The organism is Pseudidiomarina terrestris, from assembly GCF_030466375.1.
In the GTDB taxonomy this organism is placed as follows: Bacteria; Pseudomonadota; Gammaproteobacteria; order Enterobacterales; family Alteromonadaceae; genus Pseudidiomarina; species Pseudidiomarina terrestris.
In genome coordinates this window covers 1,325,826-1,440,287 of sequence record NZ_JAGGJE010000001.1, presented here as the reverse complement: position 1 = coordinate 1,440,287, position 114,462 = coordinate 1,325,826, and the positions used below count along the sequence as shown (strand labels likewise).

Sequence of the window (114,462 nt, the reverse complement as noted above, 5' to 3'; positions counted from 1 at the left end):
TGAGGAACAGGCGGTCATTAAAACCTTGCGGTTCCTGGTCGCCGCTTACCCCGGCAAAGGGCACAGCGATACTGGCCAGAATGGCGATTGCGAACACCCCGGTCCAGCGCGGATGACGCCAGCTCCACTCCAGCAGCCGGCGATAGCGAGAGGGTTTAGCATTGACAGGTTTTGCACGCGGCTTCATGGCCCGATTGAGCTTGCTGGCAAGCAGCGGAATCAGGGTCTGGGCAACCAGTAACGATGCCAGCAATGACAAACAGATCGCAACTGCTGTGTGTTCGAGAAAGATGGTCAGGTCGATTTTTTTACCAAAAATATTAGGCAAAAATACGATAGCCGTGGTCAGCGTACCGGCGATAACTGCCATAGAGACGTTGCCAACCCCGCGCAGTGTCGCAGCTTCGGCGTCATAGCCGGCTTCGCGCTCGTGCTGAATACTTTCGGTGATGACGACGGCATTGTCGACCAACATTCCCACGGCCAGCATTAACCCCATCAAAGACAGTACGTTTAGCGAATAGCCGAGGAAATACATGCCGCCAAGGGCAATACAAATGGCAATCGGCACTGACAGTACTACTACCAGCGTGATGACGATATTGCGTAAAAACAGGTACAGCACAATAAAGGACAACAACGCACCCAGCAGACCCGCCATCAACAAATCATTCAATGAGGTGGTCACCCCGTCCGCGGTATCATTCATGACGAACAGGTTGATGCCGTTGAATTGCGGGTCGTCGCGTATGTCGTTGATAACTTGCATGACGCGCTGCGACACATCCACCAGGTTGGCACTTGATTCCTTAAAAATATCCATGCCGATCGCATAGGTTTGATCGAGGTGACGACCGTCAACTCGACGTGGCATCTCGCGAGTAACCGTAGCAATATCGCCCAGCTTTAAGCGCGCAGTGATCGGCAGGTTGCGGATTTCATATTCCGACTGAAATTCTCCCTTTGGATTGATCAGAATGCGCTCGTTGGGATTCTCAATATAGCCTGCGGTCAGCGCAAAGTTAGCTTGTTGTAAGCGCGCTGTGATGTCGGCCGCGCTTAGATTGTGTTGCAGCAGTTTCTCTTGTGCCAAACGAATCACTATGTTCTGTTTCTCGACCCCATACAAGGTCACCTGGGAAACGCCATCAACCCTTGCAATCGGTCGGCGCAGACTGCGATCCAGCAAGTCGTAGGCATTACTTAAATCGCGCTGGCTTGAGATCCGCAATTGAAACACTGGCATGTCTTCAGTGTTAAACTGCAACACCTGCACTCGCTCAATATCGTCGGGCAGTAAATGCAGCATGCCATCCACTTTCTCCCGCGCTTCAATGCCTTTGGCATTGACGTCCTCGCCCCACTCAAATTGCAGCGACAGCTGCGCATTGTCGCTGCTGGAGAACGAACGCATGCGCTTGACGTTGCTGAGAGTGGCAAGGGCTTCCTCCAGCGGCCGGGTGATGAGTCGCTCGACCTCTTGCGGGGTGGAGTTTGGATAGGGCACTGTGACCATGATTTCGGGAATTTCGATACCCGGAAATTTCTCCAGTGGCAGTAACCGAGAGCTGATCGCTCCCAGCAGCAGCATCGACAGGAAAATCATGCAAATGGTTACGGGACGGCGCAGTGCGAACTGCGCCAGGGCTGCACCTAGCTTTGCTGCAGTCATTATGCGCCCTCCGTTAAGGTCTTACTGCGCACCTGCTTGCGATCCACCAGCAGGTACAGGCAAGGGATGAAGAATAAGGTCAATAAAGTCGAGAACAATAGTCCCGCGATAACACTGATTGCCATAGGTGCGCGGATTTCTGCGCCTTCACCCAGACCAATGGCCAGGGGCATGAGGCCAAGCACTGTGGTAAACATGGTCATAAGAATTGGGCGTAAGCGCTGCTGAGCAGCCTGGAAAACGGCGTTATAACGCGTTTCTCCCTCGCTGCGGAGCTGATTAATTCGATCGACCAGCACAATGGCATTGTTGACCACAATCCCGGCCAGCATAATTAAGCCGATGAAAACGATGACACTGAGTTCGGTGCCCATCAGATACAGCCCAAGTACGGACCCTGCGCCTGCCAGCGGCACACTGAATAAGATAAAAAATGGATGCAGTAGCGACTCAAATTGCGAAGCCATGATGAGGTAAACCAGGAATATCGCGAGTACCAGCGCAAATTGTAACGACTGAAACGAGCGCTGCATTTCTTCACTCTGCCCTGCAACATTGGCTTTAATGGTAAGCGGTAATTGAGTGTCAGCGACCACTTGTTGTGCTGTACTGACGGCGCTGCCGAGGTCGCCAAAGGCCAGGTTCGCCTGGACCATGGCGGTCCGTTGCTGATCAATACGGGTAATTTCACTGGGGCCCATCACTTGTTCGATCTCGGCCACGGCCTGCAATGGAATTTCGCGCGCCGCACCATGATTGATGACCAGTTGCTGCAGGTCGCGTAAGGAGTCCCGATCACTGGCCTGACTGCGCACCAGAATATCAATTTTGCGATCGTCCAGGCTAAACTGTGTTGCCACCCGGCCGCCAATTTTGGTGGCGAGGAGTTCGGACACATCAGCACTGGTCAAGCCATATTGAGCGAGTCGGGAATGATCAAAATAAATAGCAATTTCGGGCTGTCCATCGCTCATATTGGTACGAATATCGGTGAACTGTTGGTGTTCTTCTAAATTCTTTGCCAAGGTTTGCGCCGCCTGTTGCAGTAGTTCGATGTCATAGCCAATGACTTCAATAGCGATGGGACTACTGAAACTAAAAAGCTCCGGCCGGCCAAACTTAATTTGGACGCCTGGTAACTGCTGTGCGTAGTGGCGTAACTCGTTTTGCACACGCTCTTCGGCAAGGGCATCACTGTCGCTTGCCATCACCACGTTGAAGCGACCCCACTGATTGCCATTTTGCCCGGGAGCGGCGTTTAACAGGCTGCCTGTGCCGGCGATACTAAAGGAGCGCTCGACCTGACTCACAAGCTCCGGCTGATTGGCCAGGTGGCGGGCAAAGCCTGCTAAAACTGCATCGGTTTCATAAATAGTTGCTCCGGGCTGCAGTTCAACTTCCACATAAAATTCGCCTTGTGCCATGCTGGGCAACAAACTGACCGGCAGCAAGGGCACCAGCGCATAGCAGGCTGCTGCAACCAGCACGATAGCACCGAGGGTAAGTTTTGCTTGTTGCAGCGCAAAGCTCAGTACGCGTTGATAAGTTATTGCCAGACGTTGATAACCCCAGTCAAAGCCTCTTAATGCCGGAGTTACCAGCCAGCCCAAGCCTTTTGCCAGGCTGCGCCAGAGCAAGGTAATGAGTGCCACAATGGCCAGCGGTAACCAGCGAAACACTAGCAGTAAAGGTGTCATCAACCAGAAACGCCAGCCGCTGCGCTTGGCCGCAGCAGGGAAGTGCTGGCGGTCAGTTATGGTGGCATCCGCGCTACGTTGCTTGGCAGAGAGCATTGGGATCAGTGTTAGAGCGACAAATAATGACGCAAGTAAGGAGAAGGTCACCGTCAGCGCTTGATCGGCAAACAATTGTCCTGCCAGGCCCTCGACAAACACCAGCGGAAAGAACACCGCCATGGTGGTTAATGTGGAGGCGATAATTGCACCTGTCACTTCACTGGCACCGGTTTCAGCTGCCTCTGCTTCCCCTTTGTGTTCACGGTGACGGGCAATATTTTCCAGCACCACAATGGCATTATCAACTAACATACCGACGGCGAGAGCGATCCCCCCAAGGGACATCATATTTAACGAGATCTGATAGCCATGCATGAGGTTAAAGGTGGCGATAATCGAGACCGGAATCGCCAGTGAGATAATCACCGTCGGCCATAGCCGCTGCAGGAACAGATAGATAATGATCATCGCCAGCAAGCCACCAATGATGGCTGCGTCACGAACTTCGGCAATCGCCGCTTCAATAAAGACAGCCTGATCCGCGATCGGCTCAACTTGATAAACGTCAGGGATGAGTTTGCTAGTTTGCAGGTGTCGCAGATGCGCCTGGATAGCTTTTGAGACCTGTACGGTATTGGCGTCACCTTCTTTATAAAGGGACACTTCCACGGCCTCACGACCGCCAATACGACTGATGGAATCACGCTCTTTGTAACTGTTTTCAACGCTGGCAAGATCGCGCAGCAGAATTGGGCGGTCATTACGGGTGGCGATGTAAATCGAACGGATGTCGTCCAGGTTCTGAAACTGGTTCAGCGTCCGTACCAGGTATTCAGCGCGTTGCGCCTCAAGGCGGCCGCCGGATAAATTAATATTTTCCTCGCGCAGGCGCTGCATGATTAAGCTCATTGGAACTTGCAGCTGCGTCGCTTGTTGCTCATCGACCAACACCTGAATTTCATCTTCCAGGCCGCCGCCAAGACGCACTGAGGCAACGCCTTCCACGCTCTCCAGATGACGCTTGAGCTCTTCTTCAGCAAAGGTGCGCAAGCGTTTCAATTCAGCGACATTCGGTTCAGTTGTACCATCAAAACCTAAGGTGAGCCGGTAAATCGGTTCTTCTGCCGGGTTAAACCGTAACAAGGTTGGTTTTTCAATATCCAGCGGCAGATTGACCAGATCCATTTTTTCGCGGACGTCAAGACTTGCCATGTCCATATTGGTGCCCCAGGCAAACTCAAGCAGCACATCGCTCTGGCCTGCGCGCGAGATGGATTCAATCCGCTGTACACCTTTGACGGTGCCCAGAGCTTCCTCAACAGGCTTACTGACCAGTTGTTCAACTTCGCCCGGGGCGCCGCCAGGATAGTCGGTCCGGACGGTAAGGGTAGGGTAGGCAAGATCCGGTAACAGGGTGACCGGAATCCGGCCTAATGACACCATCCCAAACAATAAAACAGCCAGGGTAAACATGGCGACCGTTACTGGACGCCGAACTGCCAGACGCGCCAGACTCATGATTGTTGCTCGCTCTTGATGACCTCAACTAAAGCGGCATCTTTCAGATTGGCCTGACCACTTACCACCAGACGGTCACCTGCCTCAACGCCGGCGAGAATCTCAACATGGGTTTCATCTTCAAATCCCAGTTGCACATCTTTTTTATGTGCGACACCGTCACTGTCGACGATGAAGACAGAGTGTTGCCCGTCAAGACTCTGCACGGCATAACGCGGTACCGTAACAGTGTCATCGTGGGTAGCATAATGCAGGCTGACATGAGCAAACATGCCGGCTTTAAGCTGCTGCTCTGGGTTGCTGACGCTCAACACCACTTTAAAGGTACCACTCTGGGTATCGACCATCGGACTGATACGCGCTACCCGGGCATCGACGACCTGGTTGGGCAGGGCACTCAGCCGCAGCTGGGCGGTTTGGCCGACAGCGACGAACTGCAATTCACGCTCAGGCAGATACAGATTCCCTTCCAGCTCATCCAGGGCGATGATGTGGAATAGCTTTTGTGCCTGATACTGGCTAATCATATTGCCTGTTTTGGCATAACGAGTGGCGACCACGCCCGAAATAGGCGCTCGGATCTCAGTTTCGGCCAGGTTCAATTTGGCCATGTCAAAACGTGCCTGTAACAGGTCCGCCTGATAACGCAGTTTGTCGTACGCGTCGGCGCTGATCATGTCGCGTTCTGCCATATCCTTGACCCGGCGTAATTCCTGCTGGATGCTGTTGAGCTCTGCCTGAGCCTGGGCCAACTGAATGCGATATTCTTCATCGCGCAGTTTTGCTAACAGCTGCCCTTGCTCAACATGCTGGCCTTCCTCGACATAAATGTCTTCAACGATACCATTGGCTTTGCTAATGACGTCGGTCTCGTCGCGCGCCTCAAGCGTTGCTGTAGTTTTGAAGCTTGAAGTAATGGCACTACGAGCAACATCCTGAGTCGCCACTGGAATGCGGACGACCACTTCCTCTTCTTGCGTGGCCGTTTGATTAGAGGCGTCGGCCTGACCGCAACCGTTTAGCAACAGACTTGAAGTCAGAATTAAAGCGGTCAAGCCGACAAAACTTGAGTTGATTTGTACAGATTTAGTTTTCATTGTTTGGTCCCTGTTTTACTCATTCATTGCTCGTCATGGCGTGTTAGAGATTAAGACGATGACGATGATGATTAAGTTTATGCAGGTAGCGTGCCAAGATTGAAGATGTTGACGGGGAGTTTAAGAAAATGCGTTTAAAAACAGTATCTTACGGTATATCGGAGAGTGGTTCTGGTTACACTTGGTTACATTTACCGACGCCAGAAATAAAAAAAGCACGCCGGAGCGTGCTTTTTTACTAATTAATGGCGAAAACTGCGAACTAACGCTTGATAGGCGTAAAGTCGCGTTGTGCTTCACCAGTATAAAGCTGACGAGGGCGACCGATTTTCTGATTCGCTTCGCCCATCATCTCATGCCAGTGCGAAATCCAGCCGACCGTGCGCGATAACGCGAAAATCACGGTAAACATGTTGGTCGGAATGCCAATGGCTTTCAAAATGATGCCGGAGTAGAAATCAACGTTCGGGTACAATTTCTTCTCAACAAAGTAGGGGTCTTCAAGCGCAATACGCTCAAGCTCCATGGCGACGTCCAGTAGTGGATCGCTGATATTCAGTTCTTTAAGTACTTCGTGCGCACTGTCGCGCATCACGGTTGCCCGCGGATCAAAGTTCTTATAGACGCGGTGACCGAAGCCCATCAGGCGGAACGGGTCATCTTTGTCTTTTGCTTTGTCAATGTACTTCGGAATGTTATCGACGCTGCCGATTTCTTTCAGCATACGCAAGCAGGCTTCGTTAGCGCCACCGTGCGCAGGGCCCCATAGCGATGCGACACCGGCTGCGATACACGCGTACGGGTTCGCACCTGATGAGCCTGCCAGGCGGACGGTCGAGGTGGACGCGTTTTGCTCGTGGTCAGCATGCAAGGTGAAAATACGGTCCATTGCCTTGGCAATCACCGGGTTCACTTTGTAGTCTTCAGCTGGTACCGAGAACATCATGTTGAGGAAGTTCTCAGAGTAGGACAGCTCATTTTTCGGATAAACGAAAGGCTGGCCAATGCTGAATTTATACGCCATGGCTGCGATGGTAGGCATCTTCGCGATCAGGCGGTATGCGCTACGCAGGCGCTGCTTCTCGTCGTGGATATCAAGGTCATCGTGATAGAACGAAGACAACGCACCAGTGACGGCACAAAGCATGGCCATCGGATGCGCATCGCGACGGAAGCCGTTAAAGAAGTTATGCAGACCTTGATGCACCATGGTGTGATTGGTGATGGTCTGTTGGAATTTAGTGTACTCTTGCGCGTTCGGCGCTTCACCGTGGAGCAGCATGTAACATACTTCGAGATAGTCCGCTTGGGTCGCGAGCTGATCAATCGGGTATCCGCGGTGCAGAAGAATGCCTTTCTCACCATCGATATAGGTGATCTTTGATTCGCATGAACCCGTGGCAAGGAAGCCTGGGTCAAACGTGAAGTACCCGTGTTTGCCTAAAGTACGCACGTCAATTACATCATAGCCGGCTGTACCAGATAACACTGGTAGTTCAATGGATTGGCCGTCAATCTGCAGGGTGGCTTTACGATCAGCCATAAGGAAATCTCCTTGTTTGAGTCTGCTTCATCACTAAAAAGGGCGATAGAATTTACTTGATCTTAACCACTCCTGTCAATTCAAACAGCTGTTTAATTCGCAGTCAAAGGTTGAGAGCCGTCAAGTAAAACTGCCATTATTACGCATCCATGTGGCAATTGGATGACACTGTTTTACAGTCTATCGCGTATACCATTAGGTTTATACTTCCTTCTGTAAGGTCTGTGTATACGACTAAGGTAGTGTTGCATCAAGAGCGAGTTTACAGTCTGTTGATCTAAACCGAAAAAATTAACGTTTTTCATGGAAAGTCGGCGCTAGAGAATTGTAATTCAAGGCTATGGCTTATATACTTTGGCGGCGATCTCACAGGGTTCTCTGTTCCCTTGCTTATCTGAATTTGGTGTAAGTGGAGGAACGAGGATGTTTGAAGTTCCGAGCATGTTAACAATGCTTTTCTGAAAGGCACAACAATCGTGAAAAAACAAAGACCTGTAAATTTAGAACTTACAACTATCAGCTTCCCGGCAGCTGCAATCAGCTCAATCCTACATCGAATTTCCGGCGTTATTATGTTGGTTTCCGTAGGTTTGTTAGTCTGGGCTTTAGCGACTTCACTGCAATCAGCCGAAGGCTTTGCAATGGTGCATGAATTATTCACCGGCTTCATTGCTAAGTTTATCGCCTGGGGCATTCTTACTGCACTTGGTTACCACCTGCTTGCTGGCATACGGCACATGATTATGGATATGGGTTATTTCGAAGGGCTCGAGTCCGGTCGAATCACAGCTCAGATCTCATTCGTACTGGGTGTCGTACTCTCTGTTTTAGCTGGGGTTTGGTTATGGTAAAAGTAGCATCAACATTTGGCCGTAGCGGTACGCATGACTTTATCCTGCTACGTGCGTCAGCAATTATCATGGCGTTGTATACCATCTTTATGGTCAGCTTCTTAGTGTCAGCAGACACTCTGAACTACGCCGTCTGGACCAATTTATTTGGTCACCTTGGCATGAAAATCTTTACCATGCTGGCATTAACCTCAGTGTTAGTGCATGGCTGGATCGGTATCTGGCAGGTACTGACTGATTACGTCAAAATCTCTGGCTTACGAGCTTTCATTCAATTCGTAGTAAGCGTCGCGCTCATCGTGTACTGGCTCGCCGGTTTACTCGTAGTGTGGCCTGTGGAGGGTGTGTAAGTGAGCGTACAAACTTTAGAATTTGATGCAGTAGTCATCGGTGCTGGCGGCGCAGGTATGCGCGCAGCATTACAGATTTCAGAATCAGGCATGACCTGTGCGCTGATGTCAAAAGTCTTCCCCACCCGTTCCCATACGGTTTCTGCGCAAGGTGGTATCACCGTTGCTCTGGGTAACGCCCATGAAGATAACTGGGAATGGCACATGTTCGATACCGTGAAAGGTTCGGACTATATTGGCGACCAGGATGCCATCGAGTACATGTGTAAAACCGGTCCGGAAGCAATTCTGGAACTGGAAAACATGGGCTTGCCGTTTTCACGTTTTGAAAGCGGTAAAGTTTATCAGCGTCCGTTCGGTGGTCAGTCAAAATCATTCGGCGGCGAACAGGCCGCGCGTACTGCCGCTGCAGCTGACCGTACCGGTCATGCCTTATTGCACTTGCTGTATCAGCAGAACGTCAAAAACAAAACCACTGTATTTTCAGAGTGGTATGCCCTTGACCTGGTCAAAAACCAGGATGGTGCAGTGGTGGGTGTAACCACACTGAACATCGAAACGGGTGAGATCTTTTACGTTAAAGCCAAAGCCGTTGTATTAGCAACGGGTGGTGCAGGGCGCATCTACGCCTCGACCACTAATGCACACATCAACACCGGTGACGGCGTTGGTATGGCATTGCGTGCCGGCGTACCTTTACAGGACATGGAAATGTGGCAGTTCCACCCTACCGGTATTGCCGGTGCGGGGACACTGGTCACCGAGGGTTGCCGTGGTGAAGGTGGTTACCTCCTGAATAAAGACGGTGAGCGCTTCATGGAGCGCTATGCGCCGAACGCTAAAGACTTAGCCTCACGTGACGTTGTCGCTCGGTCGATGATGACAGAAATTCGTGAAGGCCGTGGTTGTGAAGGACCGTTGGGTACACACCTGAAATTGAAGCTTGACCATCTTGGTCGTGACGTGTTGGAAAGCCGTCTGCCAGGCGTCTGTGATCTGGCCAAGACCTTCGCGCACGTTGATCCGGCAGAAGAACCGATTCCGGTTATCCCAACTTGTCACTACATGATGGGCGGTATCCCAACGGATGTGAACGGTCAGGCATTGCAGATTGATAGCCAAGGCAAAACTACACCGATTCAAGGTCTGTTTGCCTGTGGCGAAATCGCTTGTGTCTCTGTACACGGCGCAAACCGCCTGGGTGGTAACTCACTGCTTGATTTGGTGGTCTTCGGCCGTGCGACCGGTCTGCACCTTGGTGAAGCTCTGGCTGCGAACACTGAAGCACGTGAAGCCAGTCAGGACGACATTGATGCAGCTTTGGCGCGCACGCAACGTTGGGAAAACACCCAACAGGGCGAAGACCCAGTGCAAATTAAGAAAGATTTGCAGAAGTGCATGCAGCTGAACTTCTCGGTGTTCCGTGAAGGCGAAGCGATGAAAGAAGGTCTGGCGGAACTGAATGATATCCGCGAGCGCCTGAAAAACGCGCGTCTTGATGACACCAGTAAAGAATTTAACACGCAGCGTATCGAGTGCCTTGAGCTTGATAACTTGATGGAAACTGCGTATTCGACTGCGGTGGCAGCAAACTTCCGTACCGAAAGCCGTGGCGCGCACAGCCGTGCAGACTTTCCGGACCGTGATGACGACAACTGGTTAGTACACTCAGTGTACCGTCCGGAAGCCGAAGAAATGGTGAAACGTGAAGTAAATATGCAGCCTACGCTGCGTGAGGCATTCCCGCCAAAAGCGCGGACTTACTAAGGTTAGGTGACAACGATGAAGAAGTTGAGTATTTCAGTTTATCGTTACAACCCGGATGTTGATAACGCACCCTACATGAAGGATTACGCCCTGGAAATCGAAGAGGGGCAGGACATGATGGTGCTGGATCTGCTGTTGAAATTGAAAGAGCAGGATCCATCGTTAGCATTCCGCCGCTCATGCCGTGAAGGCGTGTGCGGTTCAGATGGTTTGAACATGAATGGTAAGAATGGTCTGGCGTGTATCACTCCTTTGTCCGCCTTAAAAGGTAGCAAAATCGTGGTCCGTCCACTACCAGGTTTACCGGTCATTCGCGACCTTATTGTCGACATGACTCAGTTCTATAAACAGTACGAGAAAATCAAACCTTATCTGATTAACGACGACAAAACGCCACCTGCGCGTGAGCGTCTGCAATCACCGGAAGAGCGCGCGAAATTGGATGGCCTGTACGAGTGTATTCTCTGTGCTTGTTGTTCAACCTCGTGCCCGTCATTCTGGTGGAACCCAGATAAGTTTGTTGGCCCTGCGGGTCTGTTGCACGCCTACCGGTTCTTGATCGATAGTCGTGACACTGCCACGGAGCAGCGCCTCGACGAGTTAGACGATGCGTTCAGCGTGTTCCGTTGCCACGGAATCATGAATTGCGTTAATGTCTGCCCGAAAGGTCTGAATCCGACCAAGGCTATTGGACACATCAAATCCATGCTATTGAATCGCGCGATTTAGTCTAATCGCGTTGTTTTTGCTATAGTAGTGGCCGAGCTGTATCGAAATAGCCATCCAGCTTGGATGGCTATTTTTTTATAAACGAGTGTGAAGGAACAGCGATGCAAGATGGCGTAATGCAAGCCTGGCTAGAATCCTCCCACCTTGCTGGTGGTAACATGGCTTACGTTGAGGAGCTTTTTGAAGTTTACCTCGACGACCCTAATGCAGTTGGTGATGAGTGGCGTGAGTTTTTCGACCAGTTGCCGCGTGAAGGCAGCAGCCGTGACACCAAGCACAGTGAAATTCGCGAGCAATTCCGTGCTCTGGCGAAGAATAAGCTTAAACAAGCGGGTACTGTTGTATCAGGTACACCTGATTTAAAACAGGTGCGGGTGCTGCAGTTGATTAATGCGTATCGCTTCCGCGGTCATCAGCACGCTAATCTTGACCCGCTTGATTTATGGAAGCAGGAAGAAGTTCCTGACCTTTCTTTAGAGCACCACGAACTTTCCAAAGACGATTACGATAGTGAGTTTAATGTTGGCTCACTCGCGGTCGGTCAGGAAAACATGAAACTTGGCGAAATCCATCAGCTGCTGGAGCAAATCTACTGCGGCTCGATTGGTGCTGAGTACATGCATATTGTCTCGACGGAAGAGAAACGCTGGATTCAGGAACGCCTGGAAGGGGTTCGTGGTAAGCCAGAGTTTAAGTCTGAACATCAGCAGAAAATTCTGAAAGAGATGATCGCTGCCGATGGTCTGGAGAAGTATCTCGGTTCTAAATTCCCGGGCGCGAAACGCTTTTCATTGGAAGGCGGCGACAGCCTGATCCCAATGCTCAAAGCGCTGCTTAGCCGTGCGGGTGAGCAAGGAACCAAGGAAGCTGTTATTGGTATGGCGCACCGTGGCCGTTTGAACGTGCTGGTGAACGTGCTTGGTAAGAAACCGCAGGACTTGTTTGACGAGTTTGCTGGTAAGCACAGCACCAATAAAGGCTCCGGTGACGTGAAGTACCACATGGGCTTTTCTTCCGACTTTGCTACTCCAGGTGGTGATGTCCACTTAGCGCTGGCCTTCAACCCTTCGCATCTTGAAATTGTAAACCCGGTTGTTATGGGTTCTGTGCGTGCGCGTATGGACCGTCTGGGTGATAAAGAGGGCGCTAAAGTTCTTCCGATCACTATCCACGGTGACTCAGCCATTGCCGGGCAAGGGATCGTGCAGGAAACCTTTAATATGTCCAAGACCCGGGCCTTTCAGGTAGGCGGGTCGATTCGTATCGTCATTAACAACCAGGTCGGCTTCACTACTTCGAAGCGCGAAGATACGCGTTCGACACAGTACTGTACCGACATTGCAAAGATGGTTCAGGCACCAATCTTCCATGTTAATGCTGATGACCCTGAAGCCGTCGTTTTTGTCACGCAATTGGCTATCGATTATCGCAACACCTTTAAGCGTGATGTGATGATCGATCTGGTCTGCTATCGCCGTCACGGTCATAACGAGGCCGATGAGCCAAGTGCAACCCAGCCGGTGATGTATACAAAAGTTAAAAAGCATCCAGTGGCACGCAGCATTTATGCGAAAAAGTTAGTTGATGCCGGTGTGGTTGATGAGGACACCGAGGACGCTTTAGTCGATAAATATCGTGACTTGCTGGATGACGGCGAGATCGTAGTCGATGAATTCCGCGAAATGAAAGCTCACTCCAGTGACTGGTCGGAATATCTGGGTAATGAGTGGGACGTCGAATACGACGCGAAAATCAGCAAAACCCAGCTGGAAGAACTTGGTGTAAAAATGAGTTCTTATCCAGAGGATCATAAGTTGCATTCGCGCGTCAAAAAAGTCTATGACGAACGCATGAAAATGGCAAAAGGTGAGAAGAAAGCCGATTGGGGCTTTGCCGAAACTTTGGCCTATGCGTCCTTAGTTGATCAGGGCGTCCATATTCGCTTAACCGGACAAGACAGTGGCCGTGGAACCTTCTTCCATCGCCATGCGGTGTTGCACAATCAAAATGACGCATCAACCTACATGCCGCTGAATAATATTCGCGACGGTCAGGGTGTGATTGAACTCTATGATTCCGTGCTCTCTGAAGCAGGTGTCGTTGCGTTTGAATATGGCTATGCGACGGCGGAACCGAACGCGTTGGTGATGTGGGAAGCACAATTTGGTGACTTCGTGAACGGTGCCCAGGTGGTCATTGACCAGTTCCTGAGTTCCGGCGAGCAAAAGTGGGGTCGCTTATGCGGTCTGACGTTGCTGTTACCACACGGTTACGAAGGTCAGGGCCCGGAACACAGCTCGGCACGCTTAGAGCGCTTCCTGCAGCTGTCTGCGGATCACAACTGGTCGGTGTGCGTGCCGACAACGCCAGCTCAGGTGTTTCACATGCTGCGTCGGCAACATCTACGTCCGGTACGCCGGCCTCTTATCGTGATGACGCCGAAATCTCTGCTGCGTCACCCGCTGGCGGTATCTGAGCTAGATGAGATGAGCGATGGCGTCTTCCAAAACGCGATTGCTGAAATCGATTCTTTGGACGCGAAGAAAGTAAAACGCGTGGTATTCTGCTCCGGTAAAGTGTACTACGACCTCCTTAAAGAGCGTCGTGAGCGTGAAACTAAAGACGTTGCTCTGATTCGTATCGAGCAGTTGTACCCGTTCCCGGCAGACGAAGTTGCTGAGATTTTGAAAGCATACAAACACGTTAAAGATTTTGTTTGGTGTCAGGAAGAGCCGCAGAACCAGGGCGCTTGGTATAGCAGCCAGCATCACTTCCGCGCGGCAATTCCTAAAGGTGCAGACTTAACCTATGCGGGCCGCGAAGCATCTGCTGCGCCAGCCGTTGGGTATTTGTCTGAGCACAACAAACAACAACAGAAATTAGTCGATGACGCGCTAACCATTAAATAGGTGATAATTGACCATGGCTATTGATATTAAAGTTCCACAACTACCTGAATCTGTCGCTGACGCGACAGTCGCTACTTGGCACGTTAAGCCAGGAGACAAAGTCTCACGCGATCAAAATCTGGTCGATATTGAAACCGACAAAGTGGTGCTTGAAGTTGTCGCACCTGAAGATGGCGTACTCGGCGAGATCATTGCCGATGAAGGCGCGACCGTTGGCGCTGACGAAGTTATCGGAAAGCTTGAAAAAGGCGACGGTGCTGACTCCTCAGACGATAAATCTGATGACAACGGCGACGATAAGAGCGACAAAAAAGATAAGAAAGAAGACAAAAAAGAAGATAAGAAAGCAGACGAAAAATCATCATCGAAAAGCGATGATAAGTCTGAGAAGAAATCTTCCAAGTCAGGTTCGGGCGAAAAGCACGAAGTTAAAGTCCCGCAGCTGCCAGAGTCTGTTGCTGATGCGACAATTTCGGCATGGCACGTGAAAGCTGGCGATAAAGTGTCGCGCGACCAGAATCTGGTCGATATCGAAACTGACAAAGTGGTGCTTGAAGTCGTTGCTCCTGCGGACGGCGTTTTGGCCGAAATTAAGCAGGAAGAAGGCGCGACTGTGGGTGCCGACGATGTGATTGGCATCGTTGAAGCCGGCGGTGAAGGCGCAGCAAGCTCGAGCTCTTCGAAGAGCGATGCTGATACGTCCGACCAAGATAAAGACGACAGCAGCGACGACAGCGATAGCGAAGTTGCCGGTCCTGCAGTGCGTCGTTTATTAGCCGAACACAACCTCAAAGCGGGTGATGTAAAAGGCACTGGTAAAGGCGGTCGGGTCACCAAAGAAGACGTTGAGAAACACGTCAAAGAAGGCGGCAAGAAAGAAGCTCCAGCAGCTGCGAAAAGTGAAAGCAGTGCGCCAGCAGCCGGTGATCGTGATCAGAAGCGTGTGCCAATGACGCGTTTGCGTAAAACTATTGCTAAGCGTCTGTTGGAAGCGAAGAACGCGACGGCAATGTTGACCACCTTCAATGAAGTCAACATGAAGCCGATTATGGACTTGCGCAAGAAGTACAAAGACGAGTTCGAGAAGCGTCATGATACCCGGTTAGGTTTCATGGGCTTCTACGTAAAAGCAGTCACTGAAGCGCTAAAACGTTTCCCTGAAGTCAATGCATCCATTGATGGTGACGACATTGTTTACCATAACTATTTCGATATCAGCATCGCTGTATCAACACCGCGTGGCTTGGTGACCCCAGTTCTGCGTGACAGCGATAAGATGAGCATTGCTGATATTGAAAATGGCATCCGTGACCTGGCGTTGAAAGGTCGTGACGGTAAGTTGACCATGGACGATATGCAAGGTGGCAACTTTACCATCACCAACGGCGGTGTCTTTGGTTCACTGTTATCGACGCCAATCCTTAACCCGCCACAAAGCGCAATCCTGGGTATGCATAAGATCCAGGACCGGCCAATGGCAGTGGATGGCAAAGTTGAGATTTTGCCGATGATGTATCTGGCATTGTCCTACGATCACCGCATCGTTGATGGTAAAGAATCCGTCGGCTTCCTGGTGACCATTAAAGAATTGTTAGAAGATCCGCAGCGTCTGTTGCTGGACATTTAACATTGAGTACGGCCGCAGCGTTGTAATCTTATTACATTTACGCTTGCGGCTGTCTTTTTTGCGCGCAAAACTGTAAAATACGCGCGAATTTTCGGGTAAGCAGCATGACGCTGCTTTTGTTGTTCAAACGAATCGGAAGATCATCATGAATTTGCATGAGTATCAGGCTAAACAACTCTTTAAAGAGTTCGGTTTGCCAGTATCTGAAGGCCACGCAGTTGACACTGCGGATGAGGCCGTTGAAGCTGCCAAGAAAATTGGCGGTGATCGTTGGGTTGTCAAAACCCAGGTACACGCCGGTGGCCGCGGTAAAGCGGGCGGTGTAAAACTAGTCTCCAGCCTTGACGACGTGCACGCGTTTGCGAGCAACTGGTTAGGTAAAAATTTAGTTACTTACCAGACAGACGCTAACGGTCAGCCAGTATCGAAGATCTTGGTTGAAAGTCTGACCGATATCGCTTCTGAACTTTACCTGGGCGCAGTTGTTGACCGTGCAACACGTAAAATCGTGTTTATGGCGTCAACTGAAGGCGGCGTTGAAATCGAGAAAGTCGCTGAAGAAACTCCTGAAAAAATCCTCAAAGCCATCATCGACCCCACCGTGGGTGCACAGCCGTACCAAGGCCGTGAGCTTGGCTTTAAGTTAGGCTTGAATCCGGATCAGGTTAAACAGTTCACCAAAATCTTCTTAGGTTTGGCGAAAATGTTCGAACAGTACGACTTCGCGCTGCTGGAAATCAACCCGTTGGTAATCACTGAGCAAGGTAATCTGCATTGCTTAGATGGCAAAATCAACATTGATAGCAACGCAATGTATCGCCAGCCGAAAATCAAAGAAATGCACGATCCGTCACAAGAAGACGAACGTGAAGCTCAAGCTGCTAGCTGGGAACTGAACTATGTCGCGCTAGATGGCAACATCGGCTGCATGGTTAACGGTGCCGGCTTAGCTATGGGTACCATGGACATCGTTAAGCTTGCTGGTGGTGAACCGGCGAACTTCCTGGACGTTGGTGGCGGTGCGACCAAAGAGCGTGTGACTGAAGCATTCAAAATCATCCTGTCTGACAGTGCCGTGAAAGCTGTTCTGGTGAACATCTTCGGCGGTATCGTCCGTTGCGACATGATCGCAGAAGGCATCATGGGTGCAGTAGAAGAAGTTGGCGTTAAAGTGCCAGTTGTTGTGCGCCTTGAAGGTAATAACGCAGAACTTGGTCGTCAGAAATTAGCAGAAAGTGGCCTGAACATTATCGCAGCAGAGAGCTTATCTGACGCTGCTGATAAAGTGGTTGCTGCGGCAGGAGGTCAATAATGTCTATCTTGATCGATAAAAATACCAAAGTTATCTGCCAGGGTTTTACTGGTGGTCAGGGAACTTTCCACTCTGAGCAAGCCATTGATTATGGTACGCAAATGGTCGGCGGTGTGACTCCAGGTAAAGGCGGTCAAACGCACCTTGGTCTACCGGTATTCAACACTGTTCGTGAAGCTGTTGAAGCAACGGGTGCGACAGCATCTGTTATCTACGTGCCAGCACCATTCTGTAAAGATTCTATCATCGAAGCAGCTGATGCAGGCATCGAACTGATCGTTTGTATCACCGAAGGCATCCCTACGCTGGACATGCTGTATGTGAAAGAATACCTGACGCACAAAGGTGTGCGCATGATCGGTCCAAACTGCCCGGGTGTTATTACTCCTGATGAGTGCAAGATTGGTATCATGCCTGGCCATATCCACAAGAAAGGTAAAGTGGGTATCGTGTCACGTTCAGGGACTTTGACCTACGAAGCAGTGAAGCAAACCACTGACGAAGGTTTTGGCCAGTCGAGCTGTGTTGGTATCGGCGGCGACCCAATCCCTGGTTCAAACTTCATCGATATTCTCGAGTTGTTTGAGAAAGATCCAGAAACCGAAGCCATTGTCATGATCGGCGAAATCGGCGGTACCGCAGAAGAAGAAGCTGCAGAGTACATCAAGGATCACGTCAGCAAGCCGGTGGTTTCTTACATCGCTGGTGTTACCGCTCCTCCAGGGAAACGTATGGGCCACGCAGGCGCTATCATCTCTGGTGGTAAAGGTACTGCTGATGAGAAGTTTGCCGCGCTTGAAGCCGCCGGTGTTAAAACCGTGCGCAGCTTAGCCGAAATCGGTAAAGCATTACGCGAAAAGACAGGTTGGTAAGTCGGTAACGACACCACCATGTTAAGCACTCTAAAAAGGCATTGTCGTATTCGGCAATGCCTTTTTTAATGACTGGAATGACGCCGTGCATCTCTTCGAAAAGTTCGTGTTGACGCTACTCGCTCTGATTGCTTTTGCTGGTAACTCTGTACTTTGCCGCTGGGCGTTAGCTGAATACCAACTTGATCCTGCCACTTTTACCCTGTTGCGCCTGGTCAGTGGCGCTCTGACACTGGCTGTTATTCTGTGGTTAAGTCAGCGCCGCCAGCAACCTGCTCAGACAAGAGCTGGGCAACAGCACCCAGTATCATGGTGGGGCGCGCTGTGGCTGGTCTGTTACGCCGCAGCTTTTGCTTACGCGTACGTCGAACTGGCGACAGGCATAGGTGCACTGGTTTTATTTAGTGCTGTGCAATTTAGCATGCTGTTGATTTCTGCGGTCCGTGGCGAGCGCTTCTCGCTGTTGCAGATCCTTGGCATTGCCACAGCTCTTATCGGTTTTTGTTATCTGGTCTGGCCGCAATGGTCGCAGCCGGTATCGCTGACAGCCTTAATGATGATGTTACTCGCCGGTGCCGCGTGGGGCGCTTATAGTACCGTCGGTCGCGGCTCCCGTACGCCGCTGGCGGATACGCTGATACATTTTCGCCGCGCGTCGATGCTGGCATTGCCACTACTTTTCTGGGTGAACTGGCAAGTGCAACCCGCCTACGAAGCTGTAATGCTGGCATTGATGTCAGGTGCACTGACGTCTGCGGTGGGCTATGCCATTTGGTTTAAGGTGCTGCCGCAACTGCAGGTAACGAGTGCTGCGGTCGGGCAGCTAAGTGTGCCAATTATCGCTGCCATTGGCGGTATCATTTTTGTGGGCGAACCTTTGGAGCAGCGTTTTGTGATTGCCAGTAGTGTGATCTTAGTGAGTATTTTTGTAGTCACTCGTAGCAGGATTAACAAAAATAAGACATAAAAACCTACCTTTTTAAATAGTTTCGCTGTTTGTTAGAATAAGCTAGTCTAGAAATCAACTTGAATAAAACGACAACGGTGCCACAACAGCAAGCTGTTCGGTGGAGAAATAAACATGAAAAAGTTGATTTTGGTCGCCATTCTGGCGCTGGTGGCCTGGAATTATCATCTCAACCGAAAGGCGGCTGAAAGCGGCGAAGATCGCGGCTTTGTGAAAGAAATCGTGCAGGGCGTGCAAGGCGCAGTCTTTAAACGTGACCCACAGTTTCGCTGTGACGGCCGGAAGTATTGCAGTCAAATGCGCTCTGCCGATGAAGCCCTGTTTTTTCTAAGTAACTGCCCTGAGACTCAGCTCGACGATAATGATAATGGTATTCCGTGCGAGCAAAAATTTCCGAATCAGTAATTGTCTCAATTAAGAATTAACATTTTTATGCTGGGCAGAGCCCTGTGTTCGACCTATGATTAAGTTGCACACTTTGCTGAGTTATCACCTATGCATAAAAAAGTTGTTCTCCTCATACTGTTGGGCTGCGCCGTGGCGATTTGGCTGGTTGCGGCGTGGATGAAAGCAAATTCAGTCGCAGTAGTTGACGTCGCAGTCAGTAAAACTGAGCAGGATGAATGGTTCGTTGCCTATCACTTCGAGGAGGTGGTCGAGCGTGTCTACTTTGTGCGTAATCCGGACAGCTCGCGGTTGCAGCGTTGGGATCCCCTTGAGTCCGGATACTATCTGGCAGTCGACAGTGAGTCTGGCGATGAATATGTCGCCCGTACCGATGGTGCAGGCTTTAATAGTGTAGCCTTCCAGCTCGACCCCACCTATATTGCTCTGCGCAAGGATTACGCGCCGTTTTCGACCTTTAGCGATGGTGGCGTTTCCTGGTTTACCGGACGCTTTAAAGTCTGTCCGAAAAGCTGCTCCAGCGCCTTGGCCTTTTCCTATAACTTCAGTATGCAAGCCCCTTTGCGTGAGCATATTCGGCTGCCTGAGCAGTCCGAACGTGGCGAGCTTAACTGGCGTGAGTCAGCGAGTGACGGGCAAGTCGTTTATGTCGGGCCACAGGCTTTAGATACCTCGCGCCAGGATGGCTTTGAGACGATTATCGATCCCATCTTACCCAGGTCTTTACAACAGCGGCTAAGGCAAGATGTGCCACCGCTTACGGCTTACTTTAACCAGCGCATGCCACCTTTGAGTGAGCGGCCCATGTTACTGGCATCCTTTAGTCCAACGACCGATGGTCGTTTTGGCTATCAGGGCGGCGTGGTCGGGAATCAGATGTTGCTGCACTGGTACGGGCATAGCATGGCGGAGCGTGTGACCGCGCCTTATTTTGTGGAGGACACGCTCTGGTTTATTGCGCACGAGTTTGCCCACCTCTACCAGGCCGGACAATTTAGTAATGAGCAGGCCTGGATCCACGAAGGTGCTGCGGAGTTTATGGCGCTCAGTTATCTACGCTCGATTCGTACCAATAGTATTTATCTGAATCACCGTCTGCAGGGTGCTCAAGCGAAGTGCAATACCAGTCAGGACAGCTTTGAAGTTCATTATGCCTGTGGTTTGTTATGGGCGGCCGATATCGATGCGCAGATCCAGGCAACTTACCCTCATGGGTTATTTTTCCTCTGGTACATGTATGTTCAGGCGCTCGCTGACGATCCTTACGCGGACGCAACGCAGCTCTATTTCGAACTGCTGGCTCAGTTAACCAGCGAGACGTTTGCGCAACAGATGCGTACTCGGGTAGCACTTCGTTACGAGCAACTCCCGCAGCAGGCACAAGTCCCTGCGCCATAGTCGCCGGCGGGTTATTGAGTGTCCGAATGAACTATTTAGCGGCGTTTGTCATAACTAACAGAAGCTAAAGAGCTATTCACAAGTTTTTGCAATAAGGAAACTAAAGATATGGGATACATCAATAAAGGCACTAAGCTGCTTGCTGTGGCAAGTTGTGCGCTCATGGCCAATGTTACCGCAGCAGATGATCATAGCGTCAGTCAGGCTCCCGGTTATTACCATATGAATGTCGGTGAGTTTTTGGTTACCGCGCTCAATGATGGCACCAGCGATATGGCGGCGCACCGTTTGCTGCACTGGGATGAAGATAAGATCCAGGCGGCGCTGGCGAAGGAGTATTTAAGCTCGCCGGTGGAAGGTTCGATAAATGGCTTTTTGATCGATACGGGCGACCAGCAAATTCTGGTCGATACCGGCATAGGTAATGGCGTGCGTGACAGTCTCGGGCAGCTGGATGACCATCTTCAGGCGGCAGGCTACAGCACTAGTGATATTGACGTGATCTACATTACGCATATGCATGGCGACCACATTGGTGGCCTGCTGGACGGCGACCAACGCGCCTTTCCGAACGCGACTGTCTACGTGCATGAGCGGGATGCCAATTACTGGTTAAGTGAAGAAGAAATGGCTAAAGCAGCGGAAGGCCGCAAGGGCAGCTTTGCAAATGCTATGCGCCGTTTTGCGCCCTATCAGGCGGACGATGCTTTTGTGACCTTCACCGATGGCCAGCAACTGCATGAGGGCATTGTGGTAAATCCAACTCCCGGGCATACGCCGGGGCACAGCGTTTATCGTGTCGAAAGTAACGGTGAGACCATGGTGATTTGGGGGGACACCCTGCATGTTGCCGCGGTTCAGTTCCCTTATCCCGAAGTCACCATTGCCTATGACAGTAACCCCGAGCAAGCCCGCGCGCAGCGCTTAGCACTCTTCAAAACAGTTGCCGAAGAAGGTCACTGGATTGCCGGGGCACATATTTCGTTCCCCGGCATAGGGCGTATGAAAGCGGAAGGCAATGGTTACCGTTGGGTGCCGGCCAATTATACGACCCGCGTAGAGTAACACGCGGAGCTGCTAGCCTCAGGCCAGCGCCGCAATGGCCTCGTCAGCAGCTTGTAATGCTTGCTGGCGGGGTTCATCCCCCATATTTACACCTTCAGCGCGAATCACCTGGACATCGGTAATTCCGATAAAGCCTAGCGCCTGGCGCAGATAACTTTCCTGATGATCCATTGCGGCGGCGTCACCCGTGCTATAGATGCCGCCACGACCCGAGGCAATGTAAACTTTCTTGCCTTGCAACAGACCGACTGGACCTTTTTCTGTGTAATTGAAAGTGACGCCCGCTTTCAGCACCCGATCCAACCAGGCTTTTAACTGAGTCGGAATAGTAAAATTGTACATGGGTGCGCCGATAACAATGACATCTGCAGCAAACAACTCATCGAGCAGGGTTTGCGTTAATGGCTGCTGCTCTGCTAATAAGGTTTCCGCATCCAGATGCGGAATGGCATCGGTGACCAGATCCCGGTAGACCACTTGATCCTGTTCAGCGGTAATACGGGAGACGATCTGCTGGCTTAGTTTACGGCTAACGGATTGCTCAAGAAATAAACCCGAATCCAAATGCAAAATATTCATATCTAGCTCCAAATTTGTACGCGATGTGATAACTTGAGGGCAGTGTAACAAGTTCCAAAAATGGTGGTAGACGGCTATACTGGAAACTTACGTTCCAATAATGGAACGTTATTTATCCTTACCTGGTCTCTTGAGGGGCACCCATGTCATTACCGGATCTGACCAATTACTTTATCTTTGCCCGAGTCGTCGCCGCCGGCAGTATTAGTGCGGGTGCCCGCGAACTGAACATGCCGAAATCGACCGTAAGCCGCCGCCTGACAGAACTGGAGGAGGAGCAGGGCATCCGGCTGGTGCATCGGACCCGCAAAGGACTCAAGCTGACTGACATTGGGCAGGCTTTTCTGATTCATTGCGAAACGCTGGTCAGCGCCGCCGAAGCCGCGCAGCAGGTCACCCAGCTCATGCTGGCAGCGCCGCGCGGGAAAGTTCATGTCAGTGCCCCTTATGCCTTGAGCCAAAGTCTGTTGACTGAGCTATTACCGCCTTTTATGAAAGCTTACCCCGAAATTAATGTGGAACTTACGGTGACCAATCGGCCCATAAACCTGGTAGACGAGGGAGTGGATGTGGCCTTGCGAGTGCGCGCCAGTATCGAAGATTCCAGTCTTATCGCGCGGCCCTTGGCGGATTCACCGGGTACGCTCTACGGCGCGCCGGCATTGCTTGCGGAACATGGTGTGCCGAAGCACCCTTTGGACTTATTGCACTTTCCACATTTGTCTTTGCACTACATCAGTGGCCGCTATACTTACCAGCTCAGCGCCGAAGATGGTGAGCAGCTGACGTTGAGCTTCAACCCTCGCTTGGTCACAGATGATATGCTGGTGTTGCGGGAAGCGGCGGTGCAGGGGGAAGGCCTGGTGGCGCTACCCAATTACTTGTGCGCCGATGCCGTGGCCAGTGGCCAGTTACAACGCGTATTGCCGAACTGGCACCTGCCAGTGGGAATCATGCATCTGGTTTATCCACATCGGCGCGGGTTACTGCCTGCCGTTAGAGTGTTTATTGATTATATGGTTGAGCATATTCCTGTGCTTGCTCAACGTTCCTTATTGATCGGATAAGCAATGCTCTCTACAATCATTTAAACGACTGTTTGAAAAGGCCTTAAAAACATGGATTTTAGCCCCAGCGAGAAAACGCTCGACTACCGTAAGCGTCTGATTAAATTTATCAAAGAGCACATCGAACCGATTGAAGCGGATTACCATAAAGAAATTCGACGTGTGAATGCCGATGGCAACTGGCGTGAGTGGCAGGTGCCACCTATGGTTGCCGATCTCAAAGAAAAAGCGCGCGAGCAGGGCTTATGGAATTTATTTTTGCCGGATCCTGAGCTTGGCGCCGGGCTCAGTACGCTGGAATATGCGCCTTTAGCTGAAGTCATGGGACATAGCCTGTTAGCTCCGGAGATTTTTAACTGCAATGCGCCAGATACCGGTAACATGGAAGTGCTCTACCACTTTGGCAGTAAGGCACAGCAAGAGCAATGGCTGCAGCAGTTACTGGCCGGTGAAATCCGATCGGTGTTTTGTATGACCGAACCTGATGTCGCTTCTTCAGATGCAACCAATATGCAAACCTCTATTGTTGCTGATGGTGACGATGTCGTGATTAATGGCCGCAAATGGTGGTCGACCGGCTTAGGTCATCCAGAAGCGCAGTTCGCGATTGTTATGGGCCTTACTGATGCAGATGCAGCGAAACATCAACGCCACTCCATGGTCATCGTGCCGTTAACCACTGAAGGTGTGACCATTGAACGTATGTTACCCGCGTTTGGTGAGTACGATGCACCCTACGGGCATGGTGAGGTACGCTTTGATAACGTCCGGGTGCCAAAAGAAAATTTAATTGCCGGCTTAGGTGAGGGCTTTAAAATTGCTCAGGGTCGCTTAGGGCCCGGTCGCATTCACCATTGCATGCGAGCTCTCGGTGCAGCTGAAAAAGCCTTACAGCTGTTTATGCTGCGCGGGCAGGAGCGCATTGCCTTTGGTCGTCCATTGTTGCAGCTCGGTGGCAATATGGAGCGGGTTGCAGACATGCGCATTGCCATTGATCAGGCGCGTCTGCTGACCTTTTTTGCCGCCTGGAAAATTGATGAGGTGGGTGCAATGAAGGCGCTTGCGGAGATTTCTGCAATAAAAGTTGCTGCGCCCAATGTTCTGCAGCAGGTCGTCGATGAAGCCATTCAACTCTACGGTGGTGCTGGCATGAGCCACGATACGCCACTGACCCAGCTGTTTGCCGTCGCGCGGGCGCTGCGTATCGCCGACGGCCCTGATGCTGTGCATCGCGCCACCATCGCCAAAGTCGAACTGAACAAGTACCGGGAGCGCTAGTATGACAGACCAGCGGTTTGAAGACCGGGGCGGCGATGTACGAGCGGGCGAGGAATTACCGGTCACTAAATTGGCGGACTACCTGCGCGAGCAATTTCCTCAGCTTGAGGGCGACTTAAAGGTGACTCAGTTTGCCGGTGGTGCGTCGAACTGGACCTATCGTCTGCAGTTCGCCAACGCCGACTGGATTTTAAGGCGTCCACCGGCGGGCACGAAAGCTGCTTCCGCCCACGACATGGGGCGCGAATACCGCATTCAGAAGGCACTGCAGCCGGTCTATCCTTATGTTCCGAAAATGCTCCATTACACCGATGATGAAAGCATTATTGGTGCCGAGTTTTACCTTATGGAGCGCGTGGCCGGAATTATCCCACGCAAGAATCTGCCGCGTGAACTTGAGCTGAGTGAAGACCAGACCCGACAACTCTGTGAAAATGCTCTCGATGCGCTGATTGAACTGCATAGTATTGATATCTATGAGCATGGTCTTGATGAGCTGGCCAAAGGTGAAGGCTATACGGAGCGCCAGGTTTTGGGTTGGAATAAGCGCTACCGTCAGGCGAAGACCTGGAACGTGCCCAAAAGCACTGAAATTATGCAGTGGCTGGAGCAAAACCGCCCGGCCCAAGAACGCCTGTGCATGACCCATAATGATTTTCGCTTTGATAATCTGGTTCTCGACAGCTCGGAGCCCACCCGTATTATCGGTGTGCTGGACTGGGAGCTGGCGACCCTGGGTAACCCATTAATGGATCTGGGGAACAGTCTCGCCTATTGGATTCAGGCCGATGATGACAGGATCGCACGCTCAACCCGCCGGCAACCAACCCATCTGCAAGGTATGCTCACCCGCCGCGAGGTGATCGAGTATTACTGTAAGCGCATGGACGTGGATGTTGCAGATTTCACCTTCTATGAAGTTTTTGGGCTGTTCCGCCTAAGCGTGATTGCTCAGCAAATTTATTATCGTTATCACCACAAACAAACGCGCAATCCCGCGTTTAAACATTTTTGGTTTTTAGTGCACTACCTTCACTGGCGTTGTCGCCGGCTGATCAAACAACAGAGGAAAGCATGAGTCACGTCGAACGTAAGACTATTTTAATTACTGGAGCGAGCTCTGGGTTAGGTGAGGGAATGGCACGTGAGTTTGCCAAGCAGGGTCGCAATCTGGCGCTGTGCGCCCGCCGCACAGAACGTCTTGAGCAACTGCAGGATGAACTGACCAAAGCTTACCCGGCCTGTAAAGTCAGCGTGAAGGCTTTGGATGTTAATGACCATGATGCTGTATTCAGGGTCTTCAAAGAGTTTAAAGCAGAGTTCGGGGAGCTCGATCGGGTCATTGTGAATGCCGGTATGGGTAAGGGAGCCTCGTTAGGCACCGGTTACTTCTATGCCAACGTGCAGACAGCACAAACCAATTTCGTTGCCGCGCTGGCGCAGTGCGAAGCCGCGCTGGAGATCTTTCGTGAGCAAAACAGTGGTCATCTGGTCACCATCAGCTCCATTAGTGCCTTACGCGGTATGCCCCGGGCCATGACTGTGTATGCGGCGACCAAAGCCGGTCTGCTGGCACTTACTGAAGGCATTCGAGCGGACCTCATTAAGTCGCGTTCGCCGATTAAAACCAGCTGTATCCTGCCGGGCTACATTCGCTCTGAGATCAATGAAAAAGTTAAGAACACGCCGTTTATGATCGACAACGCCACCGGCTGCCGGCTGTTGGTAAAAGCTATCGAGAAAGAGCCGGTGCAATCCTTTGTACCGACCTGGCCATGGGCAGTGATTGGCTTTTTAATGAAGCGACTGCCGCTGAAAATGGTCATGAAGCTGGGCTAATCCGGTAGCTCTTCCTGATCGCTTAACAGGCACTTATCGACACGCTCAGTGGCAATGCTGAGTGTGTTGGCGCCGCCACCTCTTCGTTCGTAAACAAAGGACGTTGCAGCAATACTCAAATCCCCACGCGAATTACGGTGTCTGATGGTCAGTTGCCGTTCATCAATGGCCAGCTCGATACAACCCGCAGCCAGAGGCGATGTGGCGATGCGTTGCCACTCATCAGTGACCAGCTTGTGAACCCAGACCTCGTAGCCTTCCCAGCCTAGATCATTGCCACGCTGGCACTGATAAAGAAACAGCTGTGCCTCGCTATCGGTTGTGGTCTGCACTTGCAACGGCTGGCAATTTGACGCCGAGGGTGGCTCGGGTTCGAACACCGATAACTTATAGATCAGTACCGCGATGAAAAGTACAGTCAGCGTAATAGCTGCTGCCAGAAACCAAAGGCCAAGTCGCTTGGTAAAATCACTTAGGCTACGTAAGAGTCCCATGGGCTGTCCTATTCTTTTATTTTTGCGGTAAGTTCAGGTGCCAACAGGCGCTCGCCACGATAATTGGCGACTTGCCCAAAGCGCTCATGGCCGGCATTCCACTCCTGTTGTGCGCGTTCAATCCGCTCGGGCTGACTGCTGACAAAATTCCACCAGATATGTACTGGCTTGGCAAAAGGTTCGCCGCCGAGCACGAGCAGCAAGGTATCAGCGGCCAGCTCAACGGTCAGGCGGTCGCGACCGCTGCCAAGAAAGAGTAGCTGATGAGATTGAATGGTTTTGCCCAAACAGTCCAGACGCCCCGACACCACATAGAGCCCATACTCGAACTGCTTCTCCAGATGCAACTGGCTAACAGCAACGCGCGGCGTTTGCAGTTGCAGGGCCAGTAACGGATGAAACTGTAGTGCGGGGGAGTGGTAGCGGCGGTCGCCATTCTCATAATCACCCACTATAAGTGTCGCCTGCGCATCGCCAATCGCAAACTGTGGTAGCTCTTTGTAGTGGTCAAAACGTGGCGTGGTCTGCTCGTTACTTTCCGGCAACGCCGCCCACAGTTGCAGGCCATGAAGTGGGTCGCTGACATGAGGCGCCGCCACTTCAGCGTGCGAGATGCCGCGCCCTGCGGTCATAAGATTGAGCTCTTTGGCAATGAGTGGTTGCTCATAGCCCAGACTGTCCTGATGCAGTAACTGGCCGGAAATTAACCAGGTGATTGTCTGCAAGCCAATGTGCGGGTGCGGCGCGACGTCAAACTGCTGATAATCCGCCACGGGTACGGGACCAAAGTGATCAACAAAACACCAGGGACCAATCATGCGTAAGTTGCGTTGGGGCAGACTCCGGAAAACCCGCATCTTGGGTGTCAGTTGGCGGGGTAAAGCCGGGACAACACTTGCTTCATTGCGTAAGTGTTCGGATTCGCAGGGCGTCGGTTGCGCCTCAGCATCATTTTTTGTTCGCGTCATGGGAGTACTCCATCGCTGCTCTTTCCTGCAGTATGCCATTAGAAGTTGAGTCGGTCGATATGCGACGATCTGCTGACTTCCTTATTAAGCTAAGATTAGTTAAGGTGAAGGTAAGAACAAGGAGTCATTATGATTTATGGCATTATTATTGTTGTGGTGGGTATCGCGCTGTTCTTAAGCGGTATCTGGGAACAGAATCTCGTCACGATCATCCTTGGTGCGTTATTGGGAGTAGCAGGGTGGATCGGCTTTACCTTCAAATGGCATGCTGCCAAAAAACAAGGACAACAAAAAAAAGATGAATAGTACTATCGCTAAACGTATTGGTTCGCTGGCGGTGATTGTCGCTGGTTTATTGTCTGCAGTTCTGGCTCCGGCAGGTGGCAATACTGCTAGCTGGCGCTGGTTCGGATTGTTTTTGATTGTTTTAGGTGTTTACTTTTTGCTGGGGCAGAAAGCTTCGCCGGAGCAACGCACAGCTGAGGCACAAAAACGCAAGGACAATCCACCACTGCGCTGGTATCAATCGCCCATTTTATGGGTTCCTGTGGTTGCTGCAATTCTGGCAATTTTGTCGATGTTGGTAGTTTAGGAAGCAGGCATGTCGCTCACCAAACGGTTAATTATATTGGCTGGCTTAGTCGGTCTGATGTTTTATAATGCGAGCGCCGAACAGCTTTGGGCTGCTGTGGTTGATTATCAGCTTAGCTGGTATAAGCTCGGCGTGCCCCTTGCGTGGGGCTTGATTCTGGGGGCATTGGTTAACTTGATCGGCCTGCAGCAGTTGCAGAAATGGCTCGAACCTCTTACTTTTATTGCTGCTTCGCTGATCACTTTGGGGCTAACGGGTGCTGCTGCTGTGTATGCAGCCCATCAACAGGGCGGCCTGCTATTGCCACCGCTGATGATCACCGCCGTAGGCCTCGGACTGTATTTATTTGTTTATAGCTATGCCCGGTTTGCTGCGCATAAGCAAAGTGAACCTGGCGACGAGAAAAAAGAACCCTGAGTATGGATCTCAATTGTGATTTAGGTGAAGGCTACGGCGTCTGGCGCATGGGTGATGATGCCGCGGTAATGCCTTTCATTGATCGGGCCAATATTGCCTGTGGTTTTCATGCGGGTGACTACGCCATTATGCAAAATACCGTGCGGCTGGCAAAGCAACACCAGGTGTTGATTGGCGCGCATCCGAGTTACCCGGACAGACATGGTTTCGGTCGTCGTGCGATGAGTTTCAGTGACGATGAGCTGCAGGCCATGCTGTTGTATCAGCTGGGCTCACTCGACGCTATCTGTCGTGCGGAGCAGGTTCCGCTAAGTTACGTGAAACCTCATGGCGCGCTTTATAATGCCATGCAGGTGGACAGCAAGTTATTCGAAGCTGTGGTGTGTACGCTGCAGGCGTTCAATCGCGGACGTGCTGAGCCATTGGCGCTAATGACGCTGGCGAAAATCCATCGTGAGACGGAAACAGATATTGCTGCCAAATACGAAGTTCCGCTGTTATTTGAAGCCTTCGCTGATCGGCGTTATGAGGCTAACGGTGAGTTGCGGGCGCGTAATTTTGAAGGCGCAGTGTTGCTTGATCATGAGTCGATTGTCAGCCAGGCACTGGCGTTTGCCACCGGCCAATCCATTCAATCTCATGACGGCACTGAACTGTGGTTAGCGGCGGATACGCTATGCGTACACGGCGATAATCCGCAAGCTTTAGCCGCAGTAAAAGCTATCCGCGAAAACCTATGACGATGAACTGGCAATTTCAAACCGCTGCTGTGGATGCGCTGATGATTCAGTTTGCCCCGCACATCGATCTACAGATCAACGCGAAGGTGCATCAACTTGCCACGCGTTTGCGCCAGCAGCAGCCTGACTGGCTCAGAGAAGTGGTGCCAAGTTACCGTAGTTTGCTGCTCTATTACGATGTGCTGGAGTGCAATGAAGCGCAGGTCAAGCGGGCGTTGAAGCCGGTGATTGACGAGCTCATGAAAACCGATGAAACAACGCAGCTGGATGCTCAGCATCATGTTATCGAGGTGTGCTACGACCCTGAGCTTGCTGCTGATTTAGAGACCGTAGCAGAGCATCTGAAGGGTTCGGTCGACGACGTTGTGCGCTTGCATACAGCGCCCACCTACCACGTCTATACACTTGGTTTTGCGCCGGGCTTTGCTTACCTTGGCGATGTTGATGAGCGGCTGCGGCTGCCGCGCCATGCGACTCCCCGACAGAAGGTGCCGCGTGGCAGCGTGGCTATTGCCGAACAGCAAACTGCGATTTACCCGCGTACCTCACCAGGTGGTTGGCAACTGATAGGCCGTGCGGCAGCCTGGCCCGAGCTGCAAGCAGGAGATACCGTCCGCTTTAAGGCTATCACCCGGCAAGACTATGAGCGTTTATGCGCCGATGCGGAGCAGCAGTATGACTGAGGTACTGGAAATTACCCAACCTGGTTTATTGGCGACGCTACAGGACTTCGGTCGGTTTGGCCATCAGGCGCAGGGTGTCACTGAGGGAGGACCCATGGATGAGCGCGCATTTTTGTGGGCCAACCGCTTATTAGGTAACTCTTATAATGCCGCGCAGATCGAAATTACTCTGGGTCAGTTCAAAGCGAAATTTCGTCATGCGACACTGTTTGTGGTCACGGGTGCTGAATTTCCGCTTAGCCTGAACGGGAATTCCATTAAAAGCTGGCGTGTGTATCAGGCGCAAGCGGGGGATACACTGAGTGTTGGTCACAATGATTCCGGTCTGCGCAGTTATCTGGCGGTAAGTGGCGGCTTCCGTGCTGAGCCAGTGCTGGGGAGTGTGGCGACTGTAGTGCGCGATGGCCTCGGCGGGTTACAGCAGCAGGGCAAGCCGCTGGCAAAAGGTGATGTGCTGGCGGCTGAGGCGGGGCTTGCGAAAACGCTGGAAAGCCGACGGCCCAGCAGCTCTGTGGTGACGGCCATTCCCAGTCGTCCAGTGCTTGACCTGATCCCAGCCGGGCAAATCCAGCAATTTAGCTCTGCGGCCCGGGAGTTGCTGGTTGGACAAACCTATCAGGTCACAAACAAGCAGGACCGCATGGGGGTGCGCCTGCAAGGGCAACAACCGTTGCCGCAGGTTCCTGCCAGTATGATCTCCGAACCATTGCCTATGGGCAGCGTGCAGGTGCCCGCTGACGGGCAGCCGATTGTGATGATGAATGATCATCAGACCTTGGGCGGCTATCCGAAAATCGGAGTGTTAAGCTGGACCGCCAGAAGCATTCTGGCGCAGTTACCGGCCGGTCGAAAATTCCAGTTCCGCTGGTTGGAACTTGCCGAAGCGCAACGTGAACTCAGGCAAGTTTGGCGATTTTTTAACGTGATGCGCTAAATGCTTTGCCGCGGCCGCGTGCAAGCCTTGCCAGCTGCATCATAAACTGCGATCATAGCGCTCATTTTTTGATGTTTGGAGAAGTAAATTCCATGGCAGCCGACGCGCCTCGTAGTAACTTTATTCGTCAGATCATCGATAAAGATCTTGCCAGTGGTAAGCACAGCCAGGTTCACACGCGGTTCCCGCCTGAACCCAATGGCTTTTTGCACATTGGCCACGCCAAATCCATCGTCTTGAACTTTGGTATTGCCGAAGACTATCAGGGCACCTGTAACCTACGTTTTGATGATACCAATCCGCTTAAAGAGAAAGTGGATTTCGTAAATTCTATCCAGGAGGATGTGCGTTGGTTAGGTTACGACTGGGAAGGTAAGCCACGTTATTCATCAAATTATTTTGATCAGTTACATGGCTTTGCCGTTGAGCTGATTGAAAAAGGCCTGGCTTATGTGGATTTCTCCACTCAGGAAGCGATGCGCGAGATGCGCGGTACCCTGAAAGAGCCTGGCGTGAACAGCCCTTATCGCGATACCTCAGTTGAAGAAAATCTGAAGCATTTCGCAGATATGACGGCCGGTAAATACGAAGAGGGCACTGCCGCTCTGCGCGCCAAAATCGACATGAGCTCACCCTTTATGGTGTTGCGGGATCCTGTTATTTATCGGGTCCGCTTTGCCCACCATCATCAGACGGGTGATAAGTGGTGTGTGTACCCGATGTACGACTTTACGCACTGTATTTCAGATGCGTTAGAAGGCATTACCCACTCACTTTGCACCCTTGAATTCCAGGACAACCGTCGTCTTTACGACTGGGTTCTGGATAATATCAGTATTGACTGCCACCCTCAGCAGATCGAATTTTCGCGACTGAATCTTCAGTACACTGTGATGAGCAAACGCAAACTGCATTTACTGGTTGAAGAAGGTAAAGTCAGTGGTTGGGATGATCCACGTATGCCGACCATTGCTGGTATGCGCCGCCGCGGTTACACGCCCAGCTCAGTGCGCGAGTTCTGCCACCGTATTGGCGTGACGAAAATGGATAATCAGGTGGAAATGAGCATGCTCGAAGCCTGTATCCGTGATGAACTCAACCATGGCGCACCGCGGGCGATGGCGGTCATTGATCCGGTCCGGCTGGTGATTGAAAACTACCCGGAAGGTGAGGTAGAACAACTCCAGGCACCGAATCATCCGAACGATGACAGCATGGGTACGCGTGAATTACCCTTTGCTCGTGAGATTTATATCGAACGTGAAGATTTCCGTGAGTCTGCGAACAAAAAATACAAACGCCTGGTGCTCGATAAAGAAGTGCGCTTACGCAACGCCTATGTTGTCAAAGCAGAGCGGGTTGAAAAAGATGCAGACGGTAACATCACTACCATCTTCTGCACCTACGATCCGGACACCTTAGGCAAGGATCCAGCAGATGGTCGTAAAGTGAAAGGCGTTATCCACTGGGTGGCGGCAGAGCATGCAAAACCTGCTGAGTTTCGTCTCTATGACCGTTTATTCCAGGTGCCAAATCCAGCCGCTGAGGAAGATTTCTTCAGTACCTTGAATCCAGACAGCCTGGTGGTCAAACAGGGGTATGTGGAGCCGGGGATGGCGACTGCTAAAGCTGAGCAGCCGTTCCAGTTTGAACGAATTGGTTACTTCTGTGCAGATAATCAGGACAGTTCTGCAAAACAGCTGGTTTTTAACCAGACCGTTGGTTTACGGGATACATGGAACGACGAGGCCTAAGCCTCGCCGGTTGGCGGCCTTATTAATTTAAGGTCGCCAGTTCAATCCGTGCCGCAGCACCATACAAAGGTCCTGAATCGCCTTCGACTTCACCGGTAGGCGTGATCGTTGGCCATAACTCAGGCAGTTTGGCTAAAATCTTGTTTACTTCTTCAATTGCCGCAGTATTGCCGGCCCGCTGGGTAGCCGTAAGCTCGTTGATACGTGCCTTGGCCATTTGGGTAAAGCCATAGGCATCCTGAAACTCATGTACGTTTACGACAGTGCCTTGTTTGACGCCGATATCATACTCTGCAGCGGCGGTTAACAGCATGGTACTTAAACTCATCAAGACACTTTTCACGGACTTCTGCGGGATCTGTTCAGCTGCGGTAATGGCGGCCACCAGGCCATCGTAGGCGTTATTGACAGCGGCATCGCCTTGCTCGTCATTAACGGCATTCGCTAACGCGGTCAGTTCAGCTTCGAAACCGGCCACATTACGCGCCTGAAATGCAGGAACAAGAGCGGTATACAGCTCATCTTCAGGATGCTTCATATGCGTTTTTGCCATGGCCAGGTGGCCCTGGTCATAGAGTTTTTTGCCTACGTACAGATGACCACGGATCAAGCCAAGTTGTGCCAGATAAGCACTGTCGTTGATACGTAAATCCACCGCACCTGAGCCTTCACCTTCGCCTTCACCACCGCCTTCAAACGGCGCGATGATGCTCATGCTATGATGCTCATGTGCGGTAACTTTTAATTCGTCAGCCTGCAACGTGGAGCTGCCCACCAGGGCGGCTCCAACAGCAAGCCAGACTTTGCGCTTTTCGTTCATACTCATACCTTCTTCATTGCGTAGGTCGGGCTAGATTCGTTATACTGCCCATAATTCCACAAATGAGATTCATTCTCAATAGCCCTGATCATGATCTTACATATTCAAAACCTAATAGACACAGCAACCTTATCGGTTATTCGTGACAAGCTTGCTGCTGAAACCTTTGCCGACGGTCGCGAGAGTGCGGGCTGGGCGGCCAAAGAAGTCAAGCAAAATCAACAGTTACGGGCTCCGCATCCGCTCATTGACTTTGTTTTGGGGCGGCTGCAAAAACATGAAGTATTGCAACAGGCGGCTCGACCCGCGGAGTTCGTCAATACCATGATTAATCGCTATCAGCCGGGGCAGAGTTATGGCACTCATATGGACGATGCGTTAATGATGAAACGCAGCGGTGACAGCGCCAGGCCCATTCGCACCGACATTTCCTTTACGCTGGGTCTGACGCCTCTGGCTGACTATGAGGGCGGCGAACTGGTGATTGAAGATAGCTCAGGCGAGCGCTCCTGGCGGCTTGATGAGGGCGAATTATTACTTTACCCAAGTCATTTTTTACATCGGGTGAATGCCGTTACTTCAGGTACCCGTCATGCTATGGTCGGTTGGATAGAGAGTATGTTGCCGGACGTGCAGGAACGGGAGATTTGTTTTGACCTCTTTCAGGCATTACAACATGAATTCCAAACCCACGGTAAGTCGGTACAGTTTGACCGCTTAAGTAAAAGCTACAACAACCTGTTAAGGCGCTGGGCCAAGCGTTGAGGAATTGCGATGCAATGCATCTATCAAGCTGAGAATGTCGTTGAAGCCGAGTTGGTGAAAGGATTACTGGAAAGTCAGGGGATCAGCTGCCATAGCGGAGGTTTTTACCTGCAAGGCGCAGTGGGCGATCTTGCCGCATCGGGATTTGCTAAACTCTGGGTTGCCGACGATGACAGCGGCCAGGCGCTAGCTCTGGTTGAGCGTTACGAACGCGGTGAGTTCGCTATCACAGACGCTGATTAGTCAGCGTCTGCAATATTATGCTCACAATTATCCGGAGTTTTACACTCACCGTATAAGTAGAGACTATGGTTGGTGAGGGTAATGTTGTTCGCTTTGGCCACCTTTAGCTGACGATCTTCAATCACGTCATCTTCAAACTCAAATACATGGCCGCAGGTCAGGCAAACAAGATGGTCATGGTGATCTTTCGCACTCAGCTCAAATACTGAGCGGCCACCTTCAAAATGATGACGGGTCACGATACCGGCGTCGTCGAACTGGTTCAGTACGCGGTAGACGGTAGCTAAACCAATTTCTTCATTTTTCTCCAGCAGGATTTTGTACACATCTTCTGCACTGATGTGCTGGTTGTCTGGATTCTTTAAAATCTCAAGGATTTTGACGCGCGGAGAGGTGACCTTCAGCCCTGCTTTTTTAAGTTGTTGTTCGCCGTTGCTGCTCATTAGAATTCACTTTCTCGTTGTTGTGCTTGCCGCCATTATAGGCAAAATTCGGGGGGAAAGGGAACGACCAATTAAGCTAATTGGTCGAGTGCCATCTCATCGCGTAATTGTGCACACCACTGTTGCACACGTTCTTTGGTTAGTTCGGGCTGACGATCTTCGTCAATGCCCAAGCCGATGAAGTGTTCATCGTCGACCAGCGCCCGTGACGCTTCAAACTGATAGCCGGCCGTAGGCCAATGGCCGATAATAATACCGCCGCGCGCTTCAACGATATCACGCACAGTGCCCATAGCATCAAGAAAGTATTCGGCATAGTCTTCCTGATCACCACAGCCAAAGATAGCGATAAGCTTGTTATTGAAGTCGATTTCTTCAAGCTCAGGGAAAAAGTCATCCCAATCGCACTGGGCCTCACCGTAATACCATGTCGGAATACCGAATAACAGCAAGTCGTAGCTGGCGATGTCTTCCTTGCTTGATTTAGCAATATCAAAGACATCGATCAGATTTTTACCCAAATCTTTTTGAATCATTTGTGCAACAGCTTCGGTATTACCTGTATCGCTACCGAAGAAAATTCCAACACTAGCCATAGTTGTACTACTACCTTAATTGAAATGAACCGAGGGCTGGTTAAATTCCAGCTTCCCAAATTACCTGAATGATACCTTTAGCGATAAAGCCGGCGCAGCCAAGGAACAACACCAACCATACAAACCAGCGACCAAACTTAGGAACCTTACTTTTATTCAGTACGTCCTGTATGGCGAGACCAATGAGAATAAAGAGTATTGCTATGGCAATGTTCGTGCCAAGAATCTCAATGGTTTCATAATGCTCTGACAACATAACAGCACCACCAGTTCAGCCAAAATTAGGGGGCAATTATAACACGCACGGGCACTAGGTGCGAGAATGTTGCTCCAGAAAGGCGCGTACCAGCCGGTTAAAAATTCGTGGCTTTTCAGCATGCAGCCAATGTCCGGTGCCTTCAATAATCTTAATATCAACATCGCTGAACCGCGCCGTGACAGCATCGCGGTGGGCTTCAGTGAGGTAGTTGGAGTCCCCGCCCTTGATAAAAAGTACCGGGCCGGCAAACTCGCCGTCGCGCACACCGGCAGAAATTTCACTGTAACAGCGGTCAATCACCGGCAAATTCAGTCGCCACTGATACTGTTCGTTTTCGCGCTGAAGGTTTTTCAGCAAAAATTGTCGTACGCCGCGGTCATCAATGTGTTCAGCAAGTTGTGCATCTGCCTCTTTACGGTTACTGACCTGCTCCAGCTCTATGGCTTCAAGGACGTCGAGAATGTGCCGATGGCGCGCGTCGTAGGCTACCGGAGCGACGTCCGCAACGATCAGACTTTGCACCAGGTCCGGATAGGTCAGTGCGAACTCCATCGCCAGTTTGCCGCCCATAGAATGGCCGACCAGACTGATTTTTTGCAAGCCGAGTTCATCGACCAGGCGTTTGACATCGTCAGCCATTGCCGCGTAGGTCATGGTTTCGCTGTGAAAAGAGTCACCATGATTGCGACAGTCCATGGCGACCACGCGATAATCCGACTCAAGCTCGCGTCCCAGTCGTTTTAAATTATCCAGATCACCGAATAAACCGTGAATAAGCAGTACCGTGGGGCCTTTGCTGCCCATGATTTCGTAGTTTACCAAGTTCTGTTGTGCATCTGACATATTGATTTCCTGTACCCCTGTGAGCCGTTGGGTATAATAGCGTGCATAACGTGAGCTATAAACCTAAAAAGAAGTGAACAGCGCATGACCAAACGGATTGAAATCGACGACGACATCTACCGCCATATCGCGAGCCACACCCAACACATTGGTGAAAGTGCCTCGTCTATCCTACGCCGCTTACTGGGCCTGGATCAAAGTGGCGCATTGCCAACCGGTGCAGAAGCTGAGCCGCCGGTGGCTGAAAAAGCCCATGGACGCACCATTTTTGACTCCATGACCAGTGCTGATCTTGCCGGTCAGCGCAGCGTGGTGGCACGTTTCCTGTATATTCTGGGGATGTTGCATAAATGCCACCCGGAAATGTTTCCAAAGGTACTGCAAATCAGCGGTCGGGACCGCCAGTACTTCTCACGCAGCGCCGCTGAGTTAGAAGCGAGCGGTACCAGTACCAATCCTAAGCAGATCCCAAACTCGGACTTTTACGTGGTGACCAACAACAATACCACCCGTAAAAAATCGATGCTAAATCAGGTCGCGCTGGAATTGGGCTATGATCAAAAGCAAGCGGAAAAAATAAGGGACTTTTTGTAATGGCTTTGCATCCACGTGCCGGACAACCGGCTCTTCCTGAAGATCTGACCAATATCGCGCAGCTGGTAAGTGCCTATTTCGTCAATGAGGTCGATCCACGCCAGCGCGCACAACAAGTCCAGTTTGGTACTTCTGGTCATCGCGGCTGCTCGTTGCAGAACTCGTTTAACGAGGCGCATATCCTGGCCATTAGCCAAGCGCTGGTTGCCTATCGTGAAGAGCAGGGGATTACCGGCCCCTTGTTGCTGGGGCGCGATACCCACGCACTGTCCGAAGCTGCCTATATGACAGCTCTTGAGGTGTTTATCGGTAATGGCATTGAAGTGCACATTCAAACCGATGATGGTTACACACCAACGCCTGTGATAAGTCATGCCATACTGGCCTACAACAAGGACCGCAGTGAAGGCCTGGCTGACGGTGTGGTGATCACACCTTCGCATAATCCACCCACCGATGGTGGTTTTAAATACAACCCACCCCATGGTGGCCCGGCAGGCAGTGATGCGACCAAAGTTATTGAAAAATATGCCAACGCCTTACTGTCGTCAGATCTGTTAGGAGTGAATGCGGTCAGTTATGCTGAGGCCCGAGCCAGTCAGTTGTTGCGACAAGTTGACTGGCGTGCCCAGTACATTGCTGAACTTGAGCAAGTGATCGATATTGAGGCCATCCGTAAGGCCAACTTAAAGATCGGGGTGGATGCAATGGGCGGTGCCGGCGCCAGTTACTGGCAGTTGATTGCCGAGCATTACAACCTCGAGATAGATGTTTATCACGCCGAGATCGACCCTAGTTTTCGGTTTATGAGTCTTGATAAGGATGGCAAGATCCGCATGGATTGCTCTTCGCCTTATGCGATGGCCACTCTACTGGAATTAAAAGACAATTACGCCGTCGCTGTCGGGAATGATCCTGACTACGACCGGCACGGCATTGTCTGCCCTAAACAGGGCTTGCTGAATCCTAATCACTACCTGGCGATTGCGATTGACTACCTGTGCCGTCATCGTGGCTGGTCGCGACAGCTGGCGTTTGGCAAAACGCTGGTCTCCAGTGCGTTAATCGATAAGGTTGTGGCACAGCATGAACGTCCGTTGCTGGAAATGCCGGTCGGTTTTAAATGGTTTGCCCCTGGTTTGCGCGATGGCACCATCGCCTTTGCCGGTGAAGAGAGCGCCGGAGCAACCTTTGTCGATCGCCAGGGACACCCCTGGAGTACCGACAAAGACGGTATTATTCTGGCACTTTTGGCGGCGGAGATTGTTGCTGTGACAGGCGCAAACCTGAGCGATTACTATCAGCAACTTTGCGCTGAACATGGCACCAGTTATTACCGTCGTCTGGATGTGGCGTCGACGCCTGAATTGAATGCAGCTTTCGCTGGTATTCGGGGCTACAAACTGAAATTAAATGAGCTGGCAGGCGATGCCGTCGTCGAGGTAATGACCAAAGCGCCGGGTAATAGTGCGTTAATTGGTGGGGTAAAAGTCACGACCAGTAATGGCTGGTTTGCAGCGCGGCCCTCAGGCACTGAACCCATTTATAAGATTTACTGCGAAAGCTTCGTCAGTGATGAACACCTGACGCAACTTGCCGAAGAAGCGCAGACGCTGGTTCAGCAATGGCTCACCTAAACAGGTGAGCCTGGCTTCTGTGCCGCGTTATCCTGGCTTTCCTGTTCCGCCTCAGCCAATTGTTCTGCCTGATACTCATGCTCGTCAACCAACGTGGTAAGGAGCTCGTCCGAAGTTTGTGACGGGCCAAGCATCGCATAACTGCTGCTCAACTGATCCTCGGCACGGGCGCGGCGGGTGATGCGGTAGAGCGAGTAGAAGCAGACCATCAGGCTGAGCGCCATAATCAGCAGGAAGAAGTAATCTACGGCACCAAACTGCATTAAGGCTGCGACCGCAGGAGCGCCGATGATGGAGCCAATACCGCCTACTTTAATGATGGCGCCGGTGGCACCAATCATTTGATCTTTCTCCAGATAGTCGTTGGTATGCGCCATGCCCAGTGAATACAGTGGCAGTACACAAGCACCAAACAAGCCCACACAGAGATAAATCAACCAGACCAGCGAAGCTCCGAGTTGCGAGAGTACCAGCGCCATGACCGCACCAAGACCCGCGCAGGCGGCCATGATGACGCGGCGGTCGAATCGATCTGATAACAAGCCTATAGGCGCCTGAGCGAGCATGCCCCCGAGGATGAAGGACGCCATAAAGAGCGTGACCTGGGTGATGCTCAAGCCGATGTAAATGGCGTACATTGGACCAATACCGTAAAACATCGAATAGCAGGCCTGCATAATAAAGGCATTAAAGATGCCCAGCGGTACCAGTTTAATCAGGCTGCGGATCGGCACTTTCTTCGGTTCATGGGTGGTGGGCTCAACGGTTACGCTGATGAGGATTGGAATCAGCGCCAGGTTGATGAGCAATGCCACCAGAGCAAAGGCCATGAATCCGGCCGGGTCGGCTACCCCAAGCAGTAATTGACCGGCGACCAGACCGCCGTATATCAAAACTAAGTAAACAGAGAGTAAAGTGCCTCGGTTTTTGTTGTCTGCCATGGTATTTAACCAACTCTCAACAATGACAAAAATTGCTGAGATGGCAAACCCGGTAATGAAGCGCATGATGAACCAGACCGTGGGGTCAATCCAGATGGCCTGAATCAAAATGGATGCCGCAGCGAGCGCGGCCAGGCCGCCAAAGGCGCGAATATAGCCCACCCGGCGAATATCTTTCGGGGCGCGGGTGGTGCCGAATAAAAATCCGATAAAGTACGCCGACATCACAATACCGGTGGTCAGCGTGCCGAAATTCTCGATGGTTGCGCGTAAACTCAGCAAGGTACTGGTCATGCCTACGCAAATGCCGATGAGCGTGATACTGGTGAGTAGGGAGCTAATCGCGCGTAGCTGTTGTTTGAGCATGACCTAAATCCTTGCGATCCCAAGCATGGGGTAAAATGGGCTGAAAATCGGCTGAAAGTGTAGCATGGATGATTAATTTCTGAAACGCCAAGTGGTTATCCACAGCTTGTTACTTGCCCGGACCTGCCGGGCTGTTTATGATGTGCAAAGAATGAGAAATTGAGGCAGTTATGCAGCGACTTATTATCATTGTGTGGTTCGTAATTTGGGGAAGTTCGCTGCCACTTCAGGCTGCGGTAGAGGTCACCGATCTTTATCAACACCGCGTCCAGGTCAGCAGCCAGTCAGCGAGTGAGCGCACGGCTGCATTGCAGGAAGCTCTGCAGGCAACCTTGTTAAAATTAACCGGAGACACCTCGGTCATGGACCATCCCGCGGTGCAGCAAGCCCTGCGGGATGTGCGTAACTTACTGGTGCAGTACGGCTATCAGCAAGATGAACAGCTGTGGTTATGGGCACAATTCGACCGCCCGCAAGTGGATCGACTGATCCAGGACGCCGGCTCGGGAATTTGGAGTAATGTCCGGCCGCGTTTGCTGATGTGGCTGGTGGTTGAGGATCAGGATCTCTCACGCAAAGTCATGGCATCGGATAGCGAAGCTATTATTGTGCAGCAAATGCAAAAAGCAGCGCGTTTACGCGGTTTACCAGTGCAACTGCCGTTGCTTGATCTGAACGATACCATGACGGTTTCGGTCATTGATGTCTGGGCCCGATTCATGGATACCATTGATTTTGTCAGTACGCGTTATAGCCCTGATGGTGTAATTATTGCGCGCGTCTACCAAACCGATCCCAGTGCCGGTATCGAAGACAAGTGGATGGCGGACTGGACCCTGACGTTAGGTGAGTTGCGCTGGAGTGGTGAAGTGACCGCAATGGACCATAGTGTCCTGGGAGCGGAAGTGGTCAGTGCCGTCACTGAGCAACTTGCACAACGCTATCGTATTGGCAGCCAATCAGACGTTATCAATCGCTGGCAGGTGACCATTGAGAACCTTACCGATCTGGAGACAACGGTTGCAGCCGAGCAACTGTTGCAAAGTCTGCCAGCTATTATCAATGTTCAGCTATTGGGGTACGGCAACCATACAGCGCGGTTTGAGCTAACCATGCAAACCGATCCCGCCCGAATTCGTCAGGCCATTGACCTGAGTAAGCAATTGCAGCCGCTGGCGACGCAAACCAATGCCGAATACAGGTGGATTAACCAGCAATGACGTTGCAGCAGTTACCACTAAATGTGCAGCTACCAGCCAATGAAACCTTTGCCACGCTGGTGGCCGGGCCCAATGAGGAAGCCATTAAGCTGGCCCGCGGCGAGCATAGCTCCGACGCGTCACTGGTTTATCTTTGGGGACGGCAGGGGGTCGGTAAAAGCCATCTGCTGCATGCAACCTGCGCCGCCGCTCAGGAGCAAGTCATGTACCTGCCTCTGGCCGAGCTGCGCGACACTGTCGCTGCGCAGGTACTGCGTGGGTTGGAAGTCTACCCATGGCTTTGTCTGGATGATATTGATGCGGTCATCGCGGATGAAAACTGGTGTTTTGAGCTGTTTGCGCTACTCAATCGCGTCAGAGACCAGCACCGCCCGAGTCGGGTGCTGGTGACCGCTTGCAGTTCGCCAGCGCAACTCGCTGCAGCCTATCCCGATGTACAGTCGCGGCTAAGTTGGGGCGTTGTGGTGCAATTGCACAGTTTGACCGATGATGACAAAGTTAAAGCGCTGCAGGTCAGGGCGCATGCGATGGGGCTTGAGTTACGTGATGATGCTGCGCAATTTATGGTGCAGCGTCTGGGACGGGATCTGGTCAGCCTGATCCATTGCCTTGAACGTTTAGATCATGCATCGATCGCAGCACAACGCAAACTGACCATCCCTTTCGTAAAAGCTGTTCTGGCTATTTAGTCTTCTCGTCTTTTAGCTTTTTTAGTCCCAGTCCCAGAGCGCGCCCCTGATGACGGGCATAAAGGGTGCAACCAGCAAAGGCCAGGGTTGTCAGAATAAGTTCGGTACCGGCCCAGAAACGTTGCTCGGGTGCGACATAAAGCATCGTCAGGCTGTGCAGGAAATACCACATCAGAATAAAGTTTGCCCAGGCGTGAGTGTAAGGCTTGCCCTTCACCATTCCGTACATAGGAAAAAGTAGCGGCACGACCCAGAACAGGGTGCGGAAAAGGACTGACTGCTCGCTGTAACCAGTGGCAAACTGCCACAGCAGAACACAAGCAAACAAGGCAAAGTAACTGCTAAGTGCAAGCCAGCGGTAGGTGCGGATCTCTTTCGTCATAAATTCCTCTAGTGCTGGTTGGTGCGCAGACCAAAAGCGGCTTTGGCGACCCGGGCGCCAAGTTCTTCTGCCAGGGCCAATTCGTGCTGACTAAGGCGTGAGCCGGCTGCATGCTCAACATGAGAGGCTCCATAAGGGGTACCGCCTGAGGTGGTTTGCTGCAGGCCCGGCTCAGTATAGGGAATGCCAAGGACCATCATCCCGTGATGGAGCAGGGGCACCAGCATTGAAAGCAAAGTGCTTTCCTGGCCACCATGCATCGAACTACTCGAGGTAAAGACGGCCGCTGGCTTGTCCACCAAAGCGCCACGCAGCCACTCTCGTGAGGTTTGCTCCCAGAACTTCTGTAAACCGCTATGCATATGACCGAAGCGGGTTGGACTGCCCATGATCAGAGCGTCGCAGTCCTGCAGCTCTGCAGTGGAAAGCGCCAGGTCCCGGGCACTGGCAGCATCGTCATCGCTGGCTATAGTGCGCAGCAAGGGCTCAGCGCCGGCTTTGCGCACGCCATTGGCGATGGCATCAGCGAGTTGCTGTGTGCTGCCATTGCGGCTGTAGTACAAAATCATGATGGTTGGCTGTTCGCTGCTGCGCACTTAAAGGATCTCCTCAACGGCTTCTGGTGGGCGGCCTAAACGTGCTTTCGAACCTTTGACTACAATCGGTCGTTCGATGAGTTTTGGATGGCTTAACATGGCTTCAATCAGTTTGCTTTCATCCTCCTCGTCTTTGAGGTTTAGCTCTTTGTAGGCCTCTTCTTTGGAGCGCATGAGCTCGCGAGCCGAGACGAATCCCAGTTTACGTAACAGGCCTTGAATATCCTCCGCAGTGAGCGGCTCTTTCAAATATTCGATAACCTGCGGCTTGATGCCTTTATCTTCAAGTAACGCCAGAGTTTGACGGCTTTTGGAACAACGAGGGTTGTGATAAATGCTAACTTCAGACATGCTAACTTCCTTCAAAATACTCGATTAAGAGATAGCATAAGGGAATCAGTATGTGTTGTCGATTTTTGTCAGTTGTTCGTATCTCGCTGGTGGCGCTGGTTTTGGCGGCATGTAGTCCAGCGCCAGATTTTCATACTAATCAGGGACAGCAACATCGCTGGCAGGATTTACAGGGTGATTATGTGATTGTGAACTACTTCGCCGAGTGGTGCGCCCCTTGTTTGCGTGAGTTACCTGAACTGAATGCTTTTTATGCTGACTATGGTCAGCAAGTGAAGCTCTTTGGGGTAAGTTTTGATGGTCTGGATAATGCTCAGTTGGCGCAACTGCGCGACGACTATGCAATTGAGTTTCCATTAATTCTGAACGAGCCGCCGGCGAATTTGCCGTTTCCGGCACCGACCATGTTACCTGCCACCTATGTGATCACCCCGGAGGGTGAGGTCAAAGGTCCGCTACTGGGCGAACAAACTGAAGCCAGCTTGTTACGGGCCATAGGTGCTGACGAAGCTGACGGTTAGCCCAGCTTTTCCAATTGCCGTTGCATTGCCATCAGCTGTTCGATGCGCGCTTGAAGGCGGCGCTGCTCCAGGGTGGTCGAGCTTTGCGCATGGGCATTGTGCAGGCTGTTAATGGCCTGATCAAACTGACCATGCAGTGCCAGCAACTCGGCCCGGGCTTCATGCATATTACTGGTGTCACCGCGGCGCCGGTATGCGTCGACCAATAGTGACATGGCAACGGTATTGGTGGACTCCCGTATCAGGAAGTCACGAAGCAATTTAATCGCCAGATCCAGTTGCCCGGCTTGCATGGCAGCATTGGCAAAGTTGATGGTGACGGTGCGTTCGTTAGGCATGCGCTGATAAGCCTGTTCCAGCATTGTCAGAGCTTCATCAAAGCGTTGTTGCGCTAGCAATATGTCGGTCTGCACATCCAGATAAAACGTATTATAAGGTGCTTTTTCCAGCAGCGGCGCAAGTGCCTCAGCGGCCTGTTGCGGTTGGTCAGAGTCAAGCAACAGGATGGCAAGACCATATTGCGCGGCGGTGGCGATGTCTGGGTTTGAACTTTGCATGTCGTTGCGCGCAGCAGTTTCGTTGTAGCGGCCAATATGCCGCGTCAGCACCCGATATTTTGCCAGCCAGTAACTGAGCTCGTTGCGGCGCACTTCCATGTTTTGCTTTAAGCGCTCAGCTCGTATACGGGTGTCAGCGATCCTTGACTCGCTCAGCGGGTGCGTAAGCAGCATTTCTGGCGGCTTACTCGCATAACGGTATTTTTCTGCGAGGCGACCGAAAAAATCCGGGGCGCCCATGGGGTCGAAGCCTGATTGCGCGAGGATGTCAATCCCGATACGGTCAGCCTCTTGTTCAAATAATCGGGTGTAATTAATACTGCGTTGTTGCATCCCGGCCATGCTTGCTGAAATTGCAGCCATGCCCAACTCCGGATTGACAATGCCTAACAGGATAGAGCCCAACATAGTGGCAATAGCGGCGGGGCCGCTGCGCTCCATGGCATCCATGTTACGCACAATGTGTCGTTGTGAGACGTGCGCGATTTCATGGGCAAGAACCGAGGCAAACTCTGACTCATTGCGGGTTTCCGCAATTAACCCGGTATTCATACCGATATGACCGCCAAAGAATGCGAAGGCATTAATCTGATCTTGATTGACCCAAAAAAACTTGAAGGGAAAATTGACATCGCTGGTATTGCGGACCAGTCGGGTCCCGACATCGTGTAGATAGGCATTGAGCACTGGATCGCCGACCACAGGCGCAGACGCTCGGATCTGCCGCATGTACATATCACCGATGGCAAGCTCGCGGTCGATAGACATCACCGCGCCGCCGGCGGTACCGATATCAGGTAAACGGGTTTGTTGGGCAGCGGCAGTTGACACTGACAACGCAAACAGCAAACCGATGGTCAAGGCCGCACAACGCGACAACAACGAATACAACATAAACTTCCCTAGCAACTACGGCTTCTTGATAGAGTTTACTATAGGTAAAAGGTTCCCGCTTTTGAATAGTTTAAATTGTATAAAGCGTTGGAACACAGCTATCATGTGGTTCAGCAACTTATTTGAGTAAATCTACGGAGATTTCAGCGCAATGTGGGACTATTTGAAAGCCTGGTACCAACGCAAGTTCTCTGATCCAGATGCAATTACGTTATTTTTGCTTATTGCAGCGCTGTTCTTACTGATTTTATTTTTTGGTAACTTGTTGGCGCCGATTTTGGTCGCGGTCGCACTTGCCTACCTGCTGGACTGGCCGGTGCAGCGACTGCAAAATATGGGGTTTGGCCATACCCTGGCAGCGGTTATCGTCTTCACCCTGTTTATCGCATTAAACGTTCTGCTCATTTTGTTTTTAGTGCCCGTGATCTGGCAGCAGAGTGTCGCCTTAGTGAGCGAATTGCCGGAGATGTTCAGTGAAGTCAGAAAATTACTGAATCAGCTGCCGGAATTGTTTCCCGGTTACATTAGCGAAACCAATATTCATCAGATGATGGATACCATTAACCAGCGCGCCATCGCCTTTGGGGAAACCCTTATCAGTCAGTCGTTGAGCCGCTTGATTGGTATCATGGCACTGCTGATTTACCTCATCGTGGTGCCACTGCTGGTGTTTTTTATGCTCAAGGATAAACGCGAGTTACTGGGGCATTTAAGCCGGTCATTACCAGCAAACCGGCGCCTCATTTCGCAAGTCAGTGATGAAATGAATCTGCAGATCATGAATTACATCCGCGGCAAGGCGATTGAAGTCGTGATTGTAGGCGGTATTACTTACATCGGTTTTGCCTTATTCGATTTACGTTACGCCGCGCTGTTGGCAGTCCTTGTTGGCTTCTCGGTACTCATCCCCTATATCGGTGCCGCAGTGGTGACCTTACCGGTGGCGTTGGTCGGATTGTTTCAATTTGGCTGGAGCGCAATGTTTGCCTATGTCATGATCACTTATCTGATTATTCAGGCGCTTGATGGTAATTTATTAGTGCCACTGCTGTTTTCGGAGGCGGTGAGTCTCAATCCCGTGTACATCATTGCTGCGGTGCTGATTTTTGGTGGGTTATGGGGCTTCTGGGGAGTCTTCTTTGCAATTCCACTGGCGAGTCTGGTGAAGGCGGTAATTACGGCACTGTCGACGCCTACGCCGGTTTCACCTGCTGCAGAGGATCCACCGGCGCCACTCAGTAAGAATTAACTTTCTGCGAGCTTATCGAGGACCACCTGATGGTGGTCTTTGGTTTTAAACTTATCAAACACTTCTGCTACCGTACCGTCCTGATTAATCAAGAAGCTGGTACGGTGGATGCCGTCATATTCGCGGCCCATAAACTTCTTCGGCCCCCAGACACCAAACGCATCCGCTACTGCATGGTCTTCGTCGCTTAACAGGGTAAAGTTGATCTCATCCCGTTCGGTGAATTTGGCCAGACGCTTGGGCGCATCGGGACTAATCCCAACCGTCACCACGTCATGTTTTTCCAGCTCTTGCTGATGGTCCCGTAACTGTTGTGCCTGCACAGTGCAGCCAGGCGTCATGGCTTTTGGATAGAAGTAGACCAGAACTTTGCCTTTTTTTAATAAATCCGTAAGTGCGACCTGCTGTTCATTGGCATCACGTAGGGTAAACTGTGGTGCTTTATCTCCAACTTTTAACATGTTCATAATTATCCTCGTACGATTGCAGGTAGAATAGTGAATGCTGGCGCTTATCTTAAGCAAACAAAATGCTTAACGCAAAGGCCGCACCCCTTGTCTTTGTAACCGTACAAAAGTACCATTGTCGCCTTAAAAAAGATCAGGAGCTGGAATGTTAACAGGTAGCATTGTCGCATTGGTGACGCCTTTTACTGAGCAGGGTAACGTGGATTACACAGCTCTGGAGGAGCTTGTCAACTGGCATATAGAGCAGGGAACTGACGCAATTGTTGCTATGGGGACGACGGGCGAGTCACCCACCATGAACCACGACGAGCATATTTTGGTGGTCAGTGCGGTCTGTGAACTGGCAGCCGGTCGTATTCAGGTGATTGCTGGCAATGGCTCGAATGCTACCGCAGAAGCTGTTTACCTGACCGAACGTATGGCGCACTTGCCACTGGCAGGTTTCCTGAATGTTAATCCCTATTACAATAAACCCTCTATCCGCGGTTTAGTGGAGCATTATCGAGCTTGCTGCAGCGTCAGTGATTTACCCCAACTGCTTTATAACGTACCCGGCCGTACCGGGGCGGATCTCTCTCCTGAAGATGTAGCAGAGCTTGCCGAAATTCAGAATATTGTCGGTATTAAAGAAGCGACGGGAGATGTTGACCGGGTCGCTGAATTACGCAGGCTTTGTGGCAGTAACTTCATTCTGTTAAGCGGCGATGACCCGACCAGCTGTGACTTTTTGCTGGCCGGCGGCAACGGCGTAATTAGCGTAACGGCCAATGTGATGCCAGCGCAAATGAAAGAAATGGTCACCGCAGCCTGCACCGGACAAGCCGAACGGGCCCAGCAAATCGATGCTGAGATGCAGGCAGTGCATGAGGCAATGTTTGTCCAGGCGAACCCTATTCCTGTGAAATGGGCGTTAAGCTGCATGGGGAAAATCGAACCGAATTACCGGTTGCCGATGACGGCTCCGGAACTTCCGCAACAACAACATATCGAACAAACATTAAAACAAGCCGGATTAATCAGCGCGGAGCACGAATGAAATTTTCTCATATTGGAATCTTAAGTATTACCTCACTGGCATTAGCGGCCTGTAGTTTTACCCCTCGTGAACAAGCTGAAGGTAGCTTCGACTACACCAAGAAGGAACTCGTTGAGCCGCTCCAGCCAGCGCCAGGTAAACAGGTTCCGCAATCGACCAATCGCTATAATGTGCCTGAGACTGAGGTGGATGGCGCCGTTGGCAAGAATATTAATATTATTGCTCCGGTATTGGTTCGCGCCACGGCCGCTGGCAGTCGTCCAAGCCAGGCAGTTGGCATTACCGCCGTCGATTTTTCTGAACTCGAAGGGATGGATGACTTGCCTAGCTTTACCTGGCAGGAAGTCAAAGATACCTTGCAGCGGAAAAATATTGCGATTGAAGAAGAAGTCGACGAGCAACGACTCAAGACCGGCTGGGATGCTGAGCGTCTGGAAGTCGGCGAAGATGAACTGGAAGTTGTGATTGAACGCCGTTACGAAGTTTTGCTCGACGTTCCTGATCACCGCCGTCTGGTGACGCTTGAAGTGAATATGATCGACAAACGCGAATCCGGTCCTGGTCGGGGTGTGTTGCCGTCAGGTGTTGCCGATACCAATGCGGAAGCCCGTCTGCTAAACAGCATGATTAATGAAATTGCCGTACGCCAGCAGGGTATTTTCAAAGCGGCGGAAGAAGCAGCGGTGGTCAATGTCGAGCCAACCTTTAATGATAAAGGCTACCCAGCGTATAAGATCGATATTGGCTTTGATGCGGCCTGGCCTCTCATGGCTGATGTGATTGAAAACCTTGGCTTTGAAATTGAGGACCTGGATCAGTCGCAAGGCATGTACTACACCAATTACTTACGCGACACAGGCTTGAGCCTGTTCTTCTGGAACTCGCGTAATGAGGGCAAGCTGGACCTGCCTGATGGTGACTATCAGATTAACGTAAAAGGTGATGGTGACGAAACTGTCATTACAATTTTGCGTGATGAACAACCTTTGACTGCAGCTGATATCGATCGTTTATACGGTCCGGTTGCTGCTGAAATTCGTCAGCGTAGCGCGCTGTAACTTGTGATTTAGCTGGAGAACCTGCTGCTCATGGAAAAACGTACTGAACTTTATCGTGGCAAGGCTAAAACGGTCTACACAACCGATGATCCGGAGCGTTTGATTTTACACTTCCGTAACGACACGTCCGCGTTTGATGGTGAAAAGGTCGAGCAGCTGGATCGTAAAGGCATGATCAATAATAAGTTTAATAACTTTATTATGGACAAGCTAGAGGCTGCCGGCGTGGCCACGCAAATTGATAAAGTGCTCAGTGATACGGAAACCCTGGTCAAGCGACTGGATATGATTCCGGTGGAGTGCGTGGTACGCAATTATGCGGCAGGCAGTCTGGTGCGCCGCCTGGGCGTCGAAGAAGGGCAAGAGCTGAGCCCGGCAACCTTCGAACTATTTCTGAAAAACGATGCTTTGCACGATCCGATGATCAACGAAACGCACGCCGTAGCATTTGGTTGGGCGACTGCTGAGCAACTGGCGCAAATGAAGTCACTGACCTTTAAAGTGAATGACGTATTGAAGCAGCTGTTTGATGACGCCGGTATGCTGCTGGTCGACTTCAAACTGGAATTTGGCGTGGCTGCGGATGGCAGTATCGTGCTGGGTGATGAGTTTAGTCCTGACGGCTGCCGGTTGTGGGATAAAGAAACCCGTAAAAAGCTCGATAAAGATCGTTTCCGCCAAGGTTTAGGTGGTGTCGTCGAAGCCTACGAAGAAGTCGCGAACCGTCTAGGGGTTGCGCTTTAATCGTCGTTCGCGGAGGGTTTGGAGGAGTCCTGCTCGTCTTTCGTCTTCGCATCTGACTCTGAATGCCGTTGCTTGAGCGACGGCATTTTCATGTTTGCGGTATGCTTAAGCAGCATCAGGTTGCCAATCACAACCCCAAACACCAGCGCTAGAATTAACCAAAAAGCCATCCGCTGTCCTCCCGTTGTCCATTAACATCACAAATAGTGTCGATATAGCGCTCTTTGAGTTCCGCCAAGCGCGACAGAACGTACTCTTTACCGCCGATATCGGCGTTACTCAACACCTCAGTTAACACCTCGAGCGAGAGCTGCTGCTGAGCTTGCACGGCCAGGGCGCGGTAGCTTAAATGCCAGGGCTCAGCGGCAACACCGCCAATATAGCGCCGGTAAGGAAAGAAAAAGCCGAAGTCGTGGGCATGCGCTTGCAACCACAGTGCAAGTTCATGACAAGGGCCGCCTTCGTCATACTCTTCAGGTATAAGTTGCAACTGCCGCTCACCTGCAGCGAAGGGGCGGGGGTCGTAGACATCGAGATCCGTTCCCCAGTGATGGCGGCTGGCGCCGGGCAATGCCGACCAGGTCATGATAGCGTCGACAATTTCGCCGGGGCTCAGACTCTGGTAATCAAGCTGCGCACCGTCAGTATTGTAGAGCGGTGCCTCGCCATAATATTTGCGGTTCCAGATGGCTTGCTGGCGCTGAAAATCACGAAAGCCCGAAGCGATGTCAAGCGCCAGGCCGGCCTCTGCTGCGGCCTTGTGCATAGCCGCGTAGGCTGCGAAAACCGGAGCTTGTAACTGCACAGTCGGACGACAGAGTTTATCGGCGACCAGATGTGTGGTGCTTTGTCCGGTAAGCTCAGCGACCGTTAGCATAACAATTGCTCCAGAATCTCTTCGTAAATATCAGTCAACTGCACCAAGTGCTCCATTTCAACACACTCATTCACTTTATGGATGGTGGCATTGACCGGCCCCAGTTCCACCACCTGGGCCCCGGTGGGAGCAATGAAGCGGCCATCAGAAGTGCCGCCTGCAGTGGATAACAGAGTTTCATGGCCAGTCACCTTGTGAATCGCGGCGCTCGTCGCTTTGATTAATTCACCTTCAGCAGTCAGAAACGGCTCACCATTCAGCTTCCAGTCTAGCGCATAATCAAGCTGATGAGCGTCCAGAATTGCGATGACTCGCTGCTTGAGTTGTGCGGCCGTGCTTTCGGTACTAAAGCGAAAGTTGAAACTGACATGAAACTCGCCTGGAATCACATTGCCTGCGCCGGTGCCGGCATGAACATTGGAGATCTGAAAACTGGTAGGGGGAAAAGACGCATTGCCCTGGTCCCATTCTGTAGCCGCCAGCACGGCCAGCGCAGGCGCTGCCTTATGTACCGGGTTTTCCGCCAGGTGCGAGTAAGCAACATGCCCCTGAATACCAAAGACTCTGAGCTCTGCGGACAACGAGCCACGCCGGCCGTTTTTGACAACATCGCCGAGTCTTGTGGTGCTGGAAGGTTCACCTACCAGACACCAGGTGATTTTCTCGTTGCGCGCCTCGAGTGTCTCGACAACTTTTGGCGTACCATTGATAAACGGACCTTCTTCATCACTGGTGATAAGAAACGCAATACTACCGCGGTGATTAGGATGGCGGCGGACGAAACGTTCCGCGGCGATGAGCATGGCCGCCAGACTGCCTTTCATGTCCGCTGCGCCGCGGCCAAACAAAAAGCCATTGTCCCGGGTCGGCGTAAAAGGCGGAAAGCGCCAAGCATGCTCGGCTCCAGCAGGGACAACATCGGTATGACCGGCAAAACAAAATACTGGGCCTTCGTTACCACGGCGAGCCCATAAATTTGTAGTATCAGCGAACACCATGGACTCCAGCTCGAAGCCAGCACTTTGCAGCCGTTCTCCGAGCAGCTCCTGACACCCAGCATCGACGGGCGTCACTGAGGGTCGGGCAATAAGTTGTTCTGCCAGTTGCAGGATATCCTCAGCAGCAGCATCACGGGTCATAGTTCAAGGGCCTGCTGCCATTCGGCTGATTTAAAGCCGACTAAAAGCCGTTGCTGGTGAGCCAGCACAGGGCGTTTCATCAACGTCGGGAAGCGTTGTAATAACTGCACTGCAATAACATCATCAAGTAACTGCTTTTCTTCGTCAGAAAGCTCGCGCCAGCTGGTGCTGCGTTTATTAATCAGGGTGTCGCGACCGAGCTGTTTGACCCATTCTTGCAGAGTTTCGAGCGGCAATGGTTGCTCGCGCACATCGTGGAAGTCATAATCAACACCGTGCTCATCCAGAAAACGGCGCGCTTTGCGAACAGTGTCACAGTTGGGGATACCAAAAACGGTTAATGTCATAGTGCTCTCTGTTATTCAAAAAAGGGAAGATAAACGCTATGGCTGCATTGTGACAAAAGCGCTGTGGATTCTCCACAGTTTGTGTGGATAACTCTGTGGGTTAGCTGCTGTGAAGTCAGTAAAGCTTTGATAATAAACGAATTAATGCTTTGGTTGAATGTTGACCAGGTTGGTTGAAAGCTGATCTGTCAAGTAAAACATGAAGGAAATTGAATGTCCCACTCGATTTGGCAGGTAATGCAGGCGGGTCAAAGATACGCAGCGATCTGGCCGCACCATGCGGTGGTTGCTGCCATGACGGAAACGCGAGTGGTCCCCGCGGTGAAATTTGCGGCGCAGTGGATGCCGGCAGCGGGAGTGGTTAACTTTCTGGTGCAGTGGCAGTGGTTAGGTGAAACCTTGTTACCGCAGGCCATTGTCAGCTCACTCTTTCTTTTATCACTGCCAATCCAGGGGTGGTTCTGGTTGGGCCGACGGGCATTGAGTGAACTCGATCCGAGACTGAAACACTGGTATCTGGAACTGGCGCAAAAACTCTCGGTGCAGCCGCGCAGCAAGCCCACGCGAATGGACCTGGCACGACTGCTGCGAAAAGCGCTGGACGAGTTACCGCCGGATCAGCATTAAAGCTTGAATTCACTCCAGATGGGGGCATGATCAGAAGGTTTTTCAATACCCCGCAGGTCATAATCAATACCTGAATCGACCAGCTGACTGGCAAGTGCTTCGGTGGCAAGGATAAGGTCGATGCGCAGGCCGCGATTATCATTGAAGCCCCGTGAGCGATAGTCAAACCAGCTAAACTGATCCTGCACTTCCGGGTGCTGCAGTCGGTAGGTGTCGACCAGCCCCCAATCAAGCAGGGTATTCAGCCATTCCCGTTCTTCCGGTAAGAAGCTGCACTTGCCGGTACGCAACCAGCGTTTGGCATTGTCTGCGCCGATGCCGATATCGCAGTCCTGGTGGGAAATATTTACGTCTCCCATCACCACAACTTTTTGCTGAGGATCTAACTCAGTGTGCAGGTAATGCATCAAGTCAGCATAAAACTTTTGTTTTGCCGGAAACTTCAGTGGGTGATCGCGGCTTTCGCCTTGCGGGAAGTAACCGTTAAGAACCCGCACGCGGCTACCGTCTGTGTGTACAAAGTCACCCATAATCATACGGCGTTGTGCATCGTCTTCATCGGTAGGAAAACCGAACTGTGGATTTTCCAGCGGCTGTTTACTTAACAGGGCCACACCATAATGCCCTTTTTGTCCGTGATAAATGACGTGGTAGCCAAGCGCTTCAACATCTGCCAACGGAAACTGGTCATCATGGACCTTGGTTTCCTGTAACCCGATCACATCAGGCTGGTGTTTTTCAATAAGTGCTTGCAGCTGATGCAGCCGTGCACGAACGCCATTGATATTAAAAGAAATAACCTTCATAAACGTCTGTTTCCCGTCGCCGTTAAGGTACTGAATTAGAAGTACTGCCAAGCATACCAGAAGCCCATAACAGGTGCGACAGTCAGGGTGTAGTGGCGCTGCATTTTTGGGTATACTGAACGTAATAAGTGTAAAGAATAATTATCCAATGGAGAGAAAGGGCGATGGCAACCAACTGGTTGCAGTTACGTGCCGGCAAACGTGCGTGGTTGCAGATAAAAGAACAAGGTCTAAGCGAAGATGCAGTGCAACTTCTGGTAGGCGCGTCCGGCGGCCCCAAATGGTTTGTGCTGCAAGGGCTTGATCGTTACTTGTTCGGCGAGTTTTTTGCCGATCGGAAAGAACACCTGGATTTGCTGGGAACTTCGGCAGGCGCGTGGCGCTTTGCGGCTCTGGGGCAAAAAGATCCTGTTGCCGCCAGTGAGTTGTTTTGTCGCTTATACAGCACCCAGACCTACAGCGCCAAGCCAGATGTGCAGGAAATTACCGATGAAGCACGTAAGCTTCTGGCCGAGTATATTCCCGATAATGCTGTGCATGACATCCTCAGTCAGGATAAATTTCGCCACCACTGGATAGTGGCTCGCTGCCGGGGGATGACGGCGAGCGAAGGCAAACGCCAGATTCTGGGTCTACTGACTTCTGCTGCCGCGAACTCGGTCAAGCGCAAATGGCTGGGTAAGTTTTATGAGCGCGTGATTTTTCATCATCCAGCGTCTCCGGCCGCTTTTGCTGAACACTGGAACGATTTACCGACCCGCTTTGCCACCTTATCCGAAGCAAACTTTAAGCCAGCGTTGTTAGCCACGGGCTCCATTCCGATGGTACTCGAGGGCGTGCGCGATATCCCTGGTGCCCCCGCCGGGATTTATCGCGATGGTGGGGTAACTGATTACCACTTTGATCTGAATTTTGATGGCGTCGAGGGATTGGTGCTCTATCCGCATTTTCACCAGGAAGTGATTCCAGGCTGGTTTGACAAGAACTTAAAAAAGCGGCGAACAACCGGGGCGCAATGGCCAAATGTGATCCTTTTAACGCCAACGCAAGAATTCATTGATGCATTACCATTCGGTAAAATTCCTGACCGTACAGACTTTGCCAAACTTGATGCCGAGCAACGCATCAAATATTGGCAGCAAGCGGTGGAACAGGGGAAATGGATGGCCGACCAACTCCATGAATGGATTGCCACGGATAAAATCCGCGACACCATTGAGTTATGGACCTAATAGTAAGAGGTAAGGCATGAAGTATCGTGGATATTCAGATTTTTCGCACGGACAAACAGACCGCATTGGCGTGCTGGTCACCAATCTTGGTACGCCGGACGCGCCAGATACACCATCGCTGCGGCGTTATTTGAAAGAATTTCTGGCCGACCCGCGCGTGGTCGAGGTCCCTCGGGCGCTCTGGTGGTTGATTCTCAACGGTGTCATTTTGCGCATTCGCCCGAAACGCTCGGCGGCAGCCTATAAAACGGTGTGGACGGAACAAGGTTCACCGTTACTCTTTCATACTCAGGAGCAAGCTAAGCAGCTGCAGAAGTCGCTGGCGGAGGAGTATGGCGATGATGTAGTGGTGCGCTTTGCCATGCGTTATGGGTCACCAGCGATGAGCGATGTCATTGATGAAATGCTCCAGTCGGGCGTCCGTAAACTTGTGTTGTTCCCCTTGTATCCGCAGTATTCTGGCGCGACCTCTGGCTCAACCTTTGATGCTTTGGCGCAAGAGTTTATGCAGCGACGTTGGCTTCCGGATTTTCGTTTTATCAGCCACTACCACGACGATGCTGGCTATATCGATGCCTGTGCCCAGCAAATTGAAAGTTTCTGGCAGCAGCATGGTCGTCCGCAGAAACTTATTTTCTCTTATCACGGTGTGCCGAAAAAGTATCTTACCCAGGGCGACCCCTATCATTGTGAATGCCACAAAACATCGCGTTTGATTGCAGAGCGGCTAGACTTAGGAAAAGACGACTACCTGACTACTTTCCAGTCCCGCTTTGGTCGTGAGGAGTGGTTGCAGCCCTACACCGATGAAACGCTTAAGGCGCTTCCTGATGCCGGAGTGAAAAACGTGCAGGTGTTTTGTCCTGGCTTTAGTGCTGATTGCCTTGAAACGATCGAAGAAATTGGTGAAGAAAATCGCGAGTACTTTGCGGAGGCGGGCGGCGAACACTACGCTTATATTCCAGCGCTTAACTCGACTGTTGAGCACATCAATGCCCTCACTGCGATCGTTAAACGGGAACTGAAGGGTTGGAGCCTGGACCACGATGAAACTGCCCGTCAGCGTCGTGCGGCAGCCCGTCAACAACACTATGGTGAACTGAACAATCCGGATGAGAGCACTTAAACCAGAGGAGCTGTCAGTAAAATGACAGAGGAAACAGCACAAGGACGATTAGCGACCGCCATTGATCCACTTGTTGCCGAGCATGACGGGGACAGTGGCGTGATTCCTTTGGTGGATTCGCTGGAGGCCTTTGCTGCGCGAGTTCTGCTGGCCCGGCAGGCAGAGTACCGCCTGGATATCCAATATTACATCTGGCGTCAGGATATTACCGGCACCTTGCTTTTCGAGGCTCTGCATGAAGCGGCCGAGCGCGGGGTAAAGGTGCGCCTGCTGCTTGACGATCACAATACCGCGGGGCTCGACGCCACTTTAATTGGTTTGCATCAGCACCAGAATATAGAAGTCCGTTTATTTAATCCGTTGAAGTTACGGCGTCCACGGTTCCTGAACTATATTTTCGATTTCCGCCGGGTTAACCGGCGTATGCACAATAAGTCCTTTGTGGTGGATGGGCGCGTGGTAATAAGTGGCGGCCGTAATATTGGTGATGAATACTTTGGCGCCACCAGCGACGTGCTCTTTACGGATCTTGATGCGTTGCTCATCGGCCCGGTGGTTGCCGATGTGGAAAATGATTTTCAACGTTACTGGGATTGTGAGTCATCCGTGCCGCTTGAGCGTCTCTTTACGCTAACTAAGCCGCGGGATTTGTCGGCGCTGCGCGCTATCGCCGAGCGTTACGAGCAGGATCCGCGCGCGCAAGCGTTCATGAAAGCCATAGAAGAGCTGCCGTTTATGCAGGAACTGCAGCGCCAGCAATTAGATATTTACTGGACGCCAACGCAACTTGTGAGTGACTCTCCAGCCAAAGCTCTCGGCCGCGCGAAGCCCCAACAAATGGTTGCGCATCAGCTGCAACAAGCAATAGGCACCCCCCAGTCCCATGTGACCCTGGTTTCGCCTTACTTTGTGCCCACCCAGGCTGGGGTTAACGAGCTCATCGCAATGGCCGACCGCGGTGTCGATATTGTTATTCTGACGAACTCATTGGCGGCCACCGACGTCGCCATCGTACACGCCGGTTACGCCAAATGGCGGCGACAGCTGCTGCAGCACGGGATTCAGTTATTCGAATTGCAACGGTTATCCCCTCTGGCCAGACGCGAACAACGGAAAGAACGTCGTCAGCGGTTAAAAGGGAAAGAACGTTTTGGTAGCTCTGCTTCGAGTTTACATGCGAAAACCTTGATGGTGGATCTGGATCGGGTGTTTGTTGGCTCATTGAACTTCGATCCCCGTTCTGCGGCGATAAATACTGAGCTGGGATTTGTCATGCACAGTACTGAACTTGCTGAACGCATCGACGATGCTATCACTGAAACTTTGCCGCATTATGCCTATCAATTGAAATTGTTTAAGAATAAAGTGGTTTGGGTGGAGCGTTTGGGGAAACAACGGACCTGTTACAGTTCCGAACCCGGAGCTTCTATCTGGCGCCGCTTGGCGGTTCGAATTCTCGAACGTCTGCCGATTGAGCGCCTGCTATAAAGCTTTCCTTAGATCGGGAGTGGACGTGATGCGATTAACCTTTTTGGGCGGCAGTGAAACCGTCACCGGTTCAAAATACCTGTTAGAGACCGAGAGTACCCGGGTACTGGTAGATTGTGGTTTGTTCCAAGGCTATAAGTGGTTGCGGGAGCGCAACCGTCAGCCGCTTCCATTAGGCATCAATGAAGTCGATGCCATAGTTCTTACCCACGCCCATCTGGATCATTCAGGCTTCGTTCCCGTGCTTTATAAAAACGGTTTTCGCGGGCCGGTTTACGCGCACTACGGGACCGTGGGACTGTGCCAGATCCTCTGGCCTGATAGTGGCCGCATTCAGGAGGAGGATGCAAAGTTTTATCAAAAACATGGTCTCAGCCGCCACGCAAAGCCGGAGCCGCTTTATGACGAGGAGACCGCCGAACAGGCATTACGGCTGATGCACGGTATTGAATTTGAGAAAAGCTTCAGCGTTGGCGATATCACCTTTACCATGCAACCGGTCGGACATATCCTCGGCGCAGCCAGCGTCATCGCTGAGCACAAAGGCGTGCGTATCGGCTTCAGTGGTGATGTCGGAAGGCCGGACGATATCCTCATGTGTCCGCCTAAACCATTGCCTGATGTAGATTACCTGCTACTTGAGTCGACCTATGGCGATCGGCGCCATAGCACTACAGACCCCTGGCAGCAGTTCGCAGATATCGTGAATGAAACCGCAGCTGCCGGCGGCGTGTTGATGATTCCAAGCTTTGCTGTGGGGCGGGCACAATTGCTGCAGCATATGTTGGTCACTCTGATGGCAGAGGGGCGCATCCCGCGCTTACCAATATTTCTGGATAGTCCCATGGCGATTAGCGTGTCTGATCTTTATGCTGAACATCATGATTATCATCGCCTGAGTGCAGGGCAATGTGCTGCACTTGAGCAATCGATCCTCTACACCCACAGTGTCGATGAGTCCAAAGCTATTGCCTCACAGGGCGCGCCACACATTATCATCGCCGGCAGTGGTATGGCGACCGGCGGCCGCATTTTACATCACTTCAAACATTGGCTCGGTGATCATCGCAGCACCGTGCTGTTTAGTGGCCACCAGGCGGGCGGCACACGTGGTGCGAAAATGGCGCAAGGGGTAGAGCGTATCAAAATCCACGGTCAGTGGATTCCAGTGAAAGCCAGAATCCGTCAGCTCGACGGGCTTTCCGGTCATGCGGACTATGTTGAGCTAGAGCAGTGGCTGGCACAGTCAGCGCTGAGTAAGGATACCAAGATCTATCTGGTGCATGGTGAGCCGGATGCGTTAGAAGCTTTATCGGATCACTTGAAGCAAACTACCAGTTACGATATGCACATTGCGGCCTATCGTCAGGTCCTGCATTTTAAAACCGGCGCTTAGGCGACAAATATCATCACCACTGCGGTGGTAATGACTGCCAGCATGACATTGAGGACTAAGCCCTCGCGTGCCATTGCTTTTACTGTGAGCCGCTCCGATGAAAACACAATAGAATTGGGCGGCGTCGCCACCGGCATGCAAAAGGCAGTGCTACAGGCAATGGTGGCTGGGATCATTAATAATTCCGGTGGCAGCTCCAGGGCAACAGCGGCCGCAGCCATGATCGGCATGAGCAGAGTTGCGGTGGCGGTGTTAGAGGTCACCTCAGTAAGAAAGGAGACGCTCAGGGTCAGACAGAAGATAAGTAACCAGATGGGCAATCCGCCGAGACCGGTCAATGCTTCCCCGATACGCACACTCAAACCACTACTAATAAACCCTTGCGCCAGCGCGATACCGCCGGCAAACAGCAGTAAGATTCCCCATGGAATGCTGACCGCGGCTGACCAAGTAAGTAAGGGCTGCCCTTTTTTGTCGCGCACTAAAAACATCATTATAACGCCAGCAATAGCTACAGTCGCGTCGCCGAGATAGGTCAAGCCGCTCCAGGCTGTCCAGCCGCCAAAAGGAGTGGTGCGGGTGATCCACAAGAGCACGACCACACCGAAAATAACCAGCACACGCTTTTCTGCGCTTTGCATTTGACCGGGACGGGGAATGTTCAGCTCGACATCGTTACGGACATGGCGTGCCAGCCACCAGGCCATCAGCGGGATGCTAACAATCACCAGTGGCAAACCGATGGCGAACCATTCGGTGAATGCAAAGGGTACTCCCGTAGAGGCCTCATACACCGATGCGAAAATCAGGTTAGGCGGTGTGCCGACTAAAGTGGCAATACCGCCCACTGATGCAGAATAGGCCAAACCGAGCAATAACGCGCGTTGAAACGGCGCATCATCACAGGCATCAGCGAGTGCCAACGCAACAGGAAGTAACGCCAGTACGGCAGCGGTATTCGAGATCCACATCGATAGCAAGGCGGTGGCGAGCATGAAGGCAAAAATCATGCGTTTGCCATGGCCGTTGCCGACGTAATGGACAAGTGTGAGCGCAAGTCTTCGATGCACACCGCTCATCTCGACCGCTTTAGCGAGCATAAATGCCGCCATAAACAGCCAGATAATGGGGTTTCCCAGCGCGCCGGAGACCTCATTCAGGGGGGTAATCGCACCCAGTGGCAGCAGCACAAAGGGCAACAAGGAGGTCACTGGCAACGGCAGCGCCTCAGTTATCCACCACCAGGCGATCCAGAGTGTGGCTGCCAGGGTCCAGGCTGCGGGATGCGCAAAGCCAGCTTTCGACTGCACGACAAAATAAAGAATCACCGCGGCGAGCGGTGCTAAAACCAGGTGCCATTTTTGCGTACTGTGCATCGTTTGCATGTAATGAACCACTAAAAATCGAATCGCTAGAGACTAGCAAACAACTGTGCTATATGAAATTTTCTGCGCAACGTAGCTAAAGTAACTTAAGCTAGAAATTCCATAAACTCAGCTAACGGCATGGGTTTAGCAAAATAAAAGCCTTGCCCATAGTTGCAACCCAGTTCCGCCAGGCGAACGGCCTGTTCTTTGGTTTCGATGCCCTCTGCAACCACTGCAATATTAAGTTGGCGGGCAACCGCCAGGATGCCGCGTACAATTGCTTCATCGCTGGGTTTGCTGATGATGTCCTGAATGAAGGCGCGGTCGATTTTAAGCTTGTCGAGGGGCAGTTTCTTCAAGTAACTCATACTGGAGAAGCCCGTGCCAAAATCATCAATCGCCATCGACAGCCCTGCTTGGCGAAAGCGATTTATCAACGCGATGGCGTGCTCACTGTCATCCATCAGCACACTCTCGGTGAGTTCGAGTTCAACTTGAGTATTGGTCAGGTCGTGGGCTTTAATGGTGGCGATAATTTGCTCAAAAAAGTCAGCGCGGCTAAATTGCACTGCAGATAAATTTACGCAAACCTGTAAGTCAGGTTGCTTAGCCAGCATGGTTTGCAAATCTTTACAGGCACGGGCAAAGCCCCATTGACTGGCAGGAATAATTTGTCCGGTGGTTTCAGCCATAGGTATGAACTTAGCCGGAGGCACGAATTCGCCTTCGTGAATTTGCCAGCGCATCAGTGCTTCTGCTGCAACGACCTTGCCGGATTGTAAATCGACGATAGGCTGGTAGAAGAGCTCCAGACGTTCCTGATCGATCGCTTGCTGGAACTGATTGCGTAAGTTGACATCGAGCCTTTGCTTCTGCGCAACCTGGGCCTGATAGAAAGACAGGTGGTTGCGGCCTTGTCGTTTGGCCATGCTCATTGCCGTGTCCGCCTGCTGAATCAGATCGACTGCCTGCTGCGATGGACCGCAATGCACGGCAACGCCAATACTGGCAGTCAGATAAACCTTTTGTTGTCGCACAGGGTAGGGCTCAGAGATGACTTCCAGTAAAGACTGACCTAAGGCATCAGCGGCTGACAAATCGTCTACTTTGGTAGCAATGACGAATTCGTCACCACCAAAGCGGGCAGCGAACGCCACCTCAGTCAAATTGGCCGCTAAGCGGTCAGCGACCTGTTTCAGTACCTGATCGCCTGCGGCAAGTCCCATAGCTTCATTGATGGGCTTAAACCCATCCAAATCGATAAACAAGACAACCCAATGTGGACCTCGCTGAAAGTCATGCTGTTGCTGCTCAACAATTTCACTAAGATGGCGTTCAAAGGCATAGCGGTTTAACAGTTCAGTTAAGGCATCATGTTCGGCCTGGAATGCCAGTTGGTGCTCACCGCTTACACGTTCGGTTACGTCCTGATGAACACCGACGAAATGGGTAATGGTACCTGCTGCGTCAGCCACTGGCGCAAGTTGTAATTCGTCCCAGAAACTGCTGCCATCTTTATGGTAATGCAGTACCCGAACCTTGCATTCGGTACGCTCGACCAGTGCTTTACGAACAGTTGCGACGACTTCGGGGTCGGTATCTTCGCCAATGAGGAAGTCACACGAAGAGCCGACAATTTCGTTGGTATTGTAGCCAGTCATTTTGGTAAAGGCGTCGTTCACGTAAATCACCGGATTGCTGGGGTCAGTGGCATCAGATATCACGATACCATTGGTACTGACATTCACACTGCGTTCTAACACATGAAGTTGCTCGTCTTGTTCTTTTTGCGCAGTAATATCCCTGGCGATACCAAACACGCCGGTGATTTCGCCGTTAATTTTAATAGGCAGGTTGGTCACATGAATATGCAATACCTCACCGTTGCTGGCGAACCCACGCAAGTCATAGCGACAGGTTTCACCTCGCAGAGTGCGTTGAAAGTTGGCCTCTGCATCAGCGCGATCGGCAGGCAATATGAAAGCGCTGTAGTGTGCATTGAGCACTTGATTTTCATCGGTGTGGAGTATGTCCAATACCGCCTGATTGGCACTGGTCACCATGCCGTCCCGATCGAGAGAAAAGACTGCGTCAGGATGAAAGAAAAACAACGAACTGTATTGTTGCTCATTAAGCAGTAGCTGGTTTTGCTGGTGTTGTAATTGTGCTCTTACACCGTTCAACCGCCGGCTATGGTTGGTCAGCATTTTGTTTTGCTGCGCCAGGGCCAGAAAGGCAATACAGAAAAGAAAACCGAAGGTCGCAACCAGCATGCGTAAATTTGATGCGCTGGAGAGTTCGTCGAAGGAGTATAAACTGACCGAAAGCTGTAAAGGTTCACCATAAGGAATGTGCAGCTGTGCTTCGGCAATTGAAAGCTCATTCAGATGCGGCGGTTTTGCCTCAGAAAAGCTGATGACCCGGTCATCATCTAACGCAACATAGACTTTCAGGTAGTTCGGCAGTAAGCGGGTTTCGGGATTCACCAGCTGCATCAGGTCAAATACAACGAGCAGGTAATAGCCCCGATCGGCTTCATAGCCCACCGGCAACAACATCAGGCCTAGTGGCCGTTTGCCCAAACGAAACTCATCTCTTGGCACGAGCATGCTGATACTATCGGGCGCTGAAGCGAGCCAATTCTGCACTTGTGGATGGTTCAAGTGCTCATTGTAGTCGTGGTTGCCACCACGGTGTTGTTCCCAAACTGAGATTCCGCGGTTATCCAGCAAATGAATCCCCAAATAATGGGGAATGTCACGGAGATAGGTGGCCACGTCAAACTTAGCAAAAACCGATGTCGGCGTGACCCCCAGGTGTTGCCAGCGCTCTCGTAAGCGACTTAAGACTTGAATGTTTACCTGAATGGCCTGTTGGCGCACCTTGGCAACTTTTTCAATGGTGGCAAAGGCCTCGGCGCGAATCTCCTTAATGTGACTCAGGCTTAAGCTAAACCAAACGCAGCAGATAATGGTTACAAAGGCAAAAGTTATCCAGGCAGCCGGGTTATTGTTTAAACGAAACAGTAATACCCGACTTGAGCTGCTTAATAAAAGCGAAACCCCAATCAGTAGCAAGCTCAGCGAGGCCAACGAGGTCACCGGTGGGTGTGGACCAAGATAGGCAAAGCCGTTATCGACAAAATGCAGACCCATAGCTGTCACAGCAAGCACCACCAGAAAACTGGCAAAAGTGCGCATCCAGCGCCGCTGAATTCTCTCTCTCGGATTGAGCATCAGAGTGATGCCAAGCAGCAGAAAAGCCAGCGCAACGGGAGGATAAAAGTAGGCGTCGATGGCTTTTAAGAAATCCAGATAAAAAATGGAGGCGATGGACAGATTGATGATGAGACTGTGCAAGGCTGCGAGTACGACTACGGACGCAAAGACGACCTGAATCAACCGCCGTTTCGCTGCGAGCCCAAAGAGCGCAAAAGCCACAGCGATAGCAACCACGCCTGATGTCGTCGAAATAACGCGCTCGAACGCGCTTCCTGGCTGCTCATAAAGGTTGACCGCAAGCCCGAGCAGACCGAAAAGAAAGGTCGCGCTGATGGTCACGTAAAGCGTTACGTTGACAAGAGACAGGGCAAGGCTACGACGATAGATCATGTTTGTTGTTATACTTATTTAGACACAGGCTTACTATGTGACAAAGTCAGCAGCAGGTCAACGCCTGCCGTGTCATTAACAACCGATGCTGGCCGGCACCTAAATAATCCTGTTGCAGACCCTGTTCGACGAAACCGTTTTGTCGGTAGAGCTCAATGGCGGCATGGTTCTCTGGCGCGACGCTTAACTGGATAGTTTGATAACCCAGCTGCTCCGCAATGGCCAGCCAGTGTTTGAGCAACTTTACTCCAATACCTTTGCCACGCTGTTTCGCGCTTACGAGCAGCGACATTAACCACAGTGAGTGCGGTTCACCGCCCGGGGCACCCAGACAGTAGCCAGCGACCTCTTGCTCGCTGACCGCCACCTGTAGCAGTTGTGGCCACTGATGTAAGGCTTGGAAAAAAAGCGCCTCAGGATACCCCTCGGTCTCATAATAAGCCGCTTCAAGAGCCGCCAGTGCTGCGATGTCAGCAGTACTGGCGCTGCGCAGGCTGAGCTGTTGAGCTTTACTCGCGGTAAGGGACAAGGTCAAACTGCACTGTGAAGGTGACGGGTACGACGTAGTCAATACGATCTAAGCCAGCAATTTCTCGCAATTGATTAACGCCCTCGACCAAACCGAACTCACGGGTGCTGATAAGCACCGGTTGCGACGTGGTCGCGACGATCCGATCCGAGCTTAGCTTGTTGATCTGGACAACTGCGTCAACATCAACAGCTTCACCAGCAATAAATACAGTTAAGGGTACCACTGCCGGTAAGGTGCCGAGCGTCGTGGAGGTATCGTAAAGCTCATCTGGAATTTGCGCAGTCGCAGTCACTAATGGGTACTCAGCCGAGTCAAACAGATGCTTATGCATGCGTTCGTTGCGAATGGCAATGTCGGTATCCAGACTACTTACAGGAATATTAATGGTCAGCTTACCGTCGGTCAGGTCACCATTGATTTCAGTAAACCGATGGACTTCTGCAACATGATCATTTTTGACTGAAACAAAGTGCAGACTGGAGTTTTCTGAATCCAGCTGCCAGTTTTGGGCGAGCACGGGGGCGCTGGCCAACGTGAAAGCAAGCCCCATAATTGACGAACTAAACAATGTCTTCAACATAAACACACCTCGCATTTGCTAGGAAATTTTAACCTCGTTGACTAATAATAGTAGCATATCGTGTTGATTGATCACTTGGTTTGCCAGAGCGATAACAGCAAGTGAACTTTTTTTAACCTCTTTGACGTACAACACCACGACTTTAGCAAAAAACTAAAGCGTGAAACTTCAACGAGGAGATTATCATGTTAAACGTAATGGCAATGACAAAGTGGTTAGCGGGTGCTTTGCTGGTGGCGGCAGTATCAACAACAGCAGTTGCCCATAATCATGGCAAGAAAAAAGATATCGTCGACATCGCTGCCGGTGATGATCAATTGACCACACTGGTGACTGCAGTGCAGGCAGCTGGCCTGGTAGATACCCTGAAAAGTGATGGTCCGTTCACAGTATTTGCGCCCACCAATGAAGCTTTTGCGGCTTTACCTGATGGCGTGCTGGCGAGTCTGATGATGCCAGAGAACAAATCGAAGCTGCAGGCTGTACTCACTTACCATGTGTTAGGCAGTAAAGTGATGAGCTCAGACATCGCTGGCAAGCAATTGTCGACAGCGACCGTGCAGGGTGAAGAAGTTGCTATCGACGCGACTGACGGCGTAAAAGTCGGTGGCGCAAACGTAGTGGCCGCGGATATCAAGGCCTCTAACGGCGTCATCCACGTCATTGACGCGGTGATTCTGCCGCCATCAATGCAATAACATCAGTGTTTTCCCCCTGGATATAGAGCCCCGTTTCGACGGGGCTTTTCTTTTTGTCGACAATTTTGACACCGATCATTGAAAACCCCCTTCAGAATCCGTAAAATAGCCAGCAATCTTCAAATCTGTCGACACCTGTCGATCCAGCGCAAGGCGAGCATAGTGACTGAACATCCAAATCTAATGCGCCAGGCGATTACCGCCTCTGATCGCGTCTTATTTGAAATTCAGCGTGCCATCGTGGAAGGAAGCATTCCTGCAGGTAGTAAAATCAGCGAACCAGAATTTGCCCGCCGCTTTAACGTCAGCCGGGCGCCTTTGCGTGAGGCTTTAGCGCGTCTGGAGCGCTGCCACTTGATTGAGCGTACCCCGAATGCCGGCGTGCGGGTGGTGACCTTAACGCCAGAAGGTTTGATTTCGTTGTATCAGATCCGCGAAGAACTGGAAGGTCTGGCGTGTCGCCTGGCCGCGACGCAAATGCCACAGGCTGAAATTGCCGAGCTGGCGGCCTTGCTTGATCAACATCTGTCGACACAACGCGTGCGCGAAGGTGAAAGTTACTATCAGGAAGCTGGTGATCTCGACTTTCATTACCGTGTCATCCTCGGCAGTAAAAATCCTTATTTAATTAATATGCTTTGTGATGAACTTTATTATCTTGTCCGCATGTACCGGGTGCAGATGGGGATGAATGGGCCGCGCGTATCACGGGCCTTTGACGAACACAAAGCGATTCTCAATGCCATTGCTAATCGTGATGGTGAACTTGCTGACTTATTGATGCGCCGGCATATCAGTGCATCTCGTCACAATATCGAACAACAACTGCAAGCAGAAAGGACGTAAACATGACTCATTTAGTTAGTGCAGGCGCAAAACTGCGTCAAGCCATTCAGGATGAAAACCCATTACAAATCGTCGGTACTATTAATGCCTACACCGCGATGATGGCAGAAAAAGTGGGCCACAAAGCCTTGTACCTTTCCGGTGCAGGTGTGGCAAACGCATCATTTGGATTACCGGATCTGGGCATGACCTCATTGAACGATGTGTGTGAAGATATTCGCCGCATCACAGGCGCTTCTGAGCTACCGTTACTGGTCGATGCCGACACCGGCTGGGGTGGCGCATTCAATATCGCCCGGACCGTAAAAGAGATGACCCGTGCTGGTGCAGCTGGCTTTCATATTGAAGATCAGGTTGCACAGAAACGTTGTGGTCACCGTCCTAACAAAGAAATCGTGACCCAGGCAGAAATGGTCGATCGTGTGAAAGCAGCGGTGGATGCGCGGATTGATGATCAGTTTTTGATCATGGCGCGCACGGATGCCCTGCAACAGGAAGGTCTGGAAGCGGCCATTGAACGGGCGCAAGCCTGTGTTGATGCCGGTGCTGATGCAATTTTTGCAGAAGCGGTGCATACACTTGAGCAATACGATGCGTTCACTAAGGCGCTAAATGTACCTGTTCTTGCTAACATTACTGAATTCGGTGCAACGCCGCTGTTTAATAAAGATGAGCTGGCGGATGTCGGTGTCGAAATGGTGTTGTATCCATTAAGCGCGTTCCGCGCCATGAACAAAGCAGCACTGAATGTATACGAGAGTATTCTGACCAATGGCGATCAAAAGGCTGTGGTCGATAGCATGCAGACGCGTGCTGAGCTGTATGACTTTTTAAATTACCACGCATTCGAGCAAAAGCTCGATGATCTGTTTAAGAAATAATACGCGCCGTAGTTGGCGAACGTAGTTGAATTTCGATAAGGAGCTAAAAATGGTAGACAAGAAATTAAGTGGCGCAGGTCTGCGCGGACAAGTAGCGGGTGAAACGAAACTTTGTACCGTTGGTAAAAGCGGTTCAGGCCTGACCTATGCGGGCTATGACATTAAAGAATTAGCGGAAAAAGTCAGCTTTGAAGAAGTTGCCTATTTATTGGCACATGGCGAATTGCCAAAAGCTGATGCGTTGGCGGCGTACAAAGGTCGTCTGGCAAAACTTCGCGGTTTACCGCAGTCGCTGAAAGATGTGCTTGAGCGAATTCCTGCCGATGCTCATCCGATGGATGTGATGCGTACGGGCTGTTCGTTCCTGGGTAACATTGAACCTGAGGAAGATTTTGAGCAGGCAGACGATAAGATCGAGCGCCTGTTGGCGGCATTCCCGAGCATGCTGTTGTACTGGTACCACTTCAGTCACAACAACAAGCGCATTGAGACAGCAACTGATGCTGATTCCATTGGTGCACACTTTCTGGAACTGTTGCACGGTGAGAAGCCATCCCAGTTGCACACTGATGTCATGAATACCTCACTGATCCTTTATGCAGAGCATGAATTCAACGCGTCGACCTTTACCGCTCGTGTTTGTGCGTCAACGCTGTCAGACATCTTCTCGTGCGTAACTGGCGCTATCGGCTCACTGCGCGGTCCATTGCATGGCGGTGCGAACGAAGCGGCCATGGAACTGATTGAAGACATGGAAGATGCTGATGACGCAGAGAAAACGCTGATGGGCATGCTTGAACGTAAAGAAAAAATTATGGGCTTCGGTCACGCGGTTTATCGTGAATTCGACCCGCGTAATGACATTATTAAAGCCTGGTCTGAAAAGCTGGCGAAAGAAAACGGCGACACCCGCTTGTACGATGTGTCCGTGCGTTGTGAAGAAGTGATGTGGCGCGAGAAGAAATTGTTCCCGAATGCGGATTTCTTCCATGCCTCTGCTTATCACTTCATGGGCATTCCAACCAAATTATTCACCCCGATCTTCGTCATGTCACGGGTCACAGGTTGGACAGCACATGTGAAAGAGCAGCGTGCGAATAACCGTATTATTCGTCCAAGTGCCGATTACATCGGCCCTGAGCCGCGTCCAGTGCCAGCACTTGATGAGCGCTAAGACGTTGCCAGCGAAGGAGTTTATTGATGTTTAACGAAGCGTATCGCAAGCAGTTGCCGGGTACCTCGCTGATGTACTATGACACGCGTCAGGCGGTCGAGGACATTGAGCCAGGCGCTTATGACAAACTGCCGTATACTTCTCGAATCTTAGCGGAAAATTTAGTGCGCCGGTGTGAGCCGGCGCAACTGACCGACGCTTTGGGTCAGTTGATTTACCGCAAGAACGATCTCGATTTTCCCTGGTACCCAGCGCGTGTCGTTTGTCACGATATCCTCGGTCAGACGGCCTTGGTTGACCTCGCGGGTCTGCGGGATGCGATTGCCGCAAAAGGCGGCGATCCGGCCAAAGTGAATCCAGTGGTGCCGACCCAGTTGATTGTCGATCATTCATTGGCAGTCGAGCATGCTGGTTTTGAAAAAGACGCGTTTGAAAAAAATCGTGTTATCGAAGACCGTCGCAACGACGACCGTTTCCACTTTATTAACTGGACCAAAACGGCGTTTAAAAACGTCGATGTGATTCCACCTGGTAACGGTATCATGCACCAGATTAATCTGGAGAAGATGTCGCCAGTGGTGCAGGTCCGCGACGGTGTTGCTTTTGCTGATACCTGTGTGGGTACCGACAGCCACACGCCGATGGTTGATGCCCTTGGTGTTATCTCCGTAGGTGTAGGCGGTCTGGAAGCGGAAAGTGTGATGCTTGGACGTGCTTCCTATATGCGCTTGCCTAATATCGTTGGGGTTGAGCTGACCGGCAAACTGCAGCCGGGCATTACCAGTACCGATATGGTGCTGGCGCTGACCGAATTCCTGCGTAAAGAACGTGTCGTCGGTGCTTATCTGGAGTTTTACGGTGAGGGCGCTGATGCACTGACGGTTGGTGATCGCGCGACCATCTCCAATATGACGCCTGAATACGGTGCGACCGCTGCGATGTTTTATATTGATGGCCAGACCATCGATTACCTGAAGCTTACTGGTCGCGAAGACGATCAGGTGCAGCTGGTTGAGCAATTCGCAAAAGAAACAGGACTGTGGGCGGATAGCCTGAAAAGCGCTGAATACGAACGCGTACTGACCTTTGATTTGAGTAAAGTGCAACGTAGTCTGGCAGGGCCATCGAATCCGCATGCGTTGTTGCCATCCTCAGAGCTCGCGAAACGTGGCATCTCTGGTAAGGTCGAAAACGAAGAAGGCTTGATGCCTGATGGGGCCTGTATTATTGCCGCCATTACCAGTTGTACCAACACCAGTAACCCACGCAATATGATTGCTGCGGGGCTGATTGCGCGCAATGCGAACAAACTGGGACTGACGCGCAAACCCTGGGTGAAGTCCTCGTTAGCGCCAGGTTCCAAAACGGTCAAAATGTACCTGGAAGAAGCTGAGTTGTTGCCAGAGCTGGAAGAGCTTGGCTTTGGGGTGGTGGCGTTTGCCTGCACCACCTGTAATGGTATGAGTGGCGCTTTGGATCCTAAGATCCAGGAAGAAATTATCGAACGTGATTTGTACTCCACCGCGGTACTTTCCGGGAATCGTAATTTTGACGGGCGCATCCATCCGTATGCCAAGCAGGCTTTCCTGGCGTCACCGCCACTGGTTGTTGCTTATGCTATCGCCGGTACGATCCGCTTTGATATTGAAAAAGATCCACTGGGTTATGACGAGCAGGGCAATGCGATTACTCTGAAAGACATCTGGCCAAGTGATGAAGAGATCGATGCGATCGTAAAAACTGCGGTTAAACCTGAACAGTTCCGCAAGGTTTACGACCCAATGTTCAGCCTGTCGGTGGATTATGGTGAGAAAACCAACCCGCTGTATGATTGGCGGGAAATGAGTACCTATATCCGCCGTCCACCCTACTGGGAAGGCTCTTTTGCCTCTGAGAATCAGCTTAAGGGCATGCGTCCGCTGGCTATTCTGGGTGATAACATTACCACTGACCATTTATCGCCATCGAATGCCATCATGGCGGAGAGTGCAGCGGGTGAATACCTGACCAAAATGGGCGTACCGGAAGAAGACTTTAATTCCTACGCGACCCATCGTGGCGATCACCTGACGGCACAACGGGCGACTTTTGCCAATCCGAAACTCTTCAATGAGATGGTTCGTGATGAAAATGGTGCGGTCATTCAAGGATCCTGGGCGCGGGTCGAGCCGGAAGGCAAGGTGCTGCGCATGTGGGAAGCTATCGAGACCTATATGGAGCGCAAACAACCGTTGATTATCGTTGCCGGTGCTGATTACGGTCAGGGCTCATCGCGCGACTGGGCGGCTAAGGGCGTACGTCTGGCGGGTGTCGAATGTATCGTCGCCGAGGGCTTTGAGCGCATTCACCGTACCAACCTCATCGGTATGGGCGTGTTGCCGTTAGAGTTCGAAGCGGGAACCACTCGTGACACGCTGGAGCTGAACGGTACCGAAACCTACGATGTCAAAGGTGATATCGCGCCGGGCGCAACCATGACTCTGGTCATCCACCGCAATGCAACTGAAACGGTGGAAGTGCCGGTGAAATGTCGTCTGGATACTGCGGAAGAGTTATCGATTTACTCGGCCGGTGGTGTACTGCAGCGCTTTGCTCAGGACTTCCTGGAAGCTGAGGCGAGCTAATTATGGCAGACACGATGACTTTTGCTCCGCAAATCAAAATTCCCGCCACCTATATGCGTGGCGGGACCTCGAAAGGGGTATTTTTCCGCCTGGACGATTTGCCAGAGGCCGCCCGGCAACCCGGGAAGGCTCGGGACAGTCTGTTGCTGCGGGTGATTGGCAGTCCGGATCCTTATGGCAAGCATACCGATGGTATGGGGGGCGCCACATCCAGCACTAGTAAAACGGTGATCTTGTCGCGTAGTACCAAACCTGATCACGATGTGGATTATCTGTTCGGGCAGGTTGCCATCGATAAGCCGTTTATCGATTGGAGCGGTAACTGCGGTAACTTAACAGCGGCGGTGGGCTCGTTTGCAATCTCGAACGGGCTGGTGGATGCCTCTCAGATCCCTGACAACGGAATCTGCACGGTGCGCATCTGGCAGGCCAATATCGAGAAAACCATTGTTGCGCGGGTTCCCATGAGCAATGGCGAAGTGCAGGAAACTGGTGACTTTGAGCTCGATGGTGTGACCTTTCCCGCGGCGGAAGTGCAGGTTGAGTTTATGGACCCAGCCGCGGATGACGGTGAAGGTAGCGGCGCCATGTTCCCGACCGGCAATGTCGTGGATAACTTCGAAGTCCCCGGGCTTGGAGAGTTACAGGCAACCTTTATCAATGCCGGTATCCCGACGATTTTCGTCAATGCCGAAGCGATAGGTTACACAGGTACCGAACTGCAAGGTGCTATTAATGAAGATCCACAAGCCTTGCAGATGTTCGAAAGCCTGCGTGCCCATGGTGCAGTGAAGATGGGCTTAATTGACGATGTCGCAGAGGCGGGTAACCGTCAGCACACGCCGAAAATTGCCTTTGTTGCGCCGCCCCAGGATTACCTGGCCTCCAGTGGCAAACAGATCTACCTCACGGATATCGACGTGCTGGTGCGGGCGATGTCCATGGGCAAGTTGCACCATGCCATGATGGGCACAGCGGCAGTTGCGATTGCTGCTGCGGCTGCGGTACCCGGTACTTTGGTGAATCTTGCTGCCGGTGGTGGCGATCGGACCTCAATTCGTTTCGGACATCCGTCGGGAACCTTGCAGGTTGGCGCTGAAGCCAAGCAGGCGAATGGCGAATGGACCGTTACTAAAGCCATTATGAGCCGCAGTGCGCGGGTGCTGATGGAAGGTTGGGTGCGGGTTCCTGGCGACTGTTTCTGATGCTCGGCAAAGCCCCTAAGAAATGCCCATGTGGTGGCGGGTTATACCGTAAATGTTGTGGCCGTTTTCACCCGCAAGCTGCGGGTGAAGCGGCTTTACCTTCCTCGCCGGAACAATTAATGCGTTCGCGTTACAGTGCGTTTGCGCTGGGGCTAAGCGATTATCTGCTGAGCACCTGGCATCCTGATACGCGTCCGGAGCAGTTGGATCTTGCCGATAATCCCAAATGGGTGCAGCTGCAAATCGTCAGTTCAGATCAGCAAGGCGCGCAGGGACTGGTCCACTTCCGCGCCTACTTTCAGGTTGGCCAGGAGCTATCTGTTCACGATGAGCTTTCCAGCTTCGTCAAAGAACAGGGCCGCTGGTATTACTTAAAGGCAAATAACTTACCGTAAGTTGCGCAGCGCCAGAGCCACTCGCACGGCCCGTATTTAAAGCGGCTTAGCCACCATTTACTGAATGGAATTTGTGCCAGCCAGACGATGACCGCCAGCGCAGTCGTCGTTGCCCGCCCGTACTCACCATATAAACCCACCGCGTAGCCGTAGAATAAGCTGGTAAAGAACAGCGAATGGAATAAGTAATTGGTTAGCGCCATACGTCCCGCCGGAGCAAGATTTTGTAACCAGTGCTGACGCTTGTTGCGCTGCGCCTGACGTAATGCCAGCGCGATGATGGCCATATAGGCAAAGCATAAACCAAAGTTTGCGACCTGCATCAGGGTGAACGCCAGGGCGGAGTCCAGACTCGGCATCATCATTTCAATGTCGGTGCCGTAAAATCCCACGTAAAGCGCAGACGGTAAGCCAAAAATGAGACCCCAGCGCAGCAGGTTTTTGTAGGCGGTTGGGCGTTTCTCGAACGAAGTGAAAACGCCGCTGCGGGCAAAGGACGCACCAATCAGAAAGATCCCTAGCACGGTGGGGAAGAAGAAAATAGCACCGCCGCCGCCGTAGAGCATATTCACCTCAGCCAGGCGAGCAGCGAGAACCTCACTGTAGGAGCCGGTCGCGTAGGCTTGTTCAGCATTGCTTATCAGTGCCATGGCGGTGTCCTGCATTTGCTGCTGGTCAGCAAGAGTTTGCTGAGCAAATTCTGGAGATTGCATAGCGAAGTGCATGCTGACTGCGCCAAGCCAGAACATGGCCACGGGCACCAGAAATAATGCCAGCCCCCATTTCCAGAGCCGTCCGGCTGAGCTATTGATAAAGAGTAAAAGTAGCAGTCCAACAATGGCATAGGTCAGCAAAATATCACCGCCCCAAATAAAGACCATATGGACCAGACCGAATAGCGCTAACACCAGCAAACGGCGGAAAAACAGCCAGCGTGGATGGTCATGATTCTGCTTGGCACGATCGTAAAAGATGACAAAACCGATGCCGAATAGCAGTGAGAACATCGTATAGAACTTGCCCTGCACAAAGGTGAAAACCGTCCAGCCGACGCTGTGATCGAGTCCGGTAAGGCTAGTATCAAAGCCGAACATCATGGCGGTTAAGGGCCGCTGAAAAAACTCGATGTTCATTAGCAGGATACCAAGCAGGGCAAAGCCGCGAATCACATCAAGCATGTGGATCCGTTCTTTCACCCCTATGGGTTGGGTCATGTTAGTCATCTGTGAACTCTTTGTAATTGTTATTGTAGAAGCTTTTATCCTAGTCAGATTTCGGTAAAAAACAACTTAAACAGACCTTAGATGAGTCAGTGATGAGCGTCAGAGTCGCAGTTTACCCGAGTGAATCAACCCATAAATTTGTTCATCGAGGGGCTGATAGCCCTGGTTGGGGTCGACCAGCACGTACAGGCGATCGCTGATATCGCTGAGCGAAAAGCTTTCTTTTTTTAACTGACTCTTCTTCACCTTAAAGGTGGTGGTGACGTCATGGCTGTCGCGCAAACGCACAAATCTTGGCAAAGCGTAGTCAGGCAGTTTCGACTTCAGGTGCTGATAAAAAGCGCTGGGATTAAACTCGCGGCCTTGCTGGAGAATGACTGACACCATCCCGGCACGGCCTTCGGTGTGCGGAACTTTAACGCCATAAACCACAGCTTCAATGACATCAGCAAAGGTGGTGACCTGTGCTTCGACCTCGGTGGTGGCGACATTTTCGGACTTCCAGCGAAAGGTATCGCCCACCCGATCGACAAAAGCAATATGACGGTAGCCCTGGTGGCGCACCAGGTCACCCGTATTGAACCAGCAGTCACCGGCAGCGAAGACATCATTGCAAAGTTTGGCACGGTTCGCTGCTTCGTTATGGGTGTAGCCATCAAAAGGCGCCCGGTCGGAGACTTCGGTAAGCAACAAGCCCACTTCACCTTTTGCTACGCGTCCTAGGCGCCCGTTGGCATCCCGTAATGGGGTTTCATTTTCAAAATCGAATTGTACGACGGCATAGGTCATCGGCGAGAAGCCAACGGTTCGTTTTAGATTAAAGGCATTCACAAAGGCAACATTGCCTTCGCTGGCCCCGTAAAGCTCACATATGCGCGGAATCGCAAAGCGCTCTTGAAACTCGTCCCAAAGCTCGGCACGCAAGCCGTTGCCGATGACCCCGCGAACCGGGTTACTGGCATCCTCGGCGTGGGCAGGCTGCTGCAATAGGTAGCGGCAGAGCTCGCCCACGTAAACAAAACAGGTTGCGTTAAAACGTTTGATTTCGCCCCAGAACTGGCTCGCGCTAAACCTGTCCGACAGTGCCAGGCTGCTACCGTTTAAGATCACTGAGCTCAAGGCGATGGAGAGCGCCGTGTTGTGATACAGAGGTAAGCTGTTGTAAAGCGTGTCATCGGTTTTCAGTCCCATCGCCATGCTGCCAAAGCCGATGCCTGCTTTGTACCAACGTAAGTGGGTCATAGCCGCAGCTTTGGGCAGCCCGGTGGTGCCTGAGGTCAACACATAAAAGCAGTTATCGCCAAGCGTCAAGGACGCGGTTTGTTCCGGGTTTCCATCGCGCCTGGGATCGATCAAAGAGTTGATGGCAATGTAACGTGCTGTGGTAGCAGTTAGGTCGGCGTCAGGCGTTAGGCTTAACTGACAGCTGGTGGGGAGCTCGACTTCAATTTCACCGAGCTGCGGAGCAAATTCAGCAGCGGCGATGACCAACCGCGGTTGGATGACGTTAATGCTATGTAGCAGTTGCTCACCACGCTGCTTATGATTGAGCATGCCCGCAACAGCACCTAACTTATTGAGGGCAAAAGCCCAGGCGAGTTGCTCCGGCGAATTGCGAAATAGTAGTCCCACACAATCGCCACGTTCAATGCCATAGGCATGGAGCGCATGGGCAAGCTGATTCACCCAGCGATTAAATTCAAAATAGGTATAGGTTTTAATAGCAATCTCTGACGCAGGGTCAGCGACCTTTAAGAACACCCGCTCGGGATGACGAGCTGCAGCTCGTTGAAGAAAATAGCCAGTCGAACCGCGCTGATGCTTCTTGGCCCGCGCAATCTGGAGCAGCGTCACAAAAAAGCGTGGTAAGCGCGGCACGAAGCGAATAAAGGCTCTACCGAGGTCAAAGAATGAAAATGTTGGTTTAGTTTTTGCCATTGGGGTAAAAAACCATCCAAATTGTCCGTTAATTCGTATTCTGTCTGAAATTCACTAAGATAGAAATGCTATGTTGAAAAATAGTCATAAACTAGAGGACGTTTTATGTCATTAATGAAACAGATTGGCGGTTTACTTGGCTGGCTGGCATTGTCATTTATTGTGGCTGCAATCGGCGGTTGGGGCTCGGCCAATGCGCCGGTTTTCTATCGTGAGCTGACCTTACCGGACTGGGCACCGGCAGCTTGGTTATTTGGTCCCGTATGGACCGCACTGTACACCATGATGGCCATTGCCGCCTGGTTGGTCTGGCGGGAATACGGCTTTACGGGGTTGGCTAAGCGCGCATTACAGGTGAATCTGGTACAACTGGCCCTGAATATGCTCTGGAGCTGGTTATTTTTTGCCTGGTACCTGGGTGCGGTAAGCTTCGTAGAAATCATTCTGCTCTGGTGTGCCATCCTGGCCACTATCGTACTTTACTGGCGTCTAAACAAGGCTGCAGCGATTCTGATGCTTCCTTATCTGGCGTGGGTAAGCTTCGCGATGGCCTTAAATTACAGCATCTGGCAGCTGAATCCTTACGTTTTGTAAGCACTGCAAAGTATCCGTAAAGCACCGACAAAGCTAAAAGGGCTTCACTATAGTGAAGATGAACCTAACAGGAGGTGTTTTATGAAAAACCTACGTATCGCAAGTTTAATTGCCGGTGTATTCACCGCAACACTGGGGTCTGCCGCTGTTGCAGCCACTGTTGAATATGCGCAGCAACATGCTGAAAATGCAGCAAGCTCTACTGAGACCGCAGTGGAAGAGACCAAAGGTTACCTAAGTGACGCCGCGCTCACCACTAAAGTTAAATCTACAATTCTGGCGAGTGACGCGTTAAATGTTATTGAGATTAACGTGGAAACCAGTAACGGCATTGTGCAGTTGAGTGGTTTTGTTAAGCAAGAAGAGGATATCGATACCGCTGAGCGGATTTCGCGCGGTATTGAAGGAGTAAAAGATGTCAAAAATGACATCAAGGTAAAGACCGAAGCTTCTTAGTTTAAAGTAAAAGCAAGTTCGATCTCTCCCGAGAGGAGCCCCGTACAGAGGGACTTGTACGGGGTTTTTTATGTCGATAAACGCGTATCAGGTGCCGCAGAAGGTGCGCGGGACCGCTTGTTCGGGCGTTGCCGGCTGAAAGAAATCTCCGGCATTGTCCTGTTCGACAAAAGGTGTGCGCAAAACCTCATTCAGTTGATTAAACAACGCCAGCGAACCCTCTTGTACCGCTTCCTCAATCGCCGCTTCAACCAGGTGATTACGAGGAATGTAAGCCGGGTTTATGCGATTGAGTTTAGTTTGTGCACTGCTCATTGAAGCATCCTCAGCCGTAATGGCCTGCTGCCATCGCTGATGCCAGTCTTGCCAGGCCTGGCTGTTCCCGAACAAGTCTGCGAGCCGTTTGGGGTCAGAATCACCAAGCAAGCGAAACGCCAGCGTAAAGTCGACCTGCTGTTGTTGCATGAGCTCAAGATAATCCTGAGTGAGTACTTTAGCGTCAGCGTCAGCGCCGGGCAGACCAATTTTTGCTGTCATACGTTGCCAGTAATAGCCCTCATAGATCTGCTGAAACTGCTCTATGGCAGCAGTTGCCTGCTTGATAGCACCCTTAGCATCATCCGTATCATCCGCTCCCACCTGGATAAGCGGCAATAGTGTTTCGGCAAAGCGGGCGAGATTCCAGACGCCGATACCCGGCTGATTCTGATACGCATAACGACCCCGCCGGTCGATAAAGCTAAAGACCGTGGCCGGATCGTAGGCTTCCATAAACGCACAGGGACCGTAATCAATGGTTTCCCCTGAGAGGGTCATGTTGTCAGTGTTCATTACGCCATGAATAAAGCCCAGACTCATCCACTGCGCAATTAGTTGCGCCTGGCGATCGATCACGGCCTCAAGCAACGCTAAATAGGGATCCTCAGCATTGGCACAGTGGGGGTAGTGACGGTCGATGACGTAATCGGCGAACTTCTTCAGTAAATCACGTTCTTTAAACGCCAGCACGTATTGTGCCGTTCCCACCCTTAAGTGACTGGCAGCGACGCGCGTGAGTATGGCGCCGGGCAGAGCTTCTTCACGCTGCACCAGTTCACCCGTGGCAACAGCCGCCAGTGCCCGGGTGGTGGGCACTCCCAGCCGGTGCATGGCTTCACTAAGAAGATACTCACGTAGGACCGGTCCGATGGGAGAGCGACCATCACCACCGCGTGAATAAGGGGTACGCCCGGAACCTTTGAGCTGGATATCGTAACGCCGTCCATCGTTACCGATGACTTCAGTTAGCAAGACTGCGCGGCCATCGCCTAACTGAGGCACATAGTTGGCAAACTGATGGCCCGCGTAGGCGAGGGCGTGGGGTTGCGCCCAGTCGGGCACCTGGTTGCCGGAAAAGATCTGTAAGCCATCGTCGCTAGCACGCTGGGCCGCTGGGATAGCCAGTTGCTCAGCGAGCTCATCATTAAAGGCGATCCACTGCGGATTCATCACCGGGGTCGGCTCCACAGCCGCCGTCAGGCGCGGGTCTAAACGCGGGTAGCTTTGCTCGGCTTTCATTACATCTCCTTGCTAAAACGGGCAGTTCGAATCTACCATCTGGGCAGTGGTTATTATCCTAACATTGTTTGCCCAAAAAACGTTGCTGTCTGCTATTCAGGATAGATGCTGTGTTGCCTGGAGCAAGCTGGGAAGCAGTGGATGTTGATATTTGCGGCTCAGGGTAACTGCGTAAAAGTTTTCAAATGAATTGGGTAATTCAAAGCGCTTGCTAAGCAAGCCGGACAGAAGTTCATCGCGCACCACCACGGCTGGCATCACCGCCAAAGCACCACTATCGCGGGCCAGCAGGCGCAGCATGGCCATGTCATCGGCCTCGGCGATAATATCGGGTGCCAGCTCGTGCTGGGTACAGAAGGATTCAAAGGTTGCCCTTAACGGCGAAGCGTAGGAGGGCACCACCCAACGTTGCTCACGGTAACTGGCATCGATCTGAGTGGGTAAGTGGGCCAGCGGCTGCGGTGCGATCACGCTGACCGGCTGGCGGGCCAATAGCTGCGATTGCCAGGCAATTTCATCGTTACTGGGTAACTCATGATTGGTCAGAATGATATCCAGCTGATGCTGCGCTAACAGCTCCTGCAATTCCGGTTGCGGCCGTGCGATCAGTTGAAAGTGCACATCGTTCTGCTGCATCAAGGGTTGAATGAAGGTATCAATAAAATTACGGGACATACTTGATAGCACCCCGATTTTCAGACTCGGCAGAGCAAGCGTGCCTTGTTTCAATAATTGTTGCAGCTCCTCGCCACGCTGAAAAATATCTTCCGCATAATTGAGTACGGTTTGTCCTAGTTCGGTGAGCACCAAAGTGCGACCTTCCCGGGTAAACAGCGGCTGCCCTATGCTATGTTCGAGCTGATTGATCTGTGCCGATAATGCCGACTGAGAAATCGCCAGCTGCTGTGCGGTTGCGGTTAGATTGCCATGCTTTGCAACCCGCCAGAAATAGTAAAGGTGGTGGTAATTCAAACGTGACACAACAAGCCCCCTGCATTAAACGTTCGTTAAAATAGAACGTAACTATAGAATATATGTATTTTATAAATATATTTCAATAGCGCACAATGCCGCCATAACAAAATATGGAAGTTGGAGGCATTATGCGCTGGCGTATTACCGCAAGCATCTTGGCAGTCTTCGCACTGGCTTTTCTAAGTGTCAGTCTGATAACAGGTATGGGGGGCGCAACCGCGTTGTATGGCTGGGGATTTGGATTGACCCCACTGAGCGCAGGTTTTGCCGCGATGATCAGCTTCATTGGTTTTGTGGTGGTGCGCTTTGCTGCCGTACAAATGCGAGACGAGCATGAAGGGGCCCGGTTCCATCGCTGGCTGATGGCGGTACTTATCGCCATCCTGTTCACTGCCGTCAGCGACCACTTTTTGCTGTTCTGGTTGGGGTGGGTCGGTGTCAGTCTGAGTTTGCACCGCTTGCTGGTGTTTTATCCTGAGCGCCCACGCGCGCAACTGGCCGCGCACAAAAAGTTTATTTTTGCCCGCCTGGCTGAAACCTCTCTGGGGGCAGCCCTAGTTGGTTTATGGTGGCAGTTTGACGTGCTCTACATTTCCGAGTTATCCGCTCTGGCGCTGCTGGATAGCCCAGCAACTCAATGGATAGCGATACTGTTGGTCATTGTTGCCTTATTAAAGTGCGCGCAATTGCCGATGCACGGTTGGTTGTTGCAAGTGGTCGAGGCTCCTACCGCAGTCTCAGCCCTGCTGCATGCTGGCATTATTAATCTCGGTGGTTTCTTACTTCTGCAATTTTCCCCGTTGCTTACCGATGCCCCCGTAGCCCGCTGGCTGTTAGCGATTGTTGCGGGTATCAGTATGCTGGTAGCCGCGACGGTGACCATGACCCGCATCAGTGTGAAAGTGCGCCTAGCCTGGTCCACGGTAGCGCAAATGGCGTTAATGCTGGTGGAGATCAGCCTTGGTTACTACACCCTGGCGGCACTGCATTTACTGGCGCACTCGTGCTACAAGGCCTATGCCTTTTTAACCTCAGGTTCCGCAGTTGAACAACGCGAACGACAACGCTTTGTGCAACTTGGTCTGCCGCCTTTTGCTGCAGTCATTGGCGGTGTATTAGCAGTGCTGGGTTTAGTCACAGGCTTGGTCATCAGTACCTTTGAGTTTGATTATATTGCGCCCTGGTTGGCGGTGAGTCTGGCCCTTGGTCTGTGGTTGTCGACCATGTTTGAGCGGTTCAGATTTAGTGAGTTACTGCGGGCAATCTGCGCTGCAGTGGTATGGTTTGGCGTTTATCTCATCGCGACCTGGGCCCTTAGCCAACAATTAAAATTCGCTCAGGCTCCGTATTTGTGGCAGCTGGATGTCTGGATCTGCACGGTCTTGCTTGGTATCACGGCGGTCTACCTGTGGTTGCTGTATCGGCCTCAGTCGGCGCACAGCAGCCGCTTGTTCGTGGCACTGAACGCCGGGCTCTACCTCGACGAATGGGCGACACGGCTAACCTTGACCATTTGGCCCTTACGCACAACGAACTCAAAAGGAGTCTCATCATGACAGCAATGCCCGCTGAGTGTTTGCAACAGCCTGATCTTGAGGCTTTAGTGGCTGCCGCGACCGCGGAGGTGGCGCCCAGCTGGCCATTGGATCGCAGCATCGCGGTCAACCCGTGGTGGCAGCAACGCGACCGCTCTGTGCAGGACGTCGCCGCGGAACAACAGGCCTGGTTTGGGATCCCGATGCTGATGCCGGCGACGCCAGCTGGCGAAGCAGTGCCCGAATGGGCTGGCTCAGTGGCGGCAGTACAGGATGTGAACCTGCGGCAGAAGGGTGCGCGCGCCTTGCCCTGGCTGACCGAGATTAAACAGCAGATGAGCCAGTTCTGTGCCCTGTGGGCAAGTTATCCAGAACAAGTTGCACAGGATCAGAATATCAACGAGCGGATGTACAAGCAGTGGTTGACGATTACCCGGCAGGATCGCGGTATTCAGTTGCTGCTGAATAACAAGAATGTGAAACGCCAGTTGCAGGCCTTGCCCACCGACTATCAGGCGTTGTATCAGCAGGCGTTGCAGCTGCCACTGGACGAAGCTCAATGGTCCGTTTACCTGCAAGTGCTGCTGCATGATATTTATGGTTGGGCGAGCGTTTTTGCGCAGCGTCGCTGGCAACGCGAACTGGAACAGCAGCCACGGTTCAATGATGAGCTTACGCAGTTATTGACCATCCGCCTGGCCTGGGACCTGGTCTGTTGGCACAGCGTCAGTACTGAAACACGGCAACAATTTGAACGGCAATGGGCCGCTTACGAACAGGTCAAAGCAGAGGTGAAGCAGCAGCAGGCCCCACTTTGGCAGCGTCAGCAGCACTGCGAGTGGCGCTACCAGCAGCAGTTAGCTGCGCAATTGCAGCGCCCTTGTGACACCCGTTCGGAGCGCCCGGAAATGCAAGCGGTGTTGTGCATTGACGTACGCTCTGAGCCGATGCGACGGGCACTGGAAGCGCAATCTGAGAGTATCCAGACGCTGGGTTTCGCCGGCTTTTTCGGCCTGCCCGTCGAGTACCAGATTAGCCCCGGCTACAGCAAACCCCAATTACCAGGCCTTCTTGCTCCACAATGGCAGGTGTGCCAACCGGATGATGCGGAGAGTCAGCGTAAACACATCGAAACCTGGCGTTCAGCGAGCTGGCACCGGGCCCATGAAAGTCCCGCAGGGGCCTATGGCTGGGTTGAAATGAGCGGCCTGACCAAGGCCTGGAAATTATTAAAACGTAGCCTTACCTATAAGCCACAGCGTCGGGTGGCCAGCCCGGGTATGAACCAACAGGCGTGGCAAATCAGCCGCGCCGGTCAACCTGCGAGCGCGACGGAGTTGGCTCAGCTTGCCGCGAATGCGTTAAATGGCATGGGGCTTACGGCTAACTTTGCGCCGCATGTTTTGCTGGTGGGTCATAGCGCCTCAACGCGTAACAATCCCCATGCTGCCAGCCTCGAATGTGGTGCCTGCGGCGGGCAATCCGGTTCAGCAAATGCCCAAGTGCTGGCTCAGATCCTGAATCAACACGAGGTGCGCACGGTGCTTTCAGAGCAGCACGGGATCACCATTCCGACAAGCACTGAGTTTCTGCCAGGCTTGCACGATACCACTCAGCAGCAACTCAATCTGTTGAGCCCCTGCAGTGACGACAAGCTGCAGGGTTGGCTCGAAAAAGCCAATACGCAAGCTCAGCGCGAACAACTGCAGCGGTTGTCGCCCGGATCGCATAAAGACGATCAACAGACCTGTTCCGTGCAGTTGCAAAAGCGCGCGGGCAGCTGGGCAGAGGTACGACCCGAGTGGGGGCTGGCGCGCAATGCGGCAATTATCTTTGCACCACGCGCCGCCACCCGGAACTGTCATTTCGATGCGCGTGCCTTTCTCCATGATTATCACGCAGAGCAAGACCCGGAACAGCAGATCCTGACCCAGCTGATGACAGCGCCAATGGTAGTCGCCCACTGGATTAACATGCAGTACTACGCCTCAACGGTAGCGCCACAGCAGTTCGGTAGCGGTAATAAATTATTGCATAACGTGGTGGCAGATGGACTAGGAGTCTTTGAGGGCAATGGTGGCGATATCCGTATCGGCTTATCCCGACAATCTCTACATGATGGCGAAAACTGGTACCACGAACCGTTACGCCTCACTGTTGTTATCGCCGCCAGCCAAACAGCGATTGACCGGGTGATCAGTGAACAGCCAGTGGTGCGGCAACTGATCGACAACGACTGGCTGTATCTGTGGCAGTGGCAACCCGAACAGCAACTCCAGCCGCAGCAACGTAGTGCCACTGGTTGGAAACCTGTAGAGGATTCGCAACAGGCAATGAATTCAAAAAGAGAGGAAAGAGCATGACGCTGGTACTCCAGGCTGACAACGATACACATCTTCAGCACGCCGGACGGCTGCTGACCCTTGGTGGCATCGTCGCAGTTCCGACTGAAACCGTTTACGGTTTGGCGGCAGATGCGACGAACACTGACGCTATTCGTAAAGTTTACGAAGCGAAACAACGCCCGCAGCAGCATCCGGCGATCGTGCACATTGGCAGCATCGAGCAATTGCCGGACTGGGCGAGTGAACTCCCGGATGTTGCTTATCAGCTGGCCGAGCAGTTTTGGCCGGGCCCATTAACCTTGCTACTAAAGCGGCATCCGCGGGTATCACCCTTGATTACTGGTGGTAGCCACAGTATTGCTGTGCGGCTGCCGGCGCAGGTGCAGTTACAACAGTTGCTCAAGCAACATCGGTTGGGGGTGATTGCGCCCTCGGCGAATATGCACCAGCAGCTGAGCCCCACCACCAGCGCGCATGTACTGGAGCAACTGGAAGGTAAAATTGACGCGGTGCTCGATGGCGGGCGCTGTCAGGTGGGTATTGAATCAACCATTGTCGATTTGCGCAATATTGACAATGGTATACAGATACTACGACCGGGTCCTGTTACCGCCAGGCAAATCGGTGACGTGCTGAAGCAGAAGGTGCATGCGCCTGCGGAACACGATGTTGCCGTGGCCGGCAATATGGCCAGACATTATCAGCCTAAGGCGCAATTGCGGTGGTTGCACAATCCTGAAGAGGCCAAAGGTGGCGTCATTTTAGTGCGCAAAGTACGCCAGGACTGGCCTGCCGGGCAGCAGGAGCTGGGGGCCACACCAGCGCAGTACGCGCATGCGTTGTACTACGCTTTACATCAGTTGGATCAGCAGCAGCAGACCACCATCTGGCTGGAACCCTTACCTGAAGGTGAAGAGTGGCAAGCCCTACGCAACCGGCTTGACCGCGCTACCCAGTAGGCTCAGCGTGGCAGCATCGGCGTCCAGTTCGACCACATGACCCACCGGCAAAATATGATTGTCGCGAATGTGGCCAAACTGAGCGCCGGTGTAGGTCGGTACGCCGAGAGGCTTAAAGTAGTGTTCAAACACCTCGTGCAAGGTGAAACTGCCGAAGCCGCCACCTGGATCGCACTCGGTACAATGGCCGAATACAATTCCGGCCACATCATCAAGATGACCGGCAAGTTGCAGCTGCGATAAGAAGCGATCGATGCGATAAATATTCTCGCCGACATCTTCAAGCATCAGAATCTTGCCGCTTAAGTCCGGAAAATAAGGCGTGCCACACAAGCTGGTGAGCACCGTCAAATTACCACCAACCAGCACACCTTGCGCTTTACCACTGTTCACTGTCGTGGTGCGGTTGGTCATCATGGTCAGGGTTTCTTCTTTTTCTTTGTAATTGCGCATGGTTGTGGCCTTGCCTGCCATGATCACGTCTTTGAATTGCTCGGACTGAAAGTCGGCCCAATAGGAATAGCCGTTCGGACCATGAAAAGAGACCATGCCGGTTTTTACATAAAGCGCATTCATCAGTGAAGTGATATCGCTGTAGCCCAGCAGTACTTTGTTATTTTGCTTAATCATATCGTAATCAAGCAACGGCAGAATACGGTTACAGCCCCAGCCACCGCGAACGGCGATAACCGCATCGACGCTATCATCGGCAAAGGCTTTATTCACGTCCTCCGCGCGCTCTTGGTCCGTACCTGAAAGGTAACCATGGCGGCCGAACACGTAGTCACCAAGTTGCACCTTGAAGCCGAGTTTTTCGAAGGTTTCTTTGGCAATGATGACATGATGGCGGTCTTGCACGGCGCTGGCTGGTGCAACCATGCGCACAGTATCGCCGGCTTTCAAAGCTTTGGGCAAGCGACCGGCATTCAAGGCCGACGAGCCGGCGGCAAAAGGCGACGCGGCAAGCTGTGCAGGAGACATAAATTGTGTTGCAACCGCTCCAGCGGCCAGAGTTTTCATGAAAGATCTGCGATCCATGACAAGGTTACCTTTTATTAGTCTTAGATTTGGGTCTGTTGAACTTGTGATGGTTGACGCAGTTTGGCGTCAACGGCTACTCTCAATCCTAGTAATAATTTATTAGTAATTGAACCCTGAGAAGCAATAAAAAATGAAAAAACTTAGTTTACCCCTTATTTTCAGCGGCTTTATTGCGGCTTCCGTCATGTCCGCAACTACGCTGGCGCATGATCCAAAAGCTCACAACGAGCACAATCATAGCCATCATCATGATGTTAAGCTCGTCGCCGGATTAGACAAACAGCAAATTCGTTTTGCTGATATCGAGCCCTTTATTGAGCAGATCAAGCAAAACGATCTGTTTCGCACTGAGCAGGTCGGCAGCTCTTATCAGGGTCGGCCGATTTACCGGATCAGTGTCGGCGAAGGCGATACCGTCGTGTTCATGTGGTCACAAATGCACGGTGATGAGTCGACAGCGACGCCAGCTTTGTTCGATTTGATGGAAAAAATTGAGAAAGACGAACAGTGGCGCGAAAGCTGGGCCGATGATATCACCCTGCATATGATTCCTATGGTCAATCCGGACGGTGCAGAACTTGCGCAACGGTACAACGTTCAGGGCATTGATGTGAATCGCGACGCCATGGCATTGCAAACGCCAGAGGGGCAGGTATTAATGGCACAGAGCAAAGCCCTGCAACCCGATTTCGGCTTTAACTTGCACGACCAAAGCCGTTATTACGAAGTTGGCAACACCGGAAAAACGGCAACCATTTCAGTACTGGCACCAGCCTATAACCATGCCAAGGATATTAACGATAGTCGTGGCCGCGCGATGAAACTCATCGGCGATCTGGGTGCGGTAACAGAGGCGATGATCCCGGGCCACGTCGGTCGCTATAACGACACGTTCGCGCCGCGAGCTTTCGGTGATAATTTCTCCGCGATGGGGATTAGCACGATTTTAATCGAATCCGGTGCCTACCCGCAGGATCCGAATCGCCAGAAGGCCCGTGCGGTTAATGTGGCGATGTTGATTCGCGCACTCGACAGTATTGCCAATGAGGCCTACGCGGACGTCACGCTGGAGCCTTACCACAAGATTCCGATGAATAATTCGAATAGCTTTAAAGATGTGATCTTCGACGACGTGCAGGTGGTGGACGGTGAACACACTTACCGCATCGATATCGGCATCAACCGCAGCGCAGATGCGCGTCGTAATGGTTCGATTCGAGAAGTTGGTGATTTATCGGTGTTTCCAGCGTTTGAGCGCCATGACGCGCAGAATCTAACCTACAAAGCGGGCAAGGCGTATAGCGTTCCGGCGAAGGGCCTGACGTTGTCACATCATGAATATCTGCAGTTGCTGAAAGAGGGTTTTACCCACTTTGATGGTGACGCCGATAAGCTGAATATCAGCACCCACCTACCGGTATTGGTCAATCCGCGGTCGCTCCCTGGATCACGCCCCCAACAAAGGCAGAATGCCACCTTCCTGTTACAGCAACAGGATGAGGTGGTCGTTGCCGTGTTGGCGGGGGTGGTCATCCAGTTTAATTAATGCTCCCAGGCGGTGACTCACGGTTGCCGCCTTTTTTCTTCTTAGACGTTTTCTTTTCAGTACTCTCTTCAGTACTTTCTTCAGTACTTTCTTCAGTACTTGCTTCGGTCCGTTCGGCACGCTGCTGGACGACGTGGGCCGCTTCATGAGCAGCTGCTGCTGGCTTAGCGTCATCGTCTGCGGTGGTATCGAGCACGCTGTCATCGTCTGAATCCGCATCGATAAAGTCAGGGTTATCATCGTTTTGACCAGCAGAGAGGTTAAGCTTGGGCGTGGTTTTATCCATTCTCTTCATTTTTTTCTTCGGGGGATCTTCGCTTGCTTTGGTCTCAGTTGACTCTTTTGATTGAGTTGCGTCCTGTGTTTGTGCAAGGACGGTTGTGGCGCTTAATGCAAACGCAGCGGTAATAAAAATAGATAGAATTCGGTTCATTTGCTTGCCTCCTTTGGCATGGTGTCACCTTATAGGTTTAGCTCATGTACAAAAATTAACCTAGTCCTGATGGAGTTAAGACTGTGCAAAGCGGCTTTATATTCTTACTCAGCCAACTATAGTTATAGTGGAACAGCAATTTTTTTACTCGAAATGAGGAGGAATCTCATGAAGATAAGAAACGTATTTGCATCGTTAGCCTCAGTGTTCGCGCTAGCTTTCGGTACTGCTGCCGTAGCGACAACGCCAATCGACCTAGCCGCACAGGCGACGGAAGTTGCGACCCAGGACGGTGGTGACCATGTCAGTGATGCGGCGATTAATGCCAAGGTTCAAAGCAAACTGATGGCGCTCGAAAGTGCTGCGCAGGTCACTGTCGAAACGACTGGTGGTGTGGTTACCTTAACCGGCGAAGTCCCCACTCACGACGCTTATATTGAACTTGAACGGCTCGCTCGCGATACTGAAGGTGTAGTAGGTGTGCGTAATCAGTTGAGCGTAAAGGAAGAAGCTAACTGATAGAGCTGGCTGATGAAATTAGCCAACGTAGATTGTGTCCATAAGCCCCATGCTTCTCATGTTGCATGGGGCTTTTTGACAGGGAGATAATGATGAATGCAACTACTGTTTTGGACTTTTGGTTCAGCGAACTGTCCGCGAAAGACTGGTTCAGCAAAAATGATCAGTTAGACAAGCGTATTGCCAATCGCTTTGGCGAGGTGCTTGCAGCTGCAAAGGAAGGGGAATGCTGGCAATGGCGTGAAAGCGCGCGTGGACGCCTGGCGGAGATCATCGTACTCGACCAATTCTCCCGTAATATTTATCGTGACTCCCCAGGCGCTTTTGCACAGGACCCCATGGCCTTGGTGCTTGCCCAGGAAGCTGTTGCAAAGGGAGTCGACAGAGAGTTAAAAGCCACCGAGAAAGCATTTTTATACATGCCGTACATGCATAGTGAATCGTTGGTCATTCATGAACAAGCCTTGCGGCTTTACAAGAAACCCGGCCTTGAGAATAACTATGATTTTGAGGTGAAACATCTGGATATTCTCAAGCGTTTTGGCCGTTATCCCCATCGGAACGCAGCTTTAGGGCGCACCTCCAGCGCTGCAGAGCAAGAATTCCTGGAGCAGCCTGACTCCAGCTTTTAATCCCAAAAAGGGGGGGAGAACCGAGCCGGGCAAACACCGGTCGCGGCTAAGCGCCATGATTAATTCGGCCGCAATCCATCCGATCTCAGTCTGATGCGTTCTTCTATTACTAAGTCTATCAGTGGTTCTAGCAGCGACTCTTTCAACGAAACCCCAGTCTACGTTTAAAAATCACTTAGGCACCAGCTTAGCTATGAGTCTATGGTGGTATTTTAAAATACGAAAAATAATGCACCAGATTTGCGGCATTATTTTGCCCTTGCAGCATAGTTGGTGCAGCAGGGCGTTTTGCATCAAACTCCTAGCTCCTAGCTCCTAGCTCATCTTGAGAGCTTCGGTTTGGTGTCCTGTTGCTCAGTGATTGATGACTTACAGAATGTTACGTTTTTCGGATGTCGGGAATCCAGGCTTATGGGGTAAGCTTAGATTTTAACCAACTGGCATGGGTAACAGGGAGTAACAGGGAGGTGAGTTGTGACAGCGCAGGAAAGCGAAGTCGATCTAACGACTCAAGTTGCGCGTGAATGCGCGCGGCAGCTGGGCTATTTATTGCAACACGAGCGAGCTGGAAATGGATTAGACCAAACTGAACTCGCTGCCCAGGTCGGCGCAATCGTCTACGACAACAAAAATGGGAAGAATTTTATGCATACTGGAACCCCGACTACTGAACAGCCGCTGAAGCTTTATGAAGCATTGATGTTATTGGCGCTTTGTGAAGAGAAGGGCACCATGAATGCCGCTTATATCAATTACGGTGTGGCCGCCGCCATCCTGGCTGACCTGCTGCTGATGAAGCGCATCGAAGTGGATGCCGAGAATAAAGACAAAGTGCGGGTGCTCGATGACGCACCGACGGGTGACCAGGTGTTTGACGAAGCCCTCCAGAAGATGGCCACTGCGAAACGTCGTGGCAAATTGAAAGACTGGGTGATGCGCGTAGGAGCCATTCCTAAATTAAAACATAAAGTTGCGCAGGCATTGGTGGCGGACGGTGTTGTTGAGCTGGAAGAGAAGAAGGTACTCTGGTTGTTTACCAAGCGGGTGTATCCGGAAGTGAATCCAGCACCGGAACAACATCTGCGGAGCGAGATGCGGCGGTTAATTCTTGATCGACCGCTGGAGATTGATCCACGAATAGCGGTCATTGTTTCCTTAGCCAAAGGCGCTCGTTTATTGCCGCAGGTCTTTAGTAAAGACGAGTTGAAGTCGAATAAAGAGCGAATCGAACAAGTGGTCAACGGAGAGTTATTAGGTCAAACAGCAAAAGACGTTATCGCTGCCGTTGAAGTTGCAGTGATGATGGCCGCAATTATGCCGGCAATTATGGCTGCCAGCACCAGCGCCGCCACCAGCGGGACAAGCAGCTGCTAATAAGGCTCATCGTTCGGTTTTAATGCATTTTGCGACGCTTGACCTCGTGCCGCTGGGTTGTAATGGTGGCAGTTACTAGGTTTTAGAATTTACAGGGAGGAACTGCATGTACGACATTGTGGGTGATGTGCATGGCTATGCCGAGCAGCTGGAAGCGCTGCTGCAAAAGATGGGATATCGCAAGACAGAAGGGGTTTGGCGACATCCGGAGCGTAAACTGATTTCGGTGGGGGATTTGATTGATCGGGGCCCGCGACAGAAGGAGAGTGTTGATATTATCCGCGCGATGCATGAGGCAGATCAGGCGCTGGTGATCATGGGGAATCACGAGTTCAATGCGGTGGCCTGGGCGACGAAAGATGAAGAGGGCAGTTTTCTGCGTTCGCACAAAAAGAAGAATCGTGAGCAGCATGAGGAATTTCTCGAGGTTGCTGAAGCCAATCCTGATTGGTATGCCAGCACCATTGAATGGTTTAAGACCTTGCCCCTCTATCTTGATCTTCCGGAGTTGCGTGTCACGCACGCGTGCTGGCACGAAGCTTCCAAAGCTGTGATTGAGGCCTATACCGACCAACGTGGCGCTTTGCAGCAGAGCGCCTGGGAAGCAGCCAACCGCAAGGGACATGAACTGTACGACGCGATTGAAGTGATGTGCAAGGGTTGGGAAATCGCATTGCCTGAGGGCTACTCTTTTTTAGACCACGGCGAACATGAAAGGCGCGCAATCCGCACCCAGTGGTGGCGTGAAGATAGTCGTCGTTACATTGACTTAGCGCTTGGCGTAAAAGACGGAAGTAATTTGCCTGAAGGTGTTATCGATGGTGCGACACTACCGGGCTATGATAATGCCAAACCGTTATTTGTTGGCCATTATTGGATGCAAGGGATACCTGAGCTTCAAGCTAGTCATATCGCTTGTGTCGACTGGTCCGTTGCGGATCCCAAGGTTGACGGTAAAATGGTGGCCTATCGATTTGGCGGTGAAAACAAACTTACCAACGAAAACTTTATATGGGTTGACAAATAGACGTCTGGACGTCTATAATTCCCATGCATTTTGAGTAGAGCAAAGCTCTCGCCAACCTGCCTAAGCTTTCCTGGCTGACGGTAAGGTGGTCATCGTCCCCCAACGTGGGGACGAGATGTGCCTCGCATCGTGACGCATTTTCAGGCGTCGAAGCAAGCGAGGAACTTCAAAGTAACGCTCTCCAATTTGCATTAATGATCAAGCGACGGCACCGCTATCACCGGGCCGTTATAAATCTAATTCGACCTTTTCTATATCCCATCGACATAGCGCTATGGCCGACACGCCGGCAGGCAAATTGAGCTTGCCCACGTGGCCGTGTCCTTGTGCTGGCGGACACATTGTGTCGCGCAAATGTGGATGATAGTAAAGGAACAAGGAGAGAACTATGCAGGATAAGACTTACGGGATCCGCCTCGAGCAACGTCACGAACAGCAGCTTGAAGTCAAAGACGATGCCTTGGTGTGGCTTGAGGTAGCGCAATGTGATCGGCTCGAGCGGCTAATCATCGATGGTCAGCAACACACCCATGAACGGCATTTGACCTTAAGCCGTGTGCCAAAGCTCAAAACCATTGCTAATCCGCAGCAGCAGCCGCTGGTGGTGCATCTGGATGCGTATGAACGTGAGGTTCCGCTCATCATCGAAGGACCGGTAGCGCAGTTCGATTTCTGCTGGAATGGCGGTGAATACGCCCATATTCCGGCAACCCCCTTAAACCGGGTGATGCTGATGCCGGTGCATTTGCTGCCTCACTATCGCCACAAACTAAAACACCTTGATACAGATACCTTTGTGGTTGTGTATGAAGTGGCTGAACAGCCAGCCTTGGCGGTAATGCAACTGCGAACCGCCGCCCAGTTGGTCATTACCGGCGTTGCCGGATTGCAGCAACTGCATTTAAATTCTGAGCCGATGGCCTCGGTCCAGGTACGTAAATGTCCTAACTTCGAGTATGTAACAGGTTGCGGTGAACGTCTGTGCGTTACGGACAGCGGTGTGAACCGTCTCAAAGTCGGCGGTCAGTGGCAGCAGATTGAGCTGGTCAGTTGTGGTACTCACCGCCTTACCATTGAGCAGGCCAACGAGCTCTATCTACGCGGCCTCTGTTACATAGAAGAAGCCCATACGCCGGACAGTATGCGCATTATTAATGAGGCCACCAACTGGCTCTCAGGCGACGTGTTCCCGGACATCAATGAGTCAACCCTGCTGGCCCTAAAAGGCCGGTTACAGGCCAGCGGACATGCGCAAACGACGAAACGAAAAGGTAATACGGCGCTTGTGCAAACCTGCCTGGCGGCAGTAAGAAAATGCCAGCGCCCTAAGTCACGTTTCCATGCAATACAAATCCTCGCCATGCTCGCCGAGTGGGCGCCGGATATGCACCATGGAATTTTTGAAGCGCGGCGGGCGATGGTGGTTGCCGGTGTTAACTGGTGGTATCCCGACGACCGCTATCTTGAAGGCTGGTGCGCGGATATCCGGATCTGGCATGCGCTAGTCCAGTCACGCCGCAGATACGTGCAGCCAGACAGCTTTTATCTTGCTGTTATGGACGATGCCAGCCGGCCGGCACACGTTTTGTATGGCGTGGTGTTTACCCTGATTGAAGTGGGTAATGAAAGATTATTGAGGTTGGCATTGCGCCACTTACAGTCGGTTACACCAGCAAGCTCGGACAAAGCGCAATTTCATGAAACGAACGACTTCTGCAAAGCGATCAAGCGGTTGATATTGGCGCTGCCGAAACTAACAGCGCCAACCCAGCTGGCTGTTGCAGAGTTTGTGCTGGTGGGGCTTCGTCAGAGTCTGCTGCATGAGGTGGTACCGAAAATGTTAGAGCTGGCGCCGGCACAGACACGCAAAGCAGGGTTGCGGTTAGCGAATGCCTACCCCGAGCAGCGGCACCGATTTTTAACTGTTGCGTTGGCAGGACAGTCACCACAAACTCGTACAGGAGAGATCGCATGAATCAATCGGCTAACGAGAATTTATATCCGAGCACAGCGCGTGATGTGCAAGCGATTATAACTGCCCAGCTACAGCAGTTGTGGGCGCAACCCGAGCGTGCCGATAAGGTGGCGCCGCTCATGTTATGGGGCGCCCCGGGGGTCGGAAAAAGTACCATTGTGCGCGACCTGTGCCAGCGCCAGAACATCGACTTTATCGATATTCGTCTCGCACAGCGCGAGCCAGTGGATCTGCGCGGTCTGCCGGTACCCAAAGACGACCACGTCGACTGGCTGCTGGCTGGGGAGTGGCCGCGCGATCCGGACAGTCGTGGCATCATCCTGTTTGATGAGTTAAGTGCGGCAGACCGCACGTTACAGGCGGCCGCCTACGAGATCATTTTGGACCGCCGGCTGGGTGATTTGTATCGCTTGCCGCCGGGCTGGTTAGTATTAGGTGCTGGTAACCGCATGACCGACCGTGCCGTGGCCTATAGTTTTTCCAGCGCACTGGCGAATCGCTTTTGCCACCTGAACCTCGAGCCGGACGTGGAACAATGGTGTCGGTGGGCACAACAGCAGGGGCTGGACCCAACGGTGATCGGTTTCCTGAAATTCGCCCCGGAAAACTTTTTCAATATGGAGGGCAGCACTGAGCAGGGCTGGCCAAGCCCACGGTCATGGGAGCGTGTCGCTGAGACTATTGGCCAGGCCGAACGGCTGGGTCTGAACGCCCAGCAACAGCGCATTATAGTTAACGGCCTGATCGGTGCAGGTGCGGCAGCGGCGTTCTTTGCCTACCGCGAAACTGCGGAAGAATTGCCGGATGTCGGCGCTATGCTGCGCGGTGAGATCCCAGTCCGAGTGCCGCGGACGAACGATGCGGTGTATGCGTTATGCGCTGCAGTTACCCACTACCTGTGGCGCGCAGACAAGCGCGACTACCACGCCCGGCTGCAGGTGCTGTTTAGCATCAGCAGCAAGCTCAGTTCGGATTTTGCCACTATGCTCATGCTCGATAGCTTACGCGACTACGAACATGGCGGTGAACGCCTGCATGAGCAGCGCGCCGAGCGGGTGTTCAGCCATCCCGGTTACACCGACTGGACGGCGCAGCATGGGATGCAGTTCACCGCTGCGCTGGAGTCTCTGGTATGAGCCTGCCGTTAGCCAACTCGATGAACAGCCGTGAGCTGTTGCGTAAGCTGCACCAGGACCGCAGTGAGTTACTACTACGGCAGCCATTTACCGCTGGTCTGGCCATGCGCCTGGATATCGAAGTTGTCAATGGTAACGAAGCCGGTGCAGCGCAGGATATCAGGATAAAAACTGCCGCCACCGACGGCAACAGGATCTACTTCGATGCGGATTTCGCTTCTGAGTTGGACGATCGCACCCGGCAATTCGTACTCTGCCATGAAGTCTGGCATTGTGTGATGGGACATTTGCGCAGACAACTCGGCCGTCAACATCAGCGCTGGAACCGCGCCATCGACTATGAAGTGAATGGCATTTGCCGTGAGCTGCTGGGCTTTGTGCCGGACATAGCTCTATATAACAAGGCCTGGCAGGGCAACAGTGCTGAAGAAATCTATGCACTGCTTGAAAATGATCCTCGCGGAGAAACCAGAGAGCAGGGTGAGGTACTGGATCAACACCTGCCGGTGGATCCCTTGACGGCTCAGCAATGGCGCGAGTACTTGCGACAAGCGCTGAGTCGTGAGCAGCACAGTGGTTCGCTACCCGGGCATCTGCACCTTAGATTACGCAGCATGGTCACACCAGCTTTGCCATGGCAGCATATTTTGCAGCGTTTCGTGCAGCGTCAGCTGTCCGGTGAACGGCAGTGGTTTCCACCGTCACGCCGGCACATTCATCGCGGACTGTATCTGCCGCGACAGCGCAGCGAGTACCTGGAGCTGACCGTGGCTATCGATACCAGCGGCAGCTGCGCGAATGATCTCGGTAAGTTCCTCGCGCAGCTGCAATTTTTACTTGGCAGTTATCGCGACTACCAGGTGACCTTGTTGCAGTGCGATACACGCATTACCAAAGTGCAGCAGTTTAGCCCTGGTAAACCGCTGACGCCAGAGGAGTTTGCATTCAAGGGGTTCGGTGGCACCAGGTTTCAGCCGGTGTTTGACTATGTACGCGACCACCCCACCAACGCACTCGTGTACTTTACCGACGGCTACGCTGAGGAGCCCGTTAATCACAGCAAGGTACCGCTGCTCTGGGTGCTCACCAACAACAGCGTGGAGCGCATGCGCAGCGGCGAAGTCGTGAGGATGCAGTGATGTTTCGTGAAGCCATTCACGTCGGTCATTATTTTCATCTCACGTACCAGAACAACCTGATGGGGAATCAGTATCGTATCGCCCGCGTCTCGTATTTTGCGACGACGAACCCGAACTGCTCACGCGCGACCCGAACTTCGACACGAACGCGTCCGCACTTACGCGCACCGCCATATGCGTGAAGGAAGAGCATGCCTGCGCCGCACAACCGCAGCGCTTCAGCCTCATCACCAACAGCCCGTGCAAAGTTCTCCCGTACCAGCGTTTCGCGCAACGCCTGCATCGCTACGTGAGCCATCTGTGCGATTTGGAGGTGGTGGAGCAGGGGGTTGTGTTTCGATTTGCTAAGAAAGTGAAGACTGAGCGGCGGAATTTGCCGCTTGATTCACTCAAAAAACCTTAATCCGACTGGATTAATGCTTCCTAATCCCGTGGGATTAGGAAGGGATTAAAGCAGGATGGCTAAACTATGTATTTAAAAGTGTCGATTGTGCTGCTAACGTCGGTTAAAGTGTCGTTAAATTGACATTTTATTGATCTTGTGTCACCTTGAGCCTCGTTTTGCAGTGATTACCAAACACACAACGAGGAACGACCAATGAGAAAGATTTACGATCATCAGAAAACGAAGTATCAACATGCAGCAATAGATGCGTTTGGCGACTACATGACGGTGGATTCCGCATTGGCTATACCGCAACAGGATATCTTTGTCCTATTCGAGGAAATCAAGGACAGTAGCTACTTCAAAGAGTGGAATGGCGATGCGCGTTTACAAATGACGTTTGCAAATCTCGAAGGCAAATATTGGGGGCTATATCATCACGAGACCTTAGCTGTATACCTTGCTCATGATTCAGCGGATGCTCGTATTCTGTGCCACGAAGTTGCCCATCATCTGTCTTATCAACAGGCCTTAGACGTACCTCATCATGGTCCTACGTTCTGCACGCACTTTTTAAATTTGATCATGCTTTTTGCGGACGCGTGTGATTCGGAGTTGCTTCGAAGCTGTTTCGAGGAACATAAAGTAGAGTATTATTTCCCGCGCACTGTTAAAGCCCAACAGCTGCGAAAAAGTATGGGTCTAGTTTAAGACTGAGCAAACCTCACTTTTGGAGAGTCCAAATGAATACTACAGAGTCGATAGTTCAACGTTTAGTGCGTCTTGAAACTAAGCTTTCGAGAGGATTTTAGGAAATGCGCAAGCGCGGAGCGGAAAGCCCGGGGCAAACCTACCAAATCGTATTTAAAGATGAGGTTATCGGGAGTATCGTGTTTCGTTAGGTCGCAGTATGGGCCAGGTCTGGGTTAAACCCTAGTAAGCCTTACGTCCTTGGTTTGGTTAAAAAAGGATTGACTCTCTGATGAACGATTCATTTATTTTTAAGACAAAGATTGTCGGGAGTTCTTTCCGCGATGAAATTGACGAAGCGATTACCGAAAGAATTAAAGCACATGAAGTAGAGCTACAACGAGAGCCTGATAACGCGTTTGATAAAAACGCTATTAAATGTGTTGTACGCGATATTCATGTGGGTTACATACCGAAAGAACTAGCCGCTAAGTTGTCTTTACTTCTGGATTTACCAGAGTCTAGCTATCAAGTAAATTGGATAGGCCCGGGTAAGTTCGATATCGAAGTTTATGTAGAGGCACAAAATGGCCTTGCCATCATTGATCCACGTGCTTACACAGATCAGCTCCTTTCAAATTTTGCGGCAACTTGCGCTGTAGGCTCTCCAGAGGAGGTACTTATACTTTTTCAGGAGTTAAAAGAATCGAGCCTTCCGAGTTGGCATCTTATGAATCAAAGTCAACCAATCCTTGAGGCGGTGAAAGGTAATAATCTAAAGGTGTTAGAGTTACTTTTAAAGCTAGGGTTTAGCCATAATGGAAATCAGTATGAAGCCCTGCGCTTATCGGTAAAAAGTCATTCGAACAACGCGTATGCTCTGATAACTAAGAGAAAGATCAGCTCCGCCGGTTCTACTTATGCATTGCTTGAGGCATACGATGCTAATAACCGTGAATTAGTCGAAGAACTCAGCCAGCACAGACTCAGCAAAAAAATCTTACGCGAGCGACTGGAAGCAGCTGTCACGGATCGAAGCGTAGATCTGGTGATATTTATATTGAGCTTTGAGTTACCGGTTAGACAGTTGGAGAGTGCATTTCTCAAGTCAGCGCAGATTGGTGCAAGCCTAATCCTCAGAGAGTTTATAAAAATTTCGTTTGATTCAGACGTTATTTATCGTGCTCGGATCGCGGCGATAGAGAATAGCCACTCTGCGTGCGTCGCCGCGTTACTCAGAGATCAAGTTTCACCAAAAGGGCGAGGCGCGTACTTCAAGTTAGCGATATTTAAGCAGCAACGCCGAGTTGCTTTAGCGATTCTCAAGCTCGGAATCGACGAAACCGAACTCGTTGACATTGTTTATTATCTAATTTGCCAATCTCATGTCGTTGTAGACCCCTTGAGCGAACTCGCGGTAGAAGTCTATAAGAGAATGAGCAACGAAGATTTAATCGAGGTCATATCCCTGGTAAGCACACATAAACAGGTGGAACGATTGGTGAGGCTTTTTGACCTCAGCCCGCTCAATATCGCAGCATATTCGAATCAACGTAAGCTGAAAAACAACTGTTTGACGTTATACCAAGCGATAAAAAGCGATAATTATCGCTCTTATTTCGCGAGAAAAAGGCCACGTTACCTACACTTAGTTGAGATTAAACTGACTGACACTGAATTACCTTATTCAATAGCTCATCAACTCGAGCAATTCGGAATTGATAATGTATTTGACCTAAAGGTTAATGATGAGCCTACGCTTAGGCTGTTGGTTGGGTTGAGCCGAATTGAGCTGAACGAAATTGATTTTTTCATGGAAAATATGAGTTTCGAGAAACCAAGCATCAAAAAATCTACTCTTGTAAAGGCCATGGCGAAGGAGATGGGTGTATACCCCCGCATTCATAGAAGTGATCTGGAAGAAAAGATACTCATTTTAGAACATTTAGTGGAATGCTCGTTCAGCGAGCGAAAACAACCGTTTTTTCATGATGGCCAATCTGCAGAAGAAATCGAAGCGGTGCTTGTAAAGCTGGGCTTCACTATCCCGTACGAAGATAATTAGCTATTTGAATATATTTGCGGAATTGAAGATCGATTTGACCTCTCCCCCAAGAATAGAACCATGACATCGATGAGATTTCCGTTAAAATGACAGCTTGAATATTAGCTTGGATGGCGATTCAACAAATCATTACAAAGACTGAGTAAAAGGCCTTGGGTGGACCCTCAACTCTCAGCCTTCATCGAACCCAAACCCTAGTTGCTCAGTATCAGAGTTGGCAGAAGGCTCTTCTTCTGCCATATTTAACGGTCTCGCTGGCTGCGATGCATTAGCTATATTTTTACTAAGTAAGTCACTTAAGTTTTCAAAATTCACCCTTTGCGCTTGAATACCTTGTCCTTTGAGTCCTTCAAGCAATTTGCTGTTGCCCCTGTAATTTGGGGAATTATGAGTTGATATGAGTAGGGGGACCCAACCTCTCTTTAGATTTTCTGTAGCGCCAGACCAAGTACCGCCTTTTTCATCAGATCGAACAACAATGCATGCCTCAGATAGCAGGTAAATATACTTATTGCGAACCATCGCTGCGGCGGGCGTAAAGCGCGCTTCGGGTTCGTTGATGCTCAAAAGTGCTAGGTTGCCCGCGCGAAGGTGCGTGCGCCACTTTCCGGCGGAGCTAAATTTCAGTAGATCGCCGGAAAGTACACCGACCGCGCTATTTTCGCTTGCTAAAGCCGCGAGCATTGCGGTTTCATCTACACCTTGGGCACCGCCCGAAATAACCTGATAGCCCAGTTCGGTAATCTGTGCGACGTAGGTTTCTGTGGCTTTTATATCTGTTGGCTCAACGTTGCGCGACCCGACAAAACCAACCGCTTTAGTGCGTAGGAGTTGTTTGTTTCCAACGCCAAATACTATTGCAGGGCTTTGATGTTTTAGGTGCTTTTTAAACTGCGGCGGGTATTCCTGTTCTTCACGGTCGAGGATCCAGACGCCAGCGGCATTCCATTGTTCGAGCGCGAGCGAAAGCGACAAGCCGCGCGCCAATAACTTTTCAATGCGCTCGGAGGTAATGTTTTCAACCGTTTTTTTGAGGCCGTGAAGCTTGATGGCTTGTTGCGCTTGCTTGTGCGTTGTTGGGTCGTTCCATTTATTGAGTGCACGTTCAATTTCGCCAGTATCCAATAGGTCACCTGGCTTAAAGTTCTGTTGCCGCAACCAAACTGCAAAATAGGCGTATTCATTGACGCTAAATGGTTTAGCATCATTCTCGTTGCGACCACCAAAACGGCAGGTTAGCAGAAGTTTTACTTGTTTATTTGCAGGGATCACAGGTCGGCCTTGGTTGAATTCGCGGTACTCGTAAGTGCCATTGGATAGACTTTGGTTGCGCCTCCGCGGCGTAAGAGTGCGCCGATAACGGTCAGGGTCCAACGTGAATCGACAGCGTCATCAATAAGCCACACTGGGGTTGCGTAACCTTGTGACACATCAATTGTGAAGGCACCGTCTAAATTCTTGCACCGATGAAAATCATTTTCCATTGTTTTTTGTGGTTCGCGTACCTCTCTCACGAGAACCGTATCTATACACTCGACACTGAGAGCTTTTGCCAAACGATGCGCAAAGTCTTTTACGAGGGTAGGGTGCCGCGGAGACGGAACATAGGTAAGCCATGTCGGACGCTGCTCATAAGCTATTGAGTTCATCATGTTAACCATTGGTGCAATCAGAGCATCACTAAAATGGTTCGTTTGCTTACCTGCTGCTACTAGATCACCCCAAGCGCCATCTTTCCATGATGAAAGTGCTAAACCGGGTTCGATTCGATAAGCTTTATTAGAGTAGGTTTGAAATCCGTAGTTCTCGTAGATTGCTTTAGCGTTGGCACCAGAGCTTGCGAACGTTTTGCGAGGCTCGATCGGGATGTAACGAGTTTTTAGATAAGTGGCTGCATGGTTGCGGTCATCCTCTGAAATTGTGGCATCAAGTTTGACGGCAGGATCACAATTTTGACAGTGACCGCATGGGGCGGCATGAGGGTCATCTAATTCTTTCGCCAGAAACTGCATTAAACAGCCTTGGTAGCCATAATATTCAAGTAGCTTATACCACTCTGCTTCTTTTAGTTTGATGAGGCGTGCGACTTTTTCTGCGGGGTAATCGTAGTCATATTGTGTACGCATGTAAACGCCCTCGACATTAATGATTGGTGACTTATGTTCACAGCTAAGATACTTAATCACCTGCCTGATTTTACTGATCGAAAAGTTTACGTAGGGTTCAATATCAGAAATTCTAAGCCCATCATGTTCTTCGAGTACCCGTAATAAGGCATTGACGTCTTTTTCTTTAGGGATTGCGCTGTGATTAAAAAACTCCTGAATGCGCTGGTCTTCCTTGCCAACCATCAGGATACCTATTGCATGGTCAATGGCACGGCCGGCCCGTCCGACTTGTTGATAATATTCAACAATACTGCTCGGCGCTTGGTAATGGATAACAAAACTTATGTCGGGTTTATCAAAACCCATTCCAAGTGAGGAAGTCGCAACTAGAACTTTTAAGTCGTTGGTTAACAATCTGTCTTCGAGTTCCTCGCGGGAGTTTTCCACATCGTTTAAATTACTGTGGTACCAAGCTGCCTTGATCCCCTTTTTGATTAGATACTGAGCAACGATTTCGCTATCTCGCGTTGTCTTGGTATAAATAATCCCAGTCCCTGTAGTTGAAGGGAGATAGTTGGCCAACCATGCCAGGCGAGCTTCTTTGGTTCGTAAATCAAGCGTATGAAGCTCTAATGACTTTCGCGTAAGATCACCACGCTTCACATCTAGATCTTGTCCTAACTGGCTTCTGATATCGTTAATGACAAGATCATTGGCGGTGGCGGTTGTGGCCAGCACAGGAATGTTACTTGGTAGGTTTTTAACGATACGGACGATACGTTGATAATCTGGCCTAAAGTCATGGCCCCATACTGAAATACAGTGTGCTTCATCTACCACGAGTAAGTTGATGGTGTTACTTATTTTTGGCAAAATTTGGGACGCAAAGTAGCTTTGGCCCAGTTGCTCTGGAGCGATCAAAACAGCGTCAGCATTACCTGAAGCTATCATTTGCTCAATTTTCTGTTTTTCATCTTTTTGTAAGGATGAGTTGTAGGTGACAACATTGAGATCGAGCTTTGCTGCAGATTGGATTTGATTGCGCATTAATGAAATCAACGGCGAGATAATAAGTGCTGTACCGTTTCTCTGCTCTTTTAACAGTTTTGTAGCGATAAAATAAACCGCGCTCTTACCCCAACCAGTTTTTTGTACCACAAGCTCGCGCTTGCGTTTGATGACTAATCCTTCAATGGCTTCCCATTGGTCGTCATGGAACTGCGCGTCTGCAAAACTTGTCATTATGCGCAGTTGTTCTAGTCCTTTAGAATGCATCGTTGCTAGTCCTTATTGTTGTTCTTTGGAGCTAGGTTGTCCCAACGGTAAACGTCCGCCTTGGGCAAGACATTCTTGAATAGAGTCCATTTTCACGTAGTTCTTGGTCTGCTGAAACCATTCATTGGTTTCGTCGTGGCAAATCTTACTCGCACTGAATTTTACTTTTGTATCTTTGCCGTAATCCTCACTTGGACCAGGCGGTATTTTACCGCCGGACTTCATGCAGGCCGCGAGCGTAGGAAAGGATTCAAATCGATAAGTCTTTGCGAAGTATTCGCTTGAAGTGTAGTGACAATAACCTGAACGGCTTTTTTTTACTTTAACTGATTCACTTAGTGCATTTTGTGCCATCGAGTAAGTGGGTATGAGATAAATCCACAAGCCCCAAATTAAGAGTAAGCGCATGAGCAGCTCCTTAGAAAAGTAATCCTAAAAAAACAACCTGTATATGAGTTAGAGTTTGACCGTTTCGCCTAACTTTGTTTGAGTCACGTTACTGTCAAGTGCTGTACTTGTCTTGTTATACCTCACTCAGAGTCTATTGGAATTATCTTTTCAATTTTCTATTTCGCCAGAACAAAATTCGTTCAAGCAGTCCGTTCGGTTTGTTTGCTGGCTGAAAAGCATCGATGGCGTCCTGTAATTCACGCAACTCTCGGGTGAGTTCTTCTTTTTGTCTTTCTAGCTCCGGTAAGCTCATAATAGCCTCTTATAAAAATGGCGCTCCGCCGTAAGAAGGTACTTTTTAAATGACTCCTTTGAAACCGCTTGATCTTCTATTAAGACAAAATGTCTACACTCTTGCTCCAAAGAGTTACGGTAGATAGAGCGAGTCGCGTTCCAGAAACCTGCGGATTGATCGTATGTGCCAACTGCAGCAGTAATATCTGGGTTAGAATCAACGTCAAACGAACGGTTAGCGGGCCAAGCGGGTTTGAGTGTCATTGAACTTTCGTTAATTGTTACATGATAAATATATTCAATGTCACCTGTGGTGGGGTCAGCCCAACAGGGAGGATGAACCAAACCATTACCTTCGTCAGCAAGCTTTTCTCTTAGATTTAGGTTCTGCCCTTGCAAACTCATTATTTGACTGTCGAGTGAAGCTACTAAATTTTTGAGGGGCTCCGATGCTTTGGATTCATCAAAGAGCTGTTTTATATTCTCAATTGCCGAAGTGACACTTTCAATTGTTTCACCAGAGCGAGCAAGCTGGCTTTCGATCTTGCTATGTTCTTCAATGATTTGCGAAACATTTTGTTCAATACGTTTTAGCCCAGTAAACACTTTATTGAGATCTACTTCGGATAAATGATTACGTGACGCATTATTTTTTGAATGGAGAGGTGCACTAACATCGATTAAGTCCACAAAATGTTGGATAGTTGACGCTAATTGTGTCGTCTTCTGCAGGTAATCCTCTTTTTCATCGTTAACCTCTTTAATCTTGAGAGCCGCAAAAACCAATAACACAAAAAAGAAAATGAAGACCAACTCAGTAAGCGAGGTCTCTATGATTGATTGTGACTTATCAGTTATTTCTTGAGGCATTTACGACGCCTTTGTTCGTAAGTCTTGGAGGCTCTCTGACAACTGTTTATATACTGTTACCAAATCGGAACTGGTGAAATCATTCATCTCACGAGCGTCTTTCAAAATATTCAGAGTGTCAGTTAGTGCAGCTGATAGTTTACTTTCAATATCAGCTCGGAAGTTGCTAACGGCTGAGATCTCTGTTGAGACCTGTGTTAGACCATTAATTAGTGTACCCATCGATTCATTGAGCTTATCAATAGTAGAAGCGTATTGTTGTGATGATTCAAGTTGAGATATTTGTATATCAGTGGCTTTACCGTACTGTGATTGCAACGTTTGTAGTTGTGAAGATATTTGCGATACAACTTGCTGCTGAGAATCCAATGACTGTTTATATTGCTGGTTAAGGTTTGCAATCTTTTGGTCCGCTTCGACTCTAACCTCGTCAAACGAGGAAAGCTGTGACAATGTTTTATCAGCAATATCCTCTAATAGTTTAATGTAGTTATCGGACTGTTTTGCAATCGACTCAGACATCTGTTTATTCAACGACTCCTGTGAGGAGCGGATATCAGCCTGAATGTGTGTAAAAACCCCATTCACTTTCGTGTTGATTGAAGCGATATCAGTGACAACGGCTTCATAACTAGACGAAAGTTTACTTACTTGCTCTTTGAACCCGGAAAGCGAGTTATGTATTGCGTTGGAGACAATATCAGGGTCCACTTGAATTTGGTCGATACGGTTAGTGAGTTTCGATACTGACGATTCAAACTGTACCACCAATTTTTCTTTGGAGTCTTTCACCTGAACACTTAGTGCATCGAAATCATCAATCACCTTGGTTGTTGACGAGTGAACTTGGGATGATAGCTTGACTAAATCAACAATTGTTTGATCAGTAAGTATGTCCAATTGAGAGATAAACTTCTCGATTGAATCCTCGACCTTCTTTTCTAGCCGTTCTCGACGCTCTGCGGCGTCTACCGAAAAAGTCGTAGCTACGAGGCGCGCGACCAAACCTATAATGGTTGTCGTCATCGCTGCACCAAAGCTACCAATGATTTTTGAAATCGAAACATTTTCATCGGTTAATGAAATAAGCGATGCGGTCAAAGCAACAAGCGTCAGTATAAAACCCAAATAGTAGTAGCTGTCACCGATGATACTTCGTGGCAGATCTGAGTCGGCGTTATGGGTCCAGATGATATAAGCGATCATAACAGCAATGGGGCCGCCGATGGCCATCAGTATACTGCCGAAAAGTGTTCCAAAAAACACGAGTAGTGAACCAAGAAGGGTTGCGAAAATAAATGTACGGCGTATCGAAAACCTTACAATTTTCTTGCGCTCTCGTCCGGAGACTAATTCTGAATCCACAGCAACCTCTACTTAACCATATGAATTTGTGACAAAATACCGCCACTGCGATTAACTACTTTCTCCCAAAACATAATATGCTTGTTGGTTTGGTTGCCTCGGTAGTTGGGGCGTGTTACATAAAACAGTTCTACGCTCACTCCTTGCAAATGAGGAAGTAAATTGTCTACTTCTCGCACGAAATAATCGTCGGAAATATCATATCTATTGTTGTAATGACTTATTACCGGAGAATACTGAAGCAAGTCTGAGACAACGAAAAGTTTTTTCTGACTCGCTTCTAGGCCGACAAATGCATCGGTAGAAACGAATTTCATACCCTCAAGAATAGGGGACATTTCGCCCTCTTCAACAGTCTCCAGCGTAAGAAGCTGACTTGCCAGCCTCGACATAAACTGCTCTTCCCATCGGTCACGAATCATTTTAGTGTTACTAGTCAGCTGGTTAGCGTCGCTGCCATCTCCAGGGTTGCAAATGGATAAGTTAGCGCTAATTTCCGCGGGGTTTTCATTTAGAAAATAAAGGCTTAATTTCTCATACTTTTGAGCATTACGTATGTACTGGGTGATTACCCGATTTACATACAAAGCTTGGTCACGAGACAATGAGTCGGTAGTGTCGATTAGTATAGCAGTGACAGGATATCTACCCGTGAGTGGGCAGTTAGACTCCGGGTCTAAAACAATTTTTTCGGATTTAGCTTGATAAAAGAGCCATCCAAAAATAGCAGCAATTATGACGACCGCGAAGAGAATTGCATACCCAACTCTATTCTTTTTAGCCTGACGTTGTTTTCTCTTACTTCTCATTTCGTTTTTATACTCTCTGATTGTGCTTCGAAGATTTGTGAGAGCTCGCCTCTAATTTCGGGTAGCTTAGACGACAGCTCTTGTAACCGCTCATGTAACTCTGCTCGCTTGTCCTCAATATCGGTCGGTTTGAAGTCATGCTCAAAATGTAACTCTGGTACAACCGAAAAATAGCCAGGAGCTGGGGTTTCGCGATATTGCTGATTCGTTTGTCGGTATTGCGTTATGCAGGTCTGAAATGTCGATTTTAGGCTGAGGATATAATGTTCTAGTATTGCGACCTGCTGCTGGATAGCGTTATGGTAATTATCAAGTTTACGAGCTTTCTTTTGACAAGCCTTATAGAGTGAGTCGAGCTTGTCTTCATACCCACTGAATAAATCTTGCAATATTTCATGCCATTCCGCATGAAGATCATCAAGGTCTTCTTTTGCGCTAACTAACTTTCGCGCTAGATGCCCATAACCAGGATATTTGTCGTCTGCACTATACGATTTTATGGCAACAATTATTGCGATCAGGAGACCAATAGCAAATAGCATCCATGAATCAAACTCGCCTAAAGCAAGAATATTTTCTGTAAACGACTCCCAACTTAATCTAGCAGCATTCTCTGGTTCTTGTGCTAGAGCAGTTCTAAAGTGCCCAACAAGAAGGTTAAACATTATAATAGTGAAAGATAATATAATGGCCACGGATCCAAATACATACTTTCGCCAAGGAGCAATATGGTTGAGTTGGCGCATACAAAAAAAGCCCAGCAAGAATCCCGTTCCAAGATTGACAACTGAAACAATAAACGCTTGTAACATACCACCTAGCAGGCCTAGTTCATTGCCCCTAGCAAAAAAATAGCCGTTAAGCATTGACTCGACAATGAGTAAAATTGCAAAAATCGAAACCGTCATCACATGACTATCGGGGTAGCTAGCTTCGCGCTTAATTCGATTATCTTTGCGGAATTGCCCCATTTCATCTTCTAAGGCGACTAACTCATCATGACTTCTTGTTAGTTCACTCCGCATAATTGAACGTTTCGCTTTCGCTTTTTCTTCAAACGAACTAGGCAGTCGCTTAATTTCGGCCATTTCTACGTCAACACTCGTCGCAGCAATCTCTGCTCTTAGAATGTTGTAGGAATCTTTCACTTTGAGAGTAGCTTGTGAGGCTTTCAATATAAAATGCTGAGTAATACTCAATTCATTTGCATCGGGACTTGTTGCATTCGCCGGTGGGTTGTTATAACGCCCTTGTTGGGTCGCGAGTCCCTCTATATTTAGTTCTTCAATTTGAGAATCCGGTTTCGGTGCCTCAAAATCGATGGGATCAAAAACTGTTACCATCTTGTCATCTTTGAGTTTTTCGAACATTTATGCACTTCCGTTAGCTAGACGTTTTAACATACTAACTACTTCGTGTTTTCATGTACATATCAAAGTTAGATTTAAGTATCCAATGGCGTTGTACGTTTGTTATCCCCCGTTAATATATAACGATATTGGTAGATATTTTTGGCGTGGATGCGTTGCGTTATTTGAATAATTTAGATTATGAGTTAACGTTTATAAAAATATAATCGAGGATGGCATTATGAAACGAGCAACGCTTTATGCGTGTTAATCGGCTAAAGAGTATCGCCCTGGTCGCCCTTATAATTTCAATTGGCGCTTTTTTACTGTTGCTGCAGAATCAACTCAGTGGTATTGAGGACACATCACGTCAGCTTACCAAGAAGTTGTCAGCATTGAAGTCCACTGAAGAGCGAAATCAGTATGCGCTATTATCATTGGCGGAAGAACAAAGTACACAACGAGAGCAGTTTGTTCTGGAGATGCAGGAATTGGATAGGTTGCTCTATGAGCAAAACTTGGCATTCACAAGATTGAGGGACGAGCTCGAGCTCTATCGCCGATATATAATTCAGTCCTGCTTGATTTTTGAACAAACCGAAGGGTTTCAAAAAAAACTTGAACAGGAGTGCAACAATTTCATGAGTCAAATAACGGACTGCAATGGCCGTTCCCTAAAGGATATTCGCGAAGGCTACGCCGACAGGGGTGAGGAGCTAGATCCAAAGGTTCACTTTAACTTGTTTACCTGCGCACATTGATTCCCGCGAGGCGCTTGAATTTTTATTTTGGCCGAAAAAATAGCGACACGTCTGCGTTCATTTGATAATGTAAAAAAGCCGTAAGCAGAAGGATGAATCCGTGTTGGATATAGGTCGGAGTGAGACGCATAAAAAGGTAACGCCTGGTGTTGCGTTAGCCATCGTATTAGTCGGATATTTATTTCTTCATGACGCATTCTTAACTCTTTCTGATATCTTCCTTTTGTTATTAGTGATCGGTAATTGGGTTTTGTTGAGCTGGATCATTTTTTCGCTGCGGAGCGGTTTGCGCTCGGTGGTAAAAGTCAATTTCAATGCGGATAGCCTGCCGTATCGCTGGTTTAACAAAAACGGAATAGTGCAAATCATCGTTTCTGTTGGAGCCGCTTTAATGTTCGCGTTGGGCTTTGTCATAATTCTTAAGAGCTTCACGTTGCAACATAGTTTCTTGATTTTAGCTCTCGCGGTTCTCATTGCGGGTTGGGTAACTGGATTATTTAGAAATAAACCTATGACGTCGACGAACCTCGGATATGTCATGAATGATCCCGAAGCCAAGAAAGTAATGGCCAGCGTTTTTAGTATTTTTGTCAACTTGACTGTTTTCACTATTGTACTCGCAGCAGTTACAAGTGCTAAAGATACGCATATGTTTTTTGTGAATGATGCTGCATTTGGTAATTTCTCAGAAATTGCACACGCCAACGCAATCGCCGAAACTGGCGCTAACGACTTTGGCCGAGCATTAGTGAATATGAGCTTGATTCTTGACGCATTCCGTCAGGCAACAATTAACGAGTTTTTCTCGGCAGTTGGTCTCCAGAAGGATAGTGCAAAGTACTTTTGGTTTTTTGGGCTGATATTCTTCTTTAATTTCTTCAAGTTCCTCTCGTTTTCCGCTGCGTTTGTGTTGATTACACTTAGTGCCAAAAATCATATTCTCGATAAGGTAACGATTTGGATGTCGCAAGCGTTAGACAAGTCATGGAACTATGCTCAAAAAGGAACAGCTAAGTTGAAGTCAATTCACGACAATGACGCAACTAAAAAATAATTATTACTTTCGATTTGCGAGGTCAGATATGAAAGGACAAGTCATGAGTCTGACGACTCTAGCAACTTTGGTTTTGCTCACGGGGTGCAACACTGAAGCGATTATTAAGCACGCTGGCACTCAGCTTACCAAAGCTGAAGCAGAAAAGTTACTTGCTGACTATGAGCAACAAGTAGCATACTTAAAAGAACAAAACGCAGTTCTTCAAGCCAGGTTGGCAACGCCAGAACAACTACAAATGCAAGAAGACGTTCGCCGTTTGAAGAGTATGTTATTACCTTCCGATAAGACCTCGAGCGAGGACTGACTGAAAAATCGAGTACCAGCCTTAACTAGCTAGCTCCTCAGCTCGTTGCAGCACGCTATTCGCGCGCAGCCAACGCCGGTAAACCTCAAAGTCATGCTCAGCTTGGTAGTGTTGTCGCTCGCAGTCCGCAAGTTCTTGTTCCTGTCGGGCGACGGTTTCATCGACCTTAGCAAGGGTACTTTCAACGGCAAGGTCGCCGAGTCGGTAACGATTCACAATGTCATCGATGTTGCTCTGTAAGTGTCCAAGCTGTGCATCGATACGCGCGCAATCACAATGCAAGCCACTGATCATAGGACTATTCTTATCCTTGGCGAATGCGGAACGAGCTTGTTCTTGCAGCGCTGTAAGTTTGCTATTAAGCACGTTCATTTCTTGAATCTGTTTGAGGGCTTCATTTAAGTCGCACTGCAACGTTTGGCTATTTAACAGCGTTCTTTCGGCGTTGCTGGTGACGCGCTGCGCCTTCAGGGTGTTCAGGTATAACTGCTCTAAAGTCCGATAGCGACGGAAAAAGCCAATATCGGTGTTGTGCAGATCGAAACCTAAGTCGGCAGCAAGCTTAGCGGCAGCATCACGATTCTCGCGAAGCTTCGGTAAGTTCGTGTGCTTCGAGGCCAAACGCCCATGGTCGAGACGAAAATCGCAGTATTCATCTAATGCTGCAGTGGCGTCATCCACGACCTTCGCGCGCGCCCAATCGGGCATCGATTTTGCCGAGTCAGCCGTACAAATCCAAACGGCCGAACCTTTTTTCGAACGCTCGGCAAGGTAGGTATCTGCACCGTCTTGAAACCAATACTGTACTTTTTGAAGCGGTTTAGCGTCTTCGACCCGCATTACCCAGAGGAGTGCCCACACGATGAGCGTGACGCTGACTGAATAGGATTCATCGGCATAGTCGACATGCAACGGCGTAATCTGCGGACTGCGGTGAATGATGAAGTAGAGCGGTTGCATATGTTTGTTCCTTGCTTACTTTTTTCCCATCTTAATAGACCTGCGTGACATATGGTGTCGCTCGGAGGTTGATGTAGTTCTATATGGGGTGACCTTTCGATGGTCAAATCACTTTACGAAGTTAATTTAAATATGCAACGAGTGACCTAAGTCTTGCTGAAGTGACTAAGTTTTTGGATCGTTTATTTGAAACTGAATACAATCTTGAGTACGTTTTCCCGTGACCAGCGGTTTCTTTTAGAGGAACTCGTGGAAATATTTTTAACCAGATAGCCTAGTTTGTAATGCTTGACGACGTGTCGTAATGAAAATAGAACCATTCCAAGTCGCCAATCACCAATTCCTTGAAAACTTAATGAATACTCTGAGCTAACTCGGCCATCGTTGAATAATAATGTCTCAAGTCGTCGATACCAGCGTTGTGCAGCGTTCCAAGCGCATCAAGGCCGCTGTCAGTCCAATTTTTCTCACCCGTGATTGCTTTTTTAACCCCAGCTATCTGACCGAAAAAAGAATTTTTAAAAGTATCATAATCGCGTCGATTCCCAAGAAGAGGATAAAAGTACTGACAAATACGTTCCCTAGATAACTCCATCGAACCGAACGGCTGACTAAGATATTTAGCTGGATGTTCTAGTTCAATCTTAGCGATGATAAATGCTATTTGTTTTTCTGCGTTTGTTCTGGCCACAATTAACCCCTCTGTTTCTTTTTACGATAGTATAAACACAATCCAGTAAATTAGTTTAACACAAGCTTCAGCCTTCGCTTCCGACCATTTCTATGGGGCATTTTGTAATATTTGGTCAACCTGACGTCTCCCACCAAGAACAGAGCCGTGACTTCGATAAGATTTCCAGCAAATTGAAAGGACCCTATTATTGATCTCTTAGATGATCAGCAATCGGCTCAAACCAATCCATAAACTCCCTAAAGTTATCGATAGGTATTCGTTTAGGATATTTCATTCCGCGAAATCGTGGCAGCCCATTTACCCTGGTGTTATTCGGCTCTCTAATTTCTAGGTTCGGTTGAAATCTTTTAAGCTTGTGGATATTGGAATCCGTCGATGGAGTGTTCGCCAGGGAGACATTAAACATATTGTTTTCGCGTGATTTAATTATAAAATCGATACCTTTCACGTGACAAATGAACCCATATTCACCATTAGCAAGGGTTGGAAAATAACGGCTATCATACCCTCCAGAATCGTACTCGAAAACTTCGTACCCTTGCTGTTCCATCGATTGCCGGATGTAATCTATGGCTTCCGTTGTTCCTGCATGATGTAAATATTTTCGGCGGTTTTCAGCTGCTCGGCCATCGCCGGGTACCGGTGGGTCCAGGTCAAAATCTCGGTCATAGCTGCTTTTTAAACGAATTCGTTGATGCCCATGTCCACGATTAATGTTTTTCAGCTCAGAGTGCCCGTAAACCCAATTAATTAAAGTCGCTTCAACCGCTAAAGCTTCGCTTTTTGACTCATAGCGTCCTATCACGACGCAAATCGGCGTTTCTCCACACTGAAGTATTTCGTGAATTTTGATATGTTTCGGATGGAGCAGATCTTTTTTTCCTTTAATAGAGAGTAGTATTCGTTGAGATGAGACTGAACTCGACTATCTTGTCCTTCACCCACGTAAAATACGGACTTATCTCTAGGGTCAATCAATTCATAGACGTAATAACGAGCCATATTAAATCTCCAATAATTGAGTTAATGTTCAGTCTACTGATAAAATCTAGAACATCAGTTTATCGCGCAGTCATGGTGCAATATTTTATTTAGATTTTCACCCAACTCGCAACCGGCTCCCACCCACACCACGCTTCACATCAATCCGCTTGTGAATGCGCAGTTTCAGTTCATTTACGTGCGAGATAATGCCAATCGTACGGCCACTGGCACGCAGGTTAGCAAGCACATCGATGGCGAGGTCGAGAGCTTCGCTATCCAGGCTACCGAAGCCTTCATCAATGAAAAGGGTATCGATACGAATACCACCTGAGTAACTTTGTACAACGTCTGATAGCCCTAACGCAAGCGCTAAAGCGGCCATAAAGCTTTCGCCGCCGGAGAGGGTGTTCACGTCGCGATCCTGGCCAGTATGAGTGTCGTCGATCATGAGATCGAGACCACCATGTTTGCGGCGGTCTCCGGCAGTTTCACGGCGTACGAGACGGTAGCGGCCATTGCTCATTTGCTCTAAGCGTATCGATGCTTCGTGTAAAACATCGTCAAGCAAAATGGCAAGCACAAAACGTTGTAAACTAATACGCATTTCATTTTCGCCGGAAAGTGTATCTGCCAATGCGCCAACGACCCTGTATTCATGCACCAGTTGTTCTGATTGCGCCACACGTTGTTCGTAACTTGTAATCATGTTGCGTAGCTGTTCATGCTTGCTACGCAGACTTTGTAATATGTGCTCGACGCTCGCTTCGTTCTGCTTGAGCTCGCTGTACTTCGTTTGTAAAGCTTCCACATCGGGCTTGGCTTGCTCACCAATCGCCTTTTGCTCGTGCGCAATCGCTGCTTTGGTTTCGGTAAGCTGTTGGCGGTGCTCTGTAATTTCAGTTTTCAAGCGTTGCTCTTGGTCAGCTTCAAGTAAAGCGGCCAGATATGCTTCCGCGTCGATGAACTTTGAGGAAGTAAGTTTAGCCTGCCAGGCCTGCTCAGCATCAGTAAGCCCTTGACGCGCGGTCTCAAGCTCTTTAGCTGTAGCGGTTTGTGTGCTCTTTGCAGCCGCTAATTTGGTATCAGCTGACGATTTAGTTTTCTGCGCTTGTTCGTGTCCTTGTTGCAGCTGTACCGCTTTAGCTTGCGTTTCCGTACGTTGCGCTTCAACAGCTTCGGCTGTAAGAGCGCGCAGCCGCTTCTCAGGGTCGATGGTATCTAGCCGCGCATCCAATTGCGCAACTGTTGATTCTGCCTGGTGTAGTTCAGCAATGAGTTTTTGTAATTGCTGTTGTTGTTGGGTTTCTTTGTTTACCAGTTCGTCTAAAGATTTATTTAGATCAGCAACGTTTTGCTTTTCCTCTCGTTGCTGCTCGGCAACAACGACGAGATCGGTCAGCTGCTGCTTGACCTTATCTGTGGCGACCTCCGCGAGTTCGCCCAGCTCCTGTTGCTGCGCTTTTAACTGCTCTTGCGTAGCTGCTAGTTTGGTTTCCGCCTGATTTACGCGCAGATTCACTTTAGACACAGCTGCGTCGCATTGCTTAACGTTTGCTTCCGCAGTATCTAACTGCTCCTGAGACACCAGTTCGCCTTCTTGTTGGGCGTTTGCAGGGTTCGGATGCTCGTTGCTGCCGCACACAGGGCAGGGTTCGCCTGGTGTCAGTTCGTGGGCAAGTGCAATAGCTTGCTCGCGGTGCCAACGTAGCCGCAGCTCCTGGCTTGCGGTGTGCGCTTTTTCGAGAGATTTTAACGCAGAGGGCAAGGGTTTTTTCGCTTCAGTTAGGGCGTTGGTCTCGGTTTTGACACGTTGTTGCAATGCGTCGCGTTGCTGTAAACGCGCGTGCTGGGTTTCAAGCTGTGACTGCTTCGCTTCAATGTTTGCATGACTCTGCACGGCTGCATTAAGCTTTGTGAGCTTAGCTTTGGTCTCCGTTAGCGTATCCCGGGTCTGTTGCAGCTCAGTTGCGAGTTCAGTATTGCGTGCTGCGGCTGTGTCACGTTCCTTTTCTTTGAATTTAAGCTGTTGAACCACTTCAGAAATAGCTTGCAGCGACTTTAATTGTTCAGTGAAATGATTGACCTGCGACTTAAGTTGCTCAATCTGCATCGGCGTATCAGCCAATAACTGTAACTGTTCGGTTGCAGCTTTCTGTTCACTAGTGGCTTGTTGTAACTCTTTATCAGCGGCTAATAATGCTTTGCCTCGTTCATCCGCTTCTTTCTTATTGCGGCAAAAGTCACTCCATTGAGGCTGGATCCGCTGTGCAGCATCATGCTTCTCCAATTTTTTCTCTGTAACTGCGATAGCTT

At 50.7% G+C, this 114,462-nt stretch carries 110 protein-coding genes (2 of these 110 running past the window's edge); 65 read left to right on the top strand and 45 right to left on the bottom strand.

Annotation, left to right across the window (positions count from 1 at the left end):
* The 4 genes from J6J28_RS06935 to J6J28_RS06920 all read right to left on the bottom strand — a co-directional run.
* Positions 1 to 1,672, bottom strand: partial view of an efflux RND transporter permease subunit gene (locus tag J6J28_RS06935; RefSeq protein WP_301720632.1) — the 5' portion only. It extends 1,391 nt beyond the left edge of the window; only the first 1,672 of its 3,063 coding nucleotides appear in the window; it begins with the start codon at positions 1,670 to 1,672; its stop codon lies off the left edge, out of view.
* Positions 1,672 to 4,926, bottom strand: coding sequence for an efflux RND transporter permease subunit (locus J6J28_RS06930; RefSeq protein WP_301720631.1), 3,255 nt, complete (start codon positions 4,924 to 4,926; stop codon positions 1,672 to 1,674). Before J6J28_RS06930 ends, J6J28_RS06935 begins: the two co-directional genes overlap by 1 nt.
* A complete protein-coding gene (locus J6J28_RS06925; RefSeq protein WP_301720630.1) occupies positions 4,923 to 6,023 on the bottom strand; it encodes an efflux RND transporter periplasmic adaptor subunit in 1,101 nt (366 codons plus the stop codon). The genes J6J28_RS06930 and J6J28_RS06925 overlap by 4 nt, the downstream gene beginning before the upstream one ends.
* A gap of 262 nt (positions 6,024 to 6,285) precedes the next feature.
* Complete coding sequence (locus J6J28_RS06920) at positions 6,286 to 7,566, bottom strand: citrate synthase (RefSeq protein WP_301720629.1); 1,281 nt, start codon at positions 7,564 to 7,566, stop codon at positions 6,286 to 6,288.
* Between the two features lie 476 nt (positions 7,567 to 8,042).
* Here J6J28_RS06920 and sdhC point away from each other — a divergent pair, with 476 nt between their 5' ends.
* The 12 genes from sdhC to J6J28_RS06860 all read left to right on the top strand — a co-directional run bounded on the left by sdhC (position 8,043) and on the right by J6J28_RS06860 (position 21,818).
* Positions 8,043 to 8,417 carry a succinate dehydrogenase, cytochrome b556 subunit gene (gene sdhC, locus J6J28_RS06915; RefSeq protein ID WP_301720627.1) on the top strand — a complete coding sequence of 125 codons (375 nt, stop codon included), beginning with the start codon at positions 8,043 to 8,045 and terminating at the stop codon, positions 8,415 to 8,417.
* A complete protein-coding gene (sdhD, locus tag J6J28_RS06910) occupies positions 8,411 to 8,767 on the top strand; it encodes a succinate dehydrogenase, hydrophobic membrane anchor protein (protein WP_301720626.1) in 357 nt (118 codons plus the stop codon). The genes sdhC and sdhD overlap by 7 nt, the downstream gene beginning before the upstream one ends.
* A complete protein-coding gene (sdhA, locus tag J6J28_RS06905; protein ID WP_301720625.1) occupies positions 8,768 to 10,534 on the top strand; it encodes a succinate dehydrogenase flavoprotein subunit in 1,767 nt (588 codons plus the stop codon).
* A gap of 15 nt (positions 10,535 to 10,549) precedes the next feature.
* Positions 10,550 to 11,263, top strand: a complete 714-nt coding sequence (locus tag J6J28_RS06900) for a succinate dehydrogenase iron-sulfur subunit (RefSeq protein WP_301720624.1) — start codon at positions 10,550 to 10,552, stop codon at positions 11,261 to 11,263.
* A gap of 101 nt (positions 11,264 to 11,364) precedes the next feature.
* The gene (locus J6J28_RS06895; RefSeq protein ID WP_301720622.1) at positions 11,365 to 14,172 is read left to right on the top strand and encodes a 2-oxoglutarate dehydrogenase E1 component; all 2,808 of its coding nucleotides are present in this window, start codon (positions 11,365 to 11,367) and stop codon (positions 14,170 to 14,172) included.
* A gap of 13 nt (positions 14,173 to 14,185) precedes the next feature.
* Positions 14,186 to 15,799: a 2-oxoglutarate dehydrogenase complex dihydrolipoyllysine-residue succinyltransferase gene (gene odhB / locus J6J28_RS06890; RefSeq protein ID WP_301720621.1), complete on the top strand. Its 1,614-nt coding sequence runs from the start codon at positions 14,186 to 14,188 to the stop codon at positions 15,797 to 15,799.
* 145 nt (positions 15,800 to 15,944) lie between these two features.
* Positions 15,945 to 17,111, top strand: a complete 1,167-nt coding sequence (gene sucC / locus J6J28_RS06885) for an ADP-forming succinate--CoA ligase subunit beta (protein WP_301720620.1) — start codon at positions 15,945 to 15,947, stop codon at positions 17,109 to 17,111.
* Positions 17,111 to 17,983 (top strand): succinate--CoA ligase subunit alpha, encoded by an 873-nt coding sequence (gene sucD / locus J6J28_RS06880; RefSeq protein WP_301720619.1) that lies wholly within the window; start codon positions 17,111 to 17,113, stop codon positions 17,981 to 17,983. Before sucC ends, sucD begins: the two co-directional genes overlap by 1 nt.
* Before the next feature lie 85 nt (positions 17,984 to 18,068).
* Positions 18,069 to 18,950 (top strand): DMT family transporter, encoded by an 882-nt coding sequence (locus tag J6J28_RS06875; RefSeq protein WP_301720618.1) that lies wholly within the window; start codon positions 18,069 to 18,071, stop codon positions 18,948 to 18,950.
* A gap of 114 nt (positions 18,951 to 19,064) precedes the next feature.
* On the top strand, positions 19,065 to 19,355 hold the full coding sequence (locus J6J28_RS06870; protein ID WP_301720617.1) for an excalibur calcium-binding domain-containing protein: 291 nt from the start codon (positions 19,065 to 19,067) through the stop codon (positions 19,353 to 19,355).
* A gap of 90 nt (positions 19,356 to 19,445) precedes the next feature.
* Positions 19,446 to 20,753, top strand: a complete 1,308-nt coding sequence (locus J6J28_RS06865; RefSeq protein ID WP_301720616.1) for a hypothetical protein — start codon at positions 19,446 to 19,448, stop codon at positions 20,751 to 20,753.
* 108 nt (positions 20,754 to 20,861) lie between these two features.
* The gene (locus tag J6J28_RS06860) at positions 20,862 to 21,818 is read left to right on the top strand and encodes an MBL fold metallo-hydrolase (RefSeq protein ID WP_301720615.1); all 957 of its coding nucleotides are present in this window, start codon (positions 20,862 to 20,864) and stop codon (positions 21,816 to 21,818) included.
* A gap of 18 nt (positions 21,819 to 21,836) precedes the next feature.
* On the opposite strand, the gene J6J28_RS06855 is transcribed toward J6J28_RS06860, so the two are convergent.
* A complete protein-coding gene (locus tag J6J28_RS06855) occupies positions 21,837 to 22,397 on the bottom strand; it encodes an FMN-dependent NADH-azoreductase (RefSeq protein ID WP_301720614.1) in 561 nt (186 codons plus the stop codon).
* Between the two features lie 143 nt (positions 22,398 to 22,540).
* Between J6J28_RS06855 and J6J28_RS06850 the strand changes: the two genes are divergently transcribed.
* The 4 genes from J6J28_RS06850 to J6J28_RS06835 are packed head-to-tail and all read left to right on the top strand — an operon-like array spanning position 22,541 to position 26,581.
* Entirely contained in the window at positions 22,541 to 23,464 is a 924-nt protein-coding gene (locus tag J6J28_RS06850; protein WP_301720613.1) for a LysR family transcriptional regulator, read from the top strand.
* 51 nt (positions 23,465 to 23,515) lie between these two features.
* Positions 23,516 to 24,742, top strand: a complete 1,227-nt coding sequence (locus J6J28_RS06845; protein WP_301720612.1) for an acyl-CoA dehydrogenase family protein — start codon at positions 23,516 to 23,518, stop codon at positions 24,740 to 24,742.
* 1 nt (position 24,743) lies between these two features.
* Positions 24,744 to 25,820 carry a phosphotransferase family protein gene (locus J6J28_RS06840; protein ID WP_301720611.1) on the top strand — a complete coding sequence of 359 codons (1,077 nt, stop codon included), beginning with the start codon at positions 24,744 to 24,746 and terminating at the stop codon, positions 25,818 to 25,820.
* A complete protein-coding gene (locus tag J6J28_RS06835) occupies positions 25,817 to 26,581 on the top strand; it encodes an SDR family oxidoreductase (protein ID WP_301720610.1) in 765 nt (254 codons plus the stop codon). Before J6J28_RS06840 ends, J6J28_RS06835 begins: the two co-directional genes overlap by 4 nt.
* Here J6J28_RS06835 and J6J28_RS06830 read toward each other — a convergent pair.
* Together J6J28_RS06830 and J6J28_RS06825 are read right to left on the bottom strand one after the other, a co-directional pair.
* Positions 26,578 to 27,075 (bottom strand): hypothetical protein, encoded by a 498-nt coding sequence (locus J6J28_RS06830; protein ID WP_301720608.1) that lies wholly within the window; start codon positions 27,073 to 27,075, stop codon positions 26,578 to 26,580. The two genes, J6J28_RS06835 and J6J28_RS06830, sit on opposite strands and share 4 nt — an antisense overlap.
* Before the next feature lie 8 nt (positions 27,076 to 27,083).
* A complete protein-coding gene (locus J6J28_RS06825; protein ID WP_301720607.1) occupies positions 27,084 to 28,043 on the bottom strand; it encodes a pirin family protein in 960 nt (319 codons plus the stop codon).
* A 129-nt stretch (positions 28,044 to 28,172) separates the two neighbouring features.
* Between J6J28_RS06825 and J6J28_RS06820 the strand changes: the two genes are divergently transcribed.
* The 7 genes from J6J28_RS06820 (at position 28,173) to glnS (ending at position 33,163) form a co-directional block, all read left to right on the top strand.
* Positions 28,173 to 28,349 (top strand): hypothetical protein, encoded by a 177-nt coding sequence (locus tag J6J28_RS06820; protein ID WP_301720606.1) that lies wholly within the window; start codon positions 28,173 to 28,175, stop codon positions 28,347 to 28,349.
* Complete coding sequence (locus tag J6J28_RS06815; protein WP_301720605.1) at positions 28,342 to 28,635, top strand: Asp23/Gls24 family envelope stress response protein; 294 nt, start codon at positions 28,342 to 28,344, stop codon at positions 28,633 to 28,635. The genes J6J28_RS06820 and J6J28_RS06815 overlap by 8 nt, the downstream gene beginning before the upstream one ends.
* A 9-nt stretch (positions 28,636 to 28,644) precedes the next feature.
* A complete protein-coding gene (locus J6J28_RS06810) occupies positions 28,645 to 29,052 on the top strand; it encodes a hypothetical protein (RefSeq protein ID WP_301720604.1) in 408 nt (135 codons plus the stop codon).
* Between the two features lie 2 nt (positions 29,053 to 29,054).
* On the top strand, positions 29,055 to 29,792 hold the full coding sequence (locus tag J6J28_RS06805) for a 5-oxoprolinase subunit PxpA (protein ID WP_301720603.1): 738 nt from the start codon (positions 29,055 to 29,057) through the stop codon (positions 29,790 to 29,792).
* Positions 29,789 to 30,475, top strand: a complete 687-nt coding sequence (pxpB, locus tag J6J28_RS06800) for a 5-oxoprolinase subunit PxpB (RefSeq protein WP_301720602.1) — start codon at positions 29,789 to 29,791, stop codon at positions 30,473 to 30,475. The genes J6J28_RS06805 and pxpB overlap by 4 nt, the downstream gene beginning before the upstream one ends.
* A complete protein-coding gene (locus J6J28_RS06795) occupies positions 30,468 to 31,409 on the top strand; it encodes a 5-oxoprolinase subunit C family protein (protein ID WP_301720601.1) in 942 nt (313 codons plus the stop codon). Before pxpB ends, J6J28_RS06795 begins: the two co-directional genes overlap by 8 nt.
* Before the next feature lie 92 nt (positions 31,410 to 31,501).
* Entirely contained in the window at positions 31,502 to 33,163 is a 1,662-nt protein-coding gene (gene glnS, locus J6J28_RS06790; RefSeq protein WP_301720600.1) for a glutamine--tRNA ligase, read from the top strand.
* A 22-nt stretch (positions 33,164 to 33,185) separates the two neighbouring features.
* On the opposite strand, the gene J6J28_RS06785 is transcribed toward glnS, so the two are convergent.
* Positions 33,186 to 33,989: a hypothetical protein gene (locus J6J28_RS06785; RefSeq protein ID WP_301720599.1), complete on the bottom strand. Its 804-nt coding sequence runs from the start codon at positions 33,987 to 33,989 to the stop codon at positions 33,186 to 33,188.
* 84 nt (positions 33,990 to 34,073) lie between these two features.
* On the opposite strand from J6J28_RS06785, the gene J6J28_RS06780 reads away from it, so the two are divergent.
* Positions 34,074 to 34,748 (top strand): Fe2+-dependent dioxygenase, encoded by a 675-nt coding sequence (locus J6J28_RS06780; RefSeq protein ID WP_301720598.1) that lies wholly within the window; start codon positions 34,074 to 34,076, stop codon positions 34,746 to 34,748.
* A 9-nt stretch (positions 34,749 to 34,757) separates the two neighbouring features.
* The gene (locus tag J6J28_RS06775; RefSeq protein ID WP_301720596.1) at positions 34,758 to 34,991 is read left to right on the top strand and encodes a putative signal transducing protein; all 234 of its coding nucleotides are present in this window, start codon (positions 34,758 to 34,760) and stop codon (positions 34,989 to 34,991) included.
* Here the strand turns inward: J6J28_RS06775 and fur are convergent.
* The 4 genes from fur to J6J28_RS06755 all read right to left on the bottom strand — a co-directional run bounded on the left by fur (position 34,988) and on the right by J6J28_RS06755 (position 37,132).
* A complete protein-coding gene (gene fur / locus J6J28_RS06770; RefSeq protein WP_301720595.1) occupies positions 34,988 to 35,434 on the bottom strand; it encodes a ferric iron uptake transcriptional regulator in 447 nt (148 codons plus the stop codon). The genes J6J28_RS06775 and fur overlap by 4 nt on opposite strands.
* 71 nt (positions 35,435 to 35,505) lie before the next feature.
* A complete protein-coding gene (gene fldA, locus J6J28_RS06765) occupies positions 35,506 to 36,030 on the bottom strand; it encodes a flavodoxin FldA (protein WP_301720594.1) in 525 nt (174 codons plus the stop codon).
* A gap of 40 nt (positions 36,031 to 36,070) precedes the next feature.
* A complete protein-coding gene (locus tag J6J28_RS06760; protein WP_301720593.1) occupies positions 36,071 to 36,286 on the bottom strand; it encodes a DUF2788 domain-containing protein in 216 nt (71 codons plus the stop codon).
* A gap of 54 nt (positions 36,287 to 36,340) precedes the next feature.
* A complete protein-coding gene (locus J6J28_RS06755; RefSeq protein WP_301720592.1) occupies positions 36,341 to 37,132 on the bottom strand; it encodes an alpha/beta fold hydrolase in 792 nt (263 codons plus the stop codon).
* 84 nt (positions 37,133 to 37,216) lie between these two features.
* Here J6J28_RS06755 and J6J28_RS06750 point away from each other — a divergent pair, with 84 nt between their 5' ends.
* On the top strand, positions 37,217 to 37,726 hold the full coding sequence (locus tag J6J28_RS06750; protein WP_301720591.1) for a replication initiation regulator SeqA: 510 nt from the start codon (positions 37,217 to 37,219) through the stop codon (positions 37,724 to 37,726).
* The gene (pgm, locus tag J6J28_RS06745; protein WP_301720590.1) at positions 37,726 to 39,363 is read left to right on the top strand and encodes a phosphoglucomutase (alpha-D-glucose-1,6-bisphosphate-dependent); all 1,638 of its coding nucleotides are present in this window, start codon (positions 37,726 to 37,728) and stop codon (positions 39,361 to 39,363) included. The genes J6J28_RS06750 and pgm overlap by 1 nt, the downstream gene beginning before the upstream one ends.
* On the opposite strand, the gene J6J28_RS06740 is transcribed toward pgm, so the two are convergent.
* The gene (locus tag J6J28_RS06740) at positions 39,360 to 40,670 is read right to left on the bottom strand and encodes an MFS transporter (protein ID WP_301720589.1); all 1,311 of its coding nucleotides are present in this window, start codon (positions 40,668 to 40,670) and stop codon (positions 39,360 to 39,362) included. The two genes, pgm and J6J28_RS06740, sit on opposite strands and share 4 nt — an antisense overlap.
* A 170-nt stretch (positions 40,671 to 40,840) precedes the next feature.
* Here J6J28_RS06740 and J6J28_RS06735 point away from each other — a divergent pair, with 170 nt between their 5' ends.
* Positions 40,841 to 41,890: a DUF2066 domain-containing protein gene (locus J6J28_RS06735; protein ID WP_301720588.1), complete on the top strand. Its 1,050-nt coding sequence runs from the start codon at positions 40,841 to 40,843 to the stop codon at positions 41,888 to 41,890.
* Entirely contained in the window at positions 41,887 to 42,579 is a 693-nt protein-coding gene (gene hda, locus J6J28_RS06730) for a DnaA regulatory inactivator Hda (protein WP_301720587.1), read from the top strand. Before J6J28_RS06735 ends, hda begins: the two co-directional genes overlap by 4 nt.
* Here the strand turns inward: hda and J6J28_RS06725 are convergent.
* From J6J28_RS06725 to arsC, 3 genes are read right to left on the bottom strand one after another with little or no spacing between them, the layout of a single operon-like run.
* Entirely contained in the window at positions 42,572 to 42,961 is a 390-nt protein-coding gene (locus J6J28_RS06725) for a DUF2069 domain-containing protein (RefSeq protein WP_301720586.1), read from the bottom strand. The two genes, hda and J6J28_RS06725, sit on opposite strands and share 8 nt — an antisense overlap.
* A gap of 8 nt (positions 42,962 to 42,969) precedes the next feature.
* The gene (gene wrbA / locus J6J28_RS06720; protein WP_301720816.1) at positions 42,970 to 43,530 is read right to left on the bottom strand and encodes an NAD(P)H:quinone oxidoreductase; all 561 of its coding nucleotides are present in this window, start codon (positions 43,528 to 43,530) and stop codon (positions 42,970 to 42,972) included.
* Between the two features lie 27 nt (positions 43,531 to 43,557).
* Positions 43,558 to 43,908 (bottom strand): arsenate reductase (glutaredoxin), encoded by a 351-nt coding sequence (gene arsC / locus J6J28_RS06715; RefSeq protein ID WP_301720585.1) that lies wholly within the window; start codon positions 43,906 to 43,908, stop codon positions 43,558 to 43,560.
* A gap of 50 nt (positions 43,909 to 43,958) precedes the next feature.
* Here arsC and J6J28_RS06710 point away from each other — a divergent pair, with 50 nt between their 5' ends.
* Positions 43,959 to 44,429 carry a TlpA family protein disulfide reductase gene (locus J6J28_RS06710; RefSeq protein WP_301720584.1) on the top strand — a complete coding sequence of 157 codons (471 nt, stop codon included), beginning with the start codon at positions 43,959 to 43,961 and terminating at the stop codon, positions 44,427 to 44,429.
* Here the strand turns inward: J6J28_RS06710 and bepA are convergent.
* Positions 44,426 to 45,880, bottom strand: coding sequence for a beta-barrel assembly-enhancing protease (gene bepA, locus J6J28_RS06705; RefSeq protein WP_301720583.1), 1,455 nt, complete (start codon positions 45,878 to 45,880; stop codon positions 44,426 to 44,428). The genes J6J28_RS06710 and bepA overlap by 4 nt on opposite strands.
* Before the next feature lie 151 nt (positions 45,881 to 46,031).
* On the opposite strand from bepA, the gene J6J28_RS06700 reads away from it, so the two are divergent.
* Positions 46,032 to 47,129, top strand: a complete 1,098-nt coding sequence (locus tag J6J28_RS06700) for an AI-2E family transporter (RefSeq protein WP_301720581.1) — start codon at positions 46,032 to 46,034, stop codon at positions 47,127 to 47,129.
* On the opposite strand, the gene bcp is transcribed toward J6J28_RS06700, so the two are convergent.
* Positions 47,126 to 47,596: a thioredoxin-dependent thiol peroxidase gene (gene bcp, locus J6J28_RS06695; protein ID WP_301720580.1), complete on the bottom strand. Its 471-nt coding sequence runs from the start codon at positions 47,594 to 47,596 to the stop codon at positions 47,126 to 47,128. The two genes, J6J28_RS06700 and bcp, sit on opposite strands and share 4 nt — an antisense overlap.
* A 145-nt stretch (positions 47,597 to 47,741) precedes the next feature.
* On the opposite strand from bcp, the gene dapA reads away from it, so the two are divergent.
* The 3 genes from dapA to purC are packed head-to-tail and all read left to right on the top strand — an operon-like array spanning position 47,742 to position 50,434.
* Positions 47,742 to 48,632 carry a 4-hydroxy-tetrahydrodipicolinate synthase gene (dapA, locus tag J6J28_RS06690; RefSeq protein WP_301720578.1) on the top strand — a complete coding sequence of 297 codons (891 nt, stop codon included), beginning with the start codon at positions 47,742 to 47,744 and terminating at the stop codon, positions 48,630 to 48,632.
* Positions 48,629 to 49,690 carry an outer membrane protein assembly factor BamC gene (gene bamC, locus J6J28_RS06685; protein WP_301720577.1) on the top strand — a complete coding sequence of 354 codons (1,062 nt, stop codon included), beginning with the start codon at positions 48,629 to 48,631 and terminating at the stop codon, positions 49,688 to 49,690. The genes dapA and bamC overlap by 4 nt, the downstream gene beginning before the upstream one ends.
* A 30-nt stretch (positions 49,691 to 49,720) precedes the next feature.
* The gene (gene purC, locus J6J28_RS06680; RefSeq protein WP_301720576.1) at positions 49,721 to 50,434 is read left to right on the top strand and encodes a phosphoribosylaminoimidazolesuccinocarboxamide synthase; all 714 of its coding nucleotides are present in this window, start codon (positions 49,721 to 49,723) and stop codon (positions 50,432 to 50,434) included.
* On the opposite strand, the gene J6J28_RS06675 is transcribed toward purC, so the two are convergent.
* Genes J6J28_RS06675 through J6J28_RS06660 form a run of 4 tightly spaced genes read right to left on the bottom strand, consistent with a single transcriptional unit; the run spans position 50,431 to position 52,797 of the window.
* On the bottom strand, positions 50,431 to 50,604 hold the full coding sequence (locus J6J28_RS06675; RefSeq protein WP_301720575.1) for a DUF2897 family protein: 174 nt from the start codon (positions 50,602 to 50,604) through the stop codon (positions 50,431 to 50,433). The genes purC and J6J28_RS06675 overlap by 4 nt on opposite strands.
* The gene (locus tag J6J28_RS06670) at positions 50,589 to 51,311 is read right to left on the bottom strand and encodes a M15 family metallopeptidase (protein WP_301720574.1); all 723 of its coding nucleotides are present in this window, start codon (positions 51,309 to 51,311) and stop codon (positions 50,589 to 50,591) included. Before J6J28_RS06670 ends, J6J28_RS06675 begins: the two co-directional genes overlap by 16 nt.
* Complete coding sequence (dapE, locus tag J6J28_RS06665) at positions 51,305 to 52,450, bottom strand: succinyl-diaminopimelate desuccinylase (RefSeq protein ID WP_301720573.1); 1,146 nt, start codon at positions 52,448 to 52,450, stop codon at positions 51,305 to 51,307. The genes J6J28_RS06670 and dapE overlap by 7 nt, the downstream gene beginning before the upstream one ends.
* Positions 52,447 to 52,797 carry an arsenate reductase gene (locus tag J6J28_RS06660; protein ID WP_301720572.1) on the bottom strand — a complete coding sequence of 117 codons (351 nt, stop codon included), beginning with the start codon at positions 52,795 to 52,797 and terminating at the stop codon, positions 52,447 to 52,449. The genes dapE and J6J28_RS06660 overlap by 4 nt, the downstream gene beginning before the upstream one ends.
* Before the next feature lie 213 nt (positions 52,798 to 53,010).
* On the opposite strand from J6J28_RS06660, the gene yfbV reads away from it, so the two are divergent.
* Positions 53,011 to 53,424, top strand: coding sequence for a terminus macrodomain insulation protein YfbV (gene yfbV / locus J6J28_RS06655; protein WP_301720570.1), 414 nt, complete (start codon positions 53,011 to 53,013; stop codon positions 53,422 to 53,424).
* Here the strand turns inward: yfbV and xthA are convergent.
* Complete coding sequence (gene xthA, locus J6J28_RS06650) at positions 53,421 to 54,230, bottom strand: exodeoxyribonuclease III (RefSeq protein WP_301720569.1); 810 nt, start codon at positions 54,228 to 54,230, stop codon at positions 53,421 to 53,423. The two genes, yfbV and xthA, sit on opposite strands and share 4 nt — an antisense overlap.
* A gap of 164 nt (positions 54,231 to 54,394) precedes the next feature.
* On the opposite strand from xthA, the gene J6J28_RS06645 reads away from it, so the two are divergent.
* Genes J6J28_RS06645 through J6J28_RS06630 form a run of 4 tightly spaced genes read left to right on the top strand, consistent with a single transcriptional unit; the run spans position 54,395 to position 59,472 of the window.
* Positions 54,395 to 55,462: an alpha/beta hydrolase gene (locus tag J6J28_RS06645; RefSeq protein WP_301720567.1), complete on the top strand. Its 1,068-nt coding sequence runs from the start codon at positions 54,395 to 54,397 to the stop codon at positions 55,460 to 55,462.
* A 16-nt stretch (positions 55,463 to 55,478) separates the two neighbouring features.
* Entirely contained in the window at positions 55,479 to 56,588 is a 1,110-nt protein-coding gene (gene hemH, locus J6J28_RS06640; RefSeq protein ID WP_301720566.1) for a ferrochelatase, read from the top strand.
* Between the two features lie 21 nt (positions 56,589 to 56,609).
* Positions 56,610 to 58,076: a phospholipase D family protein gene (locus tag J6J28_RS06635; protein ID WP_301720564.1), complete on the top strand. Its 1,467-nt coding sequence runs from the start codon at positions 56,610 to 56,612 to the stop codon at positions 58,074 to 58,076.
* Between the two features lie 28 nt (positions 58,077 to 58,104).
* Entirely contained in the window at positions 58,105 to 59,472 is a 1,368-nt protein-coding gene (locus J6J28_RS06630; protein WP_301720563.1) for an MBL fold metallo-hydrolase RNA specificity domain-containing protein, read from the top strand.
* Here J6J28_RS06630 and J6J28_RS06625 read toward each other — a convergent pair.
* From J6J28_RS06625 to J6J28_RS06610, 4 genes are all read right to left on the bottom strand, one after another.
* The gene (locus tag J6J28_RS06625; RefSeq protein WP_301720562.1) at positions 59,469 to 60,857 is read right to left on the bottom strand and encodes an SLC13 family permease; all 1,389 of its coding nucleotides are present in this window, start codon (positions 60,855 to 60,857) and stop codon (positions 59,469 to 59,471) included. The genes J6J28_RS06630 and J6J28_RS06625 overlap by 4 nt on opposite strands.
* Before the next feature lie 86 nt (positions 60,858 to 60,943).
* Positions 60,944 to 64,450, bottom strand: coding sequence for a putative bifunctional diguanylate cyclase/phosphodiesterase (locus J6J28_RS06620; protein WP_301720560.1), 3,507 nt, complete (start codon positions 64,448 to 64,450; stop codon positions 60,944 to 60,946).
* A 46-nt stretch (positions 64,451 to 64,496) separates the two neighbouring features.
* Positions 64,497 to 64,979, bottom strand: a complete 483-nt coding sequence (locus J6J28_RS06615) for a GNAT family N-acetyltransferase (RefSeq protein ID WP_301720559.1) — start codon at positions 64,977 to 64,979, stop codon at positions 64,497 to 64,499.
* On the bottom strand, positions 64,960 to 65,562 hold the full coding sequence (locus J6J28_RS06610) for a YceI family protein (protein ID WP_301720558.1): 603 nt from the start codon (positions 65,560 to 65,562) through the stop codon (positions 64,960 to 64,962). The genes J6J28_RS06615 and J6J28_RS06610 overlap by 20 nt, the downstream gene beginning before the upstream one ends.
* A 185-nt stretch (positions 65,563 to 65,747) precedes the next feature.
* Between J6J28_RS06610 and J6J28_RS06605 the strand changes: the two genes are divergently transcribed.
* The 7 genes from J6J28_RS06605 (at position 65,748) to J6J28_RS06575 (ending at position 73,385) form a co-directional block, all read left to right on the top strand.
* Positions 65,748 to 66,260, top strand: a complete 513-nt coding sequence (locus J6J28_RS06605) for a fasciclin domain-containing protein (protein WP_301720555.1) — start codon at positions 65,748 to 65,750, stop codon at positions 66,258 to 66,260.
* 183 nt (positions 66,261 to 66,443) lie between these two features.
* The gene (locus J6J28_RS06600; RefSeq protein WP_301720815.1) at positions 66,444 to 67,106 is read left to right on the top strand and encodes a GntR family transcriptional regulator; all 663 of its coding nucleotides are present in this window, start codon (positions 66,444 to 66,446) and stop codon (positions 67,104 to 67,106) included.
* Positions 67,107 to 67,108: 2 nt separating this feature from the next.
* A complete protein-coding gene (gene prpB, locus J6J28_RS06595; protein WP_301720554.1) occupies positions 67,109 to 67,987 on the top strand; it encodes a methylisocitrate lyase in 879 nt (292 codons plus the stop codon).
* A 49-nt stretch (positions 67,988 to 68,036) separates the two neighbouring features.
* Positions 68,037 to 69,161, top strand: a complete 1,125-nt coding sequence (gene prpC / locus J6J28_RS06590; protein ID WP_301720553.1) for a bifunctional 2-methylcitrate synthase/citrate synthase — start codon at positions 68,037 to 68,039, stop codon at positions 69,159 to 69,161.
* Between the two features lie 26 nt (positions 69,162 to 69,187).
* On the top strand, positions 69,188 to 71,785 hold the full coding sequence (gene acnD / locus J6J28_RS06585) for a Fe/S-dependent 2-methylisocitrate dehydratase AcnD (RefSeq protein ID WP_301720552.1): 2,598 nt from the start codon (positions 69,188 to 69,190) through the stop codon (positions 71,783 to 71,785).
* 2 nt (positions 71,786 to 71,787) lie between these two features.
* A complete protein-coding gene (prpF, locus tag J6J28_RS06580) occupies positions 71,788 to 72,990 on the top strand; it encodes a 2-methylaconitate cis-trans isomerase PrpF (RefSeq protein WP_301720551.1) in 1,203 nt (400 codons plus the stop codon).
* A complete protein-coding gene (locus J6J28_RS06575) occupies positions 72,990 to 73,385 on the top strand; it encodes a YchJ family protein (protein WP_301720550.1) in 396 nt (131 codons plus the stop codon). Before prpF ends, J6J28_RS06575 begins: the two co-directional genes overlap by 1 nt.
* On the opposite strand, the gene J6J28_RS06570 is transcribed toward J6J28_RS06575, so the two are convergent.
* Together J6J28_RS06570 and J6J28_RS06565 are read right to left on the bottom strand one after the other, a co-directional pair.
* On the bottom strand, positions 73,358 to 74,608 hold the full coding sequence (locus J6J28_RS06570; RefSeq protein WP_301720549.1) for a DUF418 domain-containing protein: 1,251 nt from the start codon (positions 74,606 to 74,608) through the stop codon (positions 73,358 to 73,360). The two genes, J6J28_RS06575 and J6J28_RS06570, sit on opposite strands and share 28 nt — an antisense overlap.
* Positions 74,609 to 74,707: 99 nt before the next feature.
* Positions 74,708 to 76,546, bottom strand: coding sequence for a long-chain-acyl-CoA synthetase (locus tag J6J28_RS06565; RefSeq protein WP_301720548.1), 1,839 nt, complete (start codon positions 76,544 to 76,546; stop codon positions 74,708 to 74,710).
* Between the two features lie 105 nt (positions 76,547 to 76,651).
* Between J6J28_RS06565 and J6J28_RS06560 the strand changes: the two genes are divergently transcribed.
* Together J6J28_RS06560 and J6J28_RS06555 are read left to right on the top strand one after the other, a co-directional pair.
* On the top strand, positions 76,652 to 77,140 hold the full coding sequence (locus J6J28_RS06560) for a TspO/MBR family protein (protein ID WP_301720547.1): 489 nt from the start codon (positions 76,652 to 76,654) through the stop codon (positions 77,138 to 77,140).
* Between the two features lie 81 nt (positions 77,141 to 77,221).
* Positions 77,222 to 77,596, top strand: a complete 375-nt coding sequence (locus J6J28_RS06555) for a BON domain-containing protein (RefSeq protein WP_301720546.1) — start codon at positions 77,222 to 77,224, stop codon at positions 77,594 to 77,596.
* 87 nt (positions 77,597 to 77,683) lie between these two features.
* Here the strand turns inward: J6J28_RS06555 and J6J28_RS06550 are convergent, their stop codons facing one another.
* Positions 77,684 to 79,153 carry a protein adenylyltransferase SelO gene (locus tag J6J28_RS06550; protein WP_301720544.1) on the bottom strand — a complete coding sequence of 490 codons (1,470 nt, stop codon included), beginning with the start codon at positions 79,151 to 79,153 and terminating at the stop codon, positions 77,684 to 77,686.
* 96 nt (positions 79,154 to 79,249) lie between these two features.
* Positions 79,250 to 80,134: a LysR family transcriptional regulator gene (locus J6J28_RS06545; protein WP_301720543.1), complete on the bottom strand. Its 885-nt coding sequence runs from the start codon at positions 80,132 to 80,134 to the stop codon at positions 79,250 to 79,252.
* A 122-nt stretch (positions 80,135 to 80,256) separates the two neighbouring features.
* Between J6J28_RS06545 and J6J28_RS06540 the strand changes: the two genes are divergently transcribed.
* Genes J6J28_RS06540 through J6J28_RS06530 form a run of 3 tightly spaced genes read left to right on the top strand, consistent with a single transcriptional unit; the run spans position 80,257 to position 84,967 of the window.
* Entirely contained in the window at positions 80,257 to 81,684 is a 1,428-nt protein-coding gene (locus tag J6J28_RS06540) for an NADH-quinone oxidoreductase subunit L (RefSeq protein WP_301720541.1), read from the top strand.
* A complete protein-coding gene (locus J6J28_RS06535) occupies positions 81,681 to 84,026 on the top strand; it encodes a putative inorganic carbon transporter subunit DabA (RefSeq protein WP_301720540.1) in 2,346 nt (781 codons plus the stop codon). Before J6J28_RS06540 ends, J6J28_RS06535 begins: the two co-directional genes overlap by 4 nt.
* Positions 84,023 to 84,967: an L-threonylcarbamoyladenylate synthase gene (locus J6J28_RS06530; protein WP_301720539.1), complete on the top strand. Its 945-nt coding sequence runs from the start codon at positions 84,023 to 84,025 to the stop codon at positions 84,965 to 84,967. Before J6J28_RS06535 ends, J6J28_RS06530 begins: the two co-directional genes overlap by 4 nt.
* On the opposite strand, the gene J6J28_RS06525 is transcribed toward J6J28_RS06530, so the two are convergent.
* Positions 84,935 to 86,005, bottom strand: a complete 1,071-nt coding sequence (locus tag J6J28_RS06525; RefSeq protein ID WP_301720538.1) for a S66 peptidase family protein — start codon at positions 86,003 to 86,005, stop codon at positions 84,935 to 84,937. The genes J6J28_RS06530 and J6J28_RS06525 overlap by 33 nt on opposite strands.
* A gap of 133 nt (positions 86,006 to 86,138) precedes the next feature.
* On the opposite strand from J6J28_RS06525, the gene J6J28_RS06520 reads away from it, so the two are divergent.
* Positions 86,139 to 87,554 carry a M14 family metallopeptidase gene (locus tag J6J28_RS06520; protein WP_301720537.1) on the top strand — a complete coding sequence of 472 codons (1,416 nt, stop codon included), beginning with the start codon at positions 86,139 to 86,141 and terminating at the stop codon, positions 87,552 to 87,554.
* Here the strand turns inward: J6J28_RS06520 and J6J28_RS06515 are convergent.
* The gene (locus J6J28_RS06515; RefSeq protein ID WP_301720536.1) at positions 87,547 to 87,987 is read right to left on the bottom strand and encodes a hypothetical protein; all 441 of its coding nucleotides are present in this window, start codon (positions 87,985 to 87,987) and stop codon (positions 87,547 to 87,549) included. The two genes, J6J28_RS06520 and J6J28_RS06515, sit on opposite strands and share 8 nt — an antisense overlap.
* A gap of 168 nt (positions 87,988 to 88,155) precedes the next feature.
* Between J6J28_RS06515 and J6J28_RS06510 the strand changes: the two genes are divergently transcribed.
* The 10 genes from J6J28_RS06510 (at position 88,156) to J6J28_RS06465 (ending at position 98,929) form a co-directional block, all read left to right on the top strand.
* Positions 88,156 to 88,506 (top strand): BON domain-containing protein, encoded by a 351-nt coding sequence (locus J6J28_RS06510; RefSeq protein WP_301720535.1) that lies wholly within the window; start codon positions 88,156 to 88,158, stop codon positions 88,504 to 88,506.
* Positions 88,507 to 88,598: 92 nt separating this feature from the next.
* A complete protein-coding gene (locus tag J6J28_RS06505) occupies positions 88,599 to 89,138 on the top strand; it encodes a DUF924 family protein (protein WP_418055175.1) in 540 nt (179 codons plus the stop codon).
* A gap of 474 nt (positions 89,139 to 89,612) precedes the next feature.
* Entirely contained in the window at positions 89,613 to 90,512 is a 900-nt protein-coding gene (locus J6J28_RS06500; RefSeq protein ID WP_301720532.1) for a GOLPH3/VPS74 family protein, read from the top strand.
* 106 nt (positions 90,513 to 90,618) lie between these two features.
* Positions 90,619 to 91,539, top strand: coding sequence for a metallophosphoesterase (locus tag J6J28_RS06495; protein ID WP_301720531.1), 921 nt, complete (start codon positions 90,619 to 90,621; stop codon positions 91,537 to 91,539).
* Positions 91,540 to 91,927: 388 nt separating this feature from the next.
* Positions 91,928 to 93,514 carry a hypothetical protein gene (locus J6J28_RS06490; RefSeq protein ID WP_301720530.1) on the top strand — a complete coding sequence of 529 codons (1,587 nt, stop codon included), beginning with the start codon at positions 91,928 to 91,930 and terminating at the stop codon, positions 93,512 to 93,514.
* Positions 93,511 to 94,650 (top strand): ATP-binding protein, encoded by a 1,140-nt coding sequence (locus J6J28_RS06485; protein WP_301720529.1) that lies wholly within the window; start codon positions 93,511 to 93,513, stop codon positions 94,648 to 94,650. Before J6J28_RS06490 ends, J6J28_RS06485 begins: the two co-directional genes overlap by 4 nt.
* A complete protein-coding gene (locus J6J28_RS06480) occupies positions 94,647 to 95,789 on the top strand; it encodes a vWA domain-containing protein (protein ID WP_301720528.1) in 1,143 nt (380 codons plus the stop codon). Before J6J28_RS06485 ends, J6J28_RS06480 begins: the two co-directional genes overlap by 4 nt.
* Positions 95,789 to 95,971 (top strand): hypothetical protein, encoded by a 183-nt coding sequence (locus J6J28_RS06475; protein WP_301720527.1) that lies wholly within the window; start codon positions 95,789 to 95,791, stop codon positions 95,969 to 95,971. Before J6J28_RS06480 ends, J6J28_RS06475 begins: the two co-directional genes overlap by 1 nt.
* Before the next feature lie 416 nt (positions 95,972 to 96,387).
* Positions 96,388 to 96,885: a hypothetical protein gene (locus J6J28_RS06470; protein ID WP_301720525.1), complete on the top strand. Its 498-nt coding sequence runs from the start codon at positions 96,388 to 96,390 to the stop codon at positions 96,883 to 96,885.
* Between the two features lie 271 nt (positions 96,886 to 97,156).
* Entirely contained in the window at positions 97,157 to 98,929 is a 1,773-nt protein-coding gene (locus tag J6J28_RS06465; protein ID WP_301720520.1) for an HIRAN domain-containing protein, read from the top strand.
* A 171-nt stretch (positions 98,930 to 99,100) separates the two neighbouring features.
* Here the strand turns inward: J6J28_RS06465 and J6J28_RS06460 are convergent, their stop codons facing one another.
* The 8 genes from J6J28_RS06460 to J6J28_RS06425 form a co-directional block, all read right to left on the bottom strand.
* Positions 99,101 to 100,201 carry a DNA-processing protein DprA gene (locus J6J28_RS06460; protein WP_301720519.1) on the bottom strand — a complete coding sequence of 367 codons (1,101 nt, stop codon included), beginning with the start codon at positions 100,199 to 100,201 and terminating at the stop codon, positions 99,101 to 99,103.
* Complete coding sequence (locus tag J6J28_RS06455; RefSeq protein WP_301720518.1) at positions 100,198 to 102,312, bottom strand: RecQ family ATP-dependent DNA helicase; 2,115 nt, start codon at positions 102,310 to 102,312, stop codon at positions 100,198 to 100,200. The genes J6J28_RS06460 and J6J28_RS06455 overlap by 4 nt, the downstream gene beginning before the upstream one ends.
* 12 nt (positions 102,313 to 102,324) lie before the next feature.
* Positions 102,325 to 102,720 carry a hypothetical protein gene (locus J6J28_RS06450; RefSeq protein ID WP_301720516.1) on the bottom strand — a complete coding sequence of 132 codons (396 nt, stop codon included), beginning with the start codon at positions 102,718 to 102,720 and terminating at the stop codon, positions 102,325 to 102,327.
* 142 nt (positions 102,721 to 102,862) lie between these two features.
* Entirely contained in the window at positions 102,863 to 103,015 is a 153-nt protein-coding gene (locus J6J28_RS06445) for a hypothetical protein (RefSeq protein WP_301720514.1), read from the bottom strand.
* Positions 103,012 to 103,866 (bottom strand): hypothetical protein, encoded by an 855-nt coding sequence (locus tag J6J28_RS06440; RefSeq protein ID WP_301720513.1) that lies wholly within the window; start codon positions 103,864 to 103,866, stop codon positions 103,012 to 103,014. Before J6J28_RS06440 ends, J6J28_RS06445 begins: the two co-directional genes overlap by 4 nt.
* Entirely contained in the window at positions 103,867 to 105,231 is a 1,365-nt protein-coding gene (locus tag J6J28_RS06435) for a rhoptry family protein (protein WP_301720512.1), read from the bottom strand.
* Between the two features lie 8 nt (positions 105,232 to 105,239).
* A complete protein-coding gene (locus J6J28_RS06430; RefSeq protein ID WP_301720511.1) occupies positions 105,240 to 106,040 on the bottom strand; it encodes a hypothetical protein in 801 nt (266 codons plus the stop codon).
* Complete coding sequence (locus J6J28_RS06425; protein ID WP_301720510.1) at positions 106,037 to 107,410, bottom strand: hypothetical protein; 1,374 nt, start codon at positions 107,408 to 107,410, stop codon at positions 106,037 to 106,039. Before J6J28_RS06425 ends, J6J28_RS06430 begins: the two co-directional genes overlap by 4 nt.
* A 239-nt stretch (positions 107,411 to 107,649) precedes the next feature.
* Here J6J28_RS06425 and J6J28_RS06420 point away from each other — a divergent pair, with 239 nt between their 5' ends.
* The 3 genes from J6J28_RS06420 (at position 107,650) to J6J28_RS06410 (ending at position 109,511) form a co-directional block, all read left to right on the top strand.
* The gene (locus J6J28_RS06420; protein ID WP_301720508.1) at positions 107,650 to 108,150 is read left to right on the top strand and encodes a hypothetical protein; all 501 of its coding nucleotides are present in this window, start codon (positions 107,650 to 107,652) and stop codon (positions 108,148 to 108,150) included.
* A gap of 100 nt (positions 108,151 to 108,250) precedes the next feature.
* Positions 108,251 to 109,204 (top strand): hypothetical protein, encoded by a 954-nt coding sequence (locus J6J28_RS06415; protein ID WP_301720507.1) that lies wholly within the window; start codon positions 108,251 to 108,253, stop codon positions 109,202 to 109,204.
* Between the two features lie 28 nt (positions 109,205 to 109,232).
* Positions 109,233 to 109,511 carry a hypothetical protein gene (locus tag J6J28_RS06410; protein WP_301720505.1) on the top strand — a complete coding sequence of 93 codons (279 nt, stop codon included), beginning with the start codon at positions 109,233 to 109,235 and terminating at the stop codon, positions 109,509 to 109,511.
* A gap of 21 nt (positions 109,512 to 109,532) precedes the next feature.
* Here J6J28_RS06410 and J6J28_RS06405 read toward each other — a convergent pair whose 3' ends face one another.
* The 4 genes from J6J28_RS06405 to J6J28_RS06390 all read right to left on the bottom strand — a co-directional run.
* Positions 109,533 to 110,471 carry a hypothetical protein gene (locus J6J28_RS06405; protein ID WP_301720504.1) on the bottom strand — a complete coding sequence of 313 codons (939 nt, stop codon included), beginning with the start codon at positions 110,469 to 110,471 and terminating at the stop codon, positions 109,533 to 109,535.
* Between the two features lie 352 nt (positions 110,472 to 110,823).
* Positions 110,824 to 111,162, bottom strand: coding sequence for a hypothetical protein (locus tag J6J28_RS06400; protein WP_301720503.1), 339 nt, complete (start codon positions 111,160 to 111,162; stop codon positions 110,824 to 110,826).
* 187 nt (positions 111,163 to 111,349) lie between these two features.
* The gene (locus J6J28_RS06395) at positions 111,350 to 111,970 is read right to left on the bottom strand and encodes a hypothetical protein (protein WP_301720502.1); all 621 of its coding nucleotides are present in this window, start codon (positions 111,968 to 111,970) and stop codon (positions 111,350 to 111,352) included.
* Between the two features lie 294 nt (positions 111,971 to 112,264).
* Positions 112,265 to 114,462 carry the 3' portion of an AAA family ATPase gene (locus J6J28_RS06390; protein WP_301720501.1) on the bottom strand. It continues 874 nt past the right edge of the window, so 2,198 of the gene's 3,072 nt are visible here — the last part of the coding sequence; its start codon lies off the right edge, out of view; the stop codon is at positions 112,265 to 112,267.

Excerpts from the sequence above, each read along its gene's own strand:
- J6J28_RS06455 (WP_301720518.1), bottom strand. The coding sequence starts at position 102,312 with ATGCATTCTAAAGGACTAGAACAACTGCGCATAATGACAAGTTTTGCA.
- acnD (WP_301720552.1), top strand. The coding sequence starts at position 69,188 with ATGTTTAACGAAGCGTATCGCAAGCAGTTGCCGGGTACCTCGCTGATG.
- J6J28_RS06565 (WP_301720548.1), bottom strand. The coding sequence starts at position 76,546 with ATGGCAAAAACTAAACCAACATTTTCATTCTTTGACCTCGGTAGAGCC.
- J6J28_RS06735 (WP_301720588.1), top strand. The coding sequence starts at position 40,841 with ATGCAGCGACTTATTATCATTGTGTGGTTCGTAATTTGGGGAAGTTCG.
- J6J28_RS06830 (WP_301720608.1), bottom strand. The coding sequence starts at position 27,075 with ATGGGACTCTTACGTAGCCTAAGTGATTTTACCAAGCGACTTGGCCTT.
- J6J28_RS06860 (WP_301720615.1), top strand. The coding sequence starts at position 20,862 with ATGGGATACATCAATAAAGGCACTAAGCTGCTTGCTGTGGCAAGTTGT.
- J6J28_RS06410 (WP_301720505.1), top strand. The coding sequence starts at position 109,233 with ATGAAAGGACAAGTCATGAGTCTGACGACTCTAGCAACTTTGGTTTTG.
- dapE (WP_301720573.1), bottom strand. The coding sequence starts at position 52,450 with ATGACCCGTGATGCTGCTGCTGAGGATATCCTGCAACTGGCAGAACAA.
- J6J28_RS06815 (WP_301720605.1), top strand. The coding sequence starts at position 28,342 with ATGAATAGTACTATCGCTAAACGTATTGGTTCGCTGGCGGTGATTGTC.
- pxpB (WP_301720602.1), top strand. The coding sequence starts at position 29,789 with ATGACGATGAACTGGCAATTTCAAACCGCTGCTGTGGATGCGCTGATG.
- J6J28_RS06845 (WP_301720612.1), top strand. The coding sequence starts at position 23,516 with ATGGATTTTAGCCCCAGCGAGAAAACGCTCGACTACCGTAAGCGTCTG.
- J6J28_RS06645 (WP_301720567.1), top strand. The coding sequence starts at position 54,395 with ATGGCAACCAACTGGTTGCAGTTACGTGCCGGCAAACGTGCGTGGTTG.
- J6J28_RS06510 (WP_301720535.1), top strand. The coding sequence starts at position 88,156 with ATGAAGATAAGAAACGTATTTGCATCGTTAGCCTCAGTGTTCGCGCTA.
- J6J28_RS06795 (WP_301720601.1), top strand. The coding sequence starts at position 30,468 with ATGACTGAGGTACTGGAAATTACCCAACCTGGTTTATTGGCGACGCTA.
- J6J28_RS06515 (WP_301720536.1), bottom strand. The coding sequence starts at position 87,987 with ATGAACCGAATTCTATCTATTTTTATTACCGCTGCGTTTGCATTAAGC.
- J6J28_RS06425 (WP_301720510.1), bottom strand. The coding sequence starts at position 107,410 with ATGTTCGAAAAACTCAAAGATGACAAGATGGTAACAGTTTTTGATCCC.
- J6J28_RS06755 (WP_301720592.1), bottom strand. The coding sequence starts at position 37,132 with ATGTCAGATGCACAACAGAACTTGGTAAACTACGAAATCATGGGCAGC.
- J6J28_RS06450 (WP_301720516.1), bottom strand. The coding sequence starts at position 102,720 with ATGCGCTTACTCTTAATTTGGGGCTTGTGGATTTATCTCATACCCACT.
- J6J28_RS06855 (WP_301720614.1), bottom strand. The coding sequence starts at position 22,397 with ATGAATATTTTGCATTTGGATTCGGGTTTATTTCTTGAGCAATCCGTT.
- J6J28_RS06610 (WP_301720558.1), bottom strand. The coding sequence starts at position 65,562 with ATGTTGAAGACATTGTTTAGTTCGTCAATTATGGGGCTTGCTTTCACG.
- bamC (WP_301720577.1), top strand. The coding sequence starts at position 48,629 with ATGAAATTTTCTCATATTGGAATCTTAAGTATTACCTCACTGGCATTA.
- sdhD (WP_301720626.1), top strand. The coding sequence starts at position 8,411 with ATGGTAAAAGTAGCATCAACATTTGGCCGTAGCGGTACGCATGACTTT.
- bepA (WP_301720583.1), bottom strand. The coding sequence starts at position 45,880 with ATGTTGTATTCGTTGTTGTCGCGTTGTGCGGCCTTGACCATCGGTTTG.
- J6J28_RS06870 (WP_301720617.1), top strand. The coding sequence starts at position 19,065 with ATGAAAAAGTTGATTTTGGTCGCCATTCTGGCGCTGGTGGCCTGGAAT.
- J6J28_RS06530 (WP_301720539.1), top strand. The coding sequence starts at position 84,023 with ATGACGCTGGTACTCCAGGCTGACAACGATACACATCTTCAGCACGCC.
- J6J28_RS06630 (WP_301720563.1), top strand. The coding sequence starts at position 58,105 with ATGCGATTAACCTTTTTGGGCGGCAGTGAAACCGTCACCGGTTCAAAA.
- J6J28_RS06560 (WP_301720547.1), top strand. The coding sequence starts at position 76,652 with ATGTCATTAATGAAACAGATTGGCGGTTTACTTGGCTGGCTGGCATTG.
- J6J28_RS06670 (WP_301720574.1), bottom strand. The coding sequence starts at position 51,311 with ATGCTAACGGTCGCTGAGCTTACCGGACAAAGCACCACACATCTGGTC.
- prpC (WP_301720553.1), top strand. The coding sequence starts at position 68,037 with ATGGTAGACAAGAAATTAAGTGGCGCAGGTCTGCGCGGACAAGTAGCG.
- J6J28_RS06445 (WP_301720514.1), bottom strand. The coding sequence starts at position 103,015 with ATGAGCTTACCGGAGCTAGAAAGACAAAAAGAAGAACTCACCCGAGAG.
- sucC (WP_301720620.1), top strand. The coding sequence starts at position 15,945 with ATGAATTTGCATGAGTATCAGGCTAAACAACTCTTTAAAGAGTTCGGT.
- J6J28_RS06540 (WP_301720541.1), top strand. The coding sequence starts at position 80,257 with ATGCGCTGGCGTATTACCGCAAGCATCTTGGCAGTCTTCGCACTGGCT.
- J6J28_RS06785 (WP_301720599.1), bottom strand. The coding sequence starts at position 33,989 with ATGAGTATGAACGAAAAGCGCAAAGTCTGGCTTGCTGTTGGAGCCGCC.
- J6J28_RS06850 (WP_301720613.1), top strand. The coding sequence starts at position 22,541 with ATGTCATTACCGGATCTGACCAATTACTTTATCTTTGCCCGAGTCGTC.
- J6J28_RS06925 (WP_301720630.1), bottom strand. The coding sequence starts at position 6,023 with ATGAAAACTAAATCTGTACAAATCAACTCAAGTTTTGTCGGCTTGACC.
- J6J28_RS06900 (WP_301720624.1), top strand. The coding sequence starts at position 10,550 with ATGAAGAAGTTGAGTATTTCAGTTTATCGTTACAACCCGGATGTTGAT.
- arsC (WP_301720585.1), bottom strand. The coding sequence starts at position 43,908 with ATGTCTGAAGTTAGCATTTATCACAACCCTCGTTGTTCCAAAAGCCGT.
- J6J28_RS06675 (WP_301720575.1), bottom strand. The coding sequence starts at position 50,604 with ATGGCTTTTTGGTTAATTCTAGCGCTGGTGTTTGGGGTTGTGATTGGC.
- J6J28_RS06810 (WP_301720604.1), top strand. The coding sequence starts at position 28,645 with ATGTCGCTCACCAAACGGTTAATTATATTGGCTGGCTTAGTCGGTCTG.
- J6J28_RS06700 (WP_301720581.1), top strand. The coding sequence starts at position 46,032 with ATGTGGGACTATTTGAAAGCCTGGTACCAACGCAAGTTCTCTGATCCA.
- J6J28_RS06865 (WP_301720616.1), top strand. The coding sequence starts at position 19,446 with ATGCATAAAAAAGTTGTTCTCCTCATACTGTTGGGCTGCGCCGTGGCG.
- J6J28_RS06520 (WP_301720537.1), top strand. The coding sequence starts at position 86,139 with ATGAAAAAACTTAGTTTACCCCTTATTTTCAGCGGCTTTATTGCGGCT.
- J6J28_RS06760 (WP_301720593.1), bottom strand. The coding sequence starts at position 36,286 with ATGTTGTCAGAGCATTATGAAACCATTGAGATTCTTGGCACGAACATT.
- purC (WP_301720576.1), top strand. The coding sequence starts at position 49,721 with ATGGAAAAACGTACTGAACTTTATCGTGGCAAGGCTAAAACGGTCTAC.
- J6J28_RS06805 (WP_301720603.1), top strand. The coding sequence starts at position 29,055 with ATGGATCTCAATTGTGATTTAGGTGAAGGCTACGGCGTCTGGCGCATG.
- J6J28_RS06725 (WP_301720586.1), bottom strand. The coding sequence starts at position 42,961 with ATGACGAAAGAGATCCGCACCTACCGCTGGCTTGCACTTAGCAGTTAC.
- sucD (WP_301720619.1), top strand. The coding sequence starts at position 17,111 with ATGTCTATCTTGATCGATAAAAATACCAAAGTTATCTGCCAGGGTTTT.
- J6J28_RS06525 (WP_301720538.1), bottom strand. The coding sequence starts at position 86,005 with ATGGATCGCAGATCTTTCATGAAAACTCTGGCCGCTGGAGCGGTTGCA.
- J6J28_RS06535 (WP_301720540.1), top strand. The coding sequence starts at position 81,681 with ATGACAGCAATGCCCGCTGAGTGTTTGCAACAGCCTGATCTTGAGGCT.
- J6J28_RS06775 (WP_301720596.1), top strand. The coding sequence starts at position 34,758 with ATGCAATGCATCTATCAAGCTGAGAATGTCGTTGAAGCCGAGTTGGTG.
- J6J28_RS06605 (WP_301720555.1), top strand. The coding sequence starts at position 65,748 with ATGTTAAACGTAATGGCAATGACAAAGTGGTTAGCGGGTGCTTTGCTG.
- J6J28_RS06465 (WP_301720520.1), top strand. The coding sequence starts at position 97,157 with ATGAACGATTCATTTATTTTTAAGACAAAGATTGTCGGGAGTTCTTTC.
- J6J28_RS06930 (WP_301720631.1), bottom strand. The coding sequence starts at position 4,926 with ATGAGTCTGGCGCGTCTGGCAGTTCGGCGTCCAGTAACGGTCGCCATG.
- J6J28_RS06660 (WP_301720572.1), bottom strand. The coding sequence starts at position 52,797 with ATGACATTAACCGTTTTTGGTATCCCCAACTGTGACACTGTTCGCAAA.
- J6J28_RS06555 (WP_301720546.1), top strand. The coding sequence starts at position 77,222 with ATGAAAAACCTACGTATCGCAAGTTTAATTGCCGGTGTATTCACCGCA.
- fldA (WP_301720594.1), bottom strand. The coding sequence starts at position 36,030 with ATGGCTAGTGTTGGAATTTTCTTCGGTAGCGATACAGGTAATACCGAA.
- J6J28_RS06440 (WP_301720513.1), bottom strand. The coding sequence starts at position 103,866 with ATGCCTCAAGAAATAACTGATAAGTCACAATCAATCATAGAGACCTCG.
- glnS (WP_301720600.1), top strand. The coding sequence starts at position 31,502 with ATGGCAGCCGACGCGCCTCGTAGTAACTTTATTCGTCAGATCATCGAT.
- dapA (WP_301720578.1), top strand. The coding sequence starts at position 47,742 with ATGTTAACAGGTAGCATTGTCGCATTGGTGACGCCTTTTACTGAGCAG.
- J6J28_RS06740 (WP_301720589.1), bottom strand. The coding sequence starts at position 40,670 with ATGCTCAAACAACAGCTACGCGCGATTAGCTCCCTACTCACCAGTATC.
- J6J28_RS06710 (WP_301720584.1), top strand. The coding sequence starts at position 43,959 with ATGTGTTGTCGATTTTTGTCAGTTGTTCGTATCTCGCTGGTGGCGCTG.
- J6J28_RS06405 (WP_301720504.1), bottom strand. The coding sequence starts at position 110,471 with ATGCAACCGCTCTACTTCATCATTCACCGCAGTCCGCAGATTACGCCG.
- J6J28_RS06895 (WP_301720622.1), top strand. The coding sequence starts at position 11,365 with ATGCAAGATGGCGTAATGCAAGCCTGGCTAGAATCCTCCCACCTTGCT.
- J6J28_RS06625 (WP_301720562.1), bottom strand. The coding sequence starts at position 60,857 with ATGCAAACGATGCACAGTACGCAAAAATGGCACCTGGTTTTAGCACCG.
- J6J28_RS06505 (WP_418055175.1), top strand. The coding sequence starts at position 88,599 with ATGAATGCAACTACTGTTTTGGACTTTTGGTTCAGCGAACTGTCCGCG.
- J6J28_RS06835 (WP_301720610.1), top strand. The coding sequence starts at position 25,817 with ATGAGTCACGTCGAACGTAAGACTATTTTAATTACTGGAGCGAGCTCT.
- J6J28_RS06780 (WP_301720598.1), top strand. The coding sequence starts at position 34,074 with ATGATCTTACATATTCAAAACCTAATAGACACAGCAACCTTATCGGTT.
- J6J28_RS06475 (WP_301720527.1), top strand. The coding sequence starts at position 95,789 with ATGTTTCGTGAAGCCATTCACGTCGGTCATTATTTTCATCTCACGTAC.
- J6J28_RS06485 (WP_301720529.1), top strand. The coding sequence starts at position 93,511 with ATGAATCAATCGGCTAACGAGAATTTATATCCGAGCACAGCGCGTGAT.
- J6J28_RS06635 (WP_301720564.1), top strand. The coding sequence starts at position 56,610 with ATGACAGAGGAAACAGCACAAGGACGATTAGCGACCGCCATTGATCCA.
- prpF (WP_301720551.1), top strand. The coding sequence starts at position 71,788 with ATGGCAGACACGATGACTTTTGCTCCGCAAATCAAAATTCCCGCCACC.
- J6J28_RS06825 (WP_301720607.1), bottom strand. The coding sequence starts at position 28,043 with ATGACGCGAACAAAAAATGATGCTGAGGCGCAACCGACGCCCTGCGAA.
- J6J28_RS06550 (WP_301720544.1), bottom strand. The coding sequence starts at position 79,153 with ATGAAAGCCGAGCAAAGCTACCCGCGTTTAGACCCGCGCCTGACGGCG.
- pgm (WP_301720590.1), top strand. The coding sequence starts at position 37,726 with ATGGCTTTGCATCCACGTGCCGGACAACCGGCTCTTCCTGAAGATCTG.
- J6J28_RS06470 (WP_301720525.1), top strand. The coding sequence starts at position 96,388 with ATGAGAAAGATTTACGATCATCAGAAAACGAAGTATCAACATGCAGCA.
- odhB (WP_301720621.1), top strand. The coding sequence starts at position 14,186 with ATGGCTATTGATATTAAAGTTCCACAACTACCTGAATCTGTCGCTGAC.
- wrbA (WP_301720816.1), bottom strand. The coding sequence starts at position 43,530 with ATGATTTTGTACTACAGCCGCAATGGCAGCACACAGCAACTCGCTGAT.
- J6J28_RS06920 (WP_301720629.1), bottom strand. The coding sequence starts at position 7,566 with ATGGCTGATCGTAAAGCCACCCTGCAGATTGACGGCCAATCCATTGAA.
- J6J28_RS06575 (WP_301720550.1), top strand. The coding sequence starts at position 72,990 with ATGCTCGGCAAAGCCCCTAAGAAATGCCCATGTGGTGGCGGGTTATAC.
- J6J28_RS06620 (WP_301720560.1), bottom strand. The coding sequence starts at position 64,450 with ATGATCTATCGTCGTAGCCTTGCCCTGTCTCTTGTCAACGTAACGCTT.
- yfbV (WP_301720570.1), top strand. The coding sequence starts at position 53,011 with ATGTCCCACTCGATTTGGCAGGTAATGCAGGCGGGTCAAAGATACGCA.
- J6J28_RS06430 (WP_301720511.1), bottom strand. The coding sequence starts at position 106,040 with ATGAGAAGTAAGAGAAAACAACGTCAGGCTAAAAAGAATAGAGTTGGG.
- J6J28_RS06490 (WP_301720530.1), top strand. The coding sequence starts at position 91,928 with ATGCAGGATAAGACTTACGGGATCCGCCTCGAGCAACGTCACGAACAG.
- bcp (WP_301720580.1), bottom strand. The coding sequence starts at position 47,596 with ATGAACATGTTAAAAGTTGGAGATAAAGCACCACAGTTTACCCTACGT.
- hda (WP_301720587.1), top strand. The coding sequence starts at position 41,887 with ATGACGTTGCAGCAGTTACCACTAAATGTGCAGCTACCAGCCAATGAA.
- xthA (WP_301720569.1), bottom strand. The coding sequence starts at position 54,230 with ATGAAGGTTATTTCTTTTAATATCAATGGCGTTCGTGCACGGCTGCAT.
- fur (WP_301720595.1), bottom strand. The coding sequence starts at position 35,434 with ATGAGCAGCAACGGCGAACAACAACTTAAAAAAGCAGGGCTGAAGGTC.
- prpB (WP_301720554.1), top strand. The coding sequence starts at position 67,109 with ATGACTCATTTAGTTAGTGCAGGCGCAAAACTGCGTCAAGCCATTCAG.
- J6J28_RS06600 (WP_301720815.1), top strand. The coding sequence starts at position 66,444 with ATGCGCCAGGCGATTACCGCCTCTGATCGCGTCTTATTTGAAATTCAG.
- J6J28_RS06480 (WP_301720528.1), top strand. The coding sequence starts at position 94,647 with ATGAGCCTGCCGTTAGCCAACTCGATGAACAGCCGTGAGCTGTTGCGT.
- J6J28_RS06840 (WP_301720611.1), top strand. The coding sequence starts at position 24,744 with ATGACAGACCAGCGGTTTGAAGACCGGGGCGGCGATGTACGAGCGGGC.
- J6J28_RS06420 (WP_301720508.1), top strand. The coding sequence starts at position 107,650 with ATGCGTGTTAATCGGCTAAAGAGTATCGCCCTGGTCGCCCTTATAATT.
- J6J28_RS06570 (WP_301720549.1), bottom strand. The coding sequence starts at position 74,608 with ATGACTAACATGACCCAACCCATAGGGGTGAAAGAACGGATCCACATG.
- J6J28_RS06495 (WP_301720531.1), top strand. The coding sequence starts at position 90,619 with ATGTACGACATTGTGGGTGATGTGCATGGCTATGCCGAGCAGCTGGAA.
- hemH (WP_301720566.1), top strand. The coding sequence starts at position 55,479 with ATGAAGTATCGTGGATATTCAGATTTTTCGCACGGACAAACAGACCGC.
- J6J28_RS06750 (WP_301720591.1), top strand. The coding sequence starts at position 37,217 with ATGACCAAACGGATTGAAATCGACGACGACATCTACCGCCATATCGCG.
- J6J28_RS06820 (WP_301720606.1), top strand. The coding sequence starts at position 28,173 with ATGATTTATGGCATTATTATTGTTGTGGTGGGTATCGCGCTGTTCTTA.